Source organism: Roseovarius aestuariivivens (genome assembly GCF_004761875.1).
Lineage (GTDB): Bacteria > Pseudomonadota > Alphaproteobacteria > Rhodobacterales > Rhodobacteraceae > Roseovarius > Roseovarius aestuariivivens.
Window position 1 is genome coordinate 342,398 of the sequence record NZ_SJEY01000002.1, and the last position, 98,195, is coordinate 440,592.

Here is a 98,195-nt window from a genome sequence, read left to right on the forward strand (position 1 = left end):
AAGATCATCGGGCAGTTGTTTGCGCCGCCAGCGGTTGCGCAGCGCCACGGCGGTCGCCCGCTTGGCGTCTTTTTGGCCAATGATGTAGCGGTCCAGTTCGGACACGATTTCGCGGGGTGTGAGGTCTGTCATGAATTCTCCGAATAAGGGGGCAAGCGAGACTTGCCGGGAAAATCAGGCAACATGCGCATCAGACGCACGCGAAGGCTGGTCCAGAAAGTGCCGAGATAGGTGATGATCGCGCCCAGAACAAGCATCAGTGTCGGGATGGACAGGTCGCCGTCGCCTTGCTCAAGAAAGCCGAAGATGACGGCGGCAAGATATCCGAGACCGGCTGTCAGGAAAGACCGGCGGTCGATAATCAGCGCGAAAACGGTGACGAGGCTTAGCCCGGCAACGGTCAGGATAGTGCCCGCCACGCCGTCGAAGTTGTACGCGGTCATCATGACGGTGTTGACCAGCGCAGGTGCGGCCAAAAGGTGCAGCCAGAAGGCGGAGCGAGCCAGTCGACCGACACGGTGTGGATCCTGCAGATCGAACCAAAGGCCCGCGCAAAAGGCCAGAACACCAAAAACCAGGGTTGCTACTGCAAAGCTGTTGCCTTGGCGCAGATCGAAAAGCGCGTTCCAATTGCCGGTGAAGATGGCGAAGACATCGGTATCGACAGTAAAGCCGAAGACCACGGACAGGCCGAAAAGACCGGCAAGAAACATCGAGAAAGGTACCCGGAAAGTTCGAAAGTGCAGCAGCATCGCCGCGATCCCGAGCAGACCGAACGCTATAACCGGCGGACCAGTATGCGACATGTCAGACGTGGTCAGGATCCAGCTGAAAAACCCACCAATGCCAATCGCATATCCAGTTGCGAGAACGATGGATGGAAGCGTCATACGTCGATTCAAGGTGAAATAGAGCCCTGCAAACCAACACAGCCCCGCCAACCCCAGAGTAATCCCAAGGACCCCACCAATGGCCGTAGCAAAAGTCACTGCGCTGCTGATAAGCAGTATCAGACCAAGCGAAACGAAGATCTCCGCGAAACCACGGAAAAGCTCGAAAGGTTCGTCCTCCGGCAAGCCGCGGGCAAGACGGCCAGCTCTTTGATGGGCAAGTGCGCCCAAGCGGGCCGCCTGCGCCTCGTCAATGATGCCCGCAGCGGTGGCTGCGCGCAGGTCGTCGTCAGTGATCATGACTTGGAGATTTTCTCGACGGTCAGATTGCCGTTTGTGTAGACGCAGATATCAGCTGCGATGGCCATGGCCGCGCGGGCAACTTCCTCGGCGGATTTTCCTGTGTCCATCATGCCGCGTGCTGCGGCAAGGGCGAAATTGCCACCCGAGCCGATGGCGGTCACGTCATGCTCGGGTTCCAGAACGTCGCCGGCGCCCGTAATAACGTAAAGCTCGGCCCCATCGGTGACGATTAGCATCGCCTCGAGTTTTTGAAGGTATTTGTCAGTTCGCCAATCCTTGGCCAGGTCGACACAGGCGCGTTGCAGCTGACCAGGTGTGGCCTCAAGTTTTTTCTCGAGCCTCTCCAGCAGGGTGAACGCATCTGCCGTCGATCCGGCAAATCCCGCGACCACGTCGTAGCCGCCCGGACTTAGGCGACGCACCTTGCGGGCAGTACCCTTAAGAACCGTTTGTCCCAGGCTCACCTGCCCGTCGCCGGCGACAACCACCTCACCATCCTTGCGGACGCCGATGATGGTGGTCCCATGCCAGCCGGGAAATTCGTCGGTCATGTCATCTCCTTTGGCTAGGTTCTATATGGAAGGGCCGGCGGAGGCACGCAAGGTCTTGGACATCAAAGCGGAAGTTGCGCGAATAAAAGGGGCCGCACCTAGGCGGCCCCAATTCCAGATTTTGCAGACTATTAGATCGAAGATTCGATCCAGCTTTGCAGCGCCGCCTTGGGTGCGGCACCTGTCTTGTTGGCAATCACCTGACCATCTTTGAACAGGAAGAGAGCGGGAATACCACGTACGCCGAGCTGAGACGGTGAATCGGGATTTTCATCGACGTTCACCTTCACGATCTTGACCTTGCCGTCCATTTCGGACGACAGCTCTTCCAATGCCGGGCCAATCTGTTTGCACGGGCCACACCATTCAGCCCAGAAATCTACGACGACGGGAATATCGGAATTCTTCACTTCGCTATCGAACGTGGCGTCGGTTACGGCGACGGTAGCCATGTTGCTTCTCCTGAGATTGAGTTCGCACGAAACGTATGGAGCCTGATCCGGGGCGTCAAGCGACCTCGGCCCTGGCGAGGGCCCGCATCACCAGATCGTGCGGTAGGCTCATCAGTTCTGCATTGCGGGTCCAAAGGACTGCTGTTTCGATCCGTCTATCGGGATATACCCGGGATAGTGCGCTTGCATAGGCTCCCATCTGTCGCAAAATGCTTTCGGGACAATCGTCAACGCTCTCGGGGATAGTGGCGTGCGTCTTGAAATCTACGGCCAACACACGGTCTGCTGCGATCAAGAGTCTGTCTATCTGTCCATGTATCCGCCTTTGACCAAGTTCGGGCAAATCTGCCGTTACGGGAACCTCCGCCAAAGCATCGGCGGCAAAAAGTTTTTGCAGAGAGGGTTTGTTTAGCACCTTTTCCACTTCCGCCAGAAGCAGGGGCACTTCTTGCGAGGTCGCCGCATCGGGACCCTTGGACAATAAGTCATCGGCGGTTTCGGTCCAGAGAGCTACCGGGACCTGAGGCAGAAACTCCAGCAGACGGTGGATCTGGCGGCCGCGCCGCTTTGCAGACTCTTCGTCAAGGCCCTGCCCGCCGGCCAAGGCGTCCGATCCACCTAGATCGGAAGGCGAAAGGGTTTCGTTGGCTTGGCGCGCTGGTTTTGCGTTTTTATTGAAGTATTCCGGTAGTTCTACGCGTTCTTTTGGCTGAGCTTGTTGAAGAATCGTTTCTGATACATCCCAGTTTCCATCTTGAAGGCGTAAACCCTCACCACCGTCAAACGGACAGGTTGTGGCATTCAATTCGAGCATGCCCGCCCTCACCATCCCATACCAGTCGCGATCCTCTTTGCTCAGTTCGCCCGCCGCGGCCACGATCAGCCACTGTTCGGCGCGCGTCATCGCGACATAAAGAAGTCGATCCCTTTCGGCCTGTTCGTGATCCCGCTGTCTTTCGTCGAGGCGCCGTTGGAGCGCTGGCCGTTCTTTGTCGGTTGCGCGCCAAATCACAGTGTCGTCGGTGCGGGCGAGCTTCTGCTCTTGCCGGAACTGTCGCTTCGCGCAATCCGGCAGAATCACGATAGGTGATTCCAGCCCCTTGGCGCCGTGAGCGGTCATCACTCGAATCTGGTCGCCGGCACTATCGGTTTGACGTTTTATCTCCAGCTCGTCGGTTTCCATCCAAACAAGGAACCCGGTCAGACTGTCGACGGCCTGCTGTTCATACGTCATGGCCTGAGACAAAAGCGCGTCGATGCCGTCTTCTGCCTCGGGCCCCAAACGGGATAAAAGACGGTGTCGGCCGTGATGCCGCGTCAGGATGCGCTCAATCATGTCGTAGGGACGCAGGAAATCCGCAGCTTTACGCAATGCCTGGAGTTCAGAAAAGGTATCTTGAAAATCTGCTTCGCGGCGGCGCATTTCGGCCCAGAGGTAACGTTTCTCTCTTGCGTGGGCGAGATCGAAAATCTGGGCTTCGCTCCAGCTGAAAAGTGGGGATCGCAGAGCGGTTGCAAGCGAAAGATCGTCTTCTGGCGTATCAAGAAACGCCAAGAGCGCGCGCAAATCGCGAACGGCCAGTTCCGCGCCGACACGAAGACGGTCCGCACCTGCAACCGGAAGCCCGGCGGTTTTGCAGGCGCGAATTATCTCATGAAAAACCGGACCTCGCCGCTGGACCAATACGAGGATATCACCAGCACGAACACGACGGCCGGACTGTCCAGACTTATCGGGGAGATGACTCTTGGCTATCATGTCGGTGACCGCATCTGCGACCCGGTTTGCCAAAATCGAAGCGGGATTCCCCGGCACGCGGATGTCGATCGGCTGATCCCATGGCGGCAGGTCCGGGGATTGCTCCTTTTCTACCAATGGCCAAAGATCGACGCGCCCGGGCATCTTCGATTTGAATGCTTTGTGAGCCTCTTTCTGCGTGAAACCGCTTTGCGCGTAAGGGCCAAATGTCTGATCGACCAGTGTAAGGATCGTTTGCGCCGATCGAAAGGAAAACTCCATTTCCATGTCCTGAAGCGGGGGGCCTGATGCCTCTATCCGATCGGCGAAAAGTTTTCTCATCCGGTCGAAACCGTCCGGATCTGCGCCCTGGAAGGAATAGATCGACTGCTTCTTATCTCCGACGACAAAAATCGTACGCTCTATTCCGGAGCGCGCGCCTTCACCGCTGGTGAACTCCTGACTGAGTTTCTCGATCAATTGCCACTGTGCCGGGCTGGTGTCCTGCGCCTCGTCAACAAGGATGTGGTCAATCCCGCCATCCAATTTGAAAAGGATCCAGTCTGCGACCTTGCGATCGGTCAACAAATCGCGGGCCTTCAGAATTAGGTCGTCGAAATCCAGCAAGCCGCTGGTAAGTTTCATGCGGTCATAAACCGAGAGAAACGCGCGAGCGAATGCGTGCAGGACACGCGTATTCTGTCGAGCAGTCAGAGCGAGTCGCTTTTCCCGAGCATCTTCGATGCGACGCATCCAAGCCTCTACCCTTGGCATCAGGTCTGGAACCGTCTTTTGAACTTTCTGGGTTGGAAACTTGCCTATTCTTGCCGAAAACGGGTTTTGACCGCTTTGATAAAGAAAAATACTCTCCAGTTCCGGAATGGCGTTGAGGTCTATCCGGTCAAGTCGGACCAGTCGTTCGGCATGGTTCTGGTCAGTTGTTCCGCCTTGCCGCATGTGTGGCAACAAGGACGCCAAGATATCCATCTCATCGCCCTGAACGCATTCCGAAAGAAGCTTTTCAGAATTGAAGTCGGGCGCGATCCCGAACATCAGGCTCAGCTCTTCATCCGACAAGGGATGAGCGAAGGCCTCTCGATGTCTCACGATCTCGGCAGAGATCTTTGACAGGTCTTGATCCGTCACAAGCGCGGCCAAGTCATAGAGAACCTGTGCGTGATCCCGTGTGGCGATATCCTCGATCACGTCCGCACGCATCAGGGCCGTGGCGCGTTCTTCCATTTCGCGGAACTGAGGGCTGACGCCGGCCTCAAGCGGAAAACGCCTGAGCAGTGACGAACAGAACGAATGGATCGTCTGTATTTTAAGACCACCCGGGGTCTCGATCGCGATCGCAAACAGCCGGCGCGCTTCAGCGAGCAAATCAGGCGATAGTGCCTGCTCTACACCAAGCTCTTCCAGCTCCTTCAACAGACCACTGTCCGGCAGCATTGCCCATTCACCTAGCCTTTTGAACAGGCGGTTCTGCATCTCATTCGCGGCGGCCTTAGTGAAAGTAAGGCAAAGAATATTCTGGGGATCAGTTCCCGACAGGAGCAGTCGCGCGACCCGATCGGTCAGGACTTTCGTCTTGCCCGACCCTGCATTGGCCGACAGCCAAGTTGAACGTCCTGGGCTGGACGCGTCGACTTGGCGTTGTGTTGCGTCATCACGCATTATCCCACGTCCTCCGGCACAGGATCGTCGCCAATATCCCACTCGCCGAAACGGGCAAGGTGGTCATACTCGCCCTTGTCGTCGGATTTGAACATCGCGCGCCGCGATGGATACCCGCGATCAGTCTCAAAGTAGGCAGAAATAAGTGTTTCCAGCTCTGCCCAGACGGTCTGCGGCGGATGTTCGTCAAGCGGCGCACAGACCTGTTTGAAGTTGCTGCCGAGGCTAACGAAAATCGCTTTCTCTACCGGACATTGATCGAGCCGTCCAAAGCCCGATCGTTCCGCAAGGGCCGCCTCGAGAAGAAGCTGCTTATCGAAGTATTTCTGTGCGTTTTTGGTCGGAGGATCCCCGGTCTTGTAATCATAAATGTAAAGCGCCCCATGTTGGTCGATGTCGATCCGGTCAGCCTTGGCCGTCAGGGTGAAGTCGCTGGACGAGAGACGAGCGCGCGACTTGGCCTCGAACTCGGTTGGCTGCGCGACTGCTTGCCTTCCGATCTCTGATGCTATGAACGAGTCTGCGGCGCGCTGCATTCTTCCGAACCAAAGTGCTCTGGTTTCCTCCCAGGGCAGTTCTTCGCGCAGAACCGTTTGCGTGACATGCAAAAGATGCCTGACGGACAAATCACTTGGATCGGTCAGGGTATCTTTGACGAACTTTTCCAAGACGGTGTGCAGGGTCACGCCACGTAAGAGAGGATCAGGTTGCTGCATCACCGGGTTAAGGCGGCGCAAACCGAGAACATAACGTGCATAAATTGCATAGGGATCTCGAATAAGGTGCTTTATGGCCGTCACGGGAAGTTCTCGCGGGCGTGCATTTATCGGGGGACAAGGCGCAGGGCGATGCGCTGGGCTGGCCGCTTCCGGCGTTTCGAGTGCCGCGGCAAGAGATATCCAGTGCCCACCGCGCTTTAACATGCCTTCAAACGCGGCTTTGCCGCCTTGATCAGGTAAACCACAAAGAAGGTTTTGAAGGCGATTAATCCAACGCGACGGAACGGTCGGCGCATCTTCGGATTTGACTGCCCGGGTGAGCCAAAGTTCCCCGGCACAAGCTGCCTGTTGGAAGTCATGCGCGGCAAGGCCGATACGTCGCTCGGGCAGCAGGAGACCCGCTTGCTTGCGCATGGCGCGGTTGAGCCACGGATCCTGTGCGGGTATTTCCGGCCAGGCTCCCTCGTTCAGACCTGCCAGGATCAAAAGATCTGCGCCTTGAACCCGTGCTTCGAGTGTTCCCCAGATCAGGATTCCCGGATGCGCGCTTTCTGTCCGGCGCACGGTTTCGCGTGACAGGACTGCGTGAAACAGGCTTGAATAATCGACCGCGTTAAGCGGATGACAAGCTGCTGCATGGGTTCTCAAATTCGAGACACAGTCGAACGCAACGCGGCCTGCTTCTTCTTTCCACAATTCGCCTGATCCGGCTTCGCCCGCCCCGGCCGACAATGCTTCGGCCAAGCGCATGTGTTCTTCCAGACGGCGATCAAGGCTTTGTGTGCCGGGATCATGTCTATTGCAGATATGCGTAGTGATCCAATCGGCCCAGCGTTGGGCTGTCATGTCGTCTTGGCCCGCTGCCCACTTGGTAAATGTTTCTGCGGTCGGGTACGGCGGACCATGCCGACGCAGGAAAAGCTCCAGCTCTCTGGTGAAGCGCAGATGCGGCCCCCTTCCCACTCCGCTGTGGGTCAGCGGGTGTTTGAGCAGTGTCAAGAGAAGCTCGACGCTTAGTTTTGCGCGGAAGAGGTCCGCGATGTGACGTAGAAAGCGACCGGGTGCGGATTGGTGAAGCGGCATGCCTGCGCTGTCATCCGGAACGATCCCCCATCGATCGAGTGCTGCCGTCACCTGCCGAGTGAGCATCCGGTCAGGCGTGATCAATGCAGCGGTTTGGCCATCCTCCGCTGCCTGGCGCAGGCGCATGGCAATGGCCAAAGCTTCCATCCGGGAATTGGGCGCTTCCACCAAGGTCATATCACGCGTCGCCGGCTCGATTGCAGAAGCGAGTGACGGACCTTCAAGAAGCCATTGATCTGTGACCGGTGCAGGTCGAAGAGCAAGGGAGATGAGCCTATTGCGTTCAGGATTTCTCGGATGCGCGTTCGGCCAAGGGCGCACGTCTTTTGCACTAGCTCCGAGACCCGCCATGAAATCAGCGAAGCGGAACTGCGGATGCTCTTCCGATTTGCGAGCGCCATGAATCGCATTCCAAATTTCTTGAGATTGATCGAAGTCGAAACCGGGCAGCACAACTGCGCCATTGGGAAGCATCGACACTTGCTCCATCAACAACCGCGTTGCACCGCGCGATCCTGTCGACCCGGCGACAATCACAGGATCGGAGGGAGGATTCTTGGCCCAGAGACGCGCGTGATATTCGATCACCATCCGTTGTCGGGTCTCGACGTCCGGCTCTTCCTGACTGCTGTCGAAAAAGGGTCTGATAATGCCCAAGAAGGATTTGATCCTGTCCCAGTGCCCCGATTGATCCCCGGTATCGATGCTCGAGATCTGGTCCGGATGGACACCTTCGCCATGCATCTCGTCCATCAGACCTGCAAGGCTGTCCGCCAGATCATAAAGCGCGCTGCGAGGGGCAAGATCGGGCTGAGCCTCTAGAAGGCCGGCGACCAGCTGGACCAGTTCAAGACGCCGCCGCAATGGTGAGATCGCGTCCGGGATCTGAGCCAACGCGCCGAGCTCTCCGAAATCGGTAACAAGGCTGATCCGGGGCAAAAGACATGGCGGACCGGCATCGAACAACGCGCGAACTCTGCGAGCCATCCGGCGGGTGTTGACGATCAGGTGGACCCGGGCAAGCGCATCTGGGGCTTTGTCGGCATATTCCGCGCGCAATCCGTCGACCAGTGCCAAAGGGAAGTCGGCGCCAAGCGGTACGCCGAATACCCGAGGTCCTTCCGTGGGTTCAAACATCGGCTTCTCGAAGCATTGCTTCGGCCTTTTCTATTCCTTTTGGCGTGCCGACATCACACCACAGCCCGTCATAAGTAAGCCCAAAAAGGCGATCTTGGGTAAGCATTCGATCCCAAAGAACGTTAAGTGAAAAACACTTTGCGTCGATAGAGTCGAGATCGTCTGTTTTCAGGATCTGAAGCCCGGAATAGATCAGCCCCGGGCCACGTGCGATACGCCCATTTATGTCGATCAGGAAGTCGCCCTTGCCAGTGTGACCGATGGCTTGCTGCGGCGGAATACAAAGCAAAAGGGCATCCATAAGGTCAGGATCCCAGACTTCAGCCAGCTGCAGCAACGGATTTGGACCGTTCCAGACCGCATCCGAGTTCATTGTAAATACAGGCCCGGGTCCAAGCAGGGTTCGTGCGTGGCGAAGGCCGCCTCCCGTATCAAGAATATCGGGTTTCTCATGGGAAAAGAGAACATCCTGACCATCGAGATGAGCGATGATCTGATCCGGCAGATAGTGCAGGTTCGCCACGACCGTCGACGCACCGAAGTCGCGGATTTGATCCAGTGCAAAATCTATAAGGGCGCGACCGGCGACGTCGACCAACGGTTTGGGACGGTCAGCCGTGAGTTTGCGCATCCGTGTCCCGAAACCGGCGGCAAAAAGCATTACAGTGTCGGGACGGTTGCGCATTTCGATTTCAGCTTTGATAGATGCGTGTCGTTGGGCAGTGGCAGAGCAGCGCATACCGAGCGAAGGTTTGCGAGCGCCGGATGTGTCAGATTTCGTTGCAGCAAACTCCAGACGCGCGGAATGAGATCAACGTAATGTGCCTTGCCGTCGCGCAGGCACAGTCGGGCGAAGACACCGAGAATGCGCAGATTACGCTGGGCACCAAGCGTGGCGTAGGCCAGGGTGAAACCTTGGGCATCTTGCCCGCTCGCCTCAATGTAGCGCGCCATCATGAGTGCCTCGATTTCTGGAGGCACGTCGCGGCGGGCGTCTTGCAGTAGGGAAACCAGATCGTAAGCTCTGTGGCCCAGCACGGCGTCTTGGAAATCAAGTAGACCCACCCGTGCAATCCCGCTTCGTTCTGGAAGCCAAAGCAGGTTTTCGGCGTGATAGTCACGTTGTATCAGCACGTCACACTCTGGTGCATTCGCGTCGAGTGCGGCGCTTATTTCTTCGATTAGCGCGCGGCGCAACTCCGCAATATTCGTTGCAGCATCAATAGGCGCATACCAGTCAAACGCGAGCGCCGCCAATTCTGCTGTCAAAGGCGGGGAATAAGGCTGGAGATGGTCTGGTGGGACACCACAATGCAACTCCGCCAAAAGGTCGGTTGCGGTTGAATAGAGAGTGTTTTCCATCTCGACGTGCCTTTCGACCACGCGAGCGAAGAGTGCATCCCCCAAATCTTCGAGTAGCAGAAAGCCATTTTCTGTATCGCGCGCGTATATCCGCGGAGCACTTAAACCAAGATCGCAGAGATACTCGGCGATGCGGATAAAGGGCCGCACATCTTCACCCCTGGCCGGTGGCGCATCCATCAGGACTGCGCGTTCCGCCGTGCTTGGCCGGATGAGCCGCAAGTAGCGACGGTTCGAGGCATCACCAGCAAGCATCGCGCGCAAGGCGTCCGCCCAGCCGGCGGACTTCAAAAAACTTTCAAGTCGCGCGTCGCGTTCAGCCATTAAGTACGCCTCCGATCCTGTCCAGCCAGTCACCATTTCTCCATGACAGTAATAGCTTCCGCGCGTCTTCTGATCTGCCGGATCCGAACGTCAGGCAAAGAGCATCCGGAGGGGCGAAATTGCCCAGCTTTTCCGGCCACTCGATCAGGCATATCGCACTTTCGAAAGCTTCGGTCAGACCAAGTTCGACAATTTCGGAACTCTCGCTTAGCCGATAGAGATCCGCGTGCCAGATCTCGGCAGTGCGGCCACGATATGTTTGCACAAGGGTGAAAGTGGGGGAAGGGACGTCCTCTGGCTCATCGAGGAGGGCCTGGATCAGGCTTCGCGCGAAGTGCGTTTTGCCAGCGCCAACGGGACCTATCAGAAGCAGCGTATCGCCCGGCAAAAGACGCGGTGCAAGGCGCCGGGCAAAGCGCGTTGTGGCATCGGGTGATGGCAGATTGATCGTTTGATTGGGGCCGGGCATGCGGCCACACTACACGCCCGCGATCCGCCCGCAACCGCCAAGCTTCGCATGGTTCAGACGGTCAGGCCTGCCTCGGTTGAAAGCTTTGGTGCAATTTCTAGATGCGGGATGAAAGAGATCTTCATTTTCTTTCCGGGCATGCGCACGACGCGGCAACGCAATGCGGTTCCATCCGGTGTTCGAAGATCTGCTTCCATTGTTTTGCGCTCTGCGATTGTCTGCTCGACAGTGCCCCAAAAATCTTCTTGGGGAAGTCTTTCCTCGCAGGCTGAGAGAAACTCCATGAGCGCCATGTTGGCAAAGCTTGCGTCCGGATCTATCGCCAGAAGATCGCAACAGGGTCGATTGCAAAACAGGATCGACCTGTCCGCGCCGATAACGGCGATAGACTTGTCCAGTGTATCCAGTGTTGCTTGCCTTACATCAAGCTGGATGCGAATCTGACGCGCCATCGCGACCTCGTCCGAGATGTCCTCGAACAGAAACGCAATCGCACCGTCTGGATGTGGCCGACCTGTCACGCGGTAAATCAGTCCGTTCACAAGATGCCAGTCTTCGTGGTAAAGACCGTCGGCTGCCGAGGTGATCATGTCATCGATCTGATTGCGCCAAGTCCCGTAGTTTCGCGGTTCTGGAAGCATCTTGTTGTCACGCAGCCGGTCAAAGAATTGCGTGAGCGGTGGTTGTCCGGAAAGAAACGCTGCTGGCAGGCCGGTAAGATCGAGCAGAGCCGGATTGAATAGTGCAAGCTGCCGGTGCCGGTCGAACACGGCCAGACCAGTCGTCAAGTTTGCAAAGGTTTTCGTGAGCGTTTGAACGAATTCACGCCGAACGATCTCGGCCTGTGCGACTTCGGAAACATCATTCACGTAAAGAACGCTGCTGGGACCGTTGGGTAGAAAAGTAAGTTGTACGTGTCTTGCCGTATCGGAATCCCGAGCCGGAAGCACAAAGCGATCCTCGGTCGGCAGTCTTTCTAAAGCCTGCAAAAGACACTGAATGTCGTCTTCAGAAAATTGGGCGAACCGGGCGTTTTTCCAACTGATCCGCTTGTCTGAATCGAGCATCGCAGCGGCGCAGGGCATGTTATCTACGACGGCAAGAAAACGTGTATGTGCCTTGTCGAGTTTTCTGGCGCGATGGCGGGCAAGTGGATCAGGGACGGCGGGATCGGTCAGAATGACACGATGAACATCTCGGGTATTACTGAGGCGGAGCACTGCGGAGTCCTGCGGATCAGTTGCCGCAAAGGTTTCAGTTTTGTTTCCTGTGATCCCGGCAAGCGTTTCTGGCAAAGCGCCAAACCGTTCTCCAAGCCACGACCGCAGATCCTGCCAGCTTTCGGGCGTTGACTCGGGTCCGCCCGTAAGTCTTCTGATGGGAAGATCGTGATCGTGGATTACGTCGTCTTTGATCAGGAAATGGGCTTCGTTTGCGGTGCTATCGTGTGGACTTTCGGCACTGATGCGTCTTTGAAACAGAAGATCGAGTAGCCAGATCACGCAAAGAGCGATCGTGAAACACACGACGGACAGCAAGATGAGATCGGTGAGTCCGAGATCGGTCATGGCGAGCGCCCGTGATAGTGGAACGGTGCCACAAGCTTTTACTTGCTTTAGTTAACGACGGGTTAACCTCGGGGCGCGCCTAAGTCCCGATTAACTCGTTTACGCCAAGAGCCTGCCGGTCCCCGGCGCCTGTCTCCTCGATTCGCTCACGCGGCCATGTAACTTCCACAACTGCGCCGGTTCTTTCGAAAAAGCTTTCCTGCCCATCGAAGGATTCGGAACCGTTTGCGAAGCTCAGATCGGCGCCGGAGCGCTCCAACAGAGTCTTCGCAATGAAAAGACCCAAGCCCATACCTTCGTACTCGGGGCGCTGGGCACCGTTGCGGGCACTACGGTGACGCATAAAGGGTTCTCCGATACGACCCAGCAAGCTGGGCGGGTAACCGCGCCCGTCGTCCATGATGCGCACGCTGATTTGCATTTCGGACCAGGTGCACTCGATCCAGACTTTCTTATGGGCGAAATCCACCGCGTTCTGAATGAGATTGCGAAGTCCGTGAATGACTTCGGGTCGTCGCAGAATGGTTGGTTGATTACCTAAAAAGCCGGGATCGTCGCCACTGTCGAAAATGATTTCTTTTCCACGGTCGCGATGCGGCTCTGCAGCTTCTTCAACCACCGCGATAAGGGGCGCGCGGCGCAGATGCAGATCATCCTTTCCGGCACGTCCCATCGACCTCAGGATGTCACGGCACCTGTCCGCTTGGGCTCGGATCAGCAATGCATCTTCGCGTAGATCCGCGTGATCTGCGAGATCCTCAGCCAATTCGGAACTGGTAAGCTTGATCGTCGCGAGAGGTGTTCCAAGTTCATGCGCCGCCGCCGCCACCACGCCACCGAGATCAGTAAGTTTTTGCTCGCGCGCCAATGCCATCTGTGTGGCCTGAAGTGCCTCGGACATTGCGTGTACTTCAGAGACCAACCGACGGGAGTAGACGCCAAGAAAGAGAATGGCGATCACGATGGCACACCAGTTTCCGAACAAGAACAGGTCGGGCATGCGAAGGACATCCCCTGTCTCGGTCCGAAGAGGTAGGTAAGATCGTGTAAGGATCGACGTGATCAAAATCGCCATTAGGCCAAGAAAAATCGACGAGCGCGTCCCGAGAGCGGCCGCGGAAACGGTGACGGGCCCGACGATCAGGATCGAGAACGGATTGTGCAAGCCGCCGGTGAGATACAACAACAGTCCGAGTTGCAGCATGTCAAAAAGAACTATGAGCAATGTCTCGGCTTCGGACAGGCGTTTATTCTCAGGGTAAATAAAGGTGGCGATCACATTGGTGATGACCGAGACCCCGACTGTGAGATAGCAAAGACCTGTCTCAAGCGAGAGATTGAGAACCTGTTGCGCCACGATCAGGGTCACAAGCTGACCGGCGATAGCCCACCACCGCAGCAACACAAGCGTGCGCAAACGGATCCAGTTACGGGTGCGCCCCGTCTCGCGCAATGTGATCTGTGGATCGCTCATGCGGCGTGCTGTCCCTCTTTTTCCGGCGGGCCGACACGTCTACATGTTGCACATTGATGTTCCATTGCCCAGAAGGATGCAGGTCTCCATGACGCGCACGATCGCATTGATTTCCGGCCTAGCTTTGATCGGCCTGATCGGCGTGACCTTTTTTTTCACAAGATCAGACGGCGACCGTGACAGATTTGCGGAATGTCGCACTGGGGCAGTTGCAGGCGGCGCCGGACAGATCGGCGGTGATTTTACGCTTGTCAGCGAGACCGGTGAAACCGTGACCGAGAAGGATGTGATTGATCAGCCGGCCTTGCTGTATTTCGGCTATACGTTCTGCCCGGATGTCTGCCCGCTCGACACTGTGCGTAATGTGGCAGCAGTCGATATCTTGGCCGAGCGCGGCGAGATCGTAAAACCGGTATTCATATCGATCGATCCCGAACGTGATACGCCTGAAGTTCTGGCGGAGTTTACCGACAACATCCATCCAAGGCTCCTGGGTCTGACCGGAAGTCTTGAACAGGTAAAGACCGCCAGTCAGGCTTATCGAACCTATTTCAGCAAGCGCGATACCGGGGATGAGTATTACCTCGTGGATCATTCCACATTTACGTATCTCACCCTGCCGGAGCATGGATTTGTCGAATTCTTTCGCCGCGATACGACGGCCGAAGCATTGGCCGAAAGTGTGCAATGCTTCCTGGATTCCCGTTAATCGGCAGCGATTGTCATCTCGGGCTTTTTAAACTGCGATGGTTTGACGCATCTCCCTGACCGGGCTACATAAACCGAACCAAGCGGCAGGAGGAGTAACGCATGGCGTCCGACCATCAGGAGATCGGCGAAGACCGATCGTTATTGCTTGTCGATGATGACGAGCCGTTCTTGCGCCGCCTAGCCAAGGCGATGGAAAAGCGTGGCTTCGATGTCGAAACCGCGGGTTCTGTTGCCGCAGGCCAAGCAATCGCAACCGCGCGGCCGCCCGCTTTTGCCGTCTGCGACCTGAGACTGGAAGACGGAAACGGCCTCGATGTCGTGGAAGTGATCCGTGAAAAACGACCCGATAGCCGGATCGTTGTTCTCACAGGTTATGGCGCCATCGCGACAGCTGTTGCTGCGGTCAAGATCGGAGCGACGGATTATCTTTCGAAACCTGCCGACGCGACGGATATCACAAATGCGCTGCTTGCGAGCACGGATGAGATGCCCCCGCCACCGGAAAACCCGATGAGCGCGGACCGCGTTAGATGGGAACACATTCAAAGAGTTTACGAGCTTTGCGACCGGAACGTGTCCGAGACGGCTCGACGATTGAATATGCACCGACGAACGTTACAGCGTATCTTGGCGAAGCGATCACCACGTTGATTTTAGTGCCGCCGTTCTGACGTCGGCGGGTACACACTTTGACTGAAGGATTTAAAGATCAATCGATCTTATCCAGCAATTCTACGTGACGCGCGATATAGTCGCCGCGCGTCTCAAGAGGTGGCCGCAGAACGATGTCGAGACCATCCATAAGGCTGGGATCGGGCGCGCCGAAAAAACGGTTCGCCTCCGCTTCAGAGAATCCGGCAATGCGCGTTGCCTCGAACCAAGCGCTGATTTTGTCTGCCTTTTTGATCATTCTTTTTACGTTTGCCGGAAGTGTTGCAGGAAGACCGAAACGCAAATGGACGGCTGCGGACAAGCGTTTGTCGAGTTCGTCGTAGCCTGGCCCGACCGCGGCTTTAACCGGCGAGATCATATCCCCTATGACGTATTCTGGCGCATCGTGCAGTAAGGCCGCGAGTTGCCATTTCGGCTCTGCCCGCGCAGTTAGACGAGAAAAGAGTGTTTCAACAAGAAGTGAGTGTTCAGCGACGGAATAGGCGTAGTCGCCCCGAGTCTGCCCATTCCAGCGCGCAACAAAGGACAGCCCATGCGCAATATCTTCGATCTCGATGTCGACCGGTGTCGGATCCAATAGATCGAGGCGGCGTCCGGAAAGCATCTTTTGCCAGGCACGAGGTGAGGGCATGCGGAACCTCCTTGGGCTAAAGCTAGCTTTCCTTAAGGTCGCATAAAGCAAATTGCAAAATCTCCCTGGTGTGACGCCGAAGGTAGGGTAACCCAAACAGTCAAGCTTCTGGTCAGCATATTGAACGCGCTGGGATCGCGGCGTAGGCCCACCGCAGAAATGGCGAAAGTTGGCGTCAGTGTTTACCTGACGGGTTTCGCGAGACTGGTTGTAGCGGTGATCTTATTGGCGAAGCCTACACAGGCGTACGACGCCGATGTTGCGTTGGAACAAGCGCGAACGGCAGTTATTGGCGCGTTCTCTGGAGTTAATGTGCAACGCTTGAAAGTGCACTGTTCTGCCAGCGACAAGGCATCGACACTGAATAGAAAAATATGATCCGCAGGTTTCAGTGGGTAAGGATCAAAGCGCCGATGTCGACCATTAGGTGTCACATCAACCTAAGCTTCGACGCTAAGACGAACTGGCCTCACGATACAATTCCGATAGATGCCGGAGAGCAAATTTACCGGATAGCTTGTCGGCTTGTACTATCGCAGCGCTGCCTCATTCTTGCCATATTTGCGTCACAGGATGACCAAGTTGCGCATTTGCTGCCCGCGATCCAGGACACAGAGGCAAAACAAGAGCAGCTTCCGGGTCGTGTTCATCGCAATGAGAAAAACAACCGAGGTCCCGTTCAAACCACGCGGTCCCGATAAAACGATGAAAGGAGCTTGCTTTGGCGAAGCATGTTCTGAGAGCTTTGGCAGCCTTTTTCGCGGTCATGTGGACGGTGCCTGTTTGGGCTGAAAGCCCAGCCTGCGCAGAACGGTCCCAAATTGTTGATCGTTTGCAGGATCATTACGCCGAAATGCATGCGGGAAGTGGGCTTCAGGCCAGGAACGAAGGTCAAGCCTTGGTCGAGGTTTGGGCCTCGAAAGAAACAGGTACCTTTACGGTGATGTTGACTTCGCCGGAAGGCGTGTCTTGCGTACTCGCGACAGGGACTAATTGGCAATTTGCTGATCCTTTGACGCCTGTGTCGGGGCAGGCCAGCTAAACCCTTTGGAGACTGGCGTATTCGCGCGTTGCCCTGTTGACATCCGAATGCTATTTGCCTGCGCAACAATGCATCGCAAGGAGCGGATGATGGCGAAGGATTATGTGGTCAAGAATATCGACCTCGCGGCATACGGGCGCAAAGAGCTTGATATTGCAGAAACGGAAATGCCAGGCCTCATGGCGCTGCGCGAGGAATACGGCGAAAGCCAGCCACTGAAGGGCGCGCGGATCGTCGGCTCCTTGCACATGACGATTCAAACGGCCGTACTGATTGAAACGCTCAACGCTCTTGGCGCGGATGTTCGGTGGGCATCGTGCAATATCTTTTCTACCCAGGACCATGCGGCGGCGGCGATCGCAGCGGGTGGAACGCCTGTTTTCGCGGTAAAGGGACAAACCTTGAAAGAGCATTGGGATTATCTGGATAAATCCTTTCTCTTCAAAGACGGCCCGAACATGATCCTCGACGATGGTGGCGATGCGACGCTCTATGTGCTTCTGGGTGCACGTGCCGAGGCAGGCGAAGACATTATTCCCGTCCCGCAGTCGGAAGAGGAAGAGGTTATCAAAGCGCAGATAAAGAAGCGCATGGACGCAAGCCCTGGCTGGTTCACCAAAATTCGCGACCAGATCAAGGGCGTCAGCGAAGAGACCACAACCGGTGTGAACCGCCTCTATCAGCTGGTCCGGGATGGACAGCTTCCCTTTCCTGCGATCAACGTGAACGACAGCGTCACCAAGTCAAAGTTCGATAACAAATACGGTTGCAAGGAGTCGTTGGTCGACGGCATCCGCCGCGCCACCGACACGATGATGGCAGGCAAGGTCGCTGTGGTTCTCGGTTATGGCGATGTGGGCAAAGGCTCTGCAGCTTCTCTTAAAGGTGCAGGTGCGCGCGTCATTGTGACAGAGGTCGACCCGATCTGTGCGCTTCAGGCGGCGATGGATGGATTTCAAGTGACGACCCTGGAAGATGTGGTCGCCACGGCCGACATCTTTGTGACAACCACCGGCAATAAAGACGTGATCCGCATCGAGCACATGCGCGAGATGAAGGATATGGCGATTGTTGGTAATATCGGCCACTTCGACAATGAAATTCAGGTTGCCAACCTGAAGAACCACAAGTGGACCAACATTAAAGAACAGGTGGACATGATCGAGATGCCTTCGGGCAATCGCATCATTCTGTTGTCTGAAGGACGCTTGTTGAACCTTGGCAATGCGACAGGCCACCCATCCTTTGTGATGTCGGCGAGCTTCACCAACCAGGTATTGGCGCAGATCGAGCTGTGGCAGCGAGGTGACCAGTATAAGAACGAGGTTTACATTCTGCCCAAGCACCTCGATGAAAAAGTGGCCCGTCTGCACCTCGATCGGATTGGCGTAAAGCTGACCGAGCTGAAGCCGGAGCAAGCCGATTACATCGGCGTTAAGCCCGAAGGCCCTTTCAAGCCGGAGCACTACCGCTACTAAAGCAAATTTACCCGAAGAAACCTAAAGGCCCGGGTCACAGTGCTCGAGCTTTTTCGTGTTCATCTATGCCGTCAATGAATTTCCAAGTTCGGCTTGGTTTTCCATTTCAGTACTGCGCCTTCCACGTAACAGTGGAAGGGCCTTGTCCACAGAGGGGAAGCCGTAGGTGAATTTTCCCTTTGAGGGGTATGGCAGTGCCGTTAACGTTGCCCTTGCGCCAAGAAGGCCATGCATCGTAATCAATGGCCGGCCACGCGCCGGGACAGGTGGGAGAAGATTATGGGACGCCGAGACGAGCTGATCGCGAAATACGCTGAAGATCTGAAAACTAAGTGTGGCATGCAGCCGGATATGGACCTTTTGACCAAGGTCACGATCGGCTGTGGTCCGTCGATTTATAACGCGGACGCGTCGACCGTTGCCGCTGGTCAGGAGCACGAGCTTGAAACCGTTAAGGACAATTTCCTTGTGAAAAAGCTTGGGCTTGCAGATGGACCGCAGCTGATGGATGCGATCAACCAGGTTATCGAAACGTACGGCCGGTCAGAGCGCAATAAGTATCGCGCCGTGATCTACTACATGTTGGTTAAGCATTTTGGCAAAGAGTCGGTCTATAGCTGATCACGCTTTACCGAAAACCTGAAAACGCTCGCCAATCGCGGGCGTTTTACATGGCCGATCGGAAAAGCAAGGCAAGGTTTTCCGGATTGAGCTGCACCGGATTTCCGTTGCAGGAAGGATCCGAGAGCGCATCCTGAACGAGACCGGGGATCGCTGCTTCCGTAACGCCAAGATCGGCAAGGTGACGTGGAATGCCCAGACTATCGTTAAGTGTCTGGACGAATTCGCAAAAGCCCTCAAACCCCCCTTTGATCCCGAGATAGTCGGAAACAGTCTCGAATTTCTTAGATATTGCGGGTGCGTTCAAAGCGAGAACGCTCGGCATGCAAACCGCGTTCGTAGTCCCGTGATGCGTTCCAAATCTTGCTCCGATCGGATGGCTCATCGCGTGAATAGCACCCAAGCCTTTCTGGAAAGCGGTGGCTCCCATGGCGGCCGCGCTCATCATGTGCGCGCGGGCTTCTAGATCGCTTCCATCTGCGAAGGCTCTGGGCAGGTACTCTTTGACCAATCGCATGCCCTCCAGGGCGATCCCTTGGCTCATGGGATGGTAATTCGGTGAGGAAAATGCTTCGACGCAATGTGCAAAAGCGTCCAGACCGGTGCCTGCCGTGATTGCGGGTGGCATTCCGATGGTCAATTCAGGATCGCAGATCACGATTGATGGCAAGATCTTCGGGTGAAAAATAATTTTTTTGCTGTGTGTTTTGGAGTTCGTGAGAACGGAGGCCCGTCCAACCTCGGACCCGGTGCCGGCGGTCGTCGGAACCGCGATAATCGGCGCAATCCGGTCGGCATTGGCACGGGTCCAGTAATCGCCGATATCCTCAAAATCCCAAACAGGCCGGGATTGACCCTGCATAAACGCCACCGTCTTTCCCAGATCGAGTCCGGAGCCGCCGCCCAGGGCCACCACACCATCGTGTCCACTGGCATGATAGGCCTCGATACCTGCCAAGAGGTTGAGCTCGTTCGGGTTAGGGTCGACATCAGAAAAACAGGCACGTCCAAGCCCGCCTGCTTCTAAGAGATTGAGAATCCTGCTGGTCAGAGGCAGGGCTGCTAAACCTCGGTCCGTCACAAGCAAAGGGCGCGATATCCCGATCGCATGACACGACTCGGCCAGTTCTGAGATTCGACCGGTGCCAAAGCGGATGTTTGTCGGGTAAGACCAGTTGCCAATCAAGGTCATAGGGTGGTTCCCTTCCATCACTCTGCTCTATCACCTGTGGCACGTTTGCCATCGCCGGGCAACGCACTCGCCCAATGTGGCAAGATCAATGATCACCCTCGCTCCGTGCAGGATGTTGGGCTAACCTACTGGTATGACCGCCCCTCTTCCGCTTTTGGTTTTTTCTGATCTTGATGGCACTTTGCTGCGCCATGGTGATTACGCTTTCGAACCCGCCCGTCCAGCGCTTGACGCGCTTGTGGGAAAAAAAGGTGGCCTCATTCTTGCGACCAGCAAAACTGCAGCAGAAGTGGCGCCACTGCGCCGCGACATTGGATTCGAGAACTGGCCTGCTATTGTTGAAAACGGCGGCGGTATTCTACCTGCGGGTGACGATACAGGGGATGTGCAGGGCACCTATGAGGATCTGAGATCCCGTTTGGCCGCTCTTCCCGCCGGATTTGTCGGGTTCGGCGATATGACAACCAGTGAGGTTGAGCAGGCAACCGGTTTGTCGCCGAGCGAAGCGGAAAATGCGCGGATCCGTTTATTCACTGAACCGGGCCTGTGGAAAGGCCACGAAAGTGATTTGCCCGCCTTTCTGCAGGCTGCCGAAAAAGCCGGTATTTTCGCAAGGCGAGGTGGTCGTTTTCTGACTTTATCGCTGGGCGGAACCAAAGCCGACCGCATGGATGAACTGATTTCAATGTACCGTCCTCGCCACACCGTAGCGCTAGGCGATGCGCCGAATGATGTTGAGATGCTGGAAAAAGCGGAGTTCGGCGTTATCGTGAAAAATGCAGCCGCGCCGCCGTTACCAGCTATGTCTGGCGAAGCGTCGGGTCGGATCAGGCGGACAAACCGCGAAGGTCCCGATGGATGGTCAGAAGCGATGCTCGCGCTTATGAACGAAATGAATTTGTAGAAAGATCCCGAAATCCATGGCTGACTTCCACCAGAACGGCAATATCACGACGCTGCATAATTTGCGCACTCGGTCGCTCGAGGATTTGCAGTACGAGCTTGAAGGGTATTCAGCAAAGCGAAAAATAACCCTTATTTTGCCGTCGCTGTATTCCGAGCTTGAGGGTGCGGCGCTGGCACATATTCTGGACGAACTGTCCGCGGTCCCATACCTGCATCGCATCATAATTGGGCTTGATCAGGCGAATGAGAGTCAGTTCCGGCACGCGCAAAGCTATTTCTCCCGTTTGACGCAAAACCATATCGTGATCTGGAATGATAGCCCGCGGATGAAGGCTCTTGGCGCACGTCTAGAGGAGCTTGGGCTTGCTCCGAAAGAGGCCGGAAAAGGCAAGAACGTCTGGACCTGTATCGGCTACCTGATTGCTTGCGAAGACAGTTCGGTCATGGCGATCCATGACTGCGATATCACAACCTACGACCGCCATATGCTCGCAAGGCTCGTCTATCCGGTCGTGAACCCGAACTTTCCCTATCAAATGGCGAAAGGTTACTATCCGCGTATTGATGGTCAAAAGCTGAACGGTCGGGTGACACGCCTTCTTGTCAGTCCTCTCCTGATTGCTCTGAAAAAGGTGATCGGCGATCGAGACTACCTCGATTACCTTCGTTCTTTCCGCTATCCTTTGTCCGGTGAATTCGCTTTGCGTGTGCCTATTCTGCCTGATCTGCGGATACCTTCCGATTGGGGTCTTGAGATTGGCGTTCTCTCGGAGGCGTGGCGAAATCTTGCTCCTCAATCCGTTTGCCAGGTGGAGATTGCAGATGCGTATGACCACAAGCACCAAGATCTTTCGCCCCAAGATGCTTCGAAAGGCCTAAGCCGGATGTCGACGGATATCTGCAAGGCGATCTTCCGCAAACTTGCGTCCGATGGCACGATATTCACTCCCAACATGTTCCGGACGCTTAAAGCGACCTACTACAGGCAAGCTTTGGACATCCTAGAGAGCTACTACAATGATGCCAAAATGAACGGGCTCGCCGTTGATCGGCATAAAGAAGAAAAGGCAGTCGAGCTTTTTGCCGAGAATATCATCCGGGCCGGTAACACGTTTCTCGAAAACCCAAACGAAAGCCCCTTCATCCCGACGTGGAACCGTGTTCACGCTGCGGATCCCAGCTTCTTGAGCGACTTCAAAAAGGCCGCAGCCCTCGACGCGGAAGAGTTCACGTGATCAAGCGCGATTGCTTATCCACCGGCATTGGTATGGGGCAAAGGCGATCTCTGGACCCGCAGCAACGATCTCTTCGCCGTTTAGAAGATCGATCCATGTATCGCCTTCGATCAAGTTAATCGCAGAGGCGCTGACCGGAACGGTTTCGTCGCTGACGTTGTGAATGGCAAAGATCGACTGATTTCGGTCAAGGCTTTGGCGCCAGATCCCGAAAAGCCTTTCATCGAGCCTGAGCGTGAACTGCGTGGCATTCGGATGAAATCCCGGCTGTTTTCCTCGAATGCGCAGCCTGCGTGATAATTCCTTGATAACGCGAGACTGATCGCTTTCCGGATCGGCAAGCTTCTCCTGAAGCGCGGGATAATCCCAACGGTGCCGATTGATGGCCCGATTCATACCCCGGCGCTCGACTGCATCGTGGTCGCTTGGCGTTGCTAGAAGCGCGTGGATATAGAAAGCTGGAATGCCTTCGAGAGACATGACAATCGTCTGAGAGCAGAAGAACCGGTCGAAATGATGGGCGTCTTCGCCCTTGAACGTGCGTCTCAGCGCATCGAAAAGCGAGCAGTTGAGCTCGTAAGGTTCTTCTTTTCCGTCCTTCAGCGCTCGCATCGACACGAGACCACCGGCCGCGCGAACGGTATCGATCATTTGGGCTTTTTCTTCGGGTGGTAATAGGCCCTCGGCGGGTCGCATACCGATACCATCATGGCTTGCCGTGAAGTTGAGGTATGCGCACCCCATCTGGGCAGGCGGCATTGTCGATTGCCATTTGTGCAAATAGCGAGCTGTTCCAGATTGTACAGCATGCACGATCAGCGGTGGCAGGGGAAAGTTGTAGACCGCATGAGCCTCGTTGCGATTGCCGAAATAGCTTAGATTCTCAAGGCTCGGTACGTTCGTTTCGGTCAATAGCACAACCGTCTCGACTGCATAATCGCACAAAAGGCGCAGCAATTGTACGATCGCATGTGTCTGCGGCAGATGAATGCATGTCGTGCCCGGCTCTTTCCAGATGAACGCGACGGCATCGAGGCGTAAGATGCGCACACCTTGGTCGATGTGCATCCGGATGATACGCAACATTTCGAGAAGGACTTCGGGATTGGTGAAATCGAGATCGATCTGGTCGTGGCTGAACGTGCACCAGACATGTTTCTCGCCCTGTTTTGTCTCTATCTTCTGAAGCAATGGCGTAGTTCGTGGGCGCACGACATCTGACAGATCCTGCTTCGGCTGAGCTTCGTAAAAGAACCGGTCGTAAGGGGGTTTGCCGAGGCGGTAGTCGTTGAACCAGTGGCTTTGGCTCGAGACATGATTGAGAACAAGATCCGACATAAGATGGAAGCGTGATGCGATGCGTCGGATGTCGCTCCAGTCTCCGAGAGACGGATTGACCGCGCGATAGTCCGTTACGGCGAACCCGTCATCGGAACTGAAAGGAAAGAACGGTAAGATATGTACGCCACTTATGATGCCGCTCATATGCTCCGTAAGGAAGTGCTCGAGCAAATCTAAAGGTTTGTGGCTGCCATCTATGATCGAATTGCCGTAAGTGATCAAAACCGCATCGCGCTCGGACCACAAATTGTTGCTGGGCGACCTGGCGCGTCGGCGGCGATGGTGTTCCTCGGGCCAAAAAGCATCAATGATCTGACCGGACAGAATGTCTTTGTCTACGTCCGGATAAATTTGACCAAGTAATTCGCTTAAGCGTGCGTTGAAGAGATTGGTTGTCTTGGCCAGCACCGGCTCGAGCTCCCTGAATGGATGCTTCTGTTTTCCGGCTTTTCTCGTCTAAGTCAAATGGAGGTGCAGAGTTTTTGATGATGAGCCCGGCGTGGTCGGCGCCAAGACCAACCATTTCCGGTATTCTGCCTCACAGCCAAAATTTTGTGCAATGCTTGTTTGGCCTTGTGGAAGGTTATCCTATCAACAGCGCCCCCAAAAGACAGTCGCGGAACAGCGCGTCATCGCTGCCTGATGCTATGAGGATGACTCGCTCTGACGATGCGGCGCATTTTCATTTTCCTGGAGATCGTCTTGCAAGGAGAGATCCGAAGCATGATCCTCTTTCAGCCCCCCGGTAAGTATTTCGTCCATGGTAGGGCCGAGATTGTCGGCTTTCGAGGCGCCGCGCTCGCCCATCGGTCTATCTGCTCCGATGGTACTGTCTATCTCGGTTTGTGCTTCAAGCTCGGCATCAAGCTGTGCACCGAGCAGAATTATAAAAGCCGAGAGCCACATCCACGTAAGCAGGATGATGACGCCACCCAGCGCGCCAAAAGTCTCATTATAAGAGCCAAAGCGTTGAACATAGAGACTGAATCCAACGCTTCCGGCGACCCAAAGAAGGCATGCGAGTACCGCCCCCGGAGTCAGCCAGCGCCATTTGGCAGGTCGCCGATTTGGTGCATAGCGATATAGCATCCCGATCCCAAACGCGCCCATGGCAAACATCAGTGGCCAGCGAATGATCAAGAGACCGTCCAGCAACCAACCTCGTGCTCCGAATAAGGCCGCCAAGGCAGGTATCGCGGCTACGACAAGGATGCAGAACAAGACGCCGACAATGAGTGCCAGTGTAAGAAACAGGGTCAAAGCGCGCAGCTTGAAAAAGCCTCGCGTTTCGACCTCTCCGTAGATGATATTCAGCCCGGCAATGAAGTTTCCGACAGCCCGTGACGCGGAATAAAGCGCAAGAGCAAGCGCCGCCAAGGCTGCGACACTCAATGTATTCTGGTCAGAGCTTACGACGTCGTCGAGTTGGCCCATGACGATATCTCGCGCAGCATCAGGCATGAAAGAGGCCAACAATTCGGAAGCGGACAACAGCATGTCATCGGGCATCATGAGACCGGCCAATGCTACCGCGGCGGTTATTCCGGGGAAAATCGACAAAAGCCCATAAAACGCAATGCCGGCAGCCAACAACCCGACATTGAGGCGCATTATATGCCGCACGAGCCTGAACCCGACATCCAACAGGCCGACCAAGGGAATTTGTCCGGGGCTTTGGGCGGCTCTTCCCCGACTCATGAAGCAACCTTAGCTGACTTTGGCATGCCGTTCTGTCCCTTCGTCTGCTCATTTATGCAGCGTATCGTATGAGAAACATAATTCAGCCTGACGCAAAGCACACCCCGCCACGGGAACTGTCTTGGATATTACGGCGTTTCAGCACCTGAAATTCTGACAACTGCCCTTGCAGGGAATGGAGTTTGCGCCGTGACGAAAGACCATGGACCGTCCATCAAGGACGATGAGACATACAAAGCACTTCGAGACCAAGGTTACGACAAATCGAAAGCCGCGGCGATTGCGAATGCGAAAGCCAACGATGACATGAACCCGTCACGAAAAGGCGGCAAATCCAGTCCGTATGAAAAGTGGACGGTAGTCGAACTGCGCGAGCGCGCCCGAGAGCTTGAAATCGAAGGCCGCTCAACCATGACCAAGGATGAGCTGATTTCGGCCCTTAGGGACTGAAGCCGGGAACCAAAGCGCGAAGAAGGCGTTTGGTCTCTATCACACAAGAATACGAGGATTCTACTAATGGGAATCGAAATTGCAGGTCTGGGAGGCCTAATTCTCCTTGGATTGGCTATCTATGCGATCGTCAACATCATCGGGTCCAGCGCCGGAACCGGCGCTAAGGTTCTTTGGACGCTACTTGTTCTGGTTTTGCCTTTAATCGGCTTTATTCTGTGGCTTATCGCAGGCCCAAGATCGGCGCGAGGCATGGCCTGAGACGCCGTTGGCATGGCGTTGGTCTATTATCCCGACTCAAACCCCGGAATCGCACGCCGAAAGTGCGGCCGGGGTTTTTCGTATCTTGCCTCCGATGGCAGTCTCATCGACTGTAAAGTGGAAAGAAAACGGCTCAAGTCGATGGCTGTTCCACCGGCCTATGTTGATGTGTGGATGACGCCCCTATTAAACGGACACTTACAGGCCACGGGTCGGGATGCGCGCGGCCGGAAACAGTACCTATATCATCCAGATTGGCATGCCCGCCGTCGTGAGACGAAATTCGATCGTTTGAAAGAAGTCGGGGAGGCGTTGCCGTCTCTACGCCGTTGGATCGCGGATCGGCTCTCCGGCGAGATCGGCGCGCGTGATACAGCCGTAGCCGCGGTCCTAGCCCTTATCGATAGAGCAGCTCTACGTCCAGGCAACGCGGCGTATACGCATAGAAATGGCAGCTATGGGGCAATGACTCTCCGCCCGGATCACCTCTTTATTCGGGAGAACTCTATTGGTTTGAAATATACAGCTAAAGGCGGAGACATGATTGAAAAAAGCCTGCAAGGCGCAAGACTTGCCCGCGTACTGGAAGAGTCTTGCGACCTTCCAGGGCCCGAAGTTTTCACATATTTTGGCCATGACGAAGAGCCTTATGCCATCCGTTCGGAGCATTTGTCGGACGCGCTTTCAAAAGTCTGCGGCGACGAAGTAACGCCTAAGGCTTTGCGTACTTGGTCAGGCACTCACGCGGCTTTTCTGGCCGCGCTCAATTCGGTTGATGAACTCCGTATCTCGGACATGGCGACAGCGGCGGCGGAAAGGCTGCACAACACACCTTCCATCGCGAGAAATAGCTACGTGCACCCCGAAGTTATCAAATTGGCTGATCTGGACGCCGGGAAAAGAAAGAAGCGCCTAGCCAGATTGTCGGACAACGGCGCCAGTGAGATGCGGAAGGGCGAGGCGGCTTTGCTGGATTTCTTAAATGAAGAAACCCCTGCCGGGGAGGATGCAGGGGTTTCTTCGTGACAGTTTACTGACCGTCACGTGGGACGAAATAGAAACGCCGGGTCTGAGAGCTGGTTCCACCAAAATGCAACTTTTTTAGCTTTCGTTGAGGTGCCGTCGCGCTATCTCAAGCGCGAAGTGGCAAGGTATCGGCAACGGGCTTAACTTGCCGAAGAAACGGAATGGGTACATGGACGGAAAATCTGACGCGGAACTTGTCGAAAAAAGTCACGAAAACAGGACAGTTCGCAGGCTAACATCGGTTTCCGGGCGTCTGATCTTCGAGGCAATCCGTCGCGAGGGTAATGAAGAGCTTAATCGCACACTCGGAGCCCTTTGGTGGTCCGGTATAGCAGCCGGGCTGCTGATTGCTTTCTCCGTCTGGGGTGAAGCGCTTCTTAGGTCGAGTCTTCCCGACACCGAATGGCGCTATATTCTTGAAAACTTTGGTTATTCTCTTGGGTTCCTGCTTGTCATTCTGGGTCGCATGCAGCTTTTTACAGAGAATACGATTACAACGGTTGTTCCTTTGGTAATGAGACCGGCCTTCTCTTGCTTGTGGAAAGTGGCACGTCTTTGGGGGGTCGTTCTAGCAGCCAATATTGTGGGTGCGTTTGCAGTCGCAAGCTTTATGGCCTTTACGCCGGTTCTCAGCGACGAGGTGCGTTTGGCTGTCACAGAATTAAGCCATCACGCTACCGGAATGCCGGCGATCGAAGGCATGGTTCGCGGTATTCCCGCAGGCGTTTTGATTGCAGCTCTCGTCTGGATGATGCCTGCGGCGGGCTCCAGCCGACTAATGCTGATTATCGTGTTCACGTGGCTGATCGCGTTAGGCGATTTTACCCACATTATTGCGGGATCGGTGGAGATGGCCTTTCTGCTTGTTCAGGGAGAACTTCAAGCGATGCGTGCTATCTTCGGCTTCTTCCTGCCGGTACTCGTTGGAAACATCGTGGGCGGCACGGTCGTATTCACACTGCTGACAAGCGCTCAGATCAAATATGATATCGAAGAAAACGGAGCCAAGAGTTAATGGACCCGCGCAGCACGCTGCGCGGGCCAACTCGCAAAGGCTTTGTGATTTGCACGAGACTGTTAAAGGGTTTGGTCTGGTTGGCTTGCATCCTCTGGCCAAGAAAGAGACGCTTATTCGCTTTGAGTTTCGTTGACGACAGGTTCGACGTCGCCGGCGACGGGCACTTTTCCACCCAGCGACATATAAACGATCAACGCCAATACGATGACTGCACCGATGATCGCAAAAAGAACACCGCCGCTAAGCATGGGCTTATGTTTCTTCTCTTGCTTCTCGACATTTGTGTTAGGTGCGGACATTTCACACTCCTTTCAGTATTAATAAACAAACGTGGTGCGCGAAAAACAGTTCCATCACATTAACGGGCGGACGATCGGTACGGATGTATCAATTGAGGCCAGCTCTCCAAGCTTATGACGGTCATAAATCGTGAGATTTCCATCTTTCCACAGCAGAACACCTTCTTCTCTTAGCCGGCCAAGTGTCTTGTTTGTATGAACGAGTGACAGGCCAAGCGCGTCCGCGAGATCCTGTTGCTTGTAAGGAAAAGGACACGTGTCATTTTTCAAGAGGTCGAGTGCGGCAGAGCGAGTGAAGATCTGGCACAGCGCCCAGGCGACCTTTTCCAGCGCGCTTTTTTGGCCGATCGTGGCAAGGGCGTCTCCTAGGAAGTGCTCTTCCACCGCTGCCAGGTGCGTTAAAGCGTAAGCGCGGTCTGGCAAGGATCGGAAAAGCGACCAGATGTCGGCGCGATTAAAGACGCAAAGGGTCATGGACGTCGTTGCCTCCACAGAATGGCCCATCTCGCCCATGATTCCGGCCTGAAGACCTATGAAGTCGCCCGGGAACACGAAATTAATGACCTGCCTTTCACCATTTTCGAGACTTTTGTAGCGAAGGCCCATGCCGCTCAGTACCGTAAAAAGCTGTGGTGATTTCGAAGCCTGAACTAGCAAATGGGTGCCCGGCTGTACCTCCATCTGTCCGGTCTTGAACCGGTTCATGAAGTCAATTTCCTCTTTTTTGAAAGGCTCGAAGGCGGAAAGCTGCCGTAAAGGACAATCCTTGCAGTTGATGGTCATTTTTTCGCTTACCTATGTCACAGATTATTGCAGGACACCTGAACAATCTCCACGTTGCCGCCACGAAGCATCAGATGGAGCAGGCACGTAGTCTTTATGTCCAAAAATTGTCTTATTGTTACGACCAATGTGGTCGAAGCAGTGGATTTGAGTGATCTTGTTTCTGAAGAGTATGGCATGATCGCTCATGCGTTTCGTGATGCGACGACTGCTTTGGCTGGCATCGCTGGAATTGTGTCGGTTGACCTGGCGTTTGTCTCGGCCGACTTCGAGGCACATGACATGGCCGATCTCGTGCAGGACGTTTTGGGCCGAGGCGCCAATGTCATCCTCATCAACGGTTTGGCTGCGGAGAACCAAGGACCGGTTGGTTTTCTTCAACGTCCCTATTCCTCGGATGACATCGGTCGCATCGTTAGCGCTTTCGTCTGATTGCATCACCGCCACAGTTCAACTCTGTCGAGAGTATAGTCTAGGTCTGCATGCTCAAGAAGTGTTCCGTGGTGGTTATTTAGCCGCGAAACCGGAGCGCTATGCGGAACGAATCCTGTGACCACTCGTTTTCATGGTTAGAAACGGGAAAACGAGAGGATTTTGATATGTTGAACTGGTCATTGATTTTCTTAGTGGTCGCCATCGTCGCCGGCGTTTTCGGGTTCGGAGGCGTTGCTTCTGCTTCGGCGGACATCGCCCAAGTCCTTTTCGTACTTTTCCTCGTGCTATTCGTTGTGGCGATGATCGTCAGGTTTCTTAAGGGGCGAACGCACTGACAGAAAAGATTTCTAACCCTCCCAGTGCGGCGCAGCTTCATTGCGCCGCTCTTCTTTTTTGAAGTTAAGGACTATGCATGGACAGACGTGACGTCCTGACAAACGCTTTCGTTGATGAATTGGGATCGCATACTCGATCTCAGAACAATTTCATCCAGGCGGTCAGACACGTAGCGCGAGACGTTCTGACGATCGAAAAGAACGACCCCGCCTTATCCAACGCCAAGGTTTTGCATAGGCTCGCAGAGCCGGACCGCATTCTTTCATTTCGCGTTACCTGGGAAAGCGATACGGGCGGGGTCAATATAAATCGCGGCTGGCGCGTTCAGACTTCGAATGTCATCGGCCCGTACAAAGGTGGTCTGCGGTTTCACCCGACAGTGAGCGTTGATATCTTGAAGTTCTTGGGCTTTGAGCAGTGTTTCAAAAACGCTCTTACCGGTTTGCCGCTGGGAGGCGCAAAAGGTGGTTCGGATTTCGATCCGCGAGGTCGGACTGAGCGCGAGATCATGAGGTTTTGCCAGGCCTTCATGCGTGAACTGGCACCGCATATAGGGCCAGATCGCGATGTTCCTGCTGGGGATATCAACGTCGGGCCACGCGAAATCGGCTATATGTTTGGGGCATGGAGGAAATTTGCCGGGCAGTACGATGGCGCACTCACGGGCAAGGGACTGTCCTACGGCGGATCTCAAATGCGGGTCGAAGCAACGGGCTACAGCTTAGTTTACTTCATTCAAGCCATGCTGGAACAAAACGGCCGCGACTTGGCTGGTAAGCGGGTCGCAATTTCTGGCAAGGGCAATGTTGCGACTCACGCTGCACTGAAGGCGCAGGAAGCAGGCGCCAAAGTCATTACACTTTCTGATACATCTGGAACACTTTATGCGGCCGACGGTATGTCGCGAGATTTGATTTGCTGGGTGCAGCAGCGGAAAGACGCTGGAGAAGACATCAGCGCACCAAAGGAAAAAGGCGCTTCCTTCGAATCGAATGCCGTTCCGTGGAGTTTTGAACCTGAAATCGCGCTTCCCTGCGCAACTCAGAATGAGTTGACGCAAATAATGGCAAAGGACTTGGTGGACTCCGGCACCGAGATCGTGGCCGAAGGCGCGAATATGCCACTTACAGATGATGCGCTTGAGGTATTGAATGCCTCAGATGTTGTCCATGCGCCAGGTAAGGCTGCCAATGCTGGTGGTGTTGCGGTCAGCGGACTTGAGATGAGCCAGAACAGTTATCGTCGCTCCATGTCAGCACAAGAGGTAGACAATGCGCTTGTCGGTCTCATGAAGGAGATCCACGCTCGTGTGGCCGAGGAAGGAACGCAAGACGGTCGAATTGACTATGCCCGAGGTGCAAATATCGCAGGGTATCGTCGCCTTGCCCAAGCAATCCAAGCTCAGGGTGTTTTGTGAACGGCGCCAGTTCCGCTAATGAAGCGGAACTGGCGCCGAAAAATGTTGTTTAGCCGATAAGAGTCTCGGTAGACGCAAAGAACATCGCTTGGCTGACAGCGGAGCGAACTTGCTCTTCAGAGTAGGGTTTCGAGATCAAGAAGGCAGGCTCGGGGCCCTCTCCTGTCAAAAGCCTTTCAGGAAACGCCGTAATGAATATTACGGGCCGATCGCCGTGCAACTTAAGGATCTGGTTGACGGCATCGATGCCGCTGGAGCTATCGGCAAGTTGGATATCTGAAAGAATGAGATCTGGAATTTCCTTCGCCGCCAAGTCGAGTGCGCCGCGTTCCGTGCGTGCCACACCCGTTACCTTGTGGCCCATTTCGGCAACGATTGATTCCAAGTCCATCGCGATAATGGCTTCGTCCTCAATAATCATGACTTTGCCAGATACGGAGCTGTTCATCTCTTCAACGCCTTTGTCGATGTAAGACTTCGCTTCGCCTAGGCTCACCTGCATCACTTGAGAAACTTCCTTCACAGAAAATTCCTCAATCGTGTGCAAGAGCAACGCCTCGCGCGTATTTGTCGTCAAGCTGCGTAAGTGTTTCAATGCACGAGCGGTAAGTTGGTCGCTACCTTCTTCGTCAACAGGCATGCCCGACGAACTCCAGATCGCGTGAAAAACCTGAAATAGGGCCACTTTGGCCGACACATCTGTACGATAAAGCTCTCTGTCGCTCAGAATCGCTTCCAGTGTTGCGATGGCATAGTTATCGCCCGAGGCTTGGCGTCCTGTCAGAGCTCGCGCATAACGCCGCAGATAGGGCAAATTTACTCCGATTTCGTCGGTCAACGTGTCACTCGCTTCTGATTTCATACTTGCCGCTCCGGATGTCAGGAATATTTGGGAACCAACGTTGTTGGGAAGAGTTTAGTTCCTAACGGCCATTATTCAAAGTAAGACCATGAGTTACATGAAACCAAAGCTGCCAAAATCCCGCGTCGTCGAAGAAATCGACCGCAACCTCAAACAGGTTTTCGACAGCATTGCAAACGAGCCGATGCCTGATCGGTTCGCGGAGCTGTTGGATCGGCTCAAAACGGGCGACACGTCGGTGGCTAAAGGCACTACAGATGACAACGAAGACAAGTGACCCGCGCGAGGAGTTAACCGAGCACTTGGGATCATTGCGCGCCTTTGCGATAAGTTTGACACGGAACACTGCGACCGCTGATGATCTCGTTCAGGATACGCTTATCAAGGCTTGGTCAAACATCGACAAGTTTGAACCGGGTTCGAACATGCGTGCGTGGTTGTTCACAATCCTCCGAAACACGTTTTACTCACTTCGACGCAAGCGTAAGCGCGAAGTCGAAGATACTGATGGCGCCTTTGCGGAAAGCATGGCCAGTAAGCCCGACCATGACGGTCGATTGAACATGCGAGATTTCGGAGTCGCCTTTTCTAAGCTTCCGGACAGCCAGAGAGAGGCACTTATCTTAGTAGGGGCGAATGGTTTCTCCTACGAGGAAGCGGCAGAAACTTGCGGTGTCGCCGTTGGCACAATTAAAAGCCGCGTCGGGCGTGCCCGTGCGCGCCTCGTTGAGCTTTTGGATATGAGCGAAGATGAGGCCCTCGAGATGACAGACAGTGTCACGGCAGGAATCATTTCAAATCAGCAGGCTGTATGAAGTTTCTTCGAGAATGGAAATTCTCTTTGTCGACTCAGCTGGTTGTGCTGTTCACACTGGCGCTATTTCCGCTTGGTCTGATTTCTGTCTATCAAACCTGGGTCGTCGCTAGGGAAACTGAAGATCTTGCAGCAAGGGCTTTGCTTGCCGAGGCGCAGAACGCAGCTGCCGATGAGCGAAAGCTGCTGTACGAGGCAATCGGGTCAGCCGAAGTCATAGCAGGCGCAGTCAAGAGTGACTTTGACGTCGAATTTTGTAGCTTACTCACTTCACAATTCATCCAATCTCAGGACGTCTTTGTTTGGGCAGGTGTTCTTGAGATAGACGGCCGGGTTCGCTGTTCTTCCAACCACGTAAGATTAAGACTGAAGGAAAACAGCGCTATTCTTAAACGGGTACGCAAGGACGAAAGGGGGTTCTTTTCGCACCGCGAGGGCCGCGCCTCTGGTCAATCTGTTCTTGTCGCATACGCACCCGTTTACAATAAATATGAGACTATAGGGATCACGGCGGTCTCGATACCTCATGGTATCGCTAATCGAACGCTTGCGAACGCGAGCGATGGCCTGGATTTTTCACTTACCACGCTTAACAAGGAAGGCGACATTCTCTCGTCATCCGTTGGAATAGATGCAGCAGAAGATCTGCTTCCGGCGGGTTTGCCTTTCTCCGATATCATCGACCGAACAGGTTCGACCTTCAAAATGAAGAGTAACTCAGGCGAAAGCCAGATTTATGCCGTCGCCGAGCTGATCAGTGATGAAGTGTTTCTGCTGGGCTCACGTCCTCTGAAGATTAGCCAAAGTCTAGTGCCGATTGATCGCGCGCGACTTGCTCTTATCTTTCCAATTCTGATGTGGGCAGCAAGCCTGACCGTTGCCCTTTTTGGCTTGCACCGGCTCGTGCTGCGCCATCTTCGCGACCTGCGCAGTGCCATGCGTAGGTTTGCTCTTGGCGAACGGGAAGATCCGTTTCTGGAGTTAAAGGACGCGCCGCCAGAATTGGAGGAGGCACAGCGAGCTTTCAACCGTATGGTTGTCATCTTGTCTGAGGCTGAAGCACGTACGCTTCAAGATCTGCAGGAAAAAACCGTTTTGCTTCGAGAGGTTCATCATAGGGTAAAGAACAACCTGCAGATGGTCGCATCGATTATGAACATGCAAATGCGTAAGGTGAACTCACCGGAAGCGAAGCAAGTTCTTTCGCAGCTACAAAACCGGGTCCGCGGATTGGCGACAATTCATCGATCTCTTTACACCAAACCCGATCTGACAACAGTAAGCGGTTCGGAGTTGGTTACCGAGTTGATTAGCGAACTGGGCGTTGAGTATTTCGCGTCGACCCACCCGGTCAGACTCGAGGTGGACCTTGACGAGGTGCCTTTATACCCTGACCAAGCTGTACCGGTCTCTATGTTTCTATCCGAAGCTATGACGAACGCGATCAAGTATGCCGGCATCCCGGATGGCAAGTCCGAAGCCTGGATCGGTATTAAGCTTTCTTTGGATGATAACACCGTTCGTTTATCGATCGAAAACAGCCTCGGCGAACCGATCGTAGCGCCGTCCGAGTCTTGTGAGATTGGAAGTGGGCTTGGTATGCGTCTGATGCAGGCGTTTACAAGCCAGTTGGACGGACATGATAAGGTCGAACAGACAGATCTAACGTACTGCCACGAGGTTTGCTTCCAAATGCAGCCAGCCATGAATGGTGATGTCAAAGATGCGGATCCTACAAAGAACTGACGGGCTGATTACGCGGCGGCAGATTAAGGCCATCAGGCTCTAAAGATAATCGGCATGGTTATTTTCTTGGAATGCGCCCCTGCGCTTCCAAGTTTCGATTACAAACGGCAAGGCAGCACTGAAGTTAGCAGAACCTAGATATCCTGCGTCTCAACTTTGGACTAAGTGGTGCCGCTGAAGGGACTCGAACCCCCGACCCCATCATTACGAATGACGTGCTCTACCAGCTGAGCTACAGCGGCCCATGTGCCGCGGGGCTATACCACCACCCGCCTGACCGGAAAAGAGCTATTTCTCAGATTCTTGCAACTTCTCGGAGACAACGATTTCAGCATCCTGAACCTCATTATCACCATCTTCTTCGTCAGGTTTATTTTCAATTGCGCCGATGATCAGCGGCAGCATTTCCAACCCTGTTGAAGAGGTCATTTCGGTAGCGGGTGGGGATTTCCAACTAAGCGTGTCGAGAGACTGACAGTTTTCACAGGTCGGTTGCCATTCAGCGTGGATGTGCTGGCACTTGTCGCAGACCCATTGCGGCCCTCGCGGTGCGGAAAGCGCCCGAGCGAGCCAACCCTTTACAACGCTGTCCGCTGCGCCCTCGCCGCGTTCGATCGCGGCCATGATCGTGAGCGCGCGTGCATCTGCATCGACCTCGGCCAGGTCTCCAAGCGCCCGACGCGCGGAAGGAAAGTCTTCTGCCGCAATGTAAAGTTCTGCCTTCACCAACCGCGTCTCGCGATGATCCGGATGAATCCTTAGCAATTTCCCAAAGCGCTTGATACGCGCGACTGGTGTCTCGGATGGCTCGATTTCAGCGAATACCGCGGCAAGATCCGGATGCGGTTGCGCGTTCCAAGCTTTGCTGATGACACGCCACGCGTTCCGCTTGGAGCCTTGCTCGATATATCCGCGAGCCGCCAGCACCGCTGCGGGAACGAGATCAGGAGACATGCGGTTGGCCTCGATGCTGGCCTCTCGCGCTTCGATTGTTTTTCCTTCGTCCAGAATATCGCGCGCTTCCGAAAGGGCCATGACTGCATCGCGGCGGCGATGTACGTCGCGTGGCATGTTGCCGTATTTGAGCTTGGCATGAAGCGTGCGGCGTGCGCCGGCCCAGTCATGGGCTTTCGCCTGAAGTTTCAGCAACGTGTCTTGGACTTCTTCATGCCGCGGTTTGAGGGAAAAAGCGGTTTGCGCAAGTTTAAGTGCAGTGTCTGTATCACCGTCAGCCAACTTTTGGTGCATGATGCCGCGCACGCCGACAAAGCGGGTCTTTTCGTTCGTAAGTAGACGCTTGTAAACCTCTTCCGCTTTGCGTCGATTCCCAGACATTTCTGCAGCTTGCGCGGTAATCAAGTTGGTCAGGGCGGGCTTGCGCAGGTACTTTTCCGCGCGATTTGCCCTAGACATGGCTACGGATCCCTCGCCCGAGGCAAGCGCCATGAGACCCTCGGCCAAAGCTTGGTAACCCTTTTCCTGACGGTTCTTGTCAAAGTATCGGGATAAGGCGGTTTCATCGCCGTTGACGAAGCGCAATACGGCCACGAGCAAACCGGCAAGCTTAAGCAGAAGCCAAATTGCAAGGATAAGAAGAAGCAGCCCGATCACGGTCATGATTGGTGATAGATTGAATTCCTGACCGGCCATAACTATGCGAACACCGCCCTCGAACTCGAGGAGAAAGATCGCTGAATAGCTGGCCAAGGCGACAAGGCCGATAAACAATACGATCTTGAAAATGGACCACAACATGGCTCTGCCCCCGGGCTTTAGTTCAGTTTTTCGCTCAGATTCTGAGCGGCATTCATAGCGTCGAGCCGGCGGTTTGCCTGTGCGACCCAATCCGAAAGAGCGGCCCGACCCGGTTCGGGCAGAGCTTCAATTTCCTTGAGCGCGTCTGCGAGGCGCCCCTCACGTACCGCAGCCTCGGCTCGTGACAACACTGCGTCGGGATCATCACCTTCACGAGGCTCAAGGGAGCGAGCACCAAGCTGGTTTCGCAGGAAACCGGAAAAGCCGCCGACCTGACCGGTCTCGGCAGCGGCAGCGCGTGAAGCGGAAAGAGCGGCGCGCGCAGCGTCCGGAAAACTCTCCTTTAGGGCTGCTGCCGACGGTGCGCCGGTTTCTGCAGCGGCTTCAAGCGGTTCGGGTACGTCGATGCCACTATCTTTAAGATCTGACATGGCGTCGGTGAACGCTGCTCCATTCTCGACAGCGGCCAGAATGCGGCCAACGGCGGCGCGCCGCATAGCTTCCAAGGCAGATTTTTCGGCTGCAGATTCGGACGCGACCGCATCTTCGATTAGTGCTTCCAGTTCGGCGCGCTGTTCCGCCATAGCGTCGCGCTGATCACCGATTTCGTCTCGCGCAGCCTGAAGAGCCCGCTCATAAGCCGCGACAGCAGCTTCCGATGCGCCCTCGGTGACAGGCTGTTGCTCGACTTGGGACAAACGTGCATCAATGTTGTCAAACCGCGTGGAGAGAGCCGCGAGCGCCGCCGCGTTTTCACTTACAGCCGCACCGAGATCTGCCGCCTGAGCGGCAAGCTCAGAGAGTTGCCCCTCGATCGGCGAGAGGTCCGGCGCCGCGGGCAAAGCTTCGAGCCGTGTGGCAAGTCCATCGACAGTCTGCGCTTGCAGGTCTATCTGCGAAGAAAGTTCTTGCAAGCGGGGCATCACATCGGTGTTAGGGTCGGTTTGTTGCGCAAGGCCAAAATACGCAGCGGCGAAACCGACAGCGCCTGCGGCAACACCGCCCAATAGCATGCCACCGAAGCTACCTTGTTTTACGACAACCTGCTCGGCCTTTACCGGAGCAGCATCTATGACCTCTGGTTTATCCGAGACACTTGCTTCTTCGACTTCGTCGACGTTAGACTCGGTTTGTGTCGCTTCATCAGCAAGTGTATCTTCGGCAGTGTTTGCGCCCGTTTCCGACGGTGAGGCTAAGGCTCCGTCCGAAACAGTTTCTGTTGAGAGCAGGTCTTCGTCTGCAGATTTCTGAGTATCGGATGGTTCTTCTTCCGCGCCCATTTCTTGCGCAGCTGCATTATCTCCATCGTCAGGCGCCTTATCACCTGAAGCCTCTACCAAAGGTTGGTTGGTTTCGGATTCCAGGTTCTCGGGGGCTGTGTTCGTCTTCTCGGACACTTCACCACTGTCTTCGGTCTCGGCTGCTGCGTCAGCGAGCTTTTCATCTGATGGCTTGTCGTCCGCCTTCGAGGTTTTTTTCTTAGCCACTTATCAGCCTCTCTCGAATCTTGTGCAGGCGCTTGCTTTTCATGACATTACTGTGCGCCGCCCGGTGTCTCAAGCCGATTGACCCTCGTCCAAAGGTCGGAGACCGATTTGACCATGGCGTCTTGGTCTGGACGTATTGCGGTAACAACCGTTTTCAAATTGCCCTTCCCTAAACGATCAGCGACCTTGCTGCTGATCGCTACGGCATGCACAGGGGCTTCAAATGGTCCGGCTTGCAAGAAAAGCTCGGCTGAGCGGGGCGAAAACAAGGGCACGATCACGGGATCTTTTCCACATAGAAGACGCTTTGCCTTTAGGGACAAAGGACATTCGATCTGCCGGTAAACGATGCGCATATGCGTCTCTAATCCTGCAGAAACAAGTTCATCTTGAATGTCGTAAGCAACGTGATTGCCCCTTACGTACAGGCAAGGTTCTGGCGGCCCATCGGACAGGATTTTTCGCGTAAGTGCTTCGCCTGTGCCGTCCGCTGCGACCGGATCGAAACCGGCCTCTTGGGCCGCAGCCTTTGTTGCAGGCCCAACCGTGTAGCAAACCGCGTTCCGCCGGGCGTCGAGGCGGGAAAAAGCTTCGACCGCGTGACGCGATGTAAAAATTATCGTGGCGGCTGAAAGATCGGAAAGATCCAGATTGCAATTCTTAATCTGCATCAACGGTGAAAAAACAATGTTGCAAGCCGGTCCGAGCGCATCCTGCAGGACCTTCGCAAATCTTTCCGCGGAAGGAGCGGGACGGGTGATCAGGATCGAGGCCGGCATCCATGCTCCGGAGTTGTTTGCGCGCCTCTGCGGTGTTACCTGCGCTTGATCAAGGGTGCAACGTTCAGACCTATGACCGCAACACTGACTATTCTCGGACTCGAAAGTAGCTGCGACGATACAGCTGCTGCAGTGGTGCGCGTCACGAGTGGCTCTGCGCAGATCCTTTCCTCTGTTGTTGAAGGCCAGACAAACTTGCACGCCGCCTTTGGTGGTGTGGTTCCCGAGATCGCCGCTCGAGCCCATGCCGAGAAACTGGATCTTTGCGTTAAAGAGGCTCTACTGCGCGCGAAAGCGCGCTTGGAAGAGGTGGACGCCGTGGCTGTCACTGCCGGTCCTGGGCTGATCGGCGGTGTGATATCCGGAGTAATGTGTGCGAAGGGACTTGCAGCGTCCCATGACCTGCCTCTGATCGGCGTGAACCACCTTGCAGGACATGCACTGACTCCAAGACTGACCAGCGGCTTGGCCTATCCCTACCTGATGCTTTTGGTATCCGGAGGGCATTGCCAATTTCTACTTGTGGAAGACGCCGTGAATTTCACGCGTCTCGGTGGAACCATAGACGATGCCCCGGGAGAGGCGTTTGACAAGGCTGCGCGGCTTCTTGGATTGCCACAACCCGGTGGCCCTTCTATCGAACGAACTGCCATGGAAGGATCACCCGAAAGATTTTTCTTGCCGCGACCACTTCTTGATCGGGTTGGGTGCGATCTGTCATTTTCCGGTCTGAAGACGGCAGTTCTGCGTCAGCGTGACAAGATCATTGAAGAAAAATCGGGCCTGTCGCGGCAGGACCGTGCTGACCTTTGCGCCGGCTTTCAGGCGGCTGTTTCAGATGTTTTGGCTGAGAAAACCAGAAACGCCTTGAATGCAGGATATCACATGGCGGGTCAAAACTTGCCGTTGTGTGTCGCCGGCGGCGTAGCTTCCAATGCAACAATCAGAGCGCGATTGGAAATCGTAGCCAAGGAAACCGGTGTAGAGTTTCATGCGCCGCCGCTTGCGCTCTGCACTGATAATGCCGCGATGATCGCCTATGCGGGTGCTGAGCTTTTCATGGCTGGCCATAAAGACGATATGGCGTTGTCGGCTCGTCCGCGCTGGCCGCTCGATCGGCAAAGTCCGGCGCTTCTGGGAAGCGGCAAGAAAGGAGCAAAGGCGTGATCGGGATTATTGGGGCCGGCGCGTTTGGTACGGCATTGGCCGTAGCGCTGTCGTCGCATCAAGAGGTTCGTCTCTGGGCAAGGGATCGCGACCAGGTCAAAGACATGTTTGCCTCGCGGCGAACTAAACGACTTGATGATGTGGTTTTGCCAAAATCCGTTACGCCGACATCTGATTTGCACGACTTGGCCGACTGTAATCTCCTGCTTCTGGCGGTCCCGACGCAAAAACTTCGTGGGTTTCTTCAGCCTCATGCAAAAACCCTTGCAGCAATGCCACTTGTGGCGTGCTGCAAGGGAATTGAGCTGAAATCTGGTCTATCACCGACCGAAATTATTTCCGAGTTCTGTCCGCGTAATCCAGTTGCGATCCTGACCGGTCCTTCCTTCGCCAACGATATTGCGCGCGGCCTTCCGACGGCTTTGACAATGGCCTGTCGATCAAAAGAACTCGGCGCGAGAATGCAAGCCGCCCTGAAGACGGATAATTTGCGCATTTATAGAACGCAGGATGTGATTGGCGCCGAGCTAGGCGGCGCATTGAAGAATGTCATGGCTATTGCCTGTGGGGCTGTGATGGGTGCAGGGCTGGGAGAGAGCGCGCGCGCTGCATTGATGACGCGCGGATTTGCCGAAATCGTACGTTTGGCCGAGGCGCGCGGTGCCCGACCAGATACCTTGGCCGGATTGTCCGGTTTCGGTGACCTCGTGCTGACCTGCACGTCTGGTCAGTCGCGGAATTATCGCTTTGGGGAATGTTTGGGACGGCAAGAAGCCTTTGATCCCGATGTGACTGTGGAGGGTGCGGCAACAGCCAACGCTATGGCCGAACAGGCACGGAAAATCGGCATAGACATGCCAGTGACCGAGGCAGTAAACGCGCTTGTTTCAGGCGAATTGAAGGTTACGCAGGCAATGGATATGTTGTTGTCCAGACCGTTGAAGGAAGAATGAATGCTTATTGCTTTGATCGCACGCGATAAGGCCGGCGCGCTTAAAACCCGACTGGACAATCGTGATGCCCATCTTGCCTACATAGAGAAAACAGGTGTCGTGACGCAGGCGGGACCATTATTGGATGCACAGGGAGAAATGATAGGCTCCTTGGTCATCCTCGACGTGGCCGATCTTTCTTCTGCAGAAGATTGGGCCGCAAACGACCCTTACAAACATGCTGGATTGTTCGAGAGTGTCGAACTGATCCCTTGGAAAAAGGTGATCTGATCTGTGCGATACTGGTTGTTCAAGTCAGAACCGTCTACCTGGAGCTGGCAGGACCAGGTGGCCAAAGGAGATGCCGGCGAAGAATGGGATGGCGTGAGAAATTATCAGGCCCGAAATTTCATGCGAGAGATGGCCATTGGAGACAAAGGTTTTTTCTATCACAGCCAGAAAGAAAAGGCGATTGTCGGGACCGTCGAGGTAATCGCCGAGGCCCATCCGGACAGTACAACGAAGGACGACCGGTGGGAGTGTGTCGATATCAAAGCGCTTGAAGCTGTAAATAAGCCTGTCACGCTGGAAATGATAAAGCGTGAACCGCAGCTATCAGAAATGGTTTTGCTGAGAAATTCACGCCTGTCTGTGCAGCCCGTAACAGACCAGGAGTGGCAGATTGTTTGCCGGATGGCTGGCGTCGCGACAGATCTGAAGTGAATCGATACGGAAGGTGCCAATACCTAACCGGCACCTTCCGTTCACCCACGTGCTCCCTACACACCACACGCGATCTGGATAAGTCCGGCCGTCCTGGCCCCGCGTCTTGTATATCAATGACTGTCGTCTCCTCCAATCTCGTAGTGCTGAGTATTTAAACGATAATTTCCCGGAGTTTTTCGAGCTTTAGAAAGATAAATGACGCCGTCGAAAAAGCTATTAAGACTTGAGAAAGCCGCGCCGTGCTACTCCGATAGTCGGGTGAGAAAGCAGGTGGTGATATGGCTGTGCAAGGCAACGATGCCGCGCCGGTTATCATCAAGAGAAAAAAGATTATCGCGAGCGGCGGACACCACGGTGGAGCATGGAAGGTCGCCATAGCATTATCCTTTTGTGTTAGGCGCTTTGCGCCCGTTTCAAGTACGCCGCAAAACGGCGAAGCAAACTGTCGTTCTGACGTGTACAGGCAGTCGGATTCTCGACTTGTCTGCGCCATCCTCGTTTGGATGCAGGGCAGACGATGGTGACGAAATACTAATGAGTCACTAAGGCAGTCTCTTCATATCGAAGTGATTTAAAACAAATGTCACGAACCCACTCAGGCCCGCTTTTCCACCTTGTGTGAAACCTCTCCGTCGATCGTGTGTCGACGACCGTCTTGACCATAAGTTTCGAGTTTACGACGAACGCGGCGAAGAGCGGCCAGTTTGGTCGAGGCAGCGCGAATGCCTTGAAGTGCACCTTCCAATATTTTCTGGTTTCGGGAAACCTTGCTATGAATTGCTTCTAGGAGCGTCGAATTGTCGGGTTGGAGCGCGTTTAATGCTTCGAACAAGTGTTCCTTTTGCATTACCAGAGCAGCTGCAGCCGTTAGATCCCCTCCAAGGAGGGCCTCGCGCTCTGCGTCGAGCAGGTCACCCAATTCATCGATGATCGACTTTATCTCATGCGTTGTCATTCTGCTGCTCCATGATGGATTTGAGGAAGCTTTCGGCCAGTCCGATGCCGCCGGACATCGCAATTTTGTCTGCTACGGCCTGACGCTGAAATGACGTGAACTGATCCTCGCCAGCACTACCGCTAAAGCTGTTTTCCTGTGAGCCAAATCCTGCGGACTTCAACATTTCCGCGAGAAAAGTTGCCTCAAGCTTGACGGCAGCCTCTTTTGCGAGGCGCAGGCGTGATGCACCGTCGTTCGAGTCGTGATGCGACGTTGTCGGTAAATAGACTGTCACTGTTTTACCTCGAGTTTCTCATATCTCGTCCCATTGGATCTCAAAGCGGTAAAGAACCGGTAACCGTATTCGGGCAGGACACAGCCAACGCTGCATGAGGGCACCGATTTTGGAGATGTCGTATCTCGGTTTTCGAAATCGAAGTCAGACACGGAACCCTTAGATCGAGATGCCTATGTGGGAGGAACGAATTCTGCCTCTGTGGAAAACGAAGCTACACAGCGGAAAGCATCGCTAGTTGGAAAAAATGCTAGTAGCGCTTCTGGGGAAAAGGGAGCTGCGGCTTCGAGTGAAGGTGCTTTATCTCGATCCTCCGGCTCGGATCAAAAAACGCCTTCCCCTGTTGGAGGACAGGCAGAGTGGTCGCAAGTCGACAAAAAGGCTGCTAGCATGGGGCGAGACTCAGCGAAGAGGCTGGAGTCATTTATCGATGATGGCGAAAACTCGGAAGACGCCGATGTTCTAGAAGATCCAGGTCGAATTGCAACCGACGGGATTAGCGCCGGGCCGACCTCTCAGACCTTCGAACACGAAAATATCACTGTTGCGGACCGTTTTCAAACTGACCGGCCAGCCTCAGATTTCGTCGAAGACGGTCTGATTCAACGGTAAACTTTCGCTAGCCTGAATGAAACTGACGAAAACGACGTTGCACCCGTCAAGAATGGTTGGTCAGCCTTTAATCGTACAACGGGACAAAACAGTCATTCACCAAGCGCCCAAAGCGGAAGTCGGGGACGCCTACCGCCGGAATTTACTGAAGGTCATGCAGCTTCGGAATTGATTGAGCACGAGGTCAGTCATTCAGAACTGAACAGGAGTCCGCACGCCAAGGACATGGTGAGCTATCCCGACAACATGCTGACTACTACAAACGCGTCTTCGATCACGGTGAAGGACGTCTTTGCGTTCTACGAGGGTTCCGGTGTTCGTGAGGGAAACCGCTTTGGGCTGAGCCATGAAAGCGCTGAACTTTCGCACTCGCATAATGCAGATCTTGTCGACGGGGCGGCTGCTGAACACGCAAGAACTGCCGAGATCGGATGGCACTTACGGGCTGCAAATCCGGCGCAGAAGGCGCAGCACCTTCGTTTGGTCAAAGATGCAATGCTCCCTTCGCCAACGGGCATTGCATCGACCAACGAGATGAGGCCTGCGATTTCGAGTACAGCTCAAGCAGCCGATCAGATCGACAGTGACATTCTATCGGGAACGTCTCTGTCAAGCGGACTGCCCACGACTGCAAGACTGACGGAAGTTGACTTGATCCGCGGTCTGACGGCGTCTGGAGAATTGAATAAGGCAAACTCTACTATCCATCCGGAAAGACAGCCGTTGCTTGCGTTGGCTCAGCTTGAAACCGGTTCAATCGCGCGTGAAAGTATTGCGAAGGAGTCTATATTGGCTCTGGATGCGCTCGGGTTTGCTTCATCCGGCAGCACTTTCGAGCCGAATGGCGGGCTACGCGCATTACCTTCGATCTTGCACAATACTGATCTTCCTCGGCACATATCCCAACAGATTATCGCGACAATGCGGCACCAAGCGGACGCAGTCTCGGAACTCCATCTTTCTCCGTCCGAGTTGGGTCGTGTCAGGATCAGCCTGGTATCCAGTGATGCTGGTATGGTCGTGTCCATCGTGGCAGACAGACCAGAAACGCTCGAGCTTATGCGTCGACATGTCGACCTTTTGGCCAAAGACTTCCACGAAATCGGTTACGACGCCGCCGAATTCAGTTTCGGGCAAAGCACTTCGGATGACTCGCAAGATCGTCGCGCGCCTGGCGATGAGTCTACGGCGGTCTTCGGCAAGCCGGATAACCCGACTGCTGGTGAGCGGGGACAAACCTCGAATGCCGCTACGCGCGGCATCAAGCTCGACCGGGTTGATATCCGCGTCTGACAGTTCTGAAAGGATCAAGAATGGACTTGTTATCCACGTCTCAAACAATTGCAATCGGTGCAGGTGCGAAGTCTGCAAAGGACGCAAAAGCTGCGAAAGGTGTTTTGAACTCGGATTTTGAAACGTTCATCCGCATGCTCACCACGCAAATGCAGAACCAGGATCCCTTGAATCCGATCGAGTCGACCGATTTTGCGACCCAGCTGGCGACCTTTTCGAGTGTCGAACAGCAGGTCTTGACCAACGATCTGTTAACATCACTTGGCGCCCAAATGGGCGCACTGAATCTTTCGCAGCTATCCGGATGGGTCGGCATGTCCGCAAATGCCGTGATGCCTGTGGAATTCGACGGCAATCCAATAACGCTTCGCGTTGAAGGGGTAGGAACAGCTCAAACGCACCAACTCGTTGTCAGAGATGAAAGCGACGCCGTTGTGTCCCGCACGGATATCTCCGGGGCAGCACAGACTCTGGATTGGCGCGGTCATGATGCCTTTGGTGGGACATTACCGCACGGACGTTATCAGATCGACGTCGAATCATTCTCGCAAGGTCAACTTGTCGCTACTCGTCCCGCACAAGTCAGCGCGCTGATTACAGAAGCAAGAGTTCAGAACGGCCAGACAATTCTCGTCTTTGAAGGAGGACAAGAAGTGGCTTCGGACGGTATCCTCGCTCTCAAACGTTCTAGTTTGACCTGAAAAGTTGCGAAAATGCCTGAAAACTGAACAGATCGGCGATTTTTCTCAAGAATGGCTGGTATTTTCAGTCGGGGCCTTTAATTGGGTTTCCACATGTGGGATATTTCTACCAGCCCTCTGCGGAGTAGAGGTATCTCTCAACCAGTTTGGAGAAGATTATGAAAAAGATTGTCACTCTGGCTTCTGCCGCTGCTTTGGCATTCGGCTCAGCAGCCCCAGTTCTGTCGCAGAGCGCGACGAACAGCGATCCCTTTGTGTCGACGCAGTCGCAGGAAGGTGATTTCCTGACCATTGGCGGTGTTCAGTACGTCGTTCTTGCTGTCGTTGCCACCGGTCTGATCATTGCACTGGCTGACGGATCGTCCACCACGACCAGCTTCGTGCCGAGCCCGTAAAAGCGGATCGCCTTAAGAAAACGGAAAAGCGGGCGTTCGGGCCCGCTTTTTCATTGGTCTACCGTACAGCGTGTTTCTCAGGTTTTTTCGTAAGATACACGAGATTCTCTGCCTTTAACGCAACAAGCTGAAAGTAAAGTATCCCAATCCGTCTCCCAACCACGTTTTGGCTTCAACGATGCGTCCACCGGCTGAAACAAGGTAGTAGTTGTTGAAACGCCCAGTTTCCGTTTTGCAAAAGACATCGACGCGCGTGACCCGTGTTCTGATTTCTCCGGATGAAAAACTCTGAGGGCCATCGGGCGTGAATGCGCAATCGGCCACGGTTTCTACAATTTGGTTTTCTCCGTCCAGATGTCGCAAAACCTGACGCTCGATACCGTCTTTCAGACCGGTTACCATCCGAAGGAGACCATTTACATTCGACGACATCAGGTCCGTTCCGAGCCCGCGCGTCGCCGTAATCACGTCTCCACGGGTTGTAACGCTTCGCCGCTCCGTCGTGCCCCACGCGGCCCACGTCCGGTAAGGGCCATTGGTTTCGATAACGCGTAGCAGGGCAACGCTCCCGGTTTTCGAAATCCGCATGAGCGCCAAAGGTTCGTCGCCTGAAGCCAACGCACGCTTGATCTGGAACTGTACCAAACGTTCATCAATCTTTCGAACGCCCTCCTGTTTCGCACGTCGTTGTTCCAGAACGGTCTTGATCACGGACGCGGCAGGCAGTTCCTGATCCTTGTTGGTGCAGCCGCTCGTCAGGGCCACGGCCACCAGAAACCCGATCGCGTAAAGATGCGGTTTCCTTCGCGTCATCTCCAGAATTTCCCCCAGCTCTTTGCGATATCGGGTCGGTGCGAATCTCGGATCGTTTCGTAAAGCCGCCCGTTCACCTCCAGCCGCTGACCACCATCGCGCGTCAGCGGACGCAGAACGCCACTGGCCTTCTGCGTCGTCGGCTGGCCAATGACCCAAGACAGAGGAATTGTGAAACGGATACCCTTGTCGAAAGAGCCTTCTCCGAATTGTTGCGCCGACACGTCGGTGAAGGTGGCGAAGGCTCCGATCTTCCAACCGTTCTTAAATTCGCGATCAAGTGTGATTGTCCCACCCCAGTCACCAGCGAGGTAGCGACCGGCATCAAGCTGGCCGTGAAAGCCGTTGCCGAAATCGTAATAGGCGGAAAGGTGACCTGTCATTTCCGGAATGACCCCTCCGGGTGTCACGCGGGACCGCAGGCCAAACTGCTGATCGAAATCGCGAGGCCGGGCGTAATTGACTTCAGCCCCAAGCGCGAGCCTGCTGTTCACGGGCTTCCAAAGAACCTCGCCAGAGACACCGGCATACATGCGCTCAAGATAGCCCAAGCTGAGACGTCCGTAGAAATCAGGGCCGAGACGACCGTATTTGGCAATCGTCAGATTCTCCAGATAGGGCTCATCGGTCTTGTTGTACTGCGAGGAGTCTGATCGCACATGTGGAAGCTGCGATGTGTTGGGCCTCGTGACTTCGTCGAGATTTCCGATGACCTTTTGCGCTACCGATCCGGCGACCTGCCAACCGGATCCAAGATGATAAACGGCCTTGGCCCGCACGCCGATATCGGCGCGGAACGGATTGTCAGGATCGAACAAGGATGTGCGAAGATATGGTCCAATGGTCCATTCGAACCGGGGATACGTGCCGGGAAGCGGATCGGGATAATCTCCAAATCGCAGAGTATCAGTAAAGGTCGCTGCGGCAAGAGCCTCTCGCGCGGGCGCGTTTTCGAGCCGTTCCAGATCTGTTCGCCCGAAGGTCATCGTGCTGGCAGGAATGCCGTTTGTCATCAGCGTGACATGCAAGGATTCGACCGAGGCGGGCAATTCGCGGCTTAGGCTGCGGAGGGTGCGGCCGAGAGCTTCGGCACCGGCGTCGTAGCGTTCATTTCGAATCGTTACATGTGCGCTGCGACCTTCGACGTCAATGCCTTCAAGGTTGATGCCCGCTTGAGCGAGGCTTCGGTTGACGCCGGACGTGATGGCCTGTCTGCGCGAAGGTTGAGTGGCCCAGCCGAGATCCGCTGCACTCTCTTGGTCACGAACGCCGACAGGCAGAGGCGCCAGTTCAGTGCCACCGGGCACACTTGGATTCTTGGGGTTAAGCGAAAACGTCAGTTGGGCGCCGAGTTCCTCGCCGTGAAGAAGAAAGGCCCTCAGATGGACGTCGTCGCGCCACCGGTAATCAAGCGCGACGTTCCACGGGCTGCCGCGTTTGATAAGGTCCTGGTTCTGTGCGACGTCGTAATTGTCAGTCGAATACTCCGCGCTCACGCTGAACTTGTCGGTGACCTGAAAGCTTGCCCCGCCAAAGACGGAATAGTCACCCTGAAACCAGTCGTCGTAGTTGAAATTGCCGCCCGTGCCAACACCCGCGAACGTAAACGAAGTCCGGGTTCCTATGCTTCCGTCGCTGGCATAGCTACCAAGCCGACCCCAACCAACGCCGCCGGTCAGACGAAGCCTGTCGCCGATGGATTTGGTCGCGACAACATACTCACCCGACAAAAGCCCGGTCCCGATGAAATCGCGCAGGCCGACAGACACGGCGGGTGTCCACGTGGTTTCGTTGAAGACCCGGAACTTCAGATCGAAACTGCGATCATAATAGGTGCCAAAAGTTGGGGTCAGATTGCGCGTCCCGGTATAGCGGAAACTGCCCGAAAGCCGGTCTGTGATCTGAAAGCTCAGCGTGGTTCGTGTGAAGCCGTCGAAATACATCACAGACGTCGCAAGCTGCCCATCCGGCGCGCTCTCGGCGGTCGGCATATCGATCAATGATCCAGGATTGCCGTAGTTGTTGGTCAGCTTTGTTTTCAGCGGATCGGCCAAGCCTGACATCGATCCAAGCGCTGTCCCGCAAATTACACCCAACCCGACGATTTTCCGCTTGCGGATCACGTCCCCATCTCCACTGCCTCTCGAGTTTCGCTTGACCGTAAAGCAAAGGACACGGCGGTGCCAATGCTTGTTTCCCGCTGGTTTCAGCATGTATCTGCTGCGTCGCTTGATTGCCACGATCTAAACAAGACTGACCAGGATAAAGGTGGCACCCGCTCCGATAAGGGTTCCAAGCGCCAGCCATACGACAGATTTCCAACGAATGCCCTTGGGCTTTTCCGGTTCTGGCATGGCTTGCCGGATGAGGGCGTTTTCCACGATCTGAGGAAGGCGAGGGCCGTAGCGCGACAGCACTGCGATCGTCCGACGCAGATCCCGAACCGCAGCGCCGGGGCCAAGGTTTTTCCGGATGTAATCTTCGACTACAGGCTTAGCCACCTGCCAGATGTTAATCTGTGGGTTCAGGCTTCGCGCCACGCCTTCCACGACCACCATCGTGCGCTGCAGCAAGATCAACTCCGTACGTGTCTCCATTCCGAACCTTTCGGTGACTTCGAAAAGATAGCTGAGAAGCCCGCCCATCGAGATCCGTGTCGCATCCATTCCGAAAATCGGTTCGCCGACGGCCCGTAGCGCGCGAGCAAACTCGTCGACATCTCGGTCAGCTGGCACATACCCGGCCTCGAAGTGCACCTCTGCCACACGCTTGTAATCACGCTGTATAAATCCGTAGAGGATTTCGGCATAGACACGGCGGGTGTATTCATCGATGTGACCCATGATGCCGAAATCGTAGGCGATGATCTCACCGGTGGACGCGACCTTTAGGTTGCCTTGATGCATGTCACCGTGAAAATAGCCGTCGCGCAAGGCATGGCTTAGGAAAAGTTGAAGCACGCGTTCGCCCAGTTCGGCGCGGTCGTGACCTGCCGCATCCAGCGCGGCATTGTCGCCCATCGACACACCTTCCGCCCATTGCATTGTCATAACCCTGCGACTGGATAAATCCCAGTTCACAGCGGGGAGCATAAACCCCGGATCGTCCGTCGTGTTGGCATCGAACTCGCTGGCCGACGCGGCTTCGAGACGCAGGTCGAGTTCTCCAAGCACGACGCCTTCGAAATGGGCGATGACATCGCGCGGTCGCAAGCGTCTGGAAGAGGGCGACAAGATTTCGATCATCTTCGCAGCGAAGTAAAAAGCGTCGATATCCTTGCGAAAGGCCTTCTCGATTCCAGGCCGAAGAACCTTGACGGCAACATCTGCGCCGCTTTCGCGCAGCCGCGCCTTGTGTACTTGCGCAATAGACGCCGCCGCTACCGGTTCGCTGAACTCGGAAAAGATCGTTTCGACAGGCGCGCTAAGTGCCTGTGACACGCTTTTCTTTGCGATGTCGACTGAAAAAGGCGGCAACTTATCCTGCAGAATGCGTAATTCGGCGGCCAGGTCATCGCCAACAATATCTGGCCGGGTCGAAAAAATCTGGCCGAATTTGATATAAGCCGGACCAAGCGCCGTCAGTGCGCGCACCGCCGGGGGCATGCTTAAGTCGCCCTTGTAGCCGAGCCATTGAAACGGCCAGGCAAGAAATCGGAGCGTACCGCGCACAAGCGGCGGGGCATCCATCGCATCCATGATGACGCGCATCGCCCCAGTGCGTTCCAGGGTGGCGCCTGTTCGTACAAGGCGCAGAAGATTATGCGGGCCGCGCAATTCTCAGATCTTCCAGCCGGAATGCAGGCAGGCAATACCCATCGACAGGTTCCTGTATTTCGCCTGCTCGAATCCTGCGGTTCTGACCATGCTCAGGAAGGTTTCCTGGTCAGGAAATTTGCGGATCGACTCCACGAGATACTGATAGCTGTCTCGATCTTGTGCAATTACCTGGCCCAAGCGTGGGATGATATTGAAAGAATAGAGGTCGTACACCTTCTGCATAAGTTCGTTCGGGATTTGACTGAATTCCAGCACCATCAACCTGCCGCCCGGGCGCAATACGCGAAAAGCCTCGTTCAGGGCTTCTTGTGGGCGGGTAACATTCCGGATGCCAAAAGAAATCGTGTAGACGTCAAAGCTGTTGTCGTCGAAGGGCAACGCCATCGCATCGCCAACGACCCAATCCAGACTGCCGGCCATGGCTTCGGCCTCAGCCCTTTTGCGCCCTTCGATCAGCATCGGTTCTGTCAGATCGAGAACTGTCGCATGCCCGTGGCCGGCTCGTTTGAGAAAACGGAAGGCGATATCGCCTGTGCCGCCGGCTACATCGAGAAGCCGCTGCCCACGGCGGGGGGCGAGCCAGTCCATCATCGCGTCTTTCCAGATCCGGTGTATGCCGAAGCTCATCGCGTCATTCATGACGTCATACTTCGACGCAACCGAGCCGAATACGCCACGCACGCGCCCTGCTTTTTCGTCCTCGGGAATGTCTTCGAATCCAAAATGCGTGGTTTTCTCGGTCATACCGCTGTGCTGGCCCTTGCCGTTTGATCTCTCACGCATTCTTATAGGCTGCCGGGGCGCGGTTACAATGCGCCCCGTTCGCTATTGAGAAGAGTGTCATGCCCGAATTGCCCGAGGTCGAGACGGTTCGTCGCGGTTTGGAACCGGCGATGACCGGGTTTGTAATAACTCACGCTCACGTTAATCGCCCCGATCTGCGCTGGTCGTTTCCAGAACGCATGGCTGAACGTCTGACAAATCGGCGGGTGCTGATGCTACGCCGTCGTTCCAAATTTATCCTGGCTGACCTGTCTTCTCAGGAGACGCTGCTTATCCACTTGGGCATGTCCGGCCGAATCCTGATCTCTGGCGATCCATTGGGTCAATTCGCGCATGATCATCCTGCTCCGGAAAAGCACGATCATGTGGTATTGGAGATGGAGAACGGCGCACGTATCACGTTCAATGATCCTCGGCGATTTGGCGCGATGGATCTGATCGGCACCGATCGCGCAGAGACGCACGCGCTGCTGCACAAGCTTGGCCCGGAACCGCTTGGTAATCAATTTGACGGGCCCTACCTCGCCTCCGCGCTCATGGGGCGGAATACGCCTGTCAAATCCGCCTTGCTCGACCAGAGAATCGTCGCTGGCCTTGGCAATATCTATGTCTGCGAGGCGCTTTTCCGCGCCGGTATCTCACCAATGCGGCGGGCCGGACGCATTTCGGCTAAGCGCGCGGCAGGGCTTGTGCCGATCATCCGTGAGGTTCTGACCGATGCGATTGCCGCCGGGGGCTCTTCCCTACGGGACTTTCGCCAAGCCGATGGAGAACTTGGATATTTTCAACACAGCTTTGATGTTTACGGTCGGGAAGGCGAAAGCTGCCGCCGACTGGACTGTCGCGGCACAATCCGCCGCAAGATCCAATCGGGCCGCTCCTCTTTCTATTGCCCCTTATGCCAAAGATAAGGTTGATCCACGCTGCAACAGTGGTAAGGAATCGGGACTGTCTGAAAACAAGCGAAAGCACATTACATGGCCTATGAGACGATCATCGTCGAAGTAGAAGACCACGTCGCAAAAATCACTCTCAATCGCCCCGACGCCCTGAACGCGCTAAACGACCAGCTTTTGCGGGAACTGGTCACGGCGCTTGAGGACGCACAGGACAACGACAAGGTGCGGTGTATCGTTATCACCGGCTCAGAAAAGGCCTTCGCCGCGGGTGCGGATATCAAGATGATGGCCGAGAAGTCCTTCGTCGATGTGTTTACCGGCGACCTGTTTGGTCCGGAGCATGGCGCGATCCTTCGTATCCGCAAACCGATCATTGCAGGTGTCTCGGGATACGCTTTGGGCGGCGGCTGCGAGCTTGCCATGATGTGCGATTTCATCATCGCCTCGGACACTGCCAAGTTCGGCCAACCGGAAATCAATCTCGGCGTGATGGCGGGCTTGGGCGGCAGTCAACGGCTCACGCGCTTCATTGGCAAATCGAAGTCGATGGACATGAATCTCACCGGACGCTTCATGGATGCTGAAGAAGCCGAACGCGCCGGACTTGTCAGTCGCGTCGTGCCCGCCAAGAAACTCATGAACGAGGTGATGTCGGCGGCACAGAAGATCGCGGAGAAATCCATGATCAGCGTGATGGCGGTAAAGGAAGCGGTCAATCGCTCTTACGAGGTTCCGCTGGCTGAAGGGCTTTTGTTCGAGCGCCGCGTCTTCCAATCGCTATTCGCGACCGAGGACCAGAAGGAAGGTATGTCGGCCTTCGCGGAAAAACGCGAAGCGCAGTTCCGCGACAAGTAAACGCCCAATTCATATGCTCGCGGTGAGTTGGCACGCGACTCGGTGGCTTAGAGGTCAGTCCAAACTGGGTGGAACACTCCGTCACGAAGACTTTGTTCAAAGGACGTAGTGCAGCTTGTCAAACTGCTCCCGCAATTCCTTCGTGCGGGATGCCACTGAGGCCGGATCGCTTGTCAGAGCTTCGGTAATCAGCGCTGCGAGCACCGGCACATCACCCGGTTTGACGCCCCATCTCACCAGTTCTGGCGTGCCTAGGCGCAGGCCGTTCATGTCGCCTACGACCGCGTCGATTGGCAAACCAATCCCGCAGGCAAGAAAACCTGCGCGGCGCAAGGTTCTCGCCGCAGTCTGCCCGCCGCCGAAATCTGCGGCGCGCAAAGCAAATTGATGAGATGCCGTGGCCCCGTCCCGCCCCTCAAATACAGGCAAACCGTTTCGCGCGAGCGCTTCGGCAAGGGCTTTAGCTACGGCGATCATCTCCTGCGCATAGGCTGGGCCATGGGTCCGCCAATCCAGCAAGCTAATGGCCAATGCCGCCGATTTCGCGGCATCGAAGTTTGCGGTCATGCCTGGAAAGGCGATGGCGTCAAGACGTTGCGCCAGATCAGCCTCGTTCGTGACTATGAGACCGCCAGCCGGGCCGCCGAGAGATTTATAGGTGCTCATCGTCATCAAATGCGCACCCTCTGACAATGGGTTGGCCCAAGCTTTTCCGGCGATGATCCCGCACTGGTGCGCTGCATCGAACAGGAGCCGCGCTCCCACCTCGTCGGCAATGTCGCGGAGCGCTGCGACGGGATGCTCGTAAAGGTTCAGGGAGCCGCCAACGGTCAAGAGCCGCGGGCGCAGGTCGCGTGCCAGGAAACGAAGTTCGGCGAGGTCAAGCGTGTACCCGTCCGCATCGACCGGCGCTTCCACCACGCGCAGTCCAAACAGCCCGGCACAACCAGCAATATGATGGGTAACATGCCCTCCGATGATTGCCGGAGGTGCGATGATTGTGTCGCCGGGCCGGCAGGTCGCCATAAAGGCGTAAAGATTTGCCATGGCGCCCGAGGCGACCCTGATCTCGGCGAAGCGGGCTTCGAAAACCTCGGCGGCGAGGGCGGCGGCGATTACCTCGATTTCCTCAATCGCCTCGAGTCCGGTTTCATACTTATCGCCCGGGTAGCCAAGCGATGGACGTGACCCGAGGCCTGAGGCCAGAAGCGCTTCGGCCCTTGGGTTCATCACGTTTGTAGCGGGGTTGAGGTTGAAGCATTCGCGCTCGTGGATCTCGCGGTTGCGCGCCGCCAGCGCTTCAACGTGTGTGGCAAGGTCCGCGGAATTCATTGGCAAGGCGTCCGACGCGATCCTTTGCACCAGATCCTCGCTGATCTCAGGCACCCAGTCTCGTCGTGTCAGTCGCATGCAGCCTCGCATTCCGGACGTACAAGGCTTACGCGCATATTTCGGCTTTGCAAGCGCGGGATTCTTTCCTATACGCCATCGTTGTACATGCGCGTGCGGCCCGCTCTGGCCAGAATCGTCCCGGCTGATGGACTTGCCGGATCGGGTTTGCCCTTGCGCAACAGACATGAAACGACCCGATAGAAAAGGCCCATACCATGGCAAATACAGCTCAGTCCAAGAAACGCGCCCGTCAGAACCTCCGCCGCCTCGACGTCAACAAGGCACGCCGGTCTCGGATTCGCACCTTCATTCGCAAAGTCGAAGAGGCGATAGCCTCGGGTGACAAAAATGCCGCACAGGAGGCGCTACGAGCCGCTCAACCAGAACTGATGCGTGGCGTCTCGAAGGGTGTGTTTCACAAGAACACCGCGTCGCGCAAGATTTCGCGGCTGGCAGCCCGTGTGAAAGCGCTCGGCTGAACCGAAGGCCTAAGTATTTGATCCTCAAAGGCACCCCATTCAGGGGTGCTTTTTTGTTCCTGTGACCCATCGAACGGCTCGCGAGATTCTTTTCGCGGAACCGTGCTGTCAAGCTTTAAGAGTTGTTGCCGACGCGTAGCTGGGATTGCTAGTTTCACGATGCGATTCACGCTTGGGGGGACAGACCAGCGCGCTGCAGTCGGCTCTTGGGATGGCTGACACGTGGTGCTCCGGATCTACGGATGCTGGTTTTTTGTCCGGATATATCCTCGTCGGGAAAACCGGAACACGGGTTGGGGCTTGTGTTGGTTGCCATGGCGAGACAGCAGAGCTGGACAAGGCTTCACCCGTTTGCAAGGGCAGACGGTACGGAAGTTTTGCCCTGTTGTCCGAGTACGTTTCGCGTGAAGGGGCGGGCCGTCTGCCGGTTGGCCATGGGTTGAAGCTTTTTGGATGCGGGACAGTGCAAGTATGACGAGCGAACAGTGGGGACTGATCAAAGAAGAGCTGCGTGAAACAGTCGGGCGCAATAACTATAAGACGTGGATTGAACCACTTGAGCTTACCCAGATTGATAATGACGTGATCACGTTTCACGTGCCGACCAGCTTTCTTGGAAATTACGTCTCCCGGAATTACGGCGATCTGATCCTCTTTAAGGTCAACGGCATGTCGCCCGACGTCAGAAGAATTGATTTCAAGGTCGCCGCGAATAAGGGCACTGACCCGGCGGCCAAGCGCGCAGTCCAATCCACCCAATCCGAAAAGCCTGTTATCCACAAAAAAGGCTTGGACGCAGTCCGCACCTCGTCTCAGAGCGCCGTTGCATCCGCTCCTCTGGACAAGCGTTTCACCTTCGATACGTTCGTGGTGGGCAAGCCGAATGAATTGGCACATGCAGCCGCGCGCCGCGTGGCTGAAGGCGGCCCCGTCACGTTCAACCCTCTTTTTCTCTATGGCGGCGTGGGGCTTGGCAAAACACACCTGATGCATGCCATTGCCTGGGAATTGCAGCAGCAAAGTCCCGAACTCAATGTCGTCTATCTCTCTGCCGAGCAGTTCATGTACCGCTTCGTGCAGGCTCTGCGCGACCGTCGCATGATGGATTTCAAAGAACTTTTCCGCGCTGTCGATGTGCTAATGGTGGATGACGTGCAGTTCATTGCCGGCAAGGACTCCACCCAGGAAGAATTCTTTCACACGTTCAACGCACTGGTGGATCAGAACAAGCAGATCATCATTTCCGCCGACCGTGCGCCAGGGGAAATCGAAAACCTGGAAGAGCGGATCAAGTCGCGCCTGCAGTGCGGACTGGTGGTCGATCTGCATCCGACGGACTACGAGCTTCGGCTCGGTATCCTGCAGTCAAAAGCTGACCATTTCGCCATGCAGTATCCGGATCTTGAAATTGCCGACGGCGTTCTGGAATTTCTTGCGCACCGGATTTCGACGAACGTGCGCGTGTTGGAAGGGGCGCTAACACGACTTTACGCCTTCGCGTCTCTGGTCGGACAGCGTATTACCCTTGAACTGTCGCAGGACTGTCTCGCGGATGTCCTGCGCGCGTCGGATCGTAAGGTCTCGGTCGAAGAGATACAGCGGCTGGTTTCCGAGCATTTCAATATCCGCCTGAGTGACATGATCGGCCCAAAGCGGGTGCGTACCTTCGCGCGGCCGCGCCAAGTGGCAATGTATCTTTGCAAACAACTGACCTCGCGGTCGCTTCCGGAGATCGGGCGTCGTTTCGGCGGCCGTGATCACACGACGGTTATGCATGGTGTGCGCCGCATCGAGGAATTGCGCAACCAAGACGCCCAAATGGCCGAGGATCTCGAAATCTTGCGTCGCGCGCTCGAAGGCTGAAGACCGGACAAAGGGGCCTTCGGGTCACACGCATGCACTGCGGTCCGAAAAGGGCTTGAGCCTTTTACGGAGTTTGCTAACGTGCGCGTCCCGGTGCCTGTCTGGCACATGTTCTTGGGGGTCAGACCATGAAGCTCAGCATCGAACGCGGCACCCTGCTCAAGGCGGTGTCACAGGCGCAGTCCGTGGTCGAGCGGCGCAATACGATCCCGATCCTTGCAAACGTGCTGATCGAAGCGGAAGGCGACGCGGTACATTTCCGTGCGACCGATCTGGATATCGAAGTGCTCGATCGTGCACCCGCGCAAGTCGAACGCGCAGGCGCGACGACTGTATCGGCCGTGACCCTGCACGAGATTGTGCGCAAACTGCCGGATGGATCGCTCGTAACGCTCACCGATGACAGCGCCGCCGGTCGTCTGACAGTGCAGGCTGGGCGCTCGAACTTTTCACTCGCAACGCTGCCCAAAGAAGACTTTCCGGTCATGGCGTCATCGGAATATGATTGCAACTTTTCCGCCAAGGCCCCGGATCTGCGTCGGCTCTTCGACAAGTCGAAGTTCGCCATCTCGACCGAGGAAACGCGGTATTATCTTAACGGTGTCTACATGCATTTGGCCGAGGCGGATGGCGGCAAGGTTTTGCGATGCGTTGCGACCGATGGCCATCGCCTTGCGCGGATCGACGCTGCGCTGCCCGAGGGCGCCGAGGCAATGCCAGGCGTCATCGTACCGCGGAAAACGGTCGGTGAATTGCGCAAGCTTCTGGACGATGACGAGATGATGATCGCCGTTTCGGTGTCCGAAACAAAGGTTCGCTTCGCGACACCAGACATAACGCTCACATCGAAAGTGATCGATGGAACATTTCCGGACTATACGCGTGTCATTCCACAGGGAAACACGCGTAAACTCGAGGTCGATGCAGCCGAGTTTGCTCAGGCAGTGGACCGTGTCGCGACCGTCAGTTCGGAACGCTCGCGCGCTGTCAAGCTTCAGCTCGATGAGGACCGCCTTATACTTTCGGTTAATGCTCCGGATAGCGGCGCAGCGGACGAGGAACTGGCCGTTGCCTATGGCGACGAACGTCTCGAAATTGGCTTTAACGCTAAGTATTTGCTCGAAATCGCAAGCCAGGTTGATCGTGAGAACGCGGTCTTCCTTTTTAATTCGTCCGGTGATCCGACGCTCATGCGTGAGGGCAACGATACCTCGGCGGTCTATGTCGTAATGCCAATGCGGGTGTGACACAGATCTGCAGTAACTGCGTACTCCGATCTGTCTTCCCGCAAGCGGTCTGCTTGACTCGAAACTCAAATCAGGACCGTGGAGGCCGGGAACTCGCATTTTCGGGGCGAGTGTTCTCAAACAAGACGCGGCTGCACAAATGAGCGGTCTGCATTTGACATATCTGGCATTGTCGCATTTCCGCTCTCATTTTTTGGCGCGGCTCACGCTCGATTCTCGTCCTGTCGCGCTTTATGGTCCGAACGGAGCTGGCAAAACCAATCTGATCGAGGCCGTTTCGCTGCTCTCGCCTGGTCGGGGCCTGCGTCGAGCGGCTGCCGCTGATATGGTCCGTCGGCCAGAGGCATTGGGATGGAAGCTCCACGCGCATTTGCGATCCTTGCATCAGACACACGAGGTGGAAACGCTGTCTGAAGAGGGCAAGCCGCGCCTGACCCGGATCGACGGAAAGGCTGCCTCGCAGACGGCTCTTGCCCGTGTCGCTCGGGTGCTCTGGCTTGTCCCGTCGATGGACAGGCTCTGGATCGAGGGCGCAGAAGGCAGGCGCCGGTTCCTTGACCGCATGGCACTCAGCTTCACGCCTTCACATGCGGAAGCGACGCTGGTTTATGAAAAGGCCATGCGCGAGCGTAATCGTCTTCTTAAGGACCAGGTACGCGACGGGCATTGGTACGTGGCGCTGGAACGCCAGATGGCCGAAGCTGGGATCGCCATCCATCAAGGCCGACTGACCGCACTTGATCGGATTTGTGCAGCGCAGGTCGAGGCGGAGACAGCTTTTCCTGCCGCCGATCTGGAGCTGACCCAGACCGAAGGAGCCATGCTGGAAACCGAAGCCGACTTTCGTGAGGCGCTGCATGAAAGTCGCTTTCGGGACATCGCCGCAGGGCGCACTCTGATCGGCCCGCACCGCGCAGACCTCTACGGTGTCTACGAGACCAAGGGCGTACCCGCTGCGGATTGCTCGACTGGCGAACAGAAGGCTTTGCTCATCTCATTAATTTTGGCCAATGCCAGAGCTTTGATGCAGGATTTCGGTGCGCCACCGATCCTACTTCTGGACGAGGTCGCGGCCCATCTTGACGCCGCGCGCCGCGCCGCGCTTTACGACGAGGTCTGCGCGCTTGGATCCCAGGCATGGATGACCGGAACAGGATCCGAGCTTTTCGTCGAACTTGGAGATCGCGCGCAGTTCGTCGAGGTGACGGAGAATAACGGGATAAGCAACGTAACGCCCCGTGGTTGCCCTTGACGCTCTCGGCTCTTGATCTCTGGCTTTACTCGGGCGCAATGGCGGTGCTCTTTCTCACGCCCGGTCCGGTTTGGCTAGCACTTGCGGCTCGCAGCCTCTCGGGCGGGTTTCACGCCGCATGGCCATTGGCGGTGGGCGTGGCGATCGGTGACATGCTCTGGCCGCTTCTGGCTGTGTTGGGCGTCACGTGGATCGTTTTGGCGGTCGAGGGACTTGCAACGCTTCTCAGATGGAGCGCTGTAGCGGTTTTCGCAGGCATGGGCGGGTTGCTAATCCGTTATGCCAACGCGCCTATTGTTCGCGACGGACGGCTTACCAGGCCCGGTGTTTGGCGCGGCTTTATCGCGGGGCTGGCGGTGATACTGTCCAATCCCAAAGCGATCCTTTTCTACATTGGCATATTGCCGGGATTTTTCGATCTCACTCGGGTTACATGGACCGATGTCGTGGCTATCGTCTCGATCTCGTTTCTTGTGCCGCTTTCGGGCAATCTGGTGTTGGCGGCCCTTTTGGGGCGTTTGCGTGGTCGTCTGACCGCGCCGCAGACGCTCCGCCGGATCAACCTCATGTCCGGGGCGCTTTTGCTTGTGGTGGCCGTGTTGATTGCGTTCGGCTGAGGCTTTTCCGAGGGTCTGCCGCAAGCTGTCCAAAAACCACAAAATATTGTGGTGCGGGCGTGACATTGCCCCCAGAAAACCGTATAAAATCGCAAAGAATAAAGGGAAAGACTGCATGGCCGAAGCAGCTGCGTCCAACGAAGAATACGGCGCCGATTCCATTAAAGTTCTCAAGGGTTTGGAGGCCGTACGCAAGCGTCCGGGTATGTACATCGGTGACACCGACGATGGGTCGGGTCTGCATCATATGGTTTACGAGGTCGTGGACAACGGGATTGACGAGGCGCTCGCCGGCCATGCCGACCGTGTCACCGTTACGATCCATGCCGACAGTTCGGTCTCTGTCAGTGACAATGGCCGCGGTATTCCCGTCGAAATGCACGAAGAAGAAGGCGTCTCGGCCGCAGAGGTCATCATGACCCAGCTGCATGCAGGCGGGAAGTTCGACAGCAACTCCTACAAGGTGTCCGGTGGCCTGCACGGTGTGGGTGTCTCGGTTGTGAATGCTCTGTCGGATTGGCTTGAGCTGCGTATTTGGCGCAACGGGAAAGAGCATATCGCCAGGTTTGAGCGGGGCGAGACAGTCAAGCACCTGGAAGTTGTTGGCGACGCTGACGGAAGGCGCGGCACCGAAGTCCGTTTCCTCGCCTCGCTTACGACCTTTTCGAACCTCGAGTACAGTTTTGAGACTTTGGAAAAGCGCCTGCGAGAGCTGGCCTTTCTGAATTCCGGTGTGCGGATCATCCTGCGCGATGAGCGCCCCACAGAACCGCTTCAGACGGAACTGCACTACGAAGGCGGCGTTCAGGAATTCGTGCGGTATCTTGACCGGCATAAATCACCGATGATGACGGACCCGATCTTTGTCAGCGGCGAGCGGGACGATATTGGCGTCGAAGTCGCGATGTGGTGGAACGACAGTTATCACGAGACCGTTCTGCCGTTTACCAACAACATTCCGCAAAGAGACGGAGGCGCGCACCTGGCTGGATTTCGTGGCGCGCTCACACGCGTCCTGCAAAAATACGCCGCCGAAAGTGGCATCGCCAAGCGCGAGAAGGTGACGTTCACAGGCGATGATGCGCGTGAAGGCCTGACTTGCGTTCTCTCCGTCAAGGTGCCAGATCCAAAGTTCTCAAGCCAGACCAAGGACAAGCTCGTCAGCTCCGAAGTGCGACCTGCGGTCGAGGGCTTGGTCAACGAAAAACTGACTGAGTGGTTCGAGGAAAATCCGAACGACGCCAAGATGATCGTCGGAAAGATCATTGAAGCGGCTCTTGCGCGCGAGGCTGCGCGCAAAGCACGGGAACTGACCCGCCGGAAATCCGCGATGGATGTCAACTTTCTGGCGGGTAAGCTCAAGGACTGCTCCGAGAAAGACCCCTCGAAAACCGAACTTTTCATTGTCGAGGGGGACAGCGCCGGCGGCTCGGCCCAGACCGGACGTGACCGGGGGACTCAGGCCATTCTGCCGCTTAAGGGCAAGATCCTGAATGTCGAACGCGCACGTTTCGACCGGATGCTCAGCAGTCAGGAAATCGGTAATCTTGTCATGGCGCTTGGAACCGGGATCGGGCGGGACGAATTCAACATAAGCAAGCTGCGCTATCACAAGATCATTCTGATGACCGACGCTGATGTCGACGGTGCGCATATCCGAACGCTGTTGCTGACCTTTTTCTATCGGCAGATGCCAGAACTGATCGAGGGCGGATACCTCTACATTGCGCAACCGCCACTGTTCAAGGTGTCGCGCGGCAAGTCAGAGGTTTACCTGAAGGATCAAGCCAGTCTTGAAAACTACCTGATCAACCAGGGCACCGAGGACGCCATCCTGCGTCTTGGTTCGGGTGAGGACATCACAGGGCAAGACCTCGTTCGTGTTGTCGAGGAAGCGCGACAGGCCGCTCGGATTCTCGAGCTTTTCCCGACCCACTATCCTCGCCATATCTTGGAACAAGCGGCTATCGCCGAGGCTTTCGAGCCTGGGCGCGCGGACGCAGATTTGCAGGGCGTGGCCGATGCCGTCGCGGCTCGTCTCGACCTGATTGCTTTGGAATACGAACGTGGCTGGCAAGGCCGTATCACACAAGATCATGGCATCCGTCTTAGCCGGATGGTGCGGGGTGTTGAAGAAGTTAGAACGCTCGACGGCCCGATCTTGCGCGGTGGCGAAGCGCGCCGTATCGGAAACCTCACCAAGAGCTTGCGCGATGTGTATTTCAAGCCAGCCACTTTGCATCGCAAGGATAGAATGCAGCCAATCTACGGCCCACTCGATTTATTGGACGCAATCCTGAAAGAAGGTGAAAAAGGGCTTTCCCTGCAGCGCTATAAGGGCCTTGGAGAGATGAATCCGAACCAGCTTTGGGAAACCACGCTGGATCCCGAGGCCCGTACGCTTCTGCAGGTGCAGATCGACGATGTTGCAGAGGCTGATGACCTCTTCACCAAACTGATGGGCGACGTGGTAGAACCGCGCCGCGAGTTCATTCAGCAGAACGCCTTGAACGTCGAAAATCTCGATTTCTAGCCAAATGTAGGTGAGCCCATATTTTTTCGCGGTGCGCATATTTTTTCGTGCCGCGAAAGGTCATATATACCGGTTTTCTTCGAATTATCAGAGGCTTGGATTGCCATTCGTTTTCGGCAGTTATTTGGTCTGTGGCTGCTCTTGGCGAGATCCGATCGGGTGTCTTCGTTTCGGTTTTCACTTGTCGGTTGCTGAATTCTGCCATTGCCCATGAGTAACCGCTAACTCTCACTTCGCGGAGATTGAGCCAGATCAGATGCGTTGCTCCGAGGGTCAATTCCTTACCCAAAAGTTGGTCAAGGCCGAGGAAAGCGATTTGCTCTCAACTTGATTGTGGGCAGAGAGGGCGGGAAACAGTCATTCGCTGCGCCGAACACCAATGGCTGGATTGCGCAGTGAAGCGGGCTTTGCAGAGGCGAGTCCAATTCGCGGAAGCAGACCTTTATGTGGCATGCCGCGATGGGAGGATCGGAAATTGCCTTGGTCCCGCGCCAATGGTAGGTCTGAAGTCATGCTCCCCTCGCATGTGGAGGCATTGATCGAACCACCGCAAGGAATGCACCGCAATGCAGATCGACCGCCTTATCCTTCGAAATTTCAAAGGGTTCGAGGAGCTTGATCAGCGCTTAAACAAGCGGTTCACGCTAATCGTCGGAAAAAATGGTGTGGGCAAGTCCAGCATCTTGGACGCCCTGTCGGTTGCTTTTGGCGCTTTCTTGCTTGGAATTCCCGACGCATCTTCCCGCCACATCCAGAAGGGAGAGGTGCGGGAAACCTCGCGAGAGTTCGACGGTCGTCTGGATTTTATCTCCGCCTATCCCGCCGTGGTCGAAGCCGAAGGCGCCCTTCATGACCCGATGTCAGGTCAGTCCCATCAACTCACTTGGAAACGGGAACTGACCAATCCCAAAGGTCGTACAACGATCAAGGACGCACGCGAAATCCGCACCTTGGCCGACGCGGCCTATGTCGGGGCGATTGCTGGGGACGACCCGAACCTGCCCCTTCTGTCCTACTACGGCACCGGGCGCCTTTGGGGTGAGCCGAAGCGCATGGCCCGAAAGGACCGACCTTCACGGTTCGACGCCTATCGCAACAGCCATGAACCACGGGTTTCTTCGAGTGACCTTCTGGGCTGGCTCAAACGCATGCGCCTGAGCGAATTCGAAACCGAACGTCCCTCGCCGATAATGACGGCCTGGCGCGCGGCGGTGGAAAGCTGTTTCGATGAACAAGTGCGCGTGGCTTATTCGCCCTCGCGCGAACGTCTTGAAGTCACTTTCGAGGACCGAAGCCAAACCGTCGCTTTTGAAAACCTCAGCCATGGGCAGCGCAGCATCCTGTCGATGGTCGGTGACATTGCCTATAAATCAATCATCCTGAATCCGCACTTGGGCGCCGAAGCCGTCAGCACCGCGCGGGGTATCATCTTGATCGACGAAATCGATCTACACCTGCACCCCACTTGGCAAAAGCTCATCATCCCCGCACTTTTGCGCGCCTTCCCCGGCCTGCAATTTGTCGCCACCACCCATTCGCCCTTCGTGATTCAGTCGCTCAGCGAAGGGGTCTTGCTGGACCTGGACGAAAGGGAGTTGGACGACCGGGTCCACAACCTGCCGATCGGCGAGATTATCGAAGACGTGCAGAAGGTTGAGTACAAGGATCGCTCGGCGTCCTACATGCGGAAAATGCAAGGCGCTAAGGCCTATTTGGAGACGGTAGATCGTTTGGCCTCCAGCACGGATCCTAATGAACGCATTGAGCTGAAAGATGAGTTGGACCAGATGGAGCGCCGCTTCCAGGACCCCTCTCTGGAGGCCGTGATGAAGATCGAGCGCATGACCCGCCTGAAACGGGCCGGCAAATGAGGCCTGTGGTCAAGGGCCCGGCCCCACAGCCCGAATACGAGCCTTATGGCAAGGCGCTGGACGACCTGACGCTGCAAATCGGCTATTATTGCAGCTATTGCGAACAGCGCATAACCCATGCTCCCGAAGTTGAACACGTTCAGCCCAAGTCCCTTGTGCCTGGCTTAGAACACAGTTGGGAAAACTTCTTGCTGGGCTGCAAGAGTTGCAACACCGTGAAGGGGAATGCTCCGGTTGATCTGGCGCAGGTAGCTTTCCCCGACATGGACAACACCTTTCGGGCCTTGGAGTTTCACGCGGATGGCCGGGTCACGGTGGCGTCGGACCTGGGCCCGGATGCAACTTACTTGATGGAGGAGGCCGTCAAACTGGTCAAGTTGCACCGCCACCCCAACGCACCACACCTTGAGGACCGGCCGACCACGCGCGACAAGCGGGCCGATTTTCGTTTGGATGCTTGGGCACTCGCGCAACACGAGTTGAAAAGATATGAAGAATTCCTCCACGATCGTGTCTTCGCCGACGTTCTTGCAGAACAGATCGCCAGCGTCATCGCCCCCCAAACCGGCTTCTTTTCTATCTGGATGACCGTCTTTGCCGATCATCCAGAGATGCTGCGCCGTTTCATCACCGCTTTTCCTGGCACGGACGGGGCCTGTTTCGACCCGAACGGTCGACCCGTGCCCCGGCCTAACGGACGGTTCTGAGCGCCAGACCTCAAACTCCTTTGTCAGCTGCACTTGCCAAGCGTGAATCCACCGCAGCGGCAATTCAGTCAGGGCATTTGCGCCTCGGCGCACCAAAGTTGCGCGCCATTCAGCAACCATCTGAAAGCAGAGGCACGACCTAATTCGGGTTCAGCGGTAACCGTGGGCCGAACATGTCGCCGATTTTTCCCACCGTTTCATAATCTGTATGCTCTGCGTGGCATCTATGGGGATGCGGCGCGACGCGCCAAGGTCAGACATGAAGAAACTGCAAGGCGGTAATCGCGAGCCTTTTGAAGGACTATTAAGGGCCGGTCGCGTCGCATGTGGGGAGAGCGAGGAGCGATCACTCGCTCCGCCATCGGTATCGCCGAAAACACGGGCCGAAATCGTCCCTCCGCAGCATATTTTGACGACGTGTCGGACTTGTCCATCCTCTGTTAGAAGGACACAACAATAGATGCAAATTACGCAGTTCTAAGGCGTTCTGAACTTCCGGGATTAGCAGGGACTGCCGATGGCAGGAGTAAACATGCGGGTCAGGCGCATTTCTATTAAAAACTTTCGCGGCATCAGAGATCTTGAGTGGCAGCCGTCAGATGGCCTTAACTGTCTTGTTGGACCGGGCGACAGTGGGAAATCTACAATAATAGATGCGCTGGACTGGTGCCTCGGTGCCCGTCGGTCAGTTCCAGTAACGGACGCAGATTTCTTCGAACTCAAAGTGAATGAGCCGATCGTCATCGAATGCATTCTGGGCGACCTAAATGATAGCTTGAAAAACTTGGAAGCATATGGAGCTTTTCTTCGCGGGCTGGCCAGCGACGGTTCTCTGGAAGATGAGCCTGGCAACGGTCTTGAGACAGTCTTAGTCCTCCAACTGATGATCGAGAGCGATCTTGCAGGACAGTGGCGTTTAATCTCGCCACGCGCCGAGGATTTGGGCCAGACTCGCGGGCTGAGCTGGGGGGACCGCGTTTCACTGGCGCCAACCAGGATTGGCACATTTGCCAATCAACATCTGGGTTGGCAACGCGGATCGCTTTTGAATCTGTTGGCAGACGAACGGGCTAATGCAGCGGCCGAGCTGGCGGAGGCTGCCCGGCAGGCCCGCGAAAGCTTCGGCGACTCGGCGGGCGAACAGCTGGCCCAAACCCTTGAGATTACAAATGAAACGGCTAAAGAATTGGGCATCGGTATTGGGCACGAAGTCAGGGCGATGCTCGACGCCCACGCCGTGAACTTCTCCGGTGGCACCATCGCCATACATGACAGCAACGGTGTCCCTCTGCGTAAGCTCGGTATGGGATCGAGCCGTCTACTGGTAGCTGGCCTGCAGCGCAGGATTGCGGAGAGATCGTCGGTTGCGCTTGTGGACGAAGTCGAAATCGGACTCGAACCACACCGCATCGCCAAGTTTCTCACTGCCTTGGGGGCGAAGCAGGCCAGGCCGCCGATGCAGGTTTTCATGACAACACATTCCCCAATCGTCTTGCGTGAACTACGCAGCCAGCAACTCAGTTTGGTTCGCGCCAGTGGAGAGCATTTCGTCATTCCGGCAGGCGATACGGATGATGTCCAGGCAGCGCTGCGCAGCTCGCCGGAAGGTTTCCTTGGACTCCATGTCCTTATTTGCGAGGGCGCGACAGAAGTTGGCCTCATAAGGGGCTTGGATCTTTTCTTCAGTGACAGGAACCGGCCAACCTTTCAGGCGGCGGGCGGTGTCGCTCTCGACGCGGGCGGGGTCTCCCGAATTTATCGCAAGGCTCTGCCTTTCGCCAATTTGGCGTATCACGCCGCTGTCTTGAGGGACGACGATGTCCAGCCAGACGCAGGTGCTGAAGAAATGTTTGAAGAAGCAACAGGCACGGTTTTCGCGTGGACAAAGAATTGGGCCTTCGAGGATGAACTCTTCGACTGCCTGAGTGGAAATGGGATCGATGAAATGTGGGACTTCTTGATAAAAACCCATGGCGAGGCCAAGCTGGTCCAACATTTGCGGAGCGCAAACAATGGGCCGGTAGATCTTGAGGCGCTGTTTGATGACCCGGATGAAGACGACCGGTCGCTATTGGCTGCAGCGTCCAAGAAGGGCGGTTGGCTGAAGCGGATCGATATCATGGAGGACGCGGCCCATCGCGTGGTCGGGCCTGATCTCGCCGACATGAAGAAAGATTTTACGGAGGTAATTGAGGGCATCTACGCTTGGGCTGGCGCGGGCGATGAGTGATGTCGACATGCTTGGCATTCGGCGTGGATTGATCGTCGCCCCGGCCGGGTGTGGGAAAACGCAACTTATCGTCGATGCGCTCAGTCGGGCCGAAACCCGCTTGCCCTATCTGGTCCTCACTCACACCAATGCCGGCGTAGCTGCGCTCAGGCATCGCCTCACTCGGCAAGGCGTTGATCGATCTGTCTATCGTGTCGCGACTATAGATGGCTGGTCAATGCGTCTGGCAGCGCTGTTTCCGGCGCGATCCGGATATACTGACGGGCTACACCCGAAGAAGCCCAGCTATCCGAAAATTCAGAAAGCCACACGAAAGCTGCTGGAGGAGGGCCATCTGGCAGACATCTTGCCATCGAACTACGCTGGGCTCATCGTTGATGAGTATCAGGATTGCTCGGTCGGGCAGCACGCGATCGTCTTCTTTGCCGCGCGCCACCTCAAGACCTGCGTTCTCGGCGATCCGATGCAGTCGATTTTCGGATTCGGCGCCAACAGGCTGGCCGATTGGGATAAGCATGTTTGTCGACACTTCCCGCTGGCTTTCGAACTCGATCATCCCTGGCGCTGGATCAACGCTGAAAACGAGGCCTTGGGAAGGTGGCTGCTTGCCGCCAGACAGGATTTACTGTCTGGAAGATCCATTGATCTGCGCGACGCACCGGACACGGTCCACTGGCGAAAATTGGAGAGGGAGGGTAACGATTTTGATGTGCTGGTTGAAGCAGCACGGGTACGCCACAGGGAACCCGGCGAAACGTCGCTGGTGATCGGGGACAGTCGGTCCGCGCCCAGTCGCTACCGGGTGGCACGACGCATTCAGAACATGGTGACGATTGAGCCGGTGCATCTGAATGATCTCGTCTCGTATGCGTCTGGCGTCGATCTCGAAGATGGGCTGTCCGTCGGCGAGACCCTCGACTTCGCCGAGTCGGTGATGACCAATATCGGTGCGAAAGCGATTATGAAGCGGGTCGATGCGCTCCGATCCGGTTCGGCCCGAAAGCCGTCCTCAGACTTCGAGCGGCTTGTCGTCCAGGTCTCGGATGCGCCCACATATCAGGGCCTCGCTGCTATCCTGTCGGCATGCTCGGCACTGTCTGGTACGACTGTCTATCGGCCGGGTGTTCTTCGTGCGGCGTTGCGCGCTTTGGAGATGACCGACAGCGGGAACGGCATGAACTTCGGCGATGCGGCTGTGCAGGTCCGTGAAGAGAACAGGCTAATAGGGCGACAACTGCCGCGCTCAGCCATTGGTTCAACGCTCTTACTGAAAGGGCTCGAAGCGGATCATGTCGTCGTACTGAACGCGGATCAACTCGACGCAAGGAATCTATATGTCGCGATGTCTCGGGGCGCGAGATCGGTGACGATCTGCTCAAGACGGCCCATTCTGAACGGGTGATTGCCGTTGAGCAGCCGGAGTAAAGGGTCAGTCAGAATCAGCCTTCTTTCCCGAGCTTGGACTTATCGCAGCCCCACGCCCCCAAAAGCACGATGATGTCTGATGTACGAATGTCCGGTCAGTCGACGCGGCACCGCAGAGAAAGATGTGCGAGTGAATGGCGGGTAAGGGCCTTATGGGGAAGATTCCATGGCATGATCGGCATCGGTCGTACCGGTTTCATGCGCCGAACCTGCGGCGCTTATAAGCGGGAGACCGATAACTTGCGTCCGTCGGCGGGACGCGCAAAGAGTTTTGCGTTTTCGTGGCCGGTGCCAACGAATGCGTGAGCGGAGATCTAATCCGCATTCTGCTCCTGATCTCATCGGATTTTCTCAAAACCGAGTGCATTCTTGCGTCACGCAATATCAACGGTTTAGCGGGTGCGCTATGAGCTGGTTATTGGTGGTTTTCATAGATTGATCGCTTGCGTTCTGCTCAGGATCGTATTCCCTGACAGCATGACAAAGCTCGTGCTGCTACATAAAGCGGACTCTATTTACGATGACGAACCTGATGTCGTCTACGACTTTCCACGCAGCTACCTCAAAGCTGTCCGAGAGGCCGTGGGTGACTGGGTCGTTTATTATGAGCCAGTGAAGGCTGGACCTCGTGGATATTTCGCGGTTGCGAAGATCGAGCAGGTGATCCCGAAGCCCGGAGTTGAAGGTCGCTTCCTCGCCATGATCGAGCCGGGTAGTTTCCTGCCGCTCGATACCGAAGTTCCAAGGTTGATCGACGGCAGTCCATTGGAACAGGCGCTCACGGAACCAGATGGAAGCCCGAAGAAGGGTGGGGCCGTGCAGCTCGCGGTACGGCGTCTACCAGACGAGGACTTCGCTCGGATCGTGCGATTGGGGCTTCCTGAAGATCTCGAGAGACGAGAGGCGATACGATACGATCTGGAGCGCTCCGAGGTGGCCGAGGAGGCGGCGATTTTCGAGCGTCCGGTTCTGGAACGTCTCACACGGCGCCCGTACCGGGACGTCGCGTTCCGCCGCAAGGTGCGCGAGGCTTATGGCTACCGGTGTGCCATGTCCGGACTGAAGCTCAGAAACGGTGGAGGACGCCCGGAGGTGCAGGCAGCCCATGTCCGCCCCGTCGAACACAACGGAAGCGATTCCGTGAGAAACGGGCTGGCCCTGTCAGGGACATTGCACTGGATGTTCGATCGCGGGCTGATCTCGGTCGCTGAAGATAACGAGACAATTCTCGTATCTCGCAACAAGGTGCCGGGTGATGTTGTCGACCGGCTGTTAAGCCCGGATGGAAAGATCTGGAAACCTGAGGACAAAAGAAACTGGCCGCACCCTGCAAATCTGAAATGGCATCGGGAGAACATTTTTGGTCAAATGGCTGCCGAAGGTTCAGCTCCTTGGGAATAATTATTAAACTGCCACTATGAAAAACATAATTTCCCGCGGCCTGTCGAAAGCTCTTGCCCGTAGCCGGCCCGAGCAGCTGGAAAAGCCGAAGGCTGATCCGCCGGACAAAAACAGTATTAAAATGCCGCGGGACCAATCCGAAATTTTGTCTCGCTGTCTTTCGATTGATCTGGAAGTCGATCCAAAGGAAGCCCGGATATTCGCCTTTGCCGCCGTGCCAGAAGGCGATGGAGAAGGAATTGTTCATCGGAAAGGTGACCCGAAAGCCGCGCTTGAAAAACTCAACCTGTTTTGCGCCGGGTTTGCACATGTCATTGGACACAATATTCTGCGCCATGACCTGCCACATCTCATGGCGGTCTCGCCGCGCTTTGCAAAGCTCGCAGACGGACCGATTGACACGCTGTGGCTCAACCCCTTGGCGTTCCCGCGCAATCCCTATCATCATCTGGTCAAACACTACCGCGATGGGCGGCTTCAAAGTGGTCACGTCAACGATCCCGAGTTCGATGCGCGTCTTGTGTTTGAGGTTCTTCGCAACCAGATCGACGCCTTAGTATCGCTGAACACGTTGTCGCCAGAGACGATGATGGCCTATCACTGGCTGTGCTGCCGAGGTCCCGGTAGCGACGGGTTTGATCGGTTGTTCAGCGACGTACGCGGGGCGTCCATCCCGACGGAAGCGGAAGCGCATGTGGCCATTCAGACGCTGCTAAAAGACGTGGCCTGTGGCGCACAGGTGGACGCTGTGCTCGAGCGGCTCTCGGACACTGAGCTGGGTTGGCCGATGGCATATGCCCTTGCCTGGATTTCGGTCGCTGGCGGGGATTCTGTCATGCCGCCTTGGGTACGGGCGCAGTTCCGTGATGCCGCACGGCTCGTTAAAGAGCTGAGGGACATGAATTGTCGTAATCCGCAATGTGCCTATTGCGCAGAGCACAACGATCCCACCCGTGCACTCGAACGTTGGTTTGGCTTTCCAAGTTTCCGACCGGAACCGGTCGACGAGGACGGACGCCCGCTTCAGGAAAAGATCGTGGCGACGGCCATGGAAGGCGACAACCTTTTGGGCATCCTGCCGACGGGCACGGGCAAATCCATCTGCTATCAGATCCCTGCACTGTCTCGGTTTGATAAAACCGGGGCCTTGACCGTCGTCATATCGCCGCTTGTGGCGCTGATGGCGGACCAGGTTCAGGGCTTGGTACGGTCCGGAATTTCCTCGGCGGTTACGATTAACGGGCTGTTGTCATTGCCCGAGCGTCAGGATGCGCTCGACAAGGTGCGGCTTGGGGATGCCGCGATCCTTTTGATTTCGCCAGAACAACTGCGCAGCACAACAGTTCGGTCCGCTCTGGCACAGCGCGAGGTGGGGCTGTGGGTGCTGGACGAGGCGCACTGCGTATCGAAATGGGGGCACGATTTCCGACCCGACTATCGCTATGTTTCGCGGTTCATCAAGGAGAGCTCAGGCGATGAACCCGCTCCGGTACTTTGTTTAACCGCAACGGCAAAGCCGGACGTCGTGCAGGATATCCGCAGTCATTTCAAAGAGCGGTTGGGGTCCGAGCTGGCGTTGATCGACGGTGGCGCATCGCGGTCGAACCTGAGCTTCCAGGTGCTGCCAACGCAGCGGGCAACCAAGATGACCGATATCCTCGACACGATCGATGCCCAGCTTCCGCGCGAGGGCGTGTCAGGAGCGGTCGTCTATTGTGCGACCCGTGACGCCACCGAGCGCGTGGCGGAGTTTTTGAAACAACAGGGCATTGCCGCGGAACGGTATCATGCGGGCCTTAGCGCCGATGACAAGCGTGAGATCCAGGAGGACTTCCGCGTCGGGAATCTGCGCGTGATCTCGGCCACCAACGCCTTTGGGATGGGGGTCGACAAGCCGGACATTCGTCTGGTTGTTCACGGGGACGTGCCGGGGTCGCTGGAAAACTACCTGCAAGAGGCCGGGCGCGCCGGACGGGACCGCGAGCCTGCAAACTGCGTCCTTCTGTTCAATACCGAAGACGTCGATCGTCAGTTCAGCCTCAGCGCGCGGTCTCGGCTTGCGCGGCACGAAATCAGCGCAATCCTAAAAGCGCTTCGGCGCCTTGATGCACGGACTGGTAAAGGCGGCAAAATTGTCGCCACACCTGGTGAGATCGTTCATGAGGAGAAAGACCAGGATTTCCAAAGGGACAGCAATACCGATGATACTCGGGTGAAAACGGCTGTCGCTTGGCTGGAAGAAGCGCACCTTCTGAACCGCGAGGAGAACCGGGTGCAGGTTTTTCCTGCCTCGCTCCTCGTCAAGAGCATGAAAGAGGTCCGCGAAATCCTCGCATCTGCCGAAATCACAGAGCAGCGTCGAGAGGATCTGGCGGCTATCGTGCGGCATATCATCAATGCGCCGCAGGAAGAAGGCATCACCACGGACGAGCTGTGCGGGGTCAGTGGACTGACGGTGTCGGGCGTTCGAAAGTCTCTGGTGGACCTCGAGACGCTCGGCATCGCAAAGGACGACACGAACATCACCATCTTCGTGCATGTCCGTGTCGAGAATGCATCGTCGAAACGCTTCGATGCGGCATCTCAGCTGGAAGCCGACCTGATCGCAATCTTGAGAGAGCAGACACCCGACGCGGAGATCGACGAGGTTTTGCCCTGTCATCTGACCTCAGTTGCGCAAGTCCTGCGGGAGCGGGGCCACGCCTCTGTGCGGCCTGACATCGTCGAGGGACTGCTCCGCGGCATGGCGCAAGACGGCCGCGACATGGATGGCGGGCGGGGCAATATTGGCCTGCGCAAAGCCTCTAAAGGCAGCCTCTTGGTGCACCTACAAAGATCGTGGGCGGTCATCGAGCAGACCGCTCAGCTTCGGAGGCAGGCGGCGGAGCGGTTGGTTTCACACTTGATCGACCAGGTTCAGGGCGGCCTGCGCGGCAAAGACGTTCCTGTCGAGACCACCCTTGGAGACCTTCTGGCGGCGATCAATAGCGATGCGTTCTTGCGAGCGTCCGTCAATGATCCGGCAAAGCTGATGGACCGGGCACTTCTGTGGCTGCACGAACAACAGGTTGTGACTTTGGGTAAAGGCCTGTCCGTGTTCCGCTCGGCCATGACATTGCACATCAATCCGAAAGGCGGCGGCTTCACCAGCCAACATTTCGCACCGCTCGAAGACCACTACAGCGAACAAACTGTCCAGACTCACGTGATGGCAGCCTACGCGACCAAAGGCATCGACGATATCGATCAGGCCCAGCGGCTCGCGCATGACTATTTCGCATTGGATCAATCCGATTTCATGAAGGTGTGGATGCCGGGGCGGATGTCGGATTTCAGGCGGCAGGCAACGCCCCAATCTTATGCGGAGATTGTCGATAATCTGGGTAACAAGATCCAAGAGCATATCGTGCGTGACGACCGCGAAAAGACCAACGTGTTGGTGCTTGCGGGTCCGGGCTCGGGCAAGACGCGTGTGTTGGTCCATCGTGTCGCCTACTTGGTCCGGATCAGGCGCGAGGATCCCAACGGCATTCTGGTTCTTGCCTATAATCGCCACGCGGCCGCCGAGATCCGGGAGCGCTTGCGGCGGCTGATCGGCGACGAAGCGCGGTTCGTGACGGTTCTGACGATCCATGCCCTGGCCATGCGCCTGGTCGGGGCGAGTTTTGCCGGTCGAGCAGGGGCAGATGCGCCTGATTTCGATACGCTTCTGACCGATGCAGCGCGTCTGTTGCGCGGCGACGGGCTGGACAAGGTCGAGGCCGAAGCCTTGCGAGAGACCTTGATCCAGGGGTTCCGCTGGATACTCGTCGACGAATATCAGGACGTAGGCCCTGAGGAATACGCTTTGATCGCCGCCGTGGCCGGGCGCAGCATCGACGACCCGGACCAAAGGATCAGCCTCTTCGCGGTCGGCGATGACGACCAGAACATCTATGCGTTTGCCGGTGCATCAGTGCGCCACATCAGGCAGTTCGAACAGGATTACTCCGCCAAGCCGGTTTTTCTGACCGACAATTACCGCTCGTCGAAGAACATCATCGCGGCGGCGAACGCCGTGATCGAAGGATCGCGCGAGAGAATGAAAACGGGGCACGGCATTACCGTCGACCAATCGCGGCAGAAAGACCCGGCCGGAGGGGACATGGAAAGCCTGGACCCGGTTGCGCAAGGGCGGGTTCAAATTCTTGGCTGCCCAGCCGGGAATGACGCTCAGGCCCTTGCTGCGGTCAACGAGATGGTCCGACTGTCAAAACTGATCCCGGATTGGAGTTGGAAAGGGGCGGCAATCATTTCTCGTGATTGGCGCAAGCTTCTACCGGTCCGCGACTTTGCTGAGGCGCATGGAATTCCAGTCGAGATGGCGAACGAGAACTTGCCAAGTGTGTGGCGCACCCGTGAGATGCAGAGGTTTGTCGGCAGTCTGCGCGACAGGCAGGGGGCCATGGTCAGCTTGGGCGACCTGACCGAAATTCTGAACGCGATACCCCCAAGCTGTTGGACTGACAGGATCGGTGAGGGGCTTGGCCAGCTTGCGCGCGAAGTCGACGGAAAAGCGCTCCCAACCCCTGACGTGATCGAATGGTTTGCAGAATGGTCCAAGGATTCATGGGGCGAGCAGCGCGGCCTCAAATTGTTGACGGCTCACCGCGCCAAGGGGCTTGAGTTCGACGATGTCGTGATTTTGGACGGCGGCTGGGAACGGCCCTCGCGAAACGAAGACCAAGATGCGCCGCGGCGATTGTTCTATGTTGCAATGACACGTGCGCGGCGCAATTTGATTGTGATGAGCAACGATAACCACGAATACCTGCCGACCGAGTCGCCTTCTGTGGTGACGCGATATGTAGTGCCCAACTTGGGGGCGATCCCTGGACCGCGCAGGTATTTCCAGTCGCCTGAAATGAAGATGGTCGACCTGTCATTCGCAGGACGCCAAGGTGATCGGCACAATGTTCATGACGCAATCGCCGAAGCGCAGGTCGGCGCACCAGTCATGCTGTCCAGTGTCGGAGGTCGCTGGCAGATCGAGGATGTTCGAGGGCGTGCCCTCGGGCGAATGTCAAAAGCATTCGCGCCACCGAGTGGCACCAAATTTGTCTCCGGCGAGATTGCGGCGATCATAAATTGGCGTAGGGAGGATGCCGATGAGCGCTTTCATCACCTCCTGAAACACGCCAATTGGGAAGTCGTTGTGCCTGAACTTGTCTTTGAAGAGGTGAAGGGGGCTGAAAAGGATTTCAGAAAAAATCAGAACGTCAATTAGGGCTGTCAACCGTTCGTTTGCTGCGCTTGCGATTAAGGACTGCGCAGGGCCGTTTTTGATTTATGCGCACTTGCTGAGTGGCACACAGGACTCCAAATATCCGCAAGGTTTTCATTCACCCTGAGACCCGGCTTCCAAGTATCGAAACCTTCTTCCAGGCCCGTCTTCATCGCCAAATTCGGCCACTCGCACGTCGTCCAGCCCAAGTTCGATTTGGAAATGAGCCAGTTCCGCTTTTGAGTCCCCCCATGACTCCGGAACGACCAAAACTGCGTGGCTATGTTCCTTCGCCAAGAGTGCGGTCATCGCCAACGTCTCGACAAGGTATCTACGGTGTCGCTTGTTGCGATGAGACTTACACTCTATGGCAGCCACGATCTGTCCGTCGCGTATTACAGAGAAGTCAGAAGGCACTCTGGCTTCGCGACTGGTGCGCACAACATCGACATGTCTGCCCATTTCAAGCACCTTGGAATTCTCCTTTAGGAACCGAAAGACCTCCTCCTCGAAATGCGCGATACGTTTTGCACGCTCATGAGCTGCGACACCACGCCCGCCTTTCGATACTTCGGCTCTGCGCAACGCAACTTGTAGGTCCTTCCTCGAAGTCTCTCCCGAAAAAAACTTAGGCGCCAGGCTCTTAGCTAAGTCATTGGAAATAATTGAGATCTGAGAAAGCACGAGGACGCCGGTCATCGGCACGCTCGCATTCTCCTCCTTCAGCGCTTTGGGAGCATTCAGCTTCATCCAATTTACCGCGGCAAGGGGGTTTCTGAGGCTTGAGGGGTCGACACCACGCAGCTGAGCTACGTGCGCAAGCAACTCGCTCTGACCTTCGAAACCGAACCGTTCTGGATCGTCCAAGGCAGCCGCAAGCGCTTTGCCGAAGGCGATCCAGTTTGGGGTCTTGGCGAACTCTTCCAGTCGAGGATCAGACATCATAGCAGGATGGTACAAGAAATGACTCACAAAAACAGTAATTTCCAGTTTAGTATTACTAACGAATCGAGGATCACAACATGAAAATCGACCGGAAATCGCGTCCGGTCGCGCGGCGAGTCCAGAAGCGTGGCCAACTCAAAAAGGCTCACTACACATCGGCCGGTGGTGCGCATGTGATGCAACTGGAGAGTCGCTTGGAGGCGAGCGCTGCCATCGCTATGGGGCTTGATCCTCGGGTTCGGTCGATACGCTCTCAGCCTATGACATTCGATCTCGCAACTGGACGGACCTACCCCAGCGTAGAGGCTCTTCAGGCGGCGCAAAAACTCTACGGTTTTCGCCCCATCAAATACACACCGGACTTCGAAGTCGACCTGGGTGGTCCGAAAGTGCTCATTGAGGTCAAGCATCGTAAGTTGATCACGCTGAACCCTAAAATTCTAAGTTACCCAAGCGCTCTTGCGCGATACGGCTATCGTCTTGCGATCTTCGATGATCACATCCTCGACGAAAACTTCGTACGCAACATGCGTCTCCTCAACATCGCGAAGAGTACCAGGGCACTCGGCGATGACACAGAAGCTTTGACTACCTTTTGTGGGAGTTTGGTGCCGTATGCGCACCTGCTTGCCGCAGGCTTCAGCGAAGCGACCGTTTTGACTGCAATCGCGTACGGGAAGCTCACCTGCGATGTTCGATCATCACGGTTGAACCATGACACGTTGCTGTCTTCAGAAGGAGATACATCCGCCCATTTGAAGGAGTTGCCCCTTGTCTGTTACTGAACTTGCCGCTCTCCGCGGTTGGCGGCGAGAAGCCGGTTTGACCTTCGTGTCACGGTCGGGTGATGCCGTCACCCTGCGGGAACAGACCGGTGGATTGGTCGACTTGAACTTCCAGACCTACCGTGAACTCGTCGCCGAAGGCTTCGCAAGGAAGCCCGATACGAGCAATGTCATCGATTTTATACCGGACGATTATGGTCGCCGGAAACAAGAGATGAAGATTGCAGCAATTGGCCGCGACACGGAACTCCGAAAGAACGGAAACACAGCCGCGCGCGCGTTCGAGATACTTGAGGCGGAACTTCGAGATGACCCGAGACATGCCCGCTTTCTGCCCACAAAGTTTAATCTCCGAACGCTGCAGATCTGGAAAAGAGCCCTGAGCGAAGAGGGGCCGCTCGGACTGCTACCGCGAAATCAAGACCAAGGCCATCGTGGACCGCGACATGATGCAGAATTCGAGGAATGCGTCCTCTATGTTCTGGAAAACCTTCTACTGAAGAGTGATCGCGTGACCGTTGGAGTCGCCTCAGCAAAAGCTGAAAAGCTCTATCGCGACAAGTGTGCTGAGCGCGGCGTTACGCCGAAGGCCTGCTCCAAAAAGTCCTTCTTATCGGTTCTCAACACGCTCCGTGAAGATGACATCATCAAGGCTCGCCACAATAGGGAAACCGCAAAGAAACTGACCCTACAGGCCCAGTTTTACGCTCGGGTGCAATTTCCTTTCGACCTTGTAGAGATCGACTCGACCACGGCGGATGTCTTTCTGAGCAACATAAATGGGGATTGCATTGGTCGACCCATAATATGTGCAGCGATTGACGCGGCTACAGGTTACTGTCTCGGGCTTCGTATCAGCCTCGGCGCTGCGGACGAAAAACTCACTGTCCAGACAATCAAAGAAGTCATGCAGCCACGCGACGAAGCCTTTTACAAAACATATGGCATCGAAAACCGCATCAACACCGCTGGTGTGCCGCAAATTCTGGTCTCTGACCAAGGTAGCGAGAATAGCGGGAACTGGCTGCCCGGCATCATTGCGCAGTCGGGCATGGAGTGGGGCAAGAACATCCCAGGCTGCCCAGAAAAGAAGCCGCATGTCGAACGCTTTTTTCGGGAGTTGAACCGCTTCCTCCACACCATCCCGGGGGCAACCACTTCAAAATCCATGCCGAACAGGCAGCGGATCGGGAAGGGTATGCAGGAAGCATGTCTCACAATCGAAGATCTGGAGAAGGTGGTCTACCAGTGGGTCTACAATGAGTATCCGAGGATGCTGCGTCGAATGATCCATTCACCTCTCCGCGTGGCGGAGTCTCCAGCCGATAGCTGGACCCGTCTGGCGAAAGGAATTGCGCACTTGCCTCTCCAACCGGAAGAGGTGCACCAGATTTTCATGGTCGAGGAAACCACGCGCAGGCTGCAGCACTACGGGATTGACGTACGTAACGTTCAGTACTTTTCAGACGAGCTGGGTGAGCTGATTTCCACGGTCGGACGGAAAGCTCCGGTCAATGTCCGATTTGACCCGAATGACATACGCGCGATTGCGGTTGTCCATGACCAGGTTGGTATCCCGAGTCCGATGATCGTTCCGGCGAAATCCAAGGACGTGTTGCCCATCGGATTTGATGACGTCAGCCGTATCAAGAAGCCTGGGGAGGAGGCAAAGTCAGAAGACTTGGCCGCACGTGCCTCTGCGGCTGACCTTGCCCAACATGCACAAGAACTCGCGGAGCAGCGCGACAAAGGCAAGAGATCCAGCCTGAAGAGGGCGCGCCAGAAAGAGCGCACCCGCCAGAAAACAACGCAGATGGTGGAGCAGGCGAAGACGCCGCCCCTTCAGCCTTTTTCTGCAGTGAACACGATCAACCAACCTACTCCTCGGATGCCTGTTCGCCGTCGCGAGCAAAGTCCGCAGATGGATCATTTGGAGTAGAACGTGACCAACAAAGCAATCCCCCTCCTATCGCAAATCGTACTGCATGCCTCACTTAATGAGGCCCTTGCGAACATCGATTTCCTGCTAAGCACGAAGGAACCCGATGAAGGATGTATCGTGCCCCTTCTTGGCCCAACGCGGGTCGGCAAGAAGTCCGTTGCGCGCCACTTGCTCTCCAGCGCCGGTCCCGCCAATTCTCTTTTCCCGATGGATGACGTCCTCTACTGCACACTGCCGCCGCAAGCGAGTGGCAAGACGATCTACGGAACCATCCTCGACAAAATGGGTGTGCGTATCGGACCCCACGAGAATACCAAGTCGATCCGGGACCGCCTGTTCAGGGCCGTTAGACAACTCGGCATCAAGATTGTCGTGATCGACGAGGTGAACCATCTGATAGAGCGGGGAGCCAATCTTGCACCGCGAGAGGCTGCAGATCATCTGAAAACCATCGCAGATGAGACAGGAATTAGCTTTGTCCTGACTGGATTGCCGCGGTTCCAGCGCATCGTCGATGAGAACGAGCAGCTTCGCGACAGAGCCTGTGCCACGACCATTCTCAAGCCTTATGACTGGCAGCTGGACAAAGAACGCGACGCCTTCACTCAAATGGTCGATGTCGCACTCTACAAACTTGATCAGGCAGGATTGCCAGTGGCTCTCGAGTTCGAAGATATCGTGCGGCGTCTCTATGGTGCATCAGGAGGGCGGGTCCCGGTCATGATGCGTGTGCTGAAGCTAAGTGCCATGACAAAGCAAGAACCCCAACCGCTGACGCTACGCGAACTTGAGATTGCGTCGCGAGCGATGCAGCAGTCCGGTATTCCGACAGCATCTTTCTTCGCCACGGAGGAGCCGGATGAGGTGGACATACTGCGTTCCTTCGCCTGCACAATGAGTGAGGCGGGTTTGGAATTTTCTGTAGAAAGTTTGGCGGGCTTGGATCTGACCTACGGGGCAAACTCTGCATGAGGCTGCCAGTTCCTACGCCCGCCAAGCAGGAAAGCCTGGATGGCTTCTTACGTCGTCTTGCCGAAGCAGAGTTTTGGCCGGACGTTTCCGACTATCTCTCCGGCTTCGGTCTGCGCTACGGTCGACGGTTGATTGAGGAAGCCGGAGAGGTGGAAGAGCGTCTCGGATTGGAGAAGGGTACACTCGCGAAGATCTCTCCATCAGTCGCGCCGTCAGAGCCTTCCAGGAATTGGCGGTTCGAGCGTTATCACAGCGCGCCGGTCTGCCCAGCCTGTGTGGCTGCTGGCGCACCTCACCATCAGTCATGGAGACACGATTTCGTAACCTGCTGTGTCGAACACGGTCTCCGCCTCGTCGACCAATGTCCCATGTGCCAAGGGACGCTCCTACCAGGTCGAGGCGGCTACGATTCCTGCCACTGCGGGTGTCCTCTCGATCGTCTTGAACGGACCGAAGTCGATGACGTTGAAATCGCGATTTCCGCGCTGATCGCTGGTAAGATGCACCCCGCCCGCTCGCGCTTGGCCCCGGCGATGGCATTTCGAACACCTTCAGATATCGGGGAGTTTATCTTCTTTCTTGCCAGCGGTGGCGTAGAGACTGTCACCGGAAAGCAGGGCAAGACTCCCTTGCCGCGATCACTCGAGGAAACGCGTGGCTTCTTGCTGGAAGCCTCCCGGCTAATCTGCGACTGGCCTTATGCCTTCCGTGATGAGGTAGTTCGGCGCCTCCGTAAAGGCGATACGCGTGCTTCATCAGCGCCAGCCCAACTCGGGCGCTGGTATCAACGCCTTATGTCTTTCGAGGGCGATGCCTATGCAGATTTTCGGGAAGCGCTTTCAGATGTCGTGCGCCAGGAATTCGACGGCATGTATGTTGGCGGTATTCAGATCGCTTCTGATGAACGTGATTGGATCAGTGCTGCCGAGGCCGCCAGGCAACTACACATTCGGTCCGATCGTCTCGTCGGTGCTGTTGGGCGAGGGCAAGTCCCGGGTCGACAGAAAACCTCTGGTTTCGGACACCGTCACACAATGCTGCACAAGACAATCCTTGAGGAGATCCGTGCGAACCGCAGCCGCTTCGTTGAGAAAGCTAAGGTGCGCGAGTTTCTCGGAATCTCGCGCAAGCAATATGACATCTTAGAGGAGGCCGGCGGATTCGCAGCATGCCTTCCCGAGTCTGTACCACCGCTTGTTGACGGCTCTCATGATCTCGATGCCTTGCGTCGTTTCGTGCAGAGTATCGCCAAGCGCGCAGTCGAGCCTGAAGGTGACACCGTCGCCTTGTCCGATCTTAACCTGCGCTTCACTACAGACCGAACCGGCTTGATCGAGGTTATCAGAAATATCATCAGCCACGACTTGCGACCCGCGACTGGAACAACCGATGGACTGTTCTCGACGTTTCGCTTCGCGCGTGCAGCGATCGATGCAATCCTTACAGATGTGCGCAGAGGACCCGGCCTCACAGTCCAGCAGGTCGCTGAACTGACCGGGTGGAAAGGTCAGTGTATCTCACAGTGGTGCCAGCAGGGGCTGCTGAAACATCGGTACTTTGACCATGCGGGCGGTGTCGGACGTGTTATCGCACACGAGGACCTCATGGATTTTCAGGCGAAATTTGTACCGGTCGCGAGCCTTGCTCGACAGATAAACACATCACCGCGGTTCCTGATTGCACGGCTTCAGGATGCTGGTGTTCAGACTGCCGGAGCATTCCAAGACGGCGCTGCCTGGCGTGGTCATCTCGTTCCAACCGGCGTGTTAGCTGAACACTTAATAACCGTAACAAAGAATAGGTCGAACTGATGTTTTTGGAGCGGTGCGATGAAGCGATTTCGACGTCAGAAGGCGTAGCAGAGATGTCGAATCTTGATATAATAATCAGCGTCACATCGGTTTTGCTGTCGCTGGCTGGATGCTTGCTTTGTTGGTACCTTGCAAGGACGAGTGGCCGAGATAGACCGCACGATCCCGAAAGAGTTCGTCGCTTTGTAGAGAACGCTCCATTGGAGCGCCTTGATAGAGTCTTGGATCGATCTGACAAGGATGTATCTGACTGACCTGTGTATCGTCCTCACGCAAAACGGATCGTGGCCTCTGTGACCAAAAGGTTTTTCATCGCCTCGAGTAGCATTTAGACTGTGGTTAGGTCCTCTCTGCGTCACCGTTTTTGATAATTCGAAAGGGTTTCCGCATTTCGCGTGAGTTAAGTTCTACCCGCCGGGAGCGGTAGCACCGTTCTGATAATTTATGCGCGAAAAAAATTGCTCAGGGTCGGCGAAAAAATATGGTCACTTATATGGCTCGAAATGCTCGCCATATCGACGCGCTGGGCGAAAAAATACGCGCACCCCTACACCAAAGACCGGCCCACTCCACGCTGCGATCATTTTTCTCAAGGCGTAGAAGTGGACGGACATCCACTTGCGCTCTACCCTTTCCGCCAAAGGGGAAAGACCCATGCGTGTTATCTTTATTTTTTGTCTGGCTGTTCTTTGCGCGGGACTGATTTCGTCGGCCAGCGCGAAGACCCAAAAAGACAGCTATCTCGATATCGCGCGGCAGGGCTGGAATTACGAGTTGCGCACAACGATGATCGGCCGCGACATGTCGATTCCGGTCCATATCAACGGTCGGGATCTTGCCGGGGCGTCGATCTGCATGGTCGGAGAGCGACCCAACGTGCAATCGCTCGAGGTAATAAACGCATTCCGCAAGTTGGTGGCTGACATTTACGGCAAGCCCGTGCCGATGAGATTTGCCGGACCGACTGCGCGACTCTGCGGAGAAGGGCGCGTAATCGTTCTGCGGCTTTATAGTGGCGCACCGCCAAATCGCGCTTTGTCGGATGACCTCAACTGGATGAACCAAACCTACCAGTTCGGTTTGCCGAAAGATCGCTTTTACGCGGCAAGCTCCCCTGCGATGGCGCAGACCTTTTTCGGGCACCGTGGGCAAGGCACGCATATCATGGTGCAGCAAACCGCTTTCCCGGGCAGCGATAGAATAGACGACACTTTCTTTCGGTCCATCCTGATCGAAGAGCTTTTTCAGTCATACACCTTTGGCATGGATATCCTGCAGTTCGACCGTGCCGGTCCGTTCTTTTCTAAGCTGCAAGAGGTGCCCCTGAACCTTCATCGCCTGCCATGGGGATCGCGTGCGTTCAAGCGCGCGTTGCTAAGCTCAAACCCTCCTGGCTTGTGTGAATTCGATATAATGATGATGCACGCCGTCGCGCGGTCTCCTGCCGATCAGACGACGATGCCGGTTTTTATCGACTTCATTGATCACAATTTTGAGAAGCTTGTGAAAATGACGCGTGCCACAATCAACGATGAAACCTTTGCTGCAATCATTGATCCGACCTGTACGCCAGTTGCCGACTGACCGGCCTTACGACGATAGACGGTATTTGAGCGGCCTGCGTTTTGGCGCTACGATTTTCAAAGGGTCTCAAAGCGGCGGGAGGATACATGGATCAGCGCACCCTAAGCGCGCCTACGGGTGTCGCACGGCTGTCGGAACACCTGTCAAAAGGTCTGGTCGGACAAGAGACGCTGATCGAACGGCTTCTGATCGCTCTGCTTGCAGGTGGTCACGTCCTGATAGAAGGCCCGCCGGGACTCGCAAAAACACGGGCCGTCAAATGGTTGTCCCAAGCTGTCGATTGCAGCTTCAAACGGATCCAGTGCACGCCCGACCTTATGCCGTCCGATCTCACCGGCACACCGGTTTATCATCCCAAGGATGGTACGTTCGAATTCGTGCGTGGGCCAGTCTTCAATAACCTCGTATTGGTCGACGAAATAAATCGCGCACCACCCAAGGTACAGTCCGCTCTTTTGGAATCCATGGCAGAGAAACAGGCGACCGTTGGAAATGAGACTTACGCCTTGCCCGCCCCCTTCTTCGTCGTGGCAACGCAAAATCCGATTGAACATGACGGAACGTTTCCTTTGCCGGAAGCCCAGCTGGATCGTTTTCTGCTGCATGTCGTGCTGAGCCTTCCGGATATCCGCACAGAACGGCAGATCCTTGATCTGGTCGAGGCAGAGATTACCACTGGCGCGGCTGTTCCCGACAAGATTAGCCTGGAAGACCTTACAGCGGCGCAGAAAGCTGCGGCGGGCGTGCACCTAGCACCGGAATTACGCGACTACATCGTTCGCCTTGTGGCTGCAACGCGCGATGGCCCGCAGGCCCAAGATGTGGAACATGCCGTCTCGCCGCGCGGCTCATTGGCTCTCGCCGCGACGGCGAAGGCAAGGGCTTACCTTCTGGGACGCGATTACGCTCTTCCCGAGGACGTCGCGGCTCTTGCACCCGACGCGCTGGCCCATCGAATGGTGCTAACTTGGCGCGCGGTCGCCGAAGGCCGAAAGGCCCGGGCAGTGATTGACGACATTCTCGTAGCGGTGGAGCCGCTGTGACAGAGGCGCTCCAAGCGAAAGGGGTGGCTCTCGAAGCGGGCGCCTTGATCGCTCTGCGCCAGATCGCTTTGTCATTTCGGACGGATCCAGTTCTTGCGGCGCTACCCGGCGGCTTCGCGACAAGAAGAAAAGGCCAAGGGCTCGAGGTCGCGGACACACGCGCGTATGTTCATGGAGATGATTTCCGGCGGCTTGATTTCGGCACTACAGCACGAACCGGCATCCTCCATGTTCGAGAATTTCAGCAAGAGCAGGACCGCATCACTCTGCTTGTTGCCGATTTTCGTCCCGCGATGCTCTGGGGAATACGCCGAGCCTTTCGCTCCGTGGCCGCCGCCGAAACGCTTGCCATACTGGGCTGGAACGTCGTGGAACAAGGCGGGCGCGTTGCGCTTCTCGCGGTGCTGCCAGACGACGTTTTGGTCGTTCCGGCGCGGGGGCGGAGCCGCGGCATGCTGGATGTAATTGGCGGCCTGGTTGAAGCGCATTCTCGTGCACTTCAGCAGGTTTTTGAGGGCGGATCAAAGACTAGATTCTTGGACAGCGCCTTGATCCGTGTGGAACGCATTGTGCCCGGTGGATCGGAAGTCGTAATCGCTTCAAGCTTTGATCACCCAGGCGACGGGCTCGCCGATCGCCTAAACGAAATCGCCCGTCGCCGTGCGCCATACCTGATATCAGTGGTTGACACGGTCGAGGCTGCGTTGCCAAAAGGCAGGTACCCGATCCGATTGCTCGATGGAACTCGAAAAACTATACGTAGACGTAGGGTCTCGTCCAAACACGCACAACCTGACTCGCCAATAGATGGATGGCCAGTGCTCCAGGTGGACGCTGGTCAGTCGATCGAGACAACGGCAGCGCGTGTTGCGGCAACCTTTCCGCAGAGTTACCTGAAATGAGTGACGGCGCGATCAGCAAGGAAGCCATGCTCGCGGGGCTGCGGGACATCCGCCTCCCCGCCGAAGCTTCGGGTGGCTTCGTCTCGGATCTCGCAGCCATAGTCTTTCTGGCTGCATGCGCATCTCTGATCTGTGTGGGGTTGCTACGACTGTTTTCCAGCCGTCGATCCATTGTTTTGGAACCGAACGCGTTTCTTGGGTCGGACAGCGACACAAAGGACGAGCGTCGCATCGCTCTGTTGAGACGACTGAAAGCGCAATCGCCTGATCGTTTCGCCGCGTTGAGGGAAACGCTTTACAGGCCGGACCACGAACTAGACCTTGCAACACTAGAAGCAGAAGTCCAGCGCAATGCTTGATTTGGCGCAGCCTTGGTTCCTATTGCTTTTGCCAGCACCGCTCCTTCTGCGCCGCCTGCTTCCGCCGCGTCCAGTGACAGGAGGCGCGTTAGAGGTGCCTGAACGGATCGGCAAGGCGCTCGATCGCGTGGAGAAAGCAGAAACCGTAGGATCATTGAAAAGGCATGGCGCGCTTTACACGCTTTGGGCCGTATGGGCGTTTATAATCCTGGCTTTGACTGGTCCGCGTGATCTAGCGCCGGTGCCCGCACTGAAGATCACTGGGCGGGATCTGGCCATCGTGCTCGACCTGTCCGGGTCTATGGTGCGGGATGATTTTTTTCTCGATGGGCAAAAAGTGACACGATACGAAGCTGTTACGAAGGTAGGAGCGGAATTCGCGCGCCGCCGGGCGGGTGATCGTGTCGCGCTGATCGTTTTTGGATCCGAAGCCTATTACGCCGCTCCATTCACGTTTGATACTGAGGCGATTGCACGTCGGATCGAGACATCCGTCATCGGTATTTCGGGTCGGGCCACTAACATGTCCGATGGTCTCGGTCTGGCACTAAAGCGCATGGAGACCTCAACTGCGGAATCGCGCGTCGTGATCCTCTTGTCGGACGGTGTCAACAATATGGGCGCAACCGATCCGTTGGGCGTTGCAGAGCTTGCGGCAGAAATGGATGTTCGCGTTCATACCATCGCGCTTGGGCCAAAGGATCTGAGTACGGCCGAAGAAGGCGAGCGGGGCGTTGTGGACGCGGCGACCTTGCGCGCGATTTCCGAGATATCAGGCGGTGAAAGTTTTCGGGTGAAAACCACAGAAGATCTAGTCACCGTCACGGCAGCGCTCGACCGTTTGGAAGCGACCGAAAGCCAAGGTCTCGCGGCAGAGGTGTTTCAAGAATACTGGATGTGGCCAGCTGCGCTTGCCGCCTTGCTGAGCGTCGGACTGGCTTGGAGAGCTGGGCAATGACCGATCTCGATGTCACGCTTCTGCGGCCAATGTGGCTTTTGGTTGTGCCCCTGCTGTTGGGCGCCGCCTGGTGGCTGCTGGGTCGTCGCGGCGGGATCGGCGACTGGGATCGGGTGATCGATCCGGAGCTGCTTGCGGCTATGGCAGCCTTGGGCCGAATTGATCGAACCCCAAGCCGCAGACCGATCTTGGCCGCGCTGGCGATCGCTCTGCTTTGTGTTCTGGCTCTGTCAGGTCCAGCCGTCGAAAAGCGCGATACGGTATCGTATAGAAATCTTGATGGAGTCCTCTTCGTAGTGGATACGTCGCCCAGCGTAACGGACCACAAACGCTGGCCCCAGATGCTTACGATGGGTCGCTTCGGCTTCGCGGGACTTGGCACGCGGCCCGGCGGGCTCATCGTCTTTTCCGGCGACGCGTATGTTGCAACGGATATGACAGCCGATCACGCGCAGCTTGGCCAGACGTTTTCGCTGATCGATGTCGGCACAGTACCAGATCCCGGTTCCCGCCCGGAACGCGCGCTCGACCTCGCGGCCCAACTTCTGGAAGACGCGAAGGTAATCGCAGGCGATGTCGTGCTTTTCAGCGACGGCGCCGGATTGGGCGCAACGTCCTTGAAAGCGGCGGAGCGGATCGCGGCGCAGGAGGCCCGGCTTTCTGTTGTGGCGCTCGATACTGCAACGCCGGAGATGGCCGTGCATGCCGCCTTGGCGGATGGGCGTGTCTTTACTCTCGAAGATACAGATGCTTTCGCTGCCTATCTCGGCGAAGATGCTCGGACGCGGCTGGAACGGCAGGAATTCCCACTGCTTTTCTGGCGAGACATGGGGCGCTATGCGCTTCTCCTGACACTCGTGCCGCTAGCGTTTCTGTTTCGGAGGCACCCGGCATGAGGGGGCAGATACTAGCTGCCAGTCTGGCGCTCGCCATAGCGCTGGGTCTTGGTGGAACGGCACCTTTTGGTCGTCTTGCGCTATCAATGGGCGCACCTCAACTTGCGATGCATCTTTTTCACGATCCTGCCTGGCGAGGTATTGCAGCACTGCGAAGTGGAAATCTTGATCTGGCCGCCAGCCTGTTCCGCGAGGCTGATGATCCTTACAATCGCGGCAATGCCGAGGTGCAGCGCGAAAACTACGCCGCCGCGCTTGAAGCCTATGATATCGCACGGTCCCGTGGGGACGCCGACGCGACGGCTAACTTCGATCTGGTTGCGTCTTATTACACCGGTCTCGGCATCGACGCCGAAAGCCTTGGGCTTTTTCCCGAGCGCAACGAAGGGCCAAGCGCTGACAGTTTCGTGGCGCGTGGAAACGCTCGCGCGGCCGGGACGGGTACGGAAGTCACGAATACCAACACCATGATGGGCTTGGCCGAACTCGACAGTCGCGGACGACTGGGCGTAAGGCGCGTCTTCGATGACAAGTTCATGGTGGCCGACGAACGGTGGCTGCGGCAACTGCCGGATGTACCCGGTGACTATATGGCCGCGCGCATCGCACAGGAACAAAAGCGCCGCGCCAAGGCTGGACTGTCGCCACCTGACCCGGAGGACCCACGATGAAGTGGTTCGGCATTATTCTGATCTTTGTGTTCCCAGGTTTTTCTTTGGCGCAGTCAAGCACCGTGCTTCCGGCAGAACTTTCTCTGACTGTCGAGATTGACACGCGTGAACATACGCCGCTTGCGCGCGAAATGATCCTGATCCGCATTCAAGGCACCTACCGTCGCCACATCACGCGTGAAGTTTTGCAGCAACCGGATCTCGCAGGCTTCAACTGGTCGCAACTTGGGCCGGACCGCTGGTGGGAAGAGCGTATCAATGGCCGCAAGGTAAAACGGTTCGAGCGGAAAATGGCCCTGTTTCCTGATGCGGGCGGGACCCTTACGATCGGCTCGTTTACTCATAACCTTACCTTGACCGACGAGGGCGATGACTGGTTCGATCATGCGATAAAGTCAGAACCACTCACGATCAAAGTCGATCCCGCGCCCCAGGTCGAAGACTGGTGGTTTCCAACGGGCCGGTTGCGCATATCTGACAAATGGTCGAACGCCCCTGACCAACTGACGCCCGGAGAGGGAGTTTTACGAATAGTTCAGGTGGAAGCGCTTGGCGTAACACCAGAGATGATGCCGCCGATGCCGGAATTGACCTCGCCCTCCGCAATGATCTTTGCCCATCCGGAGAAACGTTTGGTAGAGTTGTCGCCACAAGGACCGGTAACGCATGCCTTCTGGCGCTGGACGATCCGGCCCAGCAACGACACGTCCACCATTGTTGAACCATTGCGCTTCTCGTATTTCGACACCACGACGCGGGAACACCACGACGTCGTCATCACCGCCCAACGGGTGGCCTATGAACACGCCTCGGCACCACTCCGGGCTATGGTTGTGCCGGCAGAGCCTGTACGCCTGCCTGGCATTCCGGCGGCCGCGACCGGACTCTTTGTATTCTTGCTATGCTTCTTCCACGGCGTTTCCGGCTGGAGCTTCGAAGGCATATCGGCGCTCCGCCGGCTCCCTGTTCTTGATCCACTCGTTCGGAAACTGCGGCGCGCAGCCGCCTCTGGCGACGCGAGGGCGGTCCGACAGGCTGCGTCAGCCCTCCTGCGGCGGGACGGGGTCGATCCACGACATTCGAAGCTGATCGCGCAGTTAGACCGAGCCATATTCGCGCCGAAAGTGCGCGATCTGAACCTGACAGACTTCGTGCGATCTTTCCTCTCCGCCAGACGCGGGGCTGATACCAACGGCTGAATTGCCCGAATCCACATTCGGAGTCATCGTCGTACGGCGCAGAAAAAAATTTATGAACGCGCAAACGGGAGGACAAAATGGGACTATTCGACAATTTGTTTGGCGGCGGCTCGGACTCTGGGCCATCAACTCCGAAGTATACTCATGTTAAAATCCATCCGCAGGTCGATGGGGGCATTCCGCCTACCTCGCCGTCGTTTTCCGGCGGCACGCTGACGTGCAAATGCTCGAAGGACCCTGTAGTAGTGTCCGTCGATGCGCAGACTGCGCATAACCATGTATGCGGCTGCACCAAGTGCTGGAAACCCGATGGCGCGATCTTCAGCCAAATTGCAGTTGTTTCGCGAGACAAAGTCTCGGTGAAGGAAAACGGCGACAAACTTGAGATCGTCGATCCAGAGGCCGCAATTCAACGTTACGCATGCAAGGACTGCGGCACGCATATGTACGGTCGTATTGAGAACACCAATCATCCGTTTCACGGCCTCGATTTCGTACACACTGAGCTCTCCGCGCAGAAGGGCTGGGCCGCGCCGGAATTCGCGGCATTCGTGTCATCGATCATCGAAAGTGGGGTCGATCCATCAAAAATGGACGATATCCGCGGTCGCCTGAAAGAACTCGGACTCGAGCCCTATGACTGCCTTTCGCCACCGTTGATGGACGCGATCGCCACGCATGTCGCCAAGCAGAACGGCGTCCTGAAGTAACCGGGTCTCCCAGGGACGGCGCCGGGTTATCGCGTTTAAGCGGTTCCCGGCGTCGTTTGTTGTGATGCCTTGCAAAAGCTGGTCAATCAGATAACCTCCTGTACTACGGGAGGAAATGCTATGGATTACCATGCTCATGCGGCAACGCACGGAGATGTGTCTTCTGTACTGATCGTGGATGATCATCCGCTTTACCGGGATGCCCTTGCGTCTGCGATCAATCTGGTTTTTCCGGAAAGCGAGATTTCGCAGACAGAAACCCTGCGTCAGGCTCTGGAATTGATCGACAAGGGTGCTCAGCCAGACCTCGTGATGTTTGACCTCAAGCTGCCCGATGTCTGTGGGATTTCCGGGTTTCTTGCATTGCGCGACAGGTTGCCATCTACGCCGATCCTTGTGATCTCGGCGCTTGCGTCGGTCGAGCTCGTACAAACCCTGATGCGCGAAGGAGCGGCAGGTTTTCTGCCAAAGGAAACTTCTGCTCAGCATCTCAAGGAGGTCTTGGCGCGAGTCGGCGAGGGGCAAACCTATGTGCCGAAGAACTACGAAAACCCAAGCCGAGGGCAGCCTCAAATTGAGGACCCGGTGACCGAACGCTCAAAGCTTGCAGTGCTAACGCCGCAACAACAAAAGATCATGCGACTGATCTGTGCGGGCAAAGCGAACAAGCAGATAGCGTATGAACTTTCGCTTGCCGAGGCGACGGTGAAGGCTCATATCACCGCACTTCTGCGGCGTTTGGGCGTGCGCAACCGGACCCAGGCGGCTGTTCTTGTCGAAAGTGAATCGCCGACGCAGTTTCAGGATTCCGAAGATCCCGAAGCGCGTGCGTTTCTAAGCCGGTAGAGCGACATGCGCGATCATTTCGCCGGACCCAGCTTTGTTCGGGTCGCGCACTCAAATGCTCCAGTCGCCGCCGATGCCGTGGAAGAAGTTGTATCGGCGTTGCCGATGCAGGAAATCTGTTTCATTATCGCGTTCTTGCCACAGTCCCTCGATCGTGATGCGGTTGCCCAGCATCTTGATAAATTGCTTGGTGGTATCCCGGTTTTTGGATGCACCAGCGCCGGGCAAATCACGCCCGAAGGATACGAAGCCGACGCTTTGTTGTTGTTGGCATTTCCGCGGGCATACTTCCGTTGCGCGTCGATCCTGATCCACCCGTTACAGCCGATTTCGACGTCCACGATTGCGGCTCAAGTGGCCAAGCATCAGTCTCAGTTCCAGCATACAGCAGGTTGGAACCGGTTTGCGCTGGTCTTCGCAGACGGGCTTTCCAAGCAAGAAGACCTGCTGACCTCTACGTTGGAAGCCGTGTTGACGGAGACCCCTCTGTTCGGCGGCTCGGCGGGGGATGGATTGGAATTTCGGGAAACCTGCGTGTTGCAGAACGGTAAGTTTCATAATAACGCCGCGCTTCTGCTTTTGATCGAGACCAGTCTCGTTTTTTCCGGGTTCAGTTTCGATCATTTCCTCCCGACCGACACGCAACTGGTGATTACGGCCGCAGACCCGGAGAATCGTACTGTTTTTGAGATAAATGGCGCGCCGGCGGCACAGGAATACGCGCGTCTTATCGGCTGTACCGTCGATCAGCTTTCACCGCAGGTCTTTGCAGAGCATCCGATTCTCGTGCGGCATCAGAATAATTACTTCGTGCGTGCGATCAGCGATGCTGCCGAAGACGGGTCCCTGTCTTTCCTCGCGGCCATTGATGACGGAGTGATTCTCACGCTTGGCAGGGGCAAGGAAATCATCGAAACGCTTCGCTCCGGGCTCAAACTGCAGAACAATGCCGGAGAACCGCCGGATTTCATTCTCGGTTTTGATTGCGTGCTGCGTAAACTCGAAATTGAGCAGAAGCATCTGCATGACACAGTCTCGGACGCCTTTCGTGATGCGAGAGTCTTGGGTTTCAACACCTATGGCGAACAGCATTGTGGCGTCCACATGAATCAGACTTTCGTCGGCGTCGCCTTCTTTGCGCCAGAACGTGGGAGGCTTGATTGAACCTTATCGATCCCGATGCCCCTCTGGCAACGCAGCTCGAGCGTCAGTCGCGGATCATTGCCGCCTTGATGCGCCGCGCAGACCGTCAGAACGAAGTGTCGCTTTCCGCCTACAGTGCATTTCAATCTGCCATCGAGTTGCAAGCGCAAGTTGCGGCCAAAACCCGCGATTTGGAGCGCGCCGCAACCGAATTGGAGACGATCCGTGGCGATCGAGAGCGCACGCGCCGCAATCTGCACGATGCCCTGTCTGCGATGGAAGAGGGATTTGCGCTTTTCACCGATGGCCGACTTAATATTTGCAACGACCTTTTCCGCAATCTGCTGCCCGATATCGCCGACCAGGTCGCCTCCGGCATCACGCTGGACAAGTATTTCGAGTTGATGACGCAGAGCGCACATCTGCTATCGACAGATCGCAAGATCCATCACTCCGCATCGCGTATGGAAAAGCGCAAAGGTGCGGCAACCGTATTGTCCACAGTGATCGGGCTAAGCGGCGATCTTTGGTACCAGCTCAGCCTGCAGCGCACCTCTTCAGACAACGTGGTGTTGCTTCTGACTGAGATCACGTCGATCGTTCGTCACAACCGTTCGGAAAAAGAAACACTGATAGATCAGCAGGCGGCTTATCTTCAGGCCGTTTTTGAGAATATGACCTCTGGAGTTTGTACATTTTGTGCAGAAGGTCGCGTGATGATGCAGAACGGGCAGTTCCGTGCGATCCTCGGCATCCCGTTCACGGTCCTGCAGGTGGGAACTCCACTGACGCGTCTGCTGGACTATATAAAAGCGAACGGTATCATCGCCGACCGGGCGTTCTTGCGCGCTGATATCTGGCTAGATCAGATCAGACGCAAAGGCACGCTCAATCGACGGGTTCGTCACGGAGATGACCGCGTTCTTGATGTCGAGGCGAACGCGTTGCCCGACGGAGGATTTCTGGTCGAACTCAAGGACGTAACGCTGGAAAGCCGGACCACGGAAATGCTTGAAAACCGGGTGCTTGAGCGTACGGCTGAACTGACCCGCGCCAATGCTCGCCTGACGGAACAGTTCCAGGAAAAGGAGCGGATCGAGGAAGAACTGCGGGTCGCCAAGGAGCGTGCCGAGGCCGCAGTTTCTTCAAAAACCCGGTTTCTCGCCGCGGCAAGCCACGATCTTCTGCAACCGATCAACGCTTCCAAGCTGTTGATTTCCACCCTGCAGGAGGCCGCGCGCGATAGCGAATTCTCTCCCATGGTCGAGCGGCTCTACCGGGCCTTCAATTCCACAGAGCAGCTTTTGCACGCGCTTCTGGATATTTCGCGACTGGAAAGCGCGGACCCCAACGAGGTCACTCCAACCGAAGTCAATCTCGGTGCACTGATGGAGAACGTTCTTGCCGATCAACTGCCTTTGGCAGAAAAGAAAAATGTTCGGCTCGGCGTAGTGCCTTGCAAAGCGTTTGTCTGGTCGGATCAAGTCTTTCTTTTGCGCTCTGTTCAAAATCTCGTGGTGAATGCCATCCAGTACACGGATCCTGGCGGACGTGTTCTGGTGGGATGCCGCCGGCGTGGAGGCAAAGCCGTTCTCCAAGTCTGGGACAATGGCATCGGGATCAATCCGGAAGACCAGCAGCGGGTTTTCGAGGAATTTGCTCGTGCGGACAATGTTCCGATCGGAACTGGTATGGGTCTTGGCCTGTCCGTTGTGGAACGTGCTTGCCGGCATCTAGGACATGAGCTTTCGGTTCGCTCCGAACCTGGACGCGGGTCTGTTTTCAGCATCGAGATGGATATGATAGAGCCCCCGGGCTCTCAGCAAGATGGAGCCGTGGTCTTGCCCGGTGTCGTCGGGGCGTCCTTCGATCACCTCGTTCTGGTGGTCGAGAATGACGAAGACGTTCTGTTCGCCACAACACACAGGTTAGAACACTGGGGGGCAAGCGTGCTCGCTGCGCCGTCGATTGAACAGGCGATTTCGTTCTTGCAGGATGTTGGCGTTCCGCCGGACATCGTGTTGGCCGATTATCAGCTCGACAACGGAGAAACCGGTCTCGACGCAGTTGATGCAGTGCGCCAATGGTGCGGAGTGCACGTGCCGGCCATCCTAATTACCGCCGACCGGTCTGAGTCGCTTCGACGGATGGGTGTTGAAAAGAACATTTCCGTCATGAGCAAGCCGGTCAAGCTATCCCGGCTTCGCCCGCTAATCGACTGGAAGATACGCGAGACCGCGCTTAGTGACAGCCTTGCCGATAATCCGTCCTTGCAGGCACCGACAAAAGTCGGCCATGACAGTGCGCCGTGAACCTCTAACCTGCCGCGAGGGAGGAAACCAATATGCGAATGATACTTGCGTTGCTGACGTCGATGGCGCTTCTGACAGGGCCTGCACTGGCCGCAACCGTCGATGGGCAGCAAACCTATGACCTGCTGTTCAAGAATGGCACCCTTGATGATCTCGAGCATGACAAGCAACTCGTCTATACCCGCGATGTGATCAATGCCGCCAAAACGGAAAGCGCGGCGCACAATTCGGGCAAGATCGCGCTCGGCATTTCCAACGAGGACGAAACCCTGGCCAACCTTATGTTCCGGCAAGGGGAGCGTTATCGCAAAATGGGCTCCTTTCCGGCCAATGTCGGCAACCCGATGATCATGGTTTTTTACGAAAGCGTCGTCCGTGACATGGCTGAAACGGCTGGGGGAAGCCCCTTTTACATCCGAAACCGCGTCAAGGAGACGCTGGTCGAGCCAAGCAATGTGGAAGTGGGTGAGGCAATGCTTAATGGACATGCGGTACAGACCAAAACGATCCGCCTTCGTCCTTTTGAGAACGACCCGAACAGGGACCGAATGAAGGGCTTTGGCGACTTGGTGCTGAGCGTGACAATGTCTGAAGACGTGCCTGGCTGGTATTTGAGCTTTGAGGCAGAAGTGATCGACAGCGCAACCGGCGAACCAATCTATATGTCGGTTACAACTTTCGACGGAAAGAAAGACAGGGAATGAGGTGCGTGGGGATTACCGCGGTGATCCTGCTTGCCCTTTCGCAGGCCGGATCCGCTCAGGACGCGGCAGAGCGGTATAATGATTACCCGACGGTTGCGCGCGCAGACTATGTCTTCGGCTGCATGGCGACCAATGGGCAGACCCGACAAATGCTCGTGCAGTGCTCTTGCTCCATCGACGAAATTGCATCGATTCTGCCCTACGAGAAGTACACCGAAGCCGAAACCGTGCTTTCGATGCGACGTGTAGGGGGGGAGCGCATGGCGGTTTTCAACAACTCGGCGGCGGCACAAAACCTTGTTGTCGAACTCCGCCGTGCACAGGCCGAAGCTGAACTGGTCTGCTTCTGAGACTGCAGCACGAATGACAAATCGCGCCAGCGTTTGTCGCTGCGCGGTTTCTATTCAGGTAAATGGCGTTTCAGCTTTCGGCTGTTTTCGGCAGGACACGTTCGAAGCTGTTGCCCTCGGTATCCGTCGCCTTCACCGTAAGATTGGCCGCACCATTGTCTCGATATGAGAACCGGAAAACCGGATTTTCCGAGATCGAGATTCCGCCATCCATCGTGAACAGCAGGTCATCACCTTGCCACACTTCCATGTGGTCGATGAAATGCGCCGGAATAAATAACTGCGTTATCTGATCGCGCTGCAGCCCCGAGTAGTTAGGGTGCCGGATCATGATTTGCGCCTCGCGACGCGGCGTGGACATCTGTGCTTTGTCCTCAAACATCCGCAGTTTCATCTGCCCCATACTGGCGAGCGCCAATTCCGGATCGCGCGTAGCCGGGGCCGAGCATCCGCCCGAGGCCTTTACAAAGCGTCCCGTCATAGCCATGCCAGCATTCGTTTCGGCAATTACACGGACGTTGGAATACTGGTTGACACGCACACGCAGTTCGAAATCAAGCGGGATCATGGCGTCGGAAAATCCAAGCGTCGCTGCTATCGGTGCCGGATTTTCGTCGATCACGACAACAGCCTTGTCGATGTCGACCGCAGGGTCGATCTGCTTGAGAACGATTGGCACCGTCGCCGCATCGTGCGCACGATAGGGTGCGTCAACCGACAGGAAAGCGCGCGCATCATCAAGCGTGACGTCACCGACGACGTCACCGCGCAGATCCTCCCACGTTGGGCTGTCTTGCAACGGGTTCTCGATGATTTCGGAAGCGAGCGCAGAACTTGTCATCAAAGCTGATAGCGCAATCGCGTGTACAATTTTACGTGCCATGCCTTCTCCTCCTGCATGGGAATTGTCAATCTATGCCATAAACCCAGTGTGTTTTGTACCGGTAACTAGGTCGTAGTGCATGACAGTTTCGTGTGCCGGCCGACGACGCGAGGAAAGCCGACATGTTCGAAGCCATTGTCACGCTCTGCCTATTTCTTGATGGCGAGCACTGCCGGGATCAACTTCTACCGGGATTCGAGGCGGACACGCGCGCCGAGTGCATGGCCGCTTTGGAGGCTCGCCCGCCTGATCTGTCTTTCCCAGAAGGCGCAGTTCAGAAGGGAGCTCCGACCTGCAAAGATGTCGGGCAATCGCTTAACTTCGAAGAGGTCGCGCCTGGCGTCTTCGTGCATCATGGCCGTATCGAGGAGCCGGACCCCAAGAACGCAGGTGACGTCTCAAATATCGGGTTCGTTATCGGTGACCGAGGCGTTGCAGTCATCGACTCGGGCACGGCGCGATGGATGGGAGAAGCGATTTGGCGATCAATACGCATGCGTACGGAAAAGCCAGTCTCGGACGTGATCCTGACACATATGCACCCCGACCACGTGCTTGGCGCCAGTGTGTTTGCAGAGGCTGGCGCGCATATTCACGGTCATGCAGGCCTAAGCCGCGCTCTCGCCGATAGGCGCGAGAACTACCTGGAAAGCCTTTTGCGCCTTATCGGACCGCAAGCTTTCATCGGAAGCGCGACACCGGTCGTCACGCATTCTGTCGAAGCCGAACGGGTGATCGATATCGGGCAACGCAGTCTCACGCTGACGCCGTGGCCGATTGCGCACACGCCAAACGACCTGACCGTTGTTGACGATGCGACAGGAACACTGTTTGCCGGAGATCTGGTCTTCCATCGGCACGCTCCCGCGCTTGACGGAAGCCTTTTGGGCTGGACAACAGTACTCGATACATTGGGTCAGCTGGACGTTGCCAGAGTGGTAACAGGGCATGGCGGGCCCGTTCTAGACTGGCCAGAGGGGGCCGCGGATACGCGTCGCTATCTCGAAACACTGCTCTCCGAAACACGTATGTCCGTGGAGGCAGGCGAGAGGCTTGGCGAGGCGGTTCTGCACATCGCTCAAAAGGAAGCCACCCGCTGGGAGCTTTTCGAAGCCTACAACTCTCGAAATGCGACGGTAGCCTTTACCGAGCTTGAATGGGAATGATCAACTGTCGTCGCGGACCTGGGCTTGTAATAATTGCGCGACGCCGTAAAGGCGACGCTCCAGCAGTACCGGCGTTTCACAGAGATAGGTGATCGACTGCTGACGATCTGTGAAGATCAGTTGATCCCAGTCAAGCTGTTCCTCGAGCGAATCAACCCGGTCGAAATCCGGGCTCTCTTTGTCCATTTCTGCGCGCATGTCCTGCCGCATCTGCTCGATCTTTTCGCTCAGGGCGATTTGGCTAAGCGAGAAATCTCCAATGCCGTCGATGATTCTTGATCTGCGATTCGCCAGTGAGTTGAAGACATCGGCGAAAACGAGTCCGAGCATCCCCGCGTCGCCTTCGTACTTGTCAGCAAAGGCCGCCACCTCGCCTTTCAAAGACTCGAGATCCAGTTTTCGCAACGCCAGCCGCCCGGCCAATTTTGAGATATCGCGACGCGCCTCCATGGCTTTTGGCAAGCTTTCCGGAACTGGATGCACCCACATCAAGCCAAGGGACAGGCGTTCAACCTTTCTTTGAATACATGGCCAGGTCGGGTCCGAGAAATCGGCGGTATAACCTGGTGTAGCAAGGCTGACACAGAAAAGCGGCAAGGTGAGTAGTCTGGCGATCATCATGAACGATTTCTCCCTATCTCGGCACTATGTGCAAGCTCTCAGCCGCTGTCCATGCACACGAATACCCACCAATGTACTAATTGTTCCGTCCCGGTGGCGGGTCGCATACTGACGCCGAATTGCGAGGACAAGCAACGGGAAAAGTTGCCGTTCGCAATAGGGAGGACTACCAATGCGCACTCGT

At 56.0% G+C, this 98,195-nt stretch carries 89 protein-coding genes, 1 tRNA gene and 1 pseudogene (1 of these 91 cut by a window edge); 58 read left to right on the top strand and 33 right to left on the bottom strand.

Annotated features, from left to right (window positions below; genetic code table 11):
- From hslU to regB, 11 genes are all read right to left on the bottom strand, one after another.
- Nucleotides 1-132, bottom strand: partial view of an ATP-dependent protease ATPase subunit HslU gene (gene hslU / locus EZV60_RS05060; protein ID WP_135502786.1) — the 5' end (the start) only. Its footprint begins 1,176 nt before the window's first position; 132 of the gene's 1,308 nt are visible here — the first part of the coding sequence; its start codon is at nucleotides 130-132; its stop codon lies off the left edge, out of view.
- On the bottom strand, nucleotides 129-1,190 hold the full coding sequence (locus EZV60_RS05065; protein ID WP_135502788.1) for a hypothetical protein: 1,062 nt from the start codon (nucleotides 1,188-1,190) through the stop codon (nucleotides 129-131). Before EZV60_RS05065 ends, hslU begins: the two co-directional genes overlap by 4 nt.
- Nucleotides 1,187-1,744, bottom strand: a complete 558-nt coding sequence (gene hslV / locus EZV60_RS05070) for an ATP-dependent protease subunit HslV (RefSeq protein WP_135502790.1) — start codon at nucleotides 1,742-1,744, stop codon at nucleotides 1,187-1,189. Before hslV ends, EZV60_RS05065 begins: the two co-directional genes overlap by 4 nt.
- A 131-nt stretch (nucleotides 1,745-1,875) precedes the next feature.
- A complete protein-coding gene (gene trxA, locus EZV60_RS05075; protein ID WP_135502792.1) occupies nucleotides 1,876-2,196 on the bottom strand; it encodes a thioredoxin in 321 nt (106 codons plus the stop codon).
- Nucleotides 2,197-2,251: 55 nt separating this feature from the next.
- On the bottom strand, nucleotides 2,252-5,611 hold the full coding sequence (addA, locus tag EZV60_RS05080; protein WP_135502794.1) for a double-strand break repair helicase AddA: 3,360 nt from the start codon (nucleotides 5,609-5,611) through the stop codon (nucleotides 2,252-2,254).
- Nucleotides 5,611-8,550 (bottom strand): double-strand break repair protein AddB, encoded by a 2,940-nt coding sequence (addB, locus tag EZV60_RS05085; RefSeq protein ID WP_135502796.1) that lies wholly within the window; start codon nucleotides 8,548-8,550, stop codon nucleotides 5,611-5,613. Before addB ends, addA begins: the two co-directional genes overlap by 1 nt.
- On the bottom strand, nucleotides 8,543-9,235 hold the full coding sequence (locus tag EZV60_RS05090) for a nucleotidyltransferase family protein (RefSeq protein ID WP_135502798.1): 693 nt from the start codon (nucleotides 9,233-9,235) through the stop codon (nucleotides 8,543-8,545). Before EZV60_RS05090 ends, addB begins: the two co-directional genes overlap by 8 nt.
- Nucleotides 9,211-10,236 carry an aminoglycoside phosphotransferase family protein gene (locus tag EZV60_RS05095; protein ID WP_135502800.1) on the bottom strand — a complete coding sequence of 342 codons (1,026 nt, stop codon included), beginning with the start codon at nucleotides 10,234-10,236 and terminating at the stop codon, nucleotides 9,211-9,213. The genes EZV60_RS05090 and EZV60_RS05095 overlap by 25 nt, the downstream gene beginning before the upstream one ends.
- Complete coding sequence (gene tsaE / locus EZV60_RS05100) at nucleotides 10,229-10,705, bottom strand: tRNA (adenosine(37)-N6)-threonylcarbamoyltransferase complex ATPase subunit type 1 TsaE (RefSeq protein WP_135502802.1); 477 nt, start codon at nucleotides 10,703-10,705, stop codon at nucleotides 10,229-10,231. The genes EZV60_RS05095 and tsaE overlap by 8 nt, the downstream gene beginning before the upstream one ends.
- A 53-nt stretch (nucleotides 10,706-10,758) precedes the next feature.
- On the bottom strand, nucleotides 10,759-12,273 hold the full coding sequence (locus EZV60_RS05105; protein ID WP_135502804.1) for a PAS-domain containing protein: 1,515 nt from the start codon (nucleotides 12,271-12,273) through the stop codon (nucleotides 10,759-10,761).
- A 79-nt stretch (nucleotides 12,274-12,352) separates the two neighbouring features.
- A complete protein-coding gene (regB, locus tag EZV60_RS05110; protein WP_135502806.1) occupies nucleotides 12,353-13,747 on the bottom strand; it encodes a sensor histidine kinase RegB in 1,395 nt (464 codons plus the stop codon).
- Between the two features lie 88 nt (nucleotides 13,748-13,835).
- Here regB and EZV60_RS05115 point away from each other — a divergent pair, with 88 nt between their 5' ends.
- Together EZV60_RS05115 and EZV60_RS05120 are read left to right on the top strand one after the other, a co-directional pair.
- Nucleotides 13,836-14,456 carry an SCO family protein gene (locus EZV60_RS05115; RefSeq protein WP_135502808.1) on the top strand — a complete coding sequence of 207 codons (621 nt, stop codon included), beginning with the start codon at nucleotides 13,836-13,838 and terminating at the stop codon, nucleotides 14,454-14,456.
- A 101-nt stretch (nucleotides 14,457-14,557) separates the two neighbouring features.
- The gene (locus EZV60_RS05120) at nucleotides 14,558-15,109 is read left to right on the top strand and encodes an ActR/PrrA/RegA family redox response regulator transcription factor (protein WP_135502810.1); all 552 of its coding nucleotides are present in this window, start codon (nucleotides 14,558-14,560) and stop codon (nucleotides 15,107-15,109) included.
- 58 nt (nucleotides 15,110-15,167) lie between these two features.
- Here EZV60_RS05120 and EZV60_RS05125 read toward each other — a convergent pair whose 3' ends face one another.
- Nucleotides 15,168-15,761, bottom strand: coding sequence for an HD domain-containing protein (locus tag EZV60_RS05125; protein WP_135502812.1), 594 nt, complete (start codon nucleotides 15,759-15,761; stop codon nucleotides 15,168-15,170).
- 721 nt (nucleotides 15,762-16,482) lie between these two features.
- On the opposite strand from EZV60_RS05125, the gene EZV60_RS05130 reads away from it, so the two are divergent.
- The 3 genes from EZV60_RS05130 (at nucleotide 16,483) to EZV60_RS05140 (ending at nucleotide 18,902) form a co-directional block, all read left to right on the top strand.
- The gene (locus tag EZV60_RS05130; RefSeq protein ID WP_135502813.1) at nucleotides 16,483-16,803 is read left to right on the top strand and encodes a hypothetical protein; all 321 of its coding nucleotides are present in this window, start codon (nucleotides 16,483-16,485) and stop codon (nucleotides 16,801-16,803) included.
- Nucleotides 16,804-16,892: 89 nt separating this feature from the next.
- The gene (gene ahcY / locus EZV60_RS05135) at nucleotides 16,893-18,281 is read left to right on the top strand and encodes an adenosylhomocysteinase (protein ID WP_135502815.1); all 1,389 of its coding nucleotides are present in this window, start codon (nucleotides 16,893-16,895) and stop codon (nucleotides 18,279-18,281) included.
- Between the two features lie 279 nt (nucleotides 18,282-18,560).
- Nucleotides 18,561-18,902 (top strand): DUF2853 family protein, encoded by a 342-nt coding sequence (locus EZV60_RS05140; RefSeq protein ID WP_135502818.1) that lies wholly within the window; start codon nucleotides 18,561-18,563, stop codon nucleotides 18,900-18,902.
- Between the two features lie 46 nt (nucleotides 18,903-18,948).
- Here the strand turns inward: EZV60_RS05140 and EZV60_RS05145 are convergent, their stop codons facing one another.
- Entirely contained in the window at nucleotides 18,949-20,094 is a 1,146-nt protein-coding gene (locus tag EZV60_RS05145) for an iron-containing alcohol dehydrogenase (protein ID WP_135502820.1), read from the bottom strand.
- A 133-nt stretch (nucleotides 20,095-20,227) separates the two neighbouring features.
- Here EZV60_RS05145 and EZV60_RS05150 point away from each other — a divergent pair, with 133 nt between their 5' ends.
- Together EZV60_RS05150 and EZV60_RS05155 are read left to right on the top strand one after the other, a co-directional pair.
- Entirely contained in the window at nucleotides 20,228-20,998 is a 771-nt protein-coding gene (locus EZV60_RS05150; RefSeq protein ID WP_135502822.1) for an HAD-IIB family hydrolase, read from the top strand.
- A gap of 16 nt (nucleotides 20,999-21,014) precedes the next feature.
- Complete coding sequence (locus EZV60_RS05155; protein WP_135502824.1) at nucleotides 21,015-22,235, top strand: glycosyltransferase family protein; 1,221 nt, start codon at nucleotides 21,015-21,017, stop codon at nucleotides 22,233-22,235.
- On the opposite strand, the gene EZV60_RS05160 is transcribed toward EZV60_RS05155, so the two are convergent.
- A complete protein-coding gene (locus EZV60_RS05160; RefSeq protein WP_425353553.1) occupies nucleotides 22,236-23,984 on the bottom strand; it encodes a sugar phosphorylase in 1,749 nt (582 codons plus the stop codon).
- A gap of 237 nt (nucleotides 23,985-24,221) precedes the next feature.
- Nucleotides 24,222-25,274 carry a YihY/virulence factor BrkB family protein gene (locus EZV60_RS05165; RefSeq protein WP_135502826.1) on the bottom strand — a complete coding sequence of 351 codons (1,053 nt, stop codon included), beginning with the start codon at nucleotides 25,272-25,274 and terminating at the stop codon, nucleotides 24,222-24,224.
- Between the two features lie 189 nt (nucleotides 25,275-25,463).
- Between EZV60_RS05165 and EZV60_RS05170 the strand changes: the two genes are divergently transcribed.
- From EZV60_RS05170 to EZV60_RS05185, 4 genes are all read left to right on the top strand, one after another.
- A complete protein-coding gene (locus EZV60_RS05170) occupies nucleotides 25,464-25,724 on the top strand; it encodes a DUF7218 family protein (RefSeq protein ID WP_135502828.1) in 261 nt (86 codons plus the stop codon).
- Between the two features lie 72 nt (nucleotides 25,725-25,796).
- Nucleotides 25,797-25,985 (top strand): PLDc N-terminal domain-containing protein, encoded by a 189-nt coding sequence (locus EZV60_RS05175; RefSeq protein ID WP_135503017.1) that lies wholly within the window; start codon nucleotides 25,797-25,799, stop codon nucleotides 25,983-25,985.
- 12 nt (nucleotides 25,986-25,997) lie between these two features.
- Nucleotides 25,998-27,011 carry a DNA topoisomerase IB gene (locus tag EZV60_RS05180; protein ID WP_135502830.1) on the top strand — a complete coding sequence of 338 codons (1,014 nt, stop codon included), beginning with the start codon at nucleotides 25,998-26,000 and terminating at the stop codon, nucleotides 27,009-27,011.
- 169 nt (nucleotides 27,012-27,180) lie between these two features.
- Entirely contained in the window at nucleotides 27,181-28,026 is an 846-nt protein-coding gene (locus tag EZV60_RS05185; protein ID WP_135502832.1) for a formate/nitrite transporter family protein, read from the top strand.
- 113 nt (nucleotides 28,027-28,139) lie between these two features.
- On the opposite strand, the gene EZV60_RS05190 is transcribed toward EZV60_RS05185, so the two are convergent.
- Nucleotides 28,140-28,328 (bottom strand): hypothetical protein, encoded by a 189-nt coding sequence (locus tag EZV60_RS05190; RefSeq protein WP_135502834.1) that lies wholly within the window; start codon nucleotides 28,326-28,328, stop codon nucleotides 28,140-28,142.
- A 54-nt stretch (nucleotides 28,329-28,382) separates the two neighbouring features.
- The gene (locus EZV60_RS05195) at nucleotides 28,383-29,111 is read right to left on the bottom strand and encodes a Crp/Fnr family transcriptional regulator (protein ID WP_135502836.1); all 729 of its coding nucleotides are present in this window, start codon (nucleotides 29,109-29,111) and stop codon (nucleotides 28,383-28,385) included.
- A gap of 147 nt (nucleotides 29,112-29,258) precedes the next feature.
- On the opposite strand from EZV60_RS05195, the gene EZV60_RS05200 reads away from it, so the two are divergent.
- Complete coding sequence (locus EZV60_RS05200; protein ID WP_135502838.1) at nucleotides 29,259-29,543, top strand: hypothetical protein; 285 nt, start codon at nucleotides 29,259-29,261, stop codon at nucleotides 29,541-29,543.
- A 79-nt stretch (nucleotides 29,544-29,622) separates the two neighbouring features.
- Here the strand turns inward: EZV60_RS05200 and EZV60_RS19315 are convergent, their stop codons facing one another.
- Complete coding sequence (locus EZV60_RS19315) at nucleotides 29,623-29,799, bottom strand: hypothetical protein (RefSeq protein WP_245306228.1); 177 nt, start codon at nucleotides 29,797-29,799, stop codon at nucleotides 29,623-29,625.
- Between EZV60_RS19315 and EZV60_RS05205 the strand changes: the two genes are divergently transcribed.
- Nucleotides 29,738-29,881, top strand: a complete 144-nt coding sequence (locus EZV60_RS05205) for a DUF1328 family protein (RefSeq protein WP_245306226.1) — start codon at nucleotides 29,738-29,740, stop codon at nucleotides 29,879-29,881. The two genes, EZV60_RS19315 and EZV60_RS05205, sit on opposite strands and share 62 nt — an antisense overlap.
- 77 nt (nucleotides 29,882-29,958) lie before the next feature.
- The gene (gdhA, locus tag EZV60_RS05210) at nucleotides 29,959-31,299 is read left to right on the top strand and encodes an NADP-specific glutamate dehydrogenase (protein WP_135502842.1); all 1,341 of its coding nucleotides are present in this window, start codon (nucleotides 29,959-29,961) and stop codon (nucleotides 31,297-31,299) included.
- Nucleotides 31,300-31,348: 49 nt separating this feature from the next.
- Here gdhA and EZV60_RS05215 read toward each other — a convergent pair whose 3' ends face one another.
- Nucleotides 31,349-32,161, bottom strand: coding sequence for a response regulator (locus tag EZV60_RS05215; RefSeq protein WP_135502844.1), 813 nt, complete (start codon nucleotides 32,159-32,161; stop codon nucleotides 31,349-31,351).
- An 88-nt stretch (nucleotides 32,162-32,249) separates the two neighbouring features.
- Between EZV60_RS05215 and EZV60_RS05220 the strand changes: the two genes are divergently transcribed.
- From EZV60_RS05220 to EZV60_RS05230, 3 genes are read left to right on the top strand one after another with little or no spacing between them, the layout of a single operon-like run.
- Entirely contained in the window at nucleotides 32,250-32,438 is a 189-nt protein-coding gene (locus EZV60_RS05220; protein WP_245306215.1) for a NepR family anti-sigma factor, read from the top strand.
- Nucleotides 32,419-32,976, top strand: a complete 558-nt coding sequence (locus EZV60_RS05225; RefSeq protein ID WP_135502846.1) for an RNA polymerase sigma factor — start codon at nucleotides 32,419-32,421, stop codon at nucleotides 32,974-32,976. Before EZV60_RS05220 ends, EZV60_RS05225 begins: the two co-directional genes overlap by 20 nt.
- Nucleotides 32,973-34,721 carry a histidine kinase dimerization/phosphoacceptor domain -containing protein gene (locus tag EZV60_RS05230; protein WP_135502848.1) on the top strand — a complete coding sequence of 583 codons (1,749 nt, stop codon included), beginning with the start codon at nucleotides 32,973-32,975 and terminating at the stop codon, nucleotides 34,719-34,721. Before EZV60_RS05225 ends, EZV60_RS05230 begins: the two co-directional genes overlap by 4 nt.
- 166 nt (nucleotides 34,722-34,887) lie before the next feature.
- On the opposite strand, the gene EZV60_RS05235 is transcribed toward EZV60_RS05230, so the two are convergent.
- The 4 genes from EZV60_RS05235 to EZV60_RS05250 all read right to left on the bottom strand — a co-directional run bounded on the left by EZV60_RS05235 (nucleotide 34,888) and on the right by EZV60_RS05250 (nucleotide 38,742).
- A tRNA-Thr gene (locus tag EZV60_RS05235) sits at nucleotides 34,888-34,963 on the bottom strand.
- A gap of 46 nt (nucleotides 34,964-35,009) precedes the next feature.
- On the bottom strand, nucleotides 35,010-36,476 hold the full coding sequence (locus tag EZV60_RS05240) for a heme biosynthesis protein HemY (RefSeq protein ID WP_135502850.1): 1,467 nt from the start codon (nucleotides 36,474-36,476) through the stop codon (nucleotides 35,010-35,012).
- 17 nt (nucleotides 36,477-36,493) lie between these two features.
- Nucleotides 36,494-37,963, bottom strand: coding sequence for a COG4223 family protein (locus EZV60_RS05245; protein ID WP_135502852.1), 1,470 nt, complete (start codon nucleotides 37,961-37,963; stop codon nucleotides 36,494-36,496).
- A gap of 47 nt (nucleotides 37,964-38,010) precedes the next feature.
- Nucleotides 38,011-38,742 (bottom strand): uroporphyrinogen-III synthase, encoded by a 732-nt coding sequence (locus EZV60_RS05250; protein ID WP_135502854.1) that lies wholly within the window; start codon nucleotides 38,740-38,742, stop codon nucleotides 38,011-38,013.
- 72 nt (nucleotides 38,743-38,814) lie between these two features.
- On the opposite strand from EZV60_RS05250, the gene tsaD reads away from it, so the two are divergent.
- The 5 genes and pseudogenes from tsaD to EZV60_RS19320 all read left to right on the top strand — a co-directional run.
- Complete coding sequence (gene tsaD / locus EZV60_RS05255; protein ID WP_135502856.1) at nucleotides 38,815-39,909, top strand: tRNA (adenosine(37)-N6)-threonylcarbamoyltransferase complex transferase subunit TsaD; 1,095 nt, start codon at nucleotides 38,815-38,817, stop codon at nucleotides 39,907-39,909.
- The gene (locus EZV60_RS05260; RefSeq protein WP_135502858.1) at nucleotides 39,906-40,862 is read left to right on the top strand and encodes an NAD(P)H-dependent glycerol-3-phosphate dehydrogenase; all 957 of its coding nucleotides are present in this window, start codon (nucleotides 39,906-39,908) and stop codon (nucleotides 40,860-40,862) included. Before tsaD ends, EZV60_RS05260 begins: the two co-directional genes overlap by 4 nt.
- Complete coding sequence (locus tag EZV60_RS05265) at nucleotides 40,863-41,132, top strand: YciI family protein (RefSeq protein ID WP_135502860.1); 270 nt, start codon at nucleotides 40,863-40,865, stop codon at nucleotides 41,130-41,132.
- Nucleotides 41,133-41,135: 3 nt separating this feature from the next.
- Complete coding sequence (locus tag EZV60_RS05270) at nucleotides 41,136-41,564, top strand: EVE domain-containing protein (RefSeq protein WP_135502862.1); 429 nt, start codon at nucleotides 41,136-41,138, stop codon at nucleotides 41,562-41,564.
- A 281-nt stretch (nucleotides 41,565-41,845) separates the two neighbouring features.
- A pseudogene (locus EZV60_RS19320) lies at nucleotides 41,846-41,947 on the top strand (chemotaxis protein MotB); the annotation flags it as partial.
- Between the two features lie 215 nt (nucleotides 41,948-42,162).
- Here EZV60_RS19320 and EZV60_RS05280 read toward each other — a convergent pair.
- A complete protein-coding gene (locus tag EZV60_RS05280) occupies nucleotides 42,163-42,522 on the bottom strand; it encodes a flagellar protein FlgN (protein ID WP_135502864.1) in 360 nt (119 codons plus the stop codon).
- Nucleotides 42,509-42,799: a rod-binding protein gene (locus EZV60_RS19325; RefSeq protein WP_245306216.1), complete on the bottom strand. Its 291-nt coding sequence runs from the start codon at nucleotides 42,797-42,799 to the stop codon at nucleotides 42,509-42,511. The genes EZV60_RS05280 and EZV60_RS19325 overlap by 14 nt, the downstream gene beginning before the upstream one ends.
- A 780-nt stretch (nucleotides 42,800-43,579) precedes the next feature.
- Here EZV60_RS19325 and EZV60_RS05290 point away from each other — a divergent pair.
- The 3 genes from EZV60_RS05290 (at nucleotide 43,580) to EZV60_RS05300 (ending at nucleotide 45,800) form a co-directional block, all read left to right on the top strand.
- Entirely contained in the window at nucleotides 43,580-44,704 is a 1,125-nt protein-coding gene (locus EZV60_RS05290) for a flagellar hook-length control protein FliK (protein WP_135502866.1), read from the top strand.
- A gap of 20 nt (nucleotides 44,705-44,724) precedes the next feature.
- Complete coding sequence (locus EZV60_RS05295) at nucleotides 44,725-45,405, top strand: flagellar hook capping FlgD N-terminal domain-containing protein (protein ID WP_135502868.1); 681 nt, start codon at nucleotides 44,725-44,727, stop codon at nucleotides 45,403-45,405.
- Nucleotides 45,406-45,563: 158 nt separating this feature from the next.
- Nucleotides 45,564-45,800, top strand: coding sequence for a hypothetical protein (locus EZV60_RS05300; RefSeq protein WP_135502870.1), 237 nt, complete (start codon nucleotides 45,564-45,566; stop codon nucleotides 45,798-45,800).
- 114 nt (nucleotides 45,801-45,914) lie between these two features.
- Here the strand turns inward: EZV60_RS05300 and EZV60_RS05305 are convergent, their stop codons facing one another.
- From EZV60_RS05305 to ubiE, 4 genes are all read right to left on the bottom strand, one after another.
- Nucleotides 45,915-46,613, bottom strand: a complete 699-nt coding sequence (locus tag EZV60_RS05305; RefSeq protein ID WP_135502872.1) for a YjbF family lipoprotein — start codon at nucleotides 46,611-46,613, stop codon at nucleotides 45,915-45,917.
- Entirely contained in the window at nucleotides 46,610-48,736 is a 2,127-nt protein-coding gene (locus EZV60_RS05310) for a YjbH domain-containing protein (protein ID WP_245306217.1), read from the bottom strand. Before EZV60_RS05310 ends, EZV60_RS05305 begins: the two co-directional genes overlap by 4 nt.
- Before the next feature lie 120 nt (nucleotides 48,737-48,856).
- Complete coding sequence (gene ubiB, locus EZV60_RS05315; RefSeq protein ID WP_135502874.1) at nucleotides 48,857-50,389, bottom strand: 2-polyprenylphenol 6-hydroxylase; 1,533 nt, start codon at nucleotides 50,387-50,389, stop codon at nucleotides 48,857-48,859.
- A gap of 3 nt (nucleotides 50,390-50,392) precedes the next feature.
- The gene (gene ubiE, locus EZV60_RS05320) at nucleotides 50,393-51,136 is read right to left on the bottom strand and encodes a bifunctional demethylmenaquinone methyltransferase/2-methoxy-6-polyprenyl-1,4-benzoquinol methylase UbiE (protein ID WP_135502876.1); all 744 of its coding nucleotides are present in this window, start codon (nucleotides 51,134-51,136) and stop codon (nucleotides 50,393-50,395) included.
- 98 nt (nucleotides 51,137-51,234) lie between these two features.
- Between ubiE and mutM the strand changes: the two genes are divergently transcribed.
- Both mutM and EZV60_RS05330 read left to right on the top strand, forming a co-directional pair.
- Nucleotides 51,235-52,086: a bifunctional DNA-formamidopyrimidine glycosylase/DNA-(apurinic or apyrimidinic site) lyase gene (mutM, locus tag EZV60_RS05325; RefSeq protein ID WP_135502878.1), complete on the top strand. Its 852-nt coding sequence runs from the start codon at nucleotides 51,235-51,237 to the stop codon at nucleotides 52,084-52,086.
- 66 nt (nucleotides 52,087-52,152) lie between these two features.
- Nucleotides 52,153-52,929: an enoyl-CoA hydratase gene (locus EZV60_RS05330; protein WP_135502880.1), complete on the top strand. Its 777-nt coding sequence runs from the start codon at nucleotides 52,153-52,155 to the stop codon at nucleotides 52,927-52,929.
- Between the two features lie 96 nt (nucleotides 52,930-53,025).
- Here the strand turns inward: EZV60_RS05330 and EZV60_RS05335 are convergent, their stop codons facing one another.
- Entirely contained in the window at nucleotides 53,026-54,339 is a 1,314-nt protein-coding gene (locus EZV60_RS05335) for a serine hydroxymethyltransferase (RefSeq protein ID WP_135502882.1), read from the bottom strand.
- A 197-nt stretch (nucleotides 54,340-54,536) separates the two neighbouring features.
- Here EZV60_RS05335 and rpsT point away from each other — a divergent pair, with 197 nt between their 5' ends.
- From rpsT to EZV60_RS05395, 12 genes are all read left to right on the top strand, one after another.
- Nucleotides 54,537-54,800 (top strand): 30S ribosomal protein S20, encoded by a 264-nt coding sequence (gene rpsT / locus EZV60_RS05340; protein ID WP_135502884.1) that lies wholly within the window; start codon nucleotides 54,537-54,539, stop codon nucleotides 54,798-54,800.
- A gap of 453 nt (nucleotides 54,801-55,253) precedes the next feature.
- Nucleotides 55,254-56,663, top strand: a complete 1,410-nt coding sequence (gene dnaA / locus EZV60_RS05345; protein ID WP_425353554.1) for a chromosomal replication initiator protein DnaA — start codon at nucleotides 55,254-55,256, stop codon at nucleotides 56,661-56,663.
- A gap of 128 nt (nucleotides 56,664-56,791) precedes the next feature.
- Entirely contained in the window at nucleotides 56,792-57,910 is a 1,119-nt protein-coding gene (gene dnaN, locus EZV60_RS05350; protein WP_135502886.1) for a DNA polymerase III subunit beta, read from the top strand.
- 139 nt (nucleotides 57,911-58,049) lie between these two features.
- Nucleotides 58,050-59,162 carry a DNA replication/repair protein RecF gene (gene recF / locus EZV60_RS05355; protein WP_135502888.1) on the top strand — a complete coding sequence of 371 codons (1,113 nt, stop codon included), beginning with the start codon at nucleotides 58,050-58,052 and terminating at the stop codon, nucleotides 59,160-59,162.
- A complete protein-coding gene (locus tag EZV60_RS05360; RefSeq protein WP_135502890.1) occupies nucleotides 59,159-59,779 on the top strand; it encodes a LysE family translocator in 621 nt (206 codons plus the stop codon). The genes recF and EZV60_RS05360 overlap by 4 nt, the downstream gene beginning before the upstream one ends.
- 115 nt (nucleotides 59,780-59,894) lie before the next feature.
- Nucleotides 59,895-62,312 carry a DNA topoisomerase (ATP-hydrolyzing) subunit B gene (gyrB, locus tag EZV60_RS05365; protein WP_135502892.1) on the top strand — a complete coding sequence of 806 codons (2,418 nt, stop codon included), beginning with the start codon at nucleotides 59,895-59,897 and terminating at the stop codon, nucleotides 62,310-62,312.
- A 566-nt stretch (nucleotides 62,313-62,878) separates the two neighbouring features.
- Nucleotides 62,879-64,183 (top strand): AAA family ATPase, encoded by a 1,305-nt coding sequence (locus tag EZV60_RS05370; RefSeq protein WP_135502894.1) that lies wholly within the window; start codon nucleotides 62,879-62,881, stop codon nucleotides 64,181-64,183.
- The gene (locus EZV60_RS05375; protein ID WP_135502896.1) at nucleotides 64,180-64,890 is read left to right on the top strand and encodes an HNH endonuclease signature motif containing protein; all 711 of its coding nucleotides are present in this window, start codon (nucleotides 64,180-64,182) and stop codon (nucleotides 64,888-64,890) included. Before EZV60_RS05370 ends, EZV60_RS05375 begins: the two co-directional genes overlap by 4 nt.
- A 517-nt stretch (nucleotides 64,891-65,407) precedes the next feature.
- A complete protein-coding gene (locus tag EZV60_RS05380; RefSeq protein WP_135502898.1) occupies nucleotides 65,408-67,120 on the top strand; it encodes an ATP-dependent nuclease in 1,713 nt (570 codons plus the stop codon).
- Complete coding sequence (locus tag EZV60_RS05385) at nucleotides 67,113-68,522, top strand: UvrD-helicase domain-containing protein (protein WP_135502900.1); 1,410 nt, start codon at nucleotides 67,113-67,115, stop codon at nucleotides 68,520-68,522. Before EZV60_RS05380 ends, EZV60_RS05385 begins: the two co-directional genes overlap by 8 nt.
- Nucleotides 68,523-68,944: 422 nt before the next feature.
- Nucleotides 68,945-69,946 carry an HNH endonuclease gene (locus EZV60_RS05390; RefSeq protein ID WP_245306218.1) on the top strand — a complete coding sequence of 334 codons (1,002 nt, stop codon included), beginning with the start codon at nucleotides 68,945-68,947 and terminating at the stop codon, nucleotides 69,944-69,946.
- Nucleotides 69,947-70,067: 121 nt separating this feature from the next.
- Nucleotides 70,068-75,212, top strand: coding sequence for a RecQ family ATP-dependent DNA helicase (locus EZV60_RS05395; RefSeq protein ID WP_135503033.1), 5,145 nt, complete (start codon nucleotides 70,068-70,070; stop codon nucleotides 75,210-75,212).
- Nucleotides 75,213-75,323: 111 nt separating this feature from the next.
- On the opposite strand, the gene EZV60_RS05400 is transcribed toward EZV60_RS05395, so the two are convergent.
- Nucleotides 75,324-76,169, bottom strand: a complete 846-nt coding sequence (locus EZV60_RS05400; RefSeq protein WP_135502902.1) for a hypothetical protein — start codon at nucleotides 76,167-76,169, stop codon at nucleotides 75,324-75,326.
- Between the two features lie 62 nt (nucleotides 76,170-76,231).
- Between EZV60_RS05400 and EZV60_RS05405 the strand changes: the two genes are divergently transcribed.
- The 18 genes from EZV60_RS05405 to EZV60_RS05490 all read left to right on the top strand — a co-directional run bounded on the left by EZV60_RS05405 (nucleotide 76,232) and on the right by EZV60_RS05490 (nucleotide 95,341).
- Nucleotides 76,232-76,939, top strand: a complete 708-nt coding sequence (locus tag EZV60_RS05405) for a hypothetical protein (protein ID WP_135502904.1) — start codon at nucleotides 76,232-76,234, stop codon at nucleotides 76,937-76,939.
- Complete coding sequence (locus tag EZV60_RS05410) at nucleotides 76,926-78,878, top strand: Mu transposase C-terminal domain-containing protein (protein WP_135502907.1); 1,953 nt, start codon at nucleotides 76,926-76,928, stop codon at nucleotides 78,876-78,878. Before EZV60_RS05405 ends, EZV60_RS05410 begins: the two co-directional genes overlap by 14 nt.
- Nucleotides 78,879-78,881: 3 nt before the next feature.
- Nucleotides 78,882-79,853: a TniB family NTP-binding protein gene (locus EZV60_RS05415; protein ID WP_135502910.1), complete on the top strand. Its 972-nt coding sequence runs from the start codon at nucleotides 78,882-78,884 to the stop codon at nucleotides 79,851-79,853.
- Nucleotides 79,850-81,664: a TniQ family protein gene (locus tag EZV60_RS05420; RefSeq protein ID WP_135502913.1), complete on the top strand. Its 1,815-nt coding sequence runs from the start codon at nucleotides 79,850-79,852 to the stop codon at nucleotides 81,662-81,664. The genes EZV60_RS05415 and EZV60_RS05420 overlap by 4 nt, the downstream gene beginning before the upstream one ends.
- A gap of 786 nt (nucleotides 81,665-82,450) precedes the next feature.
- Nucleotides 82,451-83,248: a hypothetical protein gene (locus EZV60_RS05425; RefSeq protein ID WP_245306219.1), complete on the top strand. Its 798-nt coding sequence runs from the start codon at nucleotides 82,451-82,453 to the stop codon at nucleotides 83,246-83,248.
- An 86-nt stretch (nucleotides 83,249-83,334) separates the two neighbouring features.
- Nucleotides 83,335-84,291 (top strand): AAA family ATPase, encoded by a 957-nt coding sequence (locus EZV60_RS05430; RefSeq protein ID WP_135502920.1) that lies wholly within the window; start codon nucleotides 83,335-83,337, stop codon nucleotides 84,289-84,291.
- A 23-nt stretch (nucleotides 84,292-84,314) separates the two neighbouring features.
- Nucleotides 84,315-85,193 carry a DUF58 domain-containing protein gene (locus EZV60_RS05435; RefSeq protein WP_245306227.1) on the top strand — a complete coding sequence of 293 codons (879 nt, stop codon included), beginning with the start codon at nucleotides 84,315-84,317 and terminating at the stop codon, nucleotides 85,191-85,193.
- A complete protein-coding gene (locus EZV60_RS05440; RefSeq protein ID WP_135502925.1) occupies nucleotides 85,190-85,552 on the top strand; it encodes a hypothetical protein in 363 nt (120 codons plus the stop codon). The genes EZV60_RS05435 and EZV60_RS05440 overlap by 4 nt, the downstream gene beginning before the upstream one ends.
- Complete coding sequence (locus EZV60_RS05445) at nucleotides 85,545-86,510, top strand: VWA domain-containing protein (RefSeq protein WP_135502927.1); 966 nt, start codon at nucleotides 85,545-85,547, stop codon at nucleotides 86,508-86,510. The genes EZV60_RS05440 and EZV60_RS05445 overlap by 8 nt, the downstream gene beginning before the upstream one ends.
- A complete protein-coding gene (locus tag EZV60_RS05450; protein WP_135502930.1) occupies nucleotides 86,507-87,406 on the top strand; it encodes a VWA domain-containing protein in 900 nt (299 codons plus the stop codon). The genes EZV60_RS05445 and EZV60_RS05450 overlap by 4 nt, the downstream gene beginning before the upstream one ends.
- Nucleotides 87,403-88,077: a tetratricopeptide repeat protein gene (locus EZV60_RS05455; protein WP_135502934.1), complete on the top strand. Its 675-nt coding sequence runs from the start codon at nucleotides 87,403-87,405 to the stop codon at nucleotides 88,075-88,077. The genes EZV60_RS05450 and EZV60_RS05455 overlap by 4 nt, the downstream gene beginning before the upstream one ends.
- A complete protein-coding gene (locus EZV60_RS05460; RefSeq protein ID WP_135502936.1) occupies nucleotides 88,074-89,276 on the top strand; it encodes a BatD family protein in 1,203 nt (400 codons plus the stop codon). Before EZV60_RS05455 ends, EZV60_RS05460 begins: the two co-directional genes overlap by 4 nt.
- Nucleotides 89,277-89,353: 77 nt before the next feature.
- Nucleotides 89,354-89,986 (top strand): S-(hydroxymethyl)glutathione synthase, encoded by a 633-nt coding sequence (gene gfa, locus EZV60_RS05465; protein ID WP_135502939.1) that lies wholly within the window; start codon nucleotides 89,354-89,356, stop codon nucleotides 89,984-89,986.
- Nucleotides 89,987-90,055: 69 nt separating this feature from the next.
- On the top strand, nucleotides 90,056-90,832 hold the full coding sequence (locus EZV60_RS05470) for a response regulator (protein ID WP_342588774.1): 777 nt from the start codon (nucleotides 90,056-90,058) through the stop codon (nucleotides 90,830-90,832).
- A 6-nt stretch (nucleotides 90,833-90,838) separates the two neighbouring features.
- Entirely contained in the window at nucleotides 90,839-91,996 is a 1,158-nt protein-coding gene (locus tag EZV60_RS05475) for an FIST N-terminal domain-containing protein (protein WP_135502942.1), read from the top strand.
- Nucleotides 91,993-94,287: a hybrid sensor histidine kinase/response regulator gene (locus EZV60_RS05480; protein ID WP_245306221.1), complete on the top strand. Its 2,295-nt coding sequence runs from the start codon at nucleotides 91,993-91,995 to the stop codon at nucleotides 94,285-94,287. The genes EZV60_RS05475 and EZV60_RS05480 overlap by 4 nt, the downstream gene beginning before the upstream one ends.
- Before the next feature lie 38 nt (nucleotides 94,288-94,325).
- Entirely contained in the window at nucleotides 94,326-94,991 is a 666-nt protein-coding gene (locus EZV60_RS05485; protein WP_245306222.1) for a hypothetical protein, read from the top strand.
- The gene (locus EZV60_RS05490; protein ID WP_135502948.1) at nucleotides 94,988-95,341 is read left to right on the top strand and encodes a hypothetical protein; all 354 of its coding nucleotides are present in this window, start codon (nucleotides 94,988-94,990) and stop codon (nucleotides 95,339-95,341) included. The genes EZV60_RS05485 and EZV60_RS05490 overlap by 4 nt, the downstream gene beginning before the upstream one ends.
- A gap of 70 nt (nucleotides 95,342-95,411) precedes the next feature.
- Here EZV60_RS05490 and EZV60_RS05495 read toward each other — a convergent pair whose 3' ends face one another.
- The gene (locus EZV60_RS05495; RefSeq protein WP_135502949.1) at nucleotides 95,412-96,224 is read right to left on the bottom strand and encodes a quinoprotein dehydrogenase-associated SoxYZ-like carrier; all 813 of its coding nucleotides are present in this window, start codon (nucleotides 96,222-96,224) and stop codon (nucleotides 95,412-95,414) included.
- A gap of 122 nt (nucleotides 96,225-96,346) precedes the next feature.
- Here EZV60_RS05495 and EZV60_RS05500 point away from each other — a divergent pair, with 122 nt between their 5' ends.
- Entirely contained in the window at nucleotides 96,347-97,390 is a 1,044-nt protein-coding gene (locus EZV60_RS05500; protein ID WP_135502952.1) for a quinoprotein relay system zinc metallohydrolase 2, read from the top strand.
- Here the strand turns inward: EZV60_RS05500 and EZV60_RS05505 are convergent, their stop codons facing one another.
- On the bottom strand, nucleotides 97,391-98,011 hold the full coding sequence (locus EZV60_RS05505) for a hypothetical protein (RefSeq protein WP_135502955.1): 621 nt from the start codon (nucleotides 98,009-98,011) through the stop codon (nucleotides 97,391-97,393).
- Nucleotides 98,012-98,195: the final 184 nt, after the last annotated feature.

Excerpts from the sequence above, each read along its gene's own strand:
- EZV60_RS05065 (WP_135502788.1), bottom strand. The coding sequence starts at position 1,190 with ATGATCACTGACGACGACCTGCGCGCAGCCACCGCTGCGGGCATCATT.
- hslV (WP_135502790.1), bottom strand. The coding sequence starts at position 1,744 with ATGACCGACGAATTTCCCGGCTGGCATGGGACCACCATCATCGGCGTC.
- trxA (WP_135502792.1), bottom strand. The coding sequence starts at position 2,196 with ATGGCTACCGTCGCCGTAACCGACGCCACGTTCGATAGCGAAGTGAAG.
- addA (WP_135502794.1), bottom strand. The coding sequence starts at position 5,611 with ATGCGTGATGACGCAACACAACGCCAAGTCGACGCGTCCAGCCCAGGA.
- addB (WP_135502796.1), bottom strand. The coding sequence starts at position 8,550 with ATGTTTGAACCCACGGAAGGACCTCGGGTATTCGGCGTACCGCTTGGC.
- EZV60_RS05090 (WP_135502798.1), bottom strand. The coding sequence starts at position 9,235 with ATGCGCAACCGTCCCGACACTGTAATGCTTTTTGCCGCCGGTTTCGGG.
- EZV60_RS05095 (WP_135502800.1), bottom strand. The coding sequence starts at position 10,236 with ATGGCTGAACGCGACGCGCGACTTGAAAGTTTTTTGAAGTCCGCCGGC.
- tsaE (WP_135502802.1), bottom strand. The coding sequence starts at position 10,705 with ATGCCCGGCCCCAATCAAACGATCAATCTGCCATCACCCGATGCCACA.
- EZV60_RS05105 (WP_135502804.1), bottom strand. The coding sequence starts at position 12,273 with ATGACCGATCTCGGACTCACCGATCTCATCTTGCTGTCCGTCGTGTGT.
- regB (WP_135502806.1), bottom strand. The coding sequence starts at position 13,747 with ATGAGCGATCCACAGATCACATTGCGCGAGACGGGGCGCACCCGTAAC.
- EZV60_RS05115 (WP_135502808.1), top strand. The coding sequence starts at position 13,836 with ATGACGCGCACGATCGCATTGATTTCCGGCCTAGCTTTGATCGGCCTG.
- EZV60_RS05120 (WP_135502810.1), top strand. The coding sequence starts at position 14,558 with ATGGCGTCCGACCATCAGGAGATCGGCGAAGACCGATCGTTATTGCTT.
- EZV60_RS05125 (WP_135502812.1), bottom strand. The coding sequence starts at position 15,761 with ATGCCCTCACCTCGTGCCTGGCAAAAGATGCTTTCCGGACGCCGCCTC.
- ahcY (WP_135502815.1), top strand. The coding sequence starts at position 16,893 with ATGGCGAAGGATTATGTGGTCAAGAATATCGACCTCGCGGCATACGGG.
- EZV60_RS05140 (WP_135502818.1), top strand. The coding sequence starts at position 18,561 with ATGGGACGCCGAGACGAGCTGATCGCGAAATACGCTGAAGATCTGAAA.
- EZV60_RS05145 (WP_135502820.1), bottom strand. The coding sequence starts at position 20,094 with ATGACCTTGATTGGCAACTGGTCTTACCCGACAAACATCCGCTTTGGC.
- EZV60_RS05150 (WP_135502822.1), top strand. The coding sequence starts at position 20,228 with ATGACCGCCCCTCTTCCGCTTTTGGTTTTTTCTGATCTTGATGGCACT.
- EZV60_RS05155 (WP_135502824.1), top strand. The coding sequence starts at position 21,015 with ATGGCTGACTTCCACCAGAACGGCAATATCACGACGCTGCATAATTTG.
- EZV60_RS05165 (WP_135502826.1), bottom strand. The coding sequence starts at position 25,274 with ATGAGTCGGGGAAGAGCCGCCCAAAGCCCCGGACAAATTCCCTTGGTC.
- EZV60_RS05180 (WP_135502830.1), top strand. The coding sequence starts at position 25,998 with ATGGCGTTGGTCTATTATCCCGACTCAAACCCCGGAATCGCACGCCGA.
- EZV60_RS05185 (WP_135502832.1), top strand. The coding sequence starts at position 27,181 with ATGGACGGAAAATCTGACGCGGAACTTGTCGAAAAAAGTCACGAAAAC.
- EZV60_RS05190 (WP_135502834.1), bottom strand. The coding sequence starts at position 28,328 with ATGTCCGCACCTAACACAAATGTCGAGAAGCAAGAGAAGAAACATAAG.
- EZV60_RS05195 (WP_135502836.1), bottom strand. The coding sequence starts at position 29,111 with ATGACCATCAACTGCAAGGATTGTCCTTTACGGCAGCTTTCCGCCTTC.
- EZV60_RS19315 (WP_245306228.1), bottom strand. The coding sequence starts at position 29,799 with ATGTCCGCCGAAGCAGAAGCAACGCCTCCGAACCCGAAAACGCCGGCG.
- gdhA (WP_135502842.1), top strand. The coding sequence starts at position 29,959 with ATGGACAGACGTGACGTCCTGACAAACGCTTTCGTTGATGAATTGGGA.
- EZV60_RS05215 (WP_135502844.1), bottom strand. The coding sequence starts at position 32,161 with ATGAAATCAGAAGCGAGTGACACGTTGACCGACGAAATCGGAGTAAAT.
- EZV60_RS05220 (WP_245306215.1), top strand. The coding sequence starts at position 32,250 with ATGAGTTACATGAAACCAAAGCTGCCAAAATCCCGCGTCGTCGAAGAA.
- EZV60_RS05225 (WP_135502846.1), top strand. The coding sequence starts at position 32,419 with ATGACAACGAAGACAAGTGACCCGCGCGAGGAGTTAACCGAGCACTTG.
- EZV60_RS05230 (WP_135502848.1), top strand. The coding sequence starts at position 32,973 with ATGAAGTTTCTTCGAGAATGGAAATTCTCTTTGTCGACTCAGCTGGTT.
- EZV60_RS05240 (WP_135502850.1), bottom strand. The coding sequence starts at position 36,476 with ATGTTGTGGTCCATTTTCAAGATCGTATTGTTTATCGGCCTTGTCGCC.
- EZV60_RS05250 (WP_135502854.1), bottom strand. The coding sequence starts at position 38,742 with ATGCCGGCCTCGATCCTGATCACCCGTCCCGCTCCTTCCGCGGAAAGA.
- tsaD (WP_135502856.1), top strand. The coding sequence starts at position 38,815 with ATGACCGCAACACTGACTATTCTCGGACTCGAAAGTAGCTGCGACGAT.
- EZV60_RS05265 (WP_135502860.1), top strand. The coding sequence starts at position 40,863 with ATGCTTATTGCTTTGATCGCACGCGATAAGGCCGGCGCGCTTAAAACC.
- EZV60_RS05280 (WP_135502864.1), bottom strand. The coding sequence starts at position 42,522 with ATGACAACGCATGAGATAAAGTCGATCATCGATGAATTGGGTGACCTG.
- EZV60_RS05295 (WP_135502868.1), top strand. The coding sequence starts at position 44,725 with ATGGACTTGTTATCCACGTCTCAAACAATTGCAATCGGTGCAGGTGCG.
- EZV60_RS05300 (WP_135502870.1), top strand. The coding sequence starts at position 45,564 with ATGAAAAAGATTGTCACTCTGGCTTCTGCCGCTGCTTTGGCATTCGGC.
- EZV60_RS05305 (WP_135502872.1), bottom strand. The coding sequence starts at position 46,613 with ATGACGCGAAGGAAACCGCATCTTTACGCGATCGGGTTTCTGGTGGCC.
- ubiE (WP_135502876.1), bottom strand. The coding sequence starts at position 51,136 with ATGACCGAGAAAACCACGCATTTTGGATTCGAAGACATTCCCGAGGAC.
- mutM (WP_135502878.1), top strand. The coding sequence starts at position 51,235 with ATGCCCGAATTGCCCGAGGTCGAGACGGTTCGTCGCGGTTTGGAACCG.
- EZV60_RS05330 (WP_135502880.1), top strand. The coding sequence starts at position 52,153 with ATGGCCTATGAGACGATCATCGTCGAAGTAGAAGACCACGTCGCAAAA.
- EZV60_RS05335 (WP_135502882.1), bottom strand. The coding sequence starts at position 54,339 with ATGCGACTGACACGACGAGACTGGGTGCCTGAGATCAGCGAGGATCTG.
- rpsT (WP_135502884.1), top strand. The coding sequence starts at position 54,537 with ATGGCAAATACAGCTCAGTCCAAGAAACGCGCCCGTCAGAACCTCCGC.
- dnaA (WP_425353554.1), top strand. The coding sequence starts at position 55,254 with ATGCGGGACAGTGCAAGTATGACGAGCGAACAGTGGGGACTGATCAAA.
- dnaN (WP_135502886.1), top strand. The coding sequence starts at position 56,792 with ATGAAGCTCAGCATCGAACGCGGCACCCTGCTCAAGGCGGTGTCACAG.
- recF (WP_135502888.1), top strand. The coding sequence starts at position 58,050 with ATGAGCGGTCTGCATTTGACATATCTGGCATTGTCGCATTTCCGCTCT.
- gyrB (WP_135502892.1), top strand. The coding sequence starts at position 59,895 with ATGGCCGAAGCAGCTGCGTCCAACGAAGAATACGGCGCCGATTCCATT.
- EZV60_RS05370 (WP_135502894.1), top strand. The coding sequence starts at position 62,879 with ATGCAGATCGACCGCCTTATCCTTCGAAATTTCAAAGGGTTCGAGGAG.
- EZV60_RS05375 (WP_135502896.1), top strand. The coding sequence starts at position 64,180 with ATGAGGCCTGTGGTCAAGGGCCCGGCCCCACAGCCCGAATACGAGCCT.
- EZV60_RS05380 (WP_135502898.1), top strand. The coding sequence starts at position 65,408 with ATGGCAGGAGTAAACATGCGGGTCAGGCGCATTTCTATTAAAAACTTT.
- EZV60_RS05385 (WP_135502900.1), top strand. The coding sequence starts at position 67,113 with ATGAGTGATGTCGACATGCTTGGCATTCGGCGTGGATTGATCGTCGCC.
- EZV60_RS05395 (WP_135503033.1), top strand. The coding sequence starts at position 70,068 with ATGCCGCGGGACCAATCCGAAATTTTGTCTCGCTGTCTTTCGATTGAT.
- EZV60_RS05405 (WP_135502904.1), top strand. The coding sequence starts at position 76,232 with ATGAAAATCGACCGGAAATCGCGTCCGGTCGCGCGGCGAGTCCAGAAG.
- EZV60_RS05420 (WP_135502913.1), top strand. The coding sequence starts at position 79,850 with ATGAGGCTGCCAGTTCCTACGCCCGCCAAGCAGGAAAGCCTGGATGGC.
- EZV60_RS05425 (WP_245306219.1), top strand. The coding sequence starts at position 82,451 with ATGATCGGCCGCGACATGTCGATTCCGGTCCATATCAACGGTCGGGAT.
- EZV60_RS05430 (WP_135502920.1), top strand. The coding sequence starts at position 83,335 with ATGGATCAGCGCACCCTAAGCGCGCCTACGGGTGTCGCACGGCTGTCG.
- EZV60_RS05440 (WP_135502925.1), top strand. The coding sequence starts at position 85,190 with ATGAGTGACGGCGCGATCAGCAAGGAAGCCATGCTCGCGGGGCTGCGG.
- EZV60_RS05445 (WP_135502927.1), top strand. The coding sequence starts at position 85,545 with ATGCTTGATTTGGCGCAGCCTTGGTTCCTATTGCTTTTGCCAGCACCG.
- EZV60_RS05450 (WP_135502930.1), top strand. The coding sequence starts at position 86,507 with ATGACCGATCTCGATGTCACGCTTCTGCGGCCAATGTGGCTTTTGGTT.
- EZV60_RS05455 (WP_135502934.1), top strand. The coding sequence starts at position 87,403 with ATGAGGGGGCAGATACTAGCTGCCAGTCTGGCGCTCGCCATAGCGCTG.
- EZV60_RS05460 (WP_135502936.1), top strand. The coding sequence starts at position 88,074 with ATGAAGTGGTTCGGCATTATTCTGATCTTTGTGTTCCCAGGTTTTTCT.
- gfa (WP_135502939.1), top strand. The coding sequence starts at position 89,354 with ATGGGACTATTCGACAATTTGTTTGGCGGCGGCTCGGACTCTGGGCCA.
- EZV60_RS05475 (WP_135502942.1), top strand. The coding sequence starts at position 90,839 with ATGCGCGATCATTTCGCCGGACCCAGCTTTGTTCGGGTCGCGCACTCA.
- EZV60_RS05485 (WP_245306222.1), top strand. The coding sequence starts at position 94,326 with ATGATACTTGCGTTGCTGACGTCGATGGCGCTTCTGACAGGGCCTGCA.
- EZV60_RS05490 (WP_135502948.1), top strand. The coding sequence starts at position 94,988 with ATGAGGTGCGTGGGGATTACCGCGGTGATCCTGCTTGCCCTTTCGCAG.
- EZV60_RS05495 (WP_135502949.1), bottom strand. The coding sequence starts at position 96,224 with ATGGCACGTAAAATTGTACACGCGATTGCGCTATCAGCTTTGATGACA.
- EZV60_RS05500 (WP_135502952.1), top strand. The coding sequence starts at position 96,347 with ATGTTCGAAGCCATTGTCACGCTCTGCCTATTTCTTGATGGCGAGCAC.
- EZV60_RS05505 (WP_135502955.1), bottom strand. The coding sequence starts at position 98,011 with ATGATGATCGCCAGACTACTCACCTTGCCGCTTTTCTGTGTCAGCCTT.